The organism is Kribbella kalugense, from assembly GCF_004365875.1.
GTDB classification, from domain to species: Bacteria; Actinomycetota; Actinomycetes; order Propionibacteriales; family Kribbellaceae; genus Kribbella; species Kribbella kalugense.
Genome location: NZ_SODF01000002.1, coordinates 2,308,534 through 2,421,270 on the forward strand (window position 1 = coordinate 2,308,534; position 112,737 = coordinate 2,421,270).

Consider the following 112,737-nt stretch of genomic DNA (forward strand, 5'->3'; position numbering starts at 1 on the left):
CGAGTCATCCACCGCCGGGTGTCCTGACCCAGTACGACGAAGTCGTCCGAGCCGATCACGTCGTTGTAGCTGCCGAGCGATGGTCCGTATGACCCGATCACACTCACTACTAGGTGCCACGGCCGTCCGCCGGGCAATGGGACCCCATCGGGCAGGCGCTCGTCGAATACGTCGGGCGACGGTGTGGGTCTTACTTCTGACGGCAGCGGGCGGCGCGTGTCCAGCTTGGCCGGGTCCGGTACGAGGAGTGCGCCGTACTCCACCTCGTCGGCGAAGCGGGCGGTCGCGAAGTGGTCGGTGAGCGCCTGAGTCGCCTTTTCCGCGCGGTCCCAGTCAAAGGTGTCGAGCAGGTGCTCGCGGGTGATCGCGGGCAGGCCGCGGTCGCCCAGGAAGCTGGCGAGCGGCTCCCAGGCTGCGACCAGCCGGTCGACGGAATCGTTCATCCCGGGACACGTTAGTGACCGGGTCGGACAGATCTCAGTGGGTCGCGAGTGGGCGGGCGCGATCGGTCGCCAGCCGGATCGCGAAGACGGCGAGAGCGGTGCCGGTGAGGTAGCGGTGGATGCGCATCCAGCTCGGGCGGCGGGAGAGGAACACGGCGACCGAGCCGGCGGTGATCACGAAGACCGCGTTCATGACGACGCCGACCGTGAGCTGGGTGAGGCCGAGGACCAGGCTTTGCACGCCGAGGTGCCCGCGGGACGGGTCGAGGAACTGGGGGAGCAACGAGATGTAGAGGATCGCGATCTTCGGGTTGAGCAGGCAGGTGAGCAAACCCATGCCGAACAGCTTGCGAGGCCGGTCGGGCTCTAGCTCCTGCGTGGCGAATACCGAGGTGCCGCCGGGGCGGAGTGCGTTCCAGGCGAGCCAGAGCAGGTACGCCGCGCCCGCGAGCTTCAGCGTCAGGTAGATCTGGGGCACGAGCGCGAACAGGGTCGCGAGGCCGGCGCTTGCCGCGAGCAAGTACACCAGGAACCCGATCCCGACCCCGGCCAGCGAGATCAGGCCGGCGCGACGACCCTGGGCGATCGAGCGGGAGACCAGATAGATCATGTTCGGCCCCGGTACGATCACCAGGCCGAGCTCGACCAGGGCGATCCCGAGCAGCGCCTCGTTGCTGACCAGCATCCCGTGTCCCTTCCTCGGCGTACGGCGAACCTAACAGCGCGAGCCGGGCCGCGGCTGGAGGTTTCCAAGGGGCGGTCTCGCGGCTATTCCATTCGCGGTTCGCGTTCACCCTCGGTTAGCGTGGGGGTGTACGCCTGACGGTTTGTGAAGGAGACGGTATGAGCGACAAGTCCAGCGAGCCGGCGGACGATCTGCAGAAGAAGTTCCGGGAAGCGCTCGAGAAGAAGAACGCCGGGAACCACTCGCACCCTGGCAACGGGGCGCGCGGGCAAGGGGTCGGCGAAGCGCACAACGACAAGCAGAAGCGCCAGTTCCGGCGCAAGTCCGGCAGCTGAGTCAGCCAACTGTCCATCCATCCGCATGAGCCCCGGGTCCCCGCCCGGGGCTCGACCTTTTGTTACCGCAGGATTGTCAGGGCGGGATCGTCAGCGCCGGTACGTCGACGCCGGATCTCCAGGGCCGGTTGTTCGAGGGCCGGATCTCCAGCGCCGGATCGTTCCGGGGGAGCCCGGCGGTGCGGCCGTTCGTCCCGGACTCCAGCGCCGGACCTCCGGGGTCGGATCGCGAGCGCCGGTACGTCGACGCTGGATCTTCGGGGGCGGACTCTCGGTGGATGGATCTCGGGGGTGGAGCCTGGGCTCGACTAGAGTCGGGCGGGTGAGTGTGCCGCTGCATTTCGTGGTCAAGACCCGGCTGGTGGAAGTGGTCGAGCGGCTGGGGGAGGGCTCGGCGCTGCCGCCGGAGCGAGTGCTGGCCAAGGAGTTCGGGGTCTCGCGGTGGACGATGCGGCAGGCGATCCGGGAGCTGATCGCCGACGGTCGGCTGCGGGCACGGCAAGGTCAGGGCACGTTCGTCGCGACGCCGAAGCTGGTGCAGCCGTTGGCGCTGGTGAGTTACACCGAGGCGCTTCGGGCGCAGGGGCACACGCCGGGACGTGAGGTGGTGGCGTTCGACGAGATCGCCGCCGATGCCGAACTGGCCGAGCAGCTCGGCATCTCCGCGGGTGATCCGGTCCACCGGCTGGAGCGGGTGTTGTCCGCGGACGGGCAGCCGATCGGCCTCGAGACGACGTACCTCGCCGTGGTCCGCTTCCCGACGTTGCGCGAAGTGCTGGACCCGACCGGCTCGCTGTACCGCTGCCTGACGGACAAGCTCGGCGTACGGTTCGGCGAGGGTGAGGAACTGGTCGAGACCGTGATCGCGACCCCCCGCGAAGCCGAACTCCTGAAGGCCACCCAGTCCCTCCCGATGCTCCTCCTCCACCGCACCAGCCGCGACACCGAAGCCCGCCCCATCGAAGCCGTCCGCTCCCTCTACCGCGGCGACCGAGTAGGCTTCCGAGCCACCCTCCGCCCGTAACTCCTCCCGCACTCCGCCTCACCCGCTGCGCCTAGCGCCGCACGCCCCTCGCCAGTGGTTGCGGACGGCCAGCCCATCACAATCGGCGCCGACGGCGCGATCGCCGCGGGGGAGCGCCCGGCGGGCGGCGTTGTGATGGCCTGGGGGTGCGGCGCCCTCCGTCCCTCGCCCCAGACGGCCTCCGTGACTCTCCGCCGTCCCCGGACGCTCTCCGCGCGACCCTCCGCGTCTAGCCTCAGCCGGCCTTCGCGCCTAGCCCCCCGACGTCCTCCGCGCGACCCTCGTGTGTGGTCCCGGACGGCCAGGCCATCACAATCGGCGCCGGCGGCCGCGACCACCGCTGAGCGGCGCCCCACGACACGCATTGTGATGGCGTGGCGGTGCGCCTGATCATTCGCCGGGCGTGTACCTGATGGCCTCCGGGCGACCGCTGGGTCTTGGCCCGGAGGGCCAGGCCATCACGCTCGCTGTCGGCGGCGCGACCGCCGCGGGGAGCGGCTTGTGGTTCGGGTTGGGGTGCGGGGGATTGTTTGGTGGGTGTTTACCTGGGGGTTGGGCTTCGCGCATGCTTTCTTCATTGGTCCGGACCAATCTGGGTCGTGACGAGAGGAGTTGGCGTGCGGGTGGTTGTGGTGGGTGGAGGGGTGCTGGGCACGTTTCATGCCTGGGAGGCGGTACGGCGGGGGCATGAGGTGGTCCAGGTCGAGCGGGAGCTCGAGGGCCGGGGTGCGAGTGTCCGGAACTTCGGGCTGGTCTGGGTCAGCGGGCGCGCCGACGGTGCCGAGGTGGTTCTCGCGCAGCGGGCCCGGGACCTGTGGGCCGAGATGCCCGGCATCAGTGTCCGGACGGTCGGCTCGCTGACCGTCTGCCGGACCGAGGCTGAGCTGGCGGTCGCGAAGGAAGCGGCGACCCGGCCGGATGCGGCGGCGCGTGGGTTTCAGGTGCTCGACGCTGAGCAGACCCGGACCCGCAACCCGGCGTTGAAGGGCGAGCTGCAAGGTTCGCTCTGGTGTGCGCGGGACGCGATCGTCGAGCCGCGCGAGGTACTGCCGGCGCTCCGCGCCGAGCTGATCAAATCGAACCGCTACCAGTTCCTCGGGGGACGGGAAGTGCGCAACGTCCAGGACAGCCGGGTCGTCGACGACCACGGCGACACCCACGAGGGCGATCTCGTCTTCCTCTGCACCGGCGCGTGGCACAGCGGCCTGATCCGGGAGCTGACCGACGACCTCCCGGTACGACGCGTCCGCCTGCAGATGATGCAGACCGCGCCGCTCGACGAGATCCTCACCACGGCCGTGGCCGATGCGGACAGCTTCCGCTACTACCCGGCGTACAAAGCGGACGATCTGCCGCCGCAGGCTCCGATCGCCGACGAGCACAAGATGCAGCTGCTGATGGTGCAGCGCAACCACGGTGGTCTGACGATTGGTGACACCCACGAGTACGAGGAGCCGTTCTCGTTCGATGTGCGGAGCGAGCCGTATGAATACTTGCGGGACGCGGTCGAGAGCATTCTTGGACGCGAGCTGCCGGCAATCGTTCAGAGATGGGCCGGGGTGTATTCACAGGCGACCAGCGACGAGGTCGTCGTACGGCGGGAAGTTGCCGAAGGCGTGCACCTGGTCACGGGGCCGGGTGGGCGCGGCATGACGATGTCGCCGGCGATCGCCGAGGCAAGCTTTGAAGGGATCGACGCATGATCCAGCTCGCAGTGCTCGACATGGCGGGTACGACGGTCGCCGACGACGGACTCGTCGAGCGCGCGTTCACCGCTGCGATCGGTGCCCAAGGCATCGATCCGGGGACAACGGAGTACGAGCGGATGATCGAGCATGTCCGCGCGACGATGGGCGAATCGAAGATCACCGTCTTCCGCGCGCTCCTCCCGAGCGAGGAGGCAGCGCAGGAAGCGAACACGGCGTTCGAGGATGCCTACGGCAACCTTATCGACGGGCTGAAGCCGATCGACGGTGCCGAGGACGCGATCCGGCAAATCAAGGACGCCGGGATCAAGGTCTGCCTGACCACTGGATTCTCCGAGATCACTCAACACCGAATCCTGACCGCCCTCGGCTGGCAGCAGCTGGCCGACCTCACTCTCTGTCCGGCTCAGGCGGGCCGCGGCAGACCGTACCCGGACATGGTCCTCAAGGCCCTGCTCGAGCTGCGCGCCGACGGCGTACAGAACGTGGCCGTGGCCGGTGACACCGCCTACGACATGGCGACCGGGATCCGGGCTGGTGCTCCGATCGTGGCCGGCGTCCTGACTGGTGCCCACGGCAAGCAACAGCTCGATGCCGCGGGCGCGACCCACGTACTCGAGTCGGTCCGGGACCTCCCCGGCCTGCTCCTCGATCGAAGGCTGGACAAGTGAAGGCACTCACGACCCTGCTCGCCGCCACTCTGTTGCTCACCGCAACCGCCGCATGTGGCGGCACTGGAGTGGCGTCCACCAACGAGAAGACTGTCACGGTCTACACAGCGGACGGCTTGGCCGACTGGTACAAGACCCGATTCGACGCGTTCACCCAGAAGACCGGGATCAAGGTCCAGACGGTCGAGGCCGGCTCCGGTGAGGTGGTGTCGCGGCTGCAGAAGGAGAAGTCGAACCCGCAGGCTGACGTCGTCGTGACGCTCCCGCCGTTCATCCAGAAGGCGTCCGCGGACGGTCTGCTGCAGAAGTACGACGTACCCGGCAGCGATCATGTGAAGGGCGTCAAGGGCGACGACTACGTCACCGTCGTCGACAACTACCTGTGCTTCATCGCCAACCAGCAGGCGGGTACGCCGAAGTCGTACGACGACCTGCTCGACCCGAAGTTCAAGGGCAAACTGCAGTACTCGACCCCGGGTCAGGCCGGTGACGGTACCGCCGTACTGCTGCTGCTCCAGCACCTGCTCGGTAAGCAGGGCGCGCTCGACTACCTGAAGAAGCTCGAGGCCAACAACGTCGGCCCGTCCGCGTCGACCGGCAAGCTGCAGCCCAAGGTCAGCAAGGGTGAGCTGCTGGTCGCGAACGGCGACGTGCAGATGAACGCCGCGTCGATCGCTAACGACAAGTCCGCGTTCAGCATCTTCTTCCCGGCCGGCACGGACGGTAAGCAGACCACGCTGGCGCTGCCGTACGTGATGGGACTCGGTGCCGGTGCGCCGAACGCCGACGGCGGGAAGCAGTTGATGGAGTACCTGCTCTCCACCGACGCACAGCAGACGATCTCGAAGGACGCGTTCGGGGTACCGGCGCGGGACGACGTGAAGCCGACCGACGCGAACTTCCAGACGGTCGAGAAGGTGACCAACGGTGTCGAGGTCTGGCAGCCCGACTGGTCCGCGGTGCTGACCGGTCTGGACGCGGATGTGGCGGCGTACATGAAGGCTGTGGGATGACGGTCCAGCTTGAGGACGTCACGGTTCACTTTGGTAATAAACACAGTGGCCGGACGTGCGCGCTGGAAGGGTTCGACCTGAGCGTCGCGGCCGGTGAAACGGTCGCGCTGCTCGGGCCGTCCGGCTCCGGGAAGTCGACCGCGCTGAAGGCAGTGGCCGGGTTCGTCCGGCCGACGCGCGGCCGGATCCGGCTGGCCGGTAACGACGTCACCGATCTCCCGCCGGCGAAGCGGGGGATCGGGGTGGTGGTCCAGCAGTACGCGCTGTTCCCGCACCTGCGGGTCGCGGACAACGTCGCGTTCGGCCTGAAGGCGGCGCACAAATCGAAGGCCGAGGTGACCAGGCGGGTCGCCGAGATGCTCGAGATGGTCGGCATGACGCCGTACGCGCGCCGCTTCCCGAGGGAACTGTCCGGCGGTCAGCAGCAGCGGGTCGCGATCGCGCGGGCACTCGCGATCCAGCCGCCCGTACTGCTGCTCGACGAGCCGCTCGCCGCGCTCGACGCGCAACTGCGCGCGGACATGCTCGGCGAACTGCAGAAGCTCCGCCGTGAGGTGCCGGACATCGCGATCGTCTACGTCACGCACGACCAGTCCGAGGCGCTCGCGCTCGCGGATCGGATCGCCGTGATGCGGGACGCCAGACTGGTCGACATCGCACCGGCCACCGAGTTGTACGCCGCTCCGCCATCGGCCTTCACCGCGTCGTTCCTGGGCGGTGCGAACCTGCTGCCCGTCGAGCCGTCCGGCGACGGCGTGAAGGTCGCCGGCCACCTGCTTCCAGGCGTGAAGGCCATCCCGGGTCGAGAGTTGCTGTGTATCCGGCCGCACGCCGTGCAGCTCGCCGACGGTGGACTGCCGGGGCGCTTGGTGGCGTCCCAGTGGCGAGGAGCGTCCAACCAGCTCACCTGCACGGTCGACGGGCTGACGGACGTCTCGGTGCGGATCGACGTACCTGCGGATCGACGGGTGCCTGAGCTGGGTGCCGCGATCTCGATGGTGCTGCCTGTAGAGGCGTGCAGCCTGGTTCCGGCGGAGACGCGTTGATGGCTGTCGAAGCGCTCAGCGCTACCGTTGTCGTCAGCAACGAACGGCGGCGCGACGGCAAGTGGCTGTGGGCGTTGCCGCCCCTGCTGCTGATCGCCGTCCTGGTCGTCTACCCGTTGGTGCTCGTGGCGGCGGAGTCCGTCCCGGCCTGGGGTGGTGTGATCGAGTCGGCCGAGTTCCGGGACGCGTTGGTGCGGACCGTGCAGATCGCGGTCAGCTCGACTATCGGTTGCCTGCTGGTCGGAACGTTCCTCGCGGTCGTGATCAGCTTCGTGCCGTTCCCCGGTGCGCGGGTGGTCGCGGGACTGGTCGACACGATGCTCGCTTTGCCGTCGTTCCTGGTCGCGCTGTCGTTCACCTTTATCTACGGCACGACCGGGATCCTGCGCGCCGGTGGATTCCTGACCTCGCCGTGGGCAGTCGTCCTGGCCGAGGTCACGTTCTACACGCCGTTCGTGATGCGCCCGTTGCTGGCGGCAATGAGTCGGTTGCCGCGGGCACAGCTCGACGTCGCGGCGAGTCTGGGTGCGGGGCCGTGGCGAGTGCTTCGGCAGATCGTCCTGCCCGAGGTGCGGCCGGCGCTGGTCGCGGGTGGCAGTTTGACGTTGCTGTTGACGCTGAACGAGTTCGGCATCGTCCTGTTCCTCGGCGCGAAGGGCACGACCACGTTGCCGATGCTCGTGCACACCAAGGGCATCGTGATGTTCGACTACCCGGGTGCCTGCGTGATCGCCGTCGTCCAGATCGCGCTGTCCCTCGGCCTGTACGCCGTACTGCGAATGGCACTCGGAGGTCGCCGTGCTCGTCTGGACTAAGTCCGGGAAGGCGATCGTCTGGGTCGCCTTCGCCGTGGTCTTCTGCGTGCTGGTCCTGGCGCCGTTCCTGGTGGTGATCGCGGCCGCGTTCGCCGGTTCCTGGAACGGGATGCTGCCCTCGGATCCGACCGCCGATCACCTGCGGCAGGCGTTGTCCGGCGACGAGCTGGCCTCGTTGTCGGTGAGTCTTCAGACCGCCTTCATGGGTGGACTGCTGGCCGTCGTCTTCGGGACCTGGGGTGCAATGGCGGCGGCTGGAACGCGGTTGGCGAGGGTCGCGGACGCGTTGCACCACTTGCCCATCGCGGTGCCGTCGGTCGTCGTTGGGCTCGGTCTGCTGGTCGCGTTCTCGCGACAGCCGATCCTGCTCAACGGGACCAAGTGGATCGTGGTGATCGCGCACCTGGTCCTGATGGTTGCCTTCAGCTACGGAACGGTTGCCGCGGCGCTGCAACGAATCGACCCGTCCTACGCCGATGTTGCTGCGTCACTCGGCGCCTCGCCGGCCCGGGTCCTGTGGCAGGTCCGGCTGCCCATGCTGCTGCCTGCAATCGCGTCAGCCGCCGGGTTGTCGGTCGCGCTCTCGATGGGCGAGGTCGGCGCCACGATCATGGTCTACCCGGCGTCGTGGCGAACCCTGCCGGTCAGCATCTTCGCGCTGACCGACCGCGGTCAGGCGTTCGTCGCCGCGGCCGAGGCAGTGGTGCTGCTCGCGACCACCGTCGTACTCGTCCTCATCCTCGATCGGTTGCGGGGTCGGGCTGCCGAGCGCTGAGCAGTGAGGCGAGCCGTCCGAGCTCGGGATCCCAGGCCACCTGGTGGTTCGCGGCGTCTTCGGCCGAAGCGAACCCGGTGTGGCTGAGCACCATCCGGGTGCCGTCGGCAACCTCTGACAGCTCGACCTCGACCCGCGTCGGCTCGTCGTCGGTGCCGTCCCACTTCCAGCTGAACACCAGCCGGTGGGGCGGCTCGACCTCGAGGTAGGTGCCGCGGACAACATGCGGTCCCATCTCGACGACGTAGTCGCCGCCGGCCCGGACATCGGCTTGCACCTTGAGCTCCAGCTGGGGATTCGGGCAGTACCACTGGACCAGCAGGTCGGCCCGGGTCCAGGCGTCGTACACCTTGCCGATCGTTGCCGGCAGCACCCTTTCGATCCGGATCTCAGTGTCCATCGTGGTCCCCTCGCAGGAGTTCTTCCAACCGGTCAACGGTGCTGTTCCAGTACGACGCGAGGTCGCCGAGCCACTGCTCGACCTCACCGAACGCCTCCGGCCGGATCGTGCACACCACGGTCCGGCCGACCTTCCGGCGCGTCACGATGCCGGCGTCGACCAGCACCCCCACGTGCTTGGTCATCGCCGGCAAGGTGATCCGGTGCGGCTCGGCGAGCTCGCCCATGGTCGCCTGGCCCCGACTCAGCCGGCCGACGATGGCCAGCCGGGTCGGGTCCGCGAGCGCTCCGAAGGTCGTCGTCAGCACGCGTGATACTTCACCAGGTGGTGAACTGTTCTGTCAAGGGCGCACCTCGAAGACCAGGTTGAACGGCGTCTGCGCGACAGTCCGGAACCGGGTGAACCCGGCCGCCTTGGTGACGTCCTGGATCCGCGCCGGACCAGCCTGCGTTCCGAGCGCCAGCCCGACCGGCTGGGACAGGGACGCCGGCGTACAAAGCAGCGTGGAGAAGCCGTAGTACGCGCGACCGACCGGGTTGAGGTTGTCCTCGACATGATCCCCGGCCATCGGCTCGACCAGCATCCACGTGCCGTCCGGCGCCAGCGACTCCCGCACGTGCCGGGCCGCGCCGACCGGATCGCCCATGTCGTGCAGGGCGTCGAAGGTCGTCACCAGGTCGTACCCGGATCCGCTGAAACCGTTGGCCGGCGCGACCTCGAAGCTCACCCGCTCACCAAGGCCCGCCTCCGCAGCCCGCAACCGAGCCGTCTCGATGGACGCCTGGTGGTAGTCCGACCCGATGAAGGTCGACTGCGGGAACGCCTCGGCCATCAGGATCGTGGACGCACCGTGCCCGCAGCCGATGTCGGCCACCGTCGCACCGCGCTCCAGCTTCTCGACCACGCCCTCGAGCGCGGGCAGCCAACTGGCCAGCAGGTTCGCGTTGTACGACGGCCGGAAGAACCGCTCGCAGCCGACATGGACGTCGGACGTGTGCTCGTGCCACCCGACCCCGGCGCCACTCCGGGCCGCCTCGATCGTCTCCGTGGTGTGCTGCAACGTGCCCAGCGCGATCTGGAAGAAGCCAGGCAGGTACGCCGGGCTGCTCGGATCGGTCATGGCCACGGCGTGCTCCGGTGGCAACGTGTAGCGGCCCGTACCCGCGTCGTACTCGACGATCCCGCCGGCGGCCTGGGCGTTCAGCCACTCGCGGGTGTAGTGCTCGTCGGTGCTGGTCCACTCGGCCAGCTCACCAGGTGTGGCCGGGCCGTGGTCGGAGAGTGCCTGATAAAAGCCGAGCCGGTCACCCATCACGACCAGGGCCGCATTCAGCGTCGCCCCCACCTCGTCCACAGCCTTGAAGACGAACCCCATCAGCTTGTCGCCGTCGATTGCAACAGTCATTTGCTTTCCCCCTTGAGTTGTACGGCGAACCTAGGCAGCGGCAGCGGGCCATCGCATCAGGTGGGGCACCTGGTGCACACTGCGGAACATGCTCATCGGGCGGGCGGCCGAGTGCCGGGAGATCGAGCAGCTGTTCGCGGGGGCGCGGGTCGGTGCCGCGGGTGTGCTGCTCGTGACAGGCGAGCCCGGAATCGGCAAGACCACCCTGCTCGACGAGGCCGCGAGAATGGCCGATGGCCTACGGATCCTGCGAGCTCGCGGTACCGAGGCCGAGCGCGAGCTCCCGTTCGCGGCGCTCCTTCAACTGCTGCGGCCAGCTCTCGCGAGCCTCGACCGCATCCCTGGTCCGCAGCGCTCGGCGCTCGCGTCCGCACTGGCACTCGACCCGGGACCGGACCCCGGGAGTCCCGCCGATCGCTTCGCCGTCGGTGCGGCAACGCTCAGCCTGATCTGCCGGTACGCCGAAGATGCACCGCTGGCGTTGATCGTCGACGACGCACATCTGCTGGATCGTCCGTCCGCCGAAGCCCTGCTGTTCGCGGCTCGTCGGTTGGTGGCCGACCCGATCGTCATGCTGATCGCTGCCCGCGTCCACGAGCCGCATCCACTCGAAGCTGATCTACCGCGGCTCCAGCTGGACGGGATTCCGCTGGAGGACGCGCGGCAGATGGTCGGCCACCACCTGGCCGAGGAGCTGCACCGAGCCGTGGCCGGCAATCCGTTGGCCCTGCTGGAGCTGGCGGACGATCCGGACCGCGTGCACCGGATGCCTCCGGGTGTACCGGTCCCGGTCCCTGCGATGCTCACAGAAGCCTTTGCTGCAAGGGCAAACCGGCTGAGTTCGGACGCGCGCGCTGCGCTGCTCGTGGCGGCACTCGACGACGGCGAGCTCGGTGCAGTGTCTCGGGTGTGCGAGGAGCTTGGCGTCGACGTTGCCGCGCTGGCGGAGGCCGAAGCGGTCGGGCTGATCGTCATCCGCGACGGTGAGGTGGTCTGGCGGCATCCCTTGGTTCGCTCGGCGATCTACACGAGCGCCGATCCGGCAGAACGGCGTACGGCGCACCACGCGGTGGCTCGCACTACGCCGGACGACGACCGGCGCGCCTGGCATCTGTCCGAGGCCGTTCTCGGAGCTGACGACGAGGTGGCGGCCGGACTGGTCGTTGCGGCCGAGCACGCGGCCGCTCGGGGAGCACATGCGGTCGCGGCGACGGCGTACGAGCGGGCTGGTCGGTTGAGCCAGGGACTGCCGGATCGCGCACTCAGGTTGGTCGCCGCCGGTGAGGCTGCTTGGTCGGCGGGGCTGGCGGAGCGAGCGGAGACGTTGCTGGCTGATGCGTTGATCCTGCAGCCGCCGTTGCCGGTGCGGATCCGCGCGCAGGAGATTCGCGGGGACATCGAGGTCAAGTGTGGTTCGCCGCTCCGGGCTCGCGACCTCCTGATTGCGGCCGCCGCGGAATGCGACGACCCGGCTGTCGCCACCGGGCTGCTCGCCGACGCAGTCGCGGCCTGCTTCCGGTCGTGTGATGTCGTGAGCGGTCTGGAGGTGGCCCACGATCTCGATCGGCTGCTGCCTGCCGTCGACCGCCCGGGTCCGCGCATCATCGGGTTGCTGGCCAGCGGCGTCGCGAAGATCCTGGCCGGACGTGGCGGAATGGATCAGATTCGCGAGGCGATCGAGCTGGCCCCGTCCGACGAACTGGATCGCGATCGTCGCCGTCAGGTCTGGATGATGCTGGCGGCCTTGTTCCTCCGGGAGACGGGCTCCGGCCGTACGCTCCGCCATCAGGCGATGCTCGAACGTCGCGAGCAGGTCGCCCTCGGGACGCTGCCCGGGTTGCTGTTCGTACTGGCTCGCGACGACGCGACGACTGATCGCTGGGCCGATGCGGGAGCGTCGTACGAGGAAGGGATCCAGCTGTCCCGCGAGACTGGTCAGACGGCCGAGCTGGCGATGAATCTGGCCGGATTGGCGTGGCTGTGGTCGCACCAGGGCAAGGCCGAGTGTCAGGAGCTCGCTGCGGAGTGCCTGCGGATCTCTGCCGAGCGGGAGATCCACCTGGGCACGGTGTGGTCGTTGTTCGCGCTGGGGGACCTGGAGCTGGGTCGTGGCGATCCGGCTGCGGCGCTGCCGCACTACGAGCGGCTGGTCGCCGTACTGGCCGAGAACGGTCTCAAGGATCCGGACCTGTCGCCGGCGCCGGAGCTGGTCGAGGTGTATCTGCGGCTGGGGCGGTCCGACGATGCGCAACGGGTGGCGGGCGAGCACTCTGCGCTGGCTGAGGCGAAGGGTCAGCCGTGGTCGCTGGCGCGCGCCGCACGTGCTCGTGGTGTGGCCGGTGACAGCGAGGCGGACTTCCTTCTGGCGCTGGGCTTGCACGAAGAGACTCTGGACGCCTTTGAGCTTGCGCGGACCCGGTTGGCCTACGGTGCGTGGCTGCGGCGGGTACGACGGCGGGTGGACGCGCGGACGCAGCTGCGGCTCGCAGTGGAGGGTTTTGACGCGCTGGGTGCGCTTGGCTGGGCGGACCAGGCTGCGGCCGAGCTCAAGGCGACCGGTGAGACCGCACGGCGTCGAGTGCCGAGCACTGCGGACGAGTTGACCCCACAGGAGCGGCAGATCGCCGTACTGCTCGTGGGTGGGCACAGCATCCGGGAGGCGGCGGCGCGGCTGTTCCTGAGCCCGAAGACCATCGAGTACCACCTGCGCAAGGTGTACGCGAAGCTCGGCATCCACACCCGCGCCGAGTTGGCCGAGCATCTCAACCCTGGCACTGCCTGAACGTACGCTGGCCGACGTGACGCAACCGTTTGTCGAGACCAGTGGAATTGCCCGCCACCAAGGGTTCGCGGACCTGGCCGCCGACGGGCCGATGCGGCGCCTGATGCTGTTCACCGGCGTACCGGTCTGCCTCGTGACGGGGTACGCCGAGACGCGCGAGCTGCTCGCTCATCCGGACGTCGTCCGCTCGCCGATGGACGGTCCGCACCGGGACACGGTCCTGGACGACCTGATCTACCGGACCGAGCAGCACATGCTGGGCGCGAACCCGCCGGACCACACCCGCCTGCGGAAGCTGGTCACGGCCGCGTTCACCCGCCGCCGGATCGAGGCGCTCGAGCCGCGGATCCGCGAGATCGCCTCCGGTCTGCTGGACGAGATGGCGGCCGCGGGCGACCGCGTCGATCTGGTGGACTCGTACAGCTACCCGCTGCCGATCACTGTGATCTGCGAGCTGATCGGCATCCCGCCCGTCCGCCGGGAGGACTTCCGGCACTGGTCCTCGGTGTTCGTGAACGCGAGCATGCACACCGCCGAGGAGTACGTCGAGGCGACCACGCTGATGCTCGGCTTCGTCCACGAGCTGATCGTGCAGAAGCAGGAAGCGCCGACCGACGACCTGCTGTCCGGCCTGATCGCGGCCCGCGACGGCGGCGATCGGCTGAGCGAGGACGAGCTGACCTCGATGATCTTCCTGCTGCTCGCGGCCGGCCACGAGACCACGGTCAGCTTGATCACGAACGGCGTACACGCGCTGCTGCGGCACCCCGACCAACTCGAGCTCCTGAAGGCCGAGCCGGACCGGTTGCCCGCGGCCGTCGAGGAGCTGCTCAGGTACGACGGTCCGCTGCAGGCCGCCATCCCGTACGTGGCTCAGGCGCCGATCGAGGTCGCCGGGAATCGGATCGAGGCCGGCGAGGTGCTCGTGTTCGCGCTGCTGCCGGCGAACCGTGACCCGCGGAAGGTCGAGCGGCCGGACGACCTGGACATCACCCGGGCGGACACCGGACATCTCGCCTTCGGGCACGGGATCCACCACTGTCTCGGCGCGCCGCTGGCCCGGCTCGAGGGCCGGATCGCGCTCGGCATGCTGTTCGAACGCTTCCCGGACCTCCGCCTCGCCGATCCGGACCAGGACCCGGTCCGCACGCCCGGCCTGTTGATGAACGCGATTCGCGAACTGTCCGTACAGCTCTGACCACAGCCCGCTGAAACGGCTGAACGGCAGATGAATGGGGGTGAATCACAGCGGTGGGATTGCGGCGATGTTGGCGCGGGATGGCATGCTGTGCCGGGTGACGGAGTTGATGGAGGTCGCGCGGCACCTGCTCAACTTTGCGATGGTCTCGCACTGGCTGCTGCTGATCCTCTTCATCGCCGCCGCGGTCGACGCGGTGTTCCCGGTGGTGCCGAGTGAAGGCATGGTCATCACGGCCGGGATGGCCGCGGCCGCCGGCCACCAGAACCTGCTGCTCGTCATCACGGTCGCGATGCTCGGCTCGGTCATCGGCGAGTCCAGCTGCTACTTCATGGGTCGCGGCTCCGGTCCGGCGCTGCGTCGCTGGATGAAGCGCCAGGAGCGCCGCCAGCAGCTCTACGACAAGGTCTCGGCCGCGCTGCATTCGCGCGGCGGGCTGATCCTGATGACGGTCCGCTACATCCCCGGCGCGCGGATGGTCGCCACGCTGACGGCGGGCGCGACGCGGTACTCGTTCAAGAAGTTCATCGTGTTCACGTTTGCCGGGGTGACGATCGCGTACACGTACGTCGCTCTGCTCGGCTACATCGGTGGCGACGCGTTCGCGCACGACCAGTTGAAGGCGTTGGCGTTCAGCCTGAGTCTGGCGGCGACGATCGGGCTGATCGTCGAGACGACTCGGCGGATCGCGGTCAAGCGTCGCGCTGCGAAGATCACGAGCGCCTAACGATCAACCCCTGGGTTTCCGCCCAGGTGCGTGTCCCGAGCCAACCTTCACCGGCCGACGTGCGTCAGTAGGGGCGTGGTGAGGCCTGGGGCAAACCTCGTGGGCGCCGCGCTTGTGGTCGCGGCGGTCCTGGCCGGATGCGCGGACGTACCGCTCGAAGGAGCACCGTCTCCGAGCACCTCGCCCTCCCACAAGCCGAAGCCGAGCGCGACGCCAAAGCCGAGCCCGACGCCGAGCAGCACACCGTCTGCGACCCCGACAGTCACTCCGACGTCGAAGCTTCCGGCTGCGGCTCCGGTACTGCGGGCCTTCCCGGGCCGGCTTCCGAACGGGAAACCGCCGCTCTTCGTCGTCGTCTCCTTCGACGGCGCCGGCGACCTCGCGCTCTGGGCCCGCTGGCGTGCCGTCGCGAAGCAGGTCAACGCGCGAATGACGTTCTTCCTCTCCGGTCCGTACCTGTACCCCGGCGACCACCGGTCCGACTACAAACCGCCGTACCGCAAGCCCGGCGCCTCCGAGATCGGTTGGGGTGACCCGGCCAACGTGCTCGGTCGGACGAAGGTACTGCGGGAGGCGATCGCCGAGGGCCACGAGATCGGCACGCACGCGAACGGGCACTTCTGCGGCGCCAACGGCATCGGCCGATGGACCACCGCGCAGTGGACCGCCGAGCTGACCGCGTTCGACCGGATGGTGCGGACCGGGCCATCGCTGGCCGCCGGCAAGGCGGTGCAGCCGCCGTTCGACCCCGCGACCGTCAAGGGCATGCGCACGCCGTGTCTGGAGGGCAACCGACCCGCGTACCGCCAGGCCATGGTCCAGCGCGGCATGCTGTACGACGCCTCCGCGCCGGGCTACATCACCTGGCCGAAGAAGCAGGACGGGCTGTGGAACTTCCCGCTGGAGTCGGTGACCCTCGCCGGCACCAGCAAGAAGACGCTGACGATGGACTACAACCTGTGGTTCTCCCAGACCCAGGCCCACACCGCGCCGGTCGCCCAGGCTCCCGCGCTGAAAGCACAGGTGCTCGCGACCTATCAGCAGGCGCTGGCGAAGTCGCGGGCGAGCGGCAACCCACCGCTGTTCCTCGGCAACCATTTCAACCGCTGGAACAACAGCGTGTACTCCGACGCCCTGACCGACTTCGTCAAACAGACCTGTACGCAGCCCGACGTACGGTGCGTGTCCAACATGGAGCTGGCGAGCTGGCTCGCGAAGTACGGCGTACCGAGCGGTCAGAACCGGCCGTCATAGCTTCAGGTAGCCGTACCCGCTCTGCCAGGTGCCGCCGTTCTTGATCCGGCTGACCACGAGCCGCTGCAGGCGGGTGTCCTGCGGGAGCTCGTCGAGGTGGTCGGTGCCGTGGGTGCGGAAGGTGAAGAAGATCGCGCCGTCCTGGCTGTCGGTCGGCGTCCCGTACGGCGTGAAGCGGCGGCCGAAGCGGACCATGTTCGAGTCCTGCGGGAGGTTGTCCAGCAGGTACGGGTCGATCAGCCAGGACCAGAGGTTCGCCGTCTTCACCGGGAACTCCGGGAAGTAGCGCGGGAAGAACTCGCGGGCCTGCTGGAGGCTGTCGTCGACCAGCTCGGGGGTGAGCGGTCCGGTCTCCGGGATGTGTACGCCGATGATCCACTCACCGGGCTCGGTGCCGGGGACCGGGTTGTCCGTCGAGACCTGGTGCAGCAGGTACTGCAGCCGGCCGAGCGCGTAGAGCTGACCGGTCCAGGCGATCGTCAGCCACCAGTGCGTCTCGAGGCTGTACTCGCCGTGGGTACGACGACTCACCTTGAGCTGCTGGCCCAGATCCGCGAGCGAGGCCCAGCTGATCTCGTCCGGGATGCCCCGCTCGGCGTGGTACCGGCGGACGTCCGGCACCGTGTCGAGGAACGCCTGCACCGAGTTCCGCGGGTCCTCCGGCATCCGCAGCTCCGGCTCGCTACCGAGCTTCCCGATCGCGGCCCTGATCTGGTCGGCCAGATCCTTCACCACCGCCTGATCCGCGGTGAACGCCTCGGCCGCCTCGCGGTCGGCATCGGCGAAACCCAGCAGGCGGTACTCCTCGGCAGTCGTCACTGGTCAACGGTAACCGATGTAAACGAGACAGAGACTTACGATCTGAGGTGTGGGCTACCAACGCTTCCCAGCGCCTGACGAGTTGCGGGACTTGATCGAGCATGTGTGGCTGGTCGAGTCCGCTCCGGTGCGGGAGCTGCGGCAGGAGATCCTGATCCCGAACGGGCGGCCGGGCCTCGCGATCGCGCTCGCCGACCCCGGGACCCGGCACGATCCGGTCACCGGGACCGAGTGGCCGAACGCGGCGTCGGTGTTCGGTGTGATGACTCGGCCACACGTGCTCGGCCAGGTCGGTACGTCGAGTTACGCGGGCGTCGAGTTCACGCCTTGGGGACTCGCGGCGTTCGGGTTGCCCGCGCTGGTCGACGAGGTGCGCGAGCTGCCGGACTGGGTCGGCGCGGAGGCCGTCGCCGGGTTGGTCGCGGAGTTGCGGGCAATGCCGTTCGGGGCTACTCGCGCTGAGCGATTGGTCGGGTTTCTCGCCGCGCGGTCGGCTGGTACCGAGGCACAGCAGGTCGTGGTCGAGGCCGTGCGGGCGATCGACGAGGTGCGGGGCCGGGCGACCGTCGCGGAGATCGTGCAGCGGTGCGGTACGTCGTACAGCACGCTGTATCGGGTGTTCCGGCAGAGGGTGGGGATCGGGCCGAAGCAGTACGCCGAGTTGATTCGCTACTACCACTTCGTCGGCGGGCTGCTCGGTGGTCCCGCGGACGCGGCCGCCACGTTGTCCGCGTTGCACGGGTACTACGACCAGGCGCACGCAGCCCGCGATTTCAAGCGGTACACCGGAGTCAGCGCGACCTCGTTTCTCGCCGTACAGAACGGGATTGCCGCCCTGATGCATGGAAGATCCGTCCAAGACGGAGCCGCGGTCCACGGGTGAGGATCGGTTCCATGGGACGCATCATTCATGTCGAAATTGTTGCCGAGGACCACAATCGAGCCGCGGAGTTCTACCGCAAGGCGTTCGGATGGGAAGTGACGCCGGCGCCGGTGCCGGACGGGTACCTGCTCGCCGAGACCGGGGCGGGGGAGGGTATCGACGGCGCGATCATGAGCAACCGGTACCAATCGCAGCCGACGATCGCCTGGATCGAGGTCGACGAGCTGGAGACGACGCTGGCCGCCGCCGCGGGTGCGGGCGGCGACCAGGTCGGTGAGATCCAGGAGCTGCCGGGGATCGGCCGCCTCTGCTACCTCCGCGACACCGAAGGCGTGCTGATCGGCCTCCGTCAGCGCTCTTCGGCCAGCCCCAAGTAGAGGATCTTCGGATTGCTCGGGTTGAAGGCCAACGACGGGATGCCGTCGTTGCGGTTGTGGTGTTTGGTGAGATCGCCGGTGGACGGGCGGAAGCGGTAGAGGTCGGCGCCGAAGTTGGCGAATGAGGTGCCGTAGCTGAAGTAGAGCAGGTCCGGGTCGACCGGCGACGCCCACATCCGGTTGCCGTTGATCAGGTCGGCCCGGCTCTGGTCCAGTACCTCGCGGAACTTTTGCCCGCCGTCGGTGGACTCCCAGATGAACCGAGTCGACCGGTCCAGGTCGTACCCTTCCAGCCAGACCTTCGACGGGTCGGCCGGCGAGATCGCCAGACTGAACGCGTTCACCCGCTCGACCGCCCGCGACCGGAACCAGCTCCGGCCGCCGTCGTACGTGACGTAGACGCCGTCCGACATCACACCGACGACGACGTGGTCCGGGTTCCGCGGATCCACCACCGCGTCGTACGCGAAGAGATCATGAGCCGGGGGTACGCCGGTGCGCTGCCACGTCACGCCGTCGTTCGAGGAGTCGTACAGCTGCCCGTCGCCGGCGACGACCCGCAGCCGTCCGGGCCGCGAGTCCAAGGCCGCGAGGCCGCCGCCCTCGACCGGTCCAAGGACCGCGCTGACCTGCGAGCCATGGACGCGATAGATGGGCTGGTCGTTGACGCTGTAGATGTACGCCGAGTCGCCCGGGCCGGCCTGTACGTCGTACGTGCTGAGGTCGTCGGGCGACTTGTCGAGCAGTTGCCAGCTGCAACCCGCGTCGCTGGAGCGCTGGATCGACTGCTTGCCGATGGAGATCAGCGTGTTCGGCTCTTCGAGCGCGGCGACCTTCGCATAGGTGACGGCGCGCAGCTTGCCGGTCGTGGGGGCGAGGGTCTCGCCGTCGGACTGGGTGATCGTCACCGAGCCGTCGCCGTACACCGTGTCGCAGTGCGGAGCGTTCCAGAACCAGCCGGGATCCGCCGCGCCGGTTTGGCCGGGGACGAGTGCGAGGAGGACGGTCAGGGCACTACCAAGGGCGGTCATGCCTTATGTGTAAGGGTTTCCGGGCACGCCACACCAGCGCTTGTCCTGGCAGACAAGCGTCATGACGGGAACAGGTCAGCCAGCTGCAGTGTCGATGTGCCGGGCCAGGACGAGATCGTCGTCGGTGATTCCGCCGGCGTCGTGGCTGCTCACCCGGAAGGTGATGGTGGTCCAGCGGATGTCGATGTCCGGGTGGTGGTTCATCGACTCGGCCAGCTGGGCGACGGTCGCCACCAGCCGGATGCCGTCCAGGAACGTGTCCTTCTTGACGCTGCGGACCAGCTCCTTGTCGACGACCTTCCACTCCGGCAGGTGGTCACGAATCGCGAGATCGATCTGGTCGTCGGTCAGGAGCTCAGCCATGGGCTCACTCTAGACCTACGATCGCGGTCCGTGGTCAGGAGCTTTGTCGAGCGCGTGGTGCGGCGAGGAAGCCGAGCAGCGCGAGTACGGCGCCGGCGGTGATGATCGAGCCGAAGACCCAGGGCTGCGGGGCGTCGGCGTTGAAGGCCAGGAGCGTTCCGCTGATGGCCAGTGCGGTTGCGATGCTCATCGTGGAGGCCATCTGGCCGGCGCTGCTGTTGCGGCCGGAGTTGTTGTGGTCGGAGTGGTCCAGCGTGAGCACCGAGAGACTGGACGAGCTCAGCCCCATGCCGATGCCCGCGAAACCCCAGCCGATGAAGCCGAACCAGGTCGTCGCGTCCGTCCAGGCGAGCAGCGACGTCACCAGCAGCCCGGCGGTCATGAACGCCAACCCAGTCCGCAGTACCGTGACGCGCGCGACCCCGTGCTCCCGACCCTGCAGCCACGAACCGAACGCCCAGCAGACGCCGGTGATCGACAACGTCACGCCGGCCTTTGACGGGCTGAAGTTGTGCTGCAGAGTCAGTAGCAGCGGGAGGTACGCACCGACTCCGGCGAAGGCTGCGCCGCCGAGTCCGCGTACGGCGACTACCGCGGGGAAACCGCGTCGGGCGACGAACGTGCCTTTGGGCATCACCCTGATCGCAGAGCTGGCCAGAACCGCCAGCGCTACGACGACAGCTGCTCCTGCGATCAGCGGATGGGCCTGGAGGTGGTCACCGGCCAGCGTCATCGAGAACAGTGCGACGGATGCGGCGAGAGCCCAGGGGAGCGCGGCTCGCCAGGCTGCGAGCTCGGCGGCGTCTTCGGCGCTGCGTTCGGGGGCGGGCGTGGTTGACGACTGTCGCATCGCGGGGCCGAGGAGCAGCCAGCTCGGGACGAGTAGGACGACCGCGCCGAGGAAGACCCAGCGCCAGCCGAACTGCTCGGTGACCACGCCGGTCAGCACCGGTCCGAGTACGGACGGAAGGATCCACATCGCGGCGAACAACGAGAACATCCGCGGCCGCAGTACGGCGGGAAGCGCGCGGGCCACGAGCACCATCAGCGACACGTCGAGCAGACCTTCCGCCAGTCCGCTGAGGAGGCGGCCGGTGATGACCATCGGCATCGCGGTCGCCGTCCCGACCAGCAACTGGGCGAGCGCGAACGAGATCGCACCGGCGCGCAGAGTCGGGATCGGGCCGCGGCGGTCGGACCAGAGGCCGGCGATCGCGAGCGAGATCAGGTAGCTCGCGTTCGGGGCCGCGTTCGCGAGGCCGAAGCTGCCGAGTGCGTCGAACTCACGGACCATCGTCGGCAACGCCGTACCGACCGCACGATTCTCGAACGCGCCCAGCGTGACCAGGCCGATCACACCCAGCACGAGCGGGAGATGCTGTCCGGTGAACAGGCGGGGGCGCGCAGTGGTCGTAGGCATGCGGACAATTGTGGAAGTTGAAGTTAACTTGAAGTCAAGACGACTTGTGGTCGGGGAGGCGGAAGACCAGGACCAGCACGCGGAGGACGAGTACCGCGGAGATGACCAGGAAGTTGTAGCCGAAGAGCTGGTACAGGCTGATCGACTCACTGACCTTCGGGCCGCCCGGCGTACCGAGCAGCAGAACCGCCATCAGGCCCGCGGTCGCACCGAGGATCGCCAGCAGGGCCTGGTGCAGCAGGCCGGTGAGGTGCCGGCGATCGCGTTCGTCGGCGAACAGCCGGACGTTGAGGCCGAGCCGTCCGCTCTCCGCCGCGGCCGCGATCCGGTCGATCCGGCGCGGCAGCCGCCGCAACATCGGCAACAACGTCGCCAGTTCCTCGGTCGCCGTACGACGTAACGCATCAGGCGCGAGCCGGTCCGTGACGTGCGCCGACGCGAACTGCCGCGACGCGGCAACCAGATCGAAGCCGGGAGAGATCCGCGAGATCGTGCCCTCGATCGTCGCCAGCGCACGGAACACCGCGGCCACCTCCGGAGGTACGCCGAGGTCGTGCGAGGTGATGATCTTGAACAGGTCGTTGAACATCGCCGGCCCGAGTTTGACCCCGGCGGCGAGATGCTTGGTCATGAATTGGCCGACGGCGCGTTCCAGTGCGCGTTCGTCGATCACGTCGGGGCGGTAGACGATCTCGAGCAGGGCGTCGGTGGCGGCGACCGGGTCGCCGTGGTCGATGGCGAGCAGGAAGCGTTGCAGGGCTTCCCTTGTGGCGGGGTCGAGGCGGCCGACCGAGCCGAGGTCGAGCATGCCGATCCGGCCGTCGGCGAGCAGCAGGAAGTTGCCGGGGTGCGGGTCGGCGTGGAAGACGCCGTCGATCGCGACCTGGCCGAGCAGGCAGTCGAACAGCGCGCGGCCGAGGCGAACCGGGTCGAGGCCGCGGTCGGCGATCGCCTGGGCGGCGCTGCCTAGCCCGATGCCGTCGAGGCGCTGCATGGTCAGGACGCGGCGGGTGCACTGGTCCGGGTACAGCTCGGGTACGACGAGGTCGTTGCTGGTAGCAATGGATTGGCCGGCCGCGACCGTGGTCATGTTGCCGGCCTCGACGGTGAAGTCGAGCTCCTCGCGCATCGCGTCCGCGAAACCGTCGGCCAGGGCGAGCACGCCCATCGAGCGACCCCAGTCGGTGTTCCGCTCGAGCAGCCGAGCAAGCCGACGAACGATATCGAGATCCCGGTCGACCAGGGCCGCAATCCCGGGCCGCTGAACCTTAACCACCACATCAGTCCCGGCGGGTAGGCGGGCGGCGTAGACCTGGGCGACTGAGGCGGCGGCGAGCGGTTCGGTGTCGAAGGCGGCGTACAGCTGGTGGGGTGGGGCTCCGAGCTCCTCGGTGAGGACCTGCTCGATCAGCGGCCAAGGTGCGGGGGAGACCTGGTCCTGCAGGCGGCTGAGCTCGTTGGCGACCGTGGCAGGGATGATGTCGCTGCGAGTGGACAAGACCTGCCCGAGCTTGACGAACGTGACACCGGCCTCGTCGAGCGCGAGGCGGAGCGAGCGGGCCAGCTCGGCCTGGCTGGTGGCGTTCTCGCGGCCGGGGCGTCGGCGGCCGCGCAGGTATGGGCCGAGGCCGTGCTTGATCGCGATCCGGAGGATCTGCAGATAGCGCCGGGTACGGGCGATCCGACCGCTTAGGTCACGGCGAAGATCACGGGCCCGCGGCAACGACCCGGTCGGCACCATCGCCTCGGCCAGCACCAGAAACACCAGACCGGCCAGCATCGAACACACCGCCGTCAACGCCAGGAACGCGACCGCGGCGGCATTCGACCCCTCGAACGGCAGCTTGCCCACCAGCGCATTGGCGATCGGACTGAACACCGTCAACGTCAGCGCCGCACCGAGCGCCAGCCGCACCAACCCGAACCGAACCCCGAGCAGCCGCTGCGACACCGGCACGAAGATCACCATGAACACGAACAAACTGAACAACCCCGCCACCACAATGCCCATGCCGGAACCCTAGGCGCTGCACCATCCCAACCACCTCACCCACGCGAGTGACCAGCCCCGGGCCGGGCAAAGGGTGAGCCCCTGGCTCCGGGTGGGGCCAGGGGCTCGGGTACTGCGGTGTCTCGGGTGCTGCGTCCGCCGGGATCGGCGGGGTAGCGGTCAGGCTGGGCGGCGGCGGATCTTGTTGCCTAGCCAGACCAGGGGGTCGTACTTGCGGTCAGCGACGCGTTCCTTCATCGGGATGAGGGCGTTGTCGGTGATCTTGATGTGTTCGGGGCAGACCTCGGTGCAGCACTTGGTGATGTTGCAGAAGCCCAGACCGTGCTGCTCCTGCGCCGCGTGCTGCCGGTCGGCGGCGTCGAGCGGGTGCATGTCCAGCTCGGCGATCCGCATCAGGAACCGGGGACCGGAGAAGGATTCCTTGTTCTCCTCGTGGTCCCGGATCACGTGGCAGGTGTCCTGGCACAGGAAGCACTCGATGCACTTGCGGAACTCCTGCGAGCGCTCCACGTCGACCTGCTGCATCCGGTACTCGCCCGGCTTGACGTCCGCCGGCGGCTTGAAGGCTGGGATCTCGCGCGCCTTCTGGTAGTTGAACGACACGTCCGTGACCAGGTCCTTGATCACCGGGAACGTCCGCATCGGCGTGACCGTGACGACCTCGTCCTCTTCGAACGTGTTCATCCGGCACATGCACATCAGCTTCGGCATGCCGTTGATCTCGGCACTGCAGGAGCCGCACTTGCCGGCCTTGCAGTTCCACCGGACCGCCATGTCCGGGGTCTGGGTCGCCTGCAGCCGGTGGATGACGTCGAGGACGACCTCGCCCTCGTTCACCTCGACCTCGTAGTCCTTGAGCTCACCGCCCTCGGAGTCTCCCCGCCAAACGCGGAACTTCCCCTTGTAACTCATTTGGCGGGCAACTCCTCTTCGGTCAGGTACTTCGAGAGCTCGTCGAGCTCGAACAGTTCGAGTAGGTCCGGGCGCATCGGGATCTGCTGCTCCTCGGTCACGTCCACGCTGCCGTCGGACTCGAGCTTGCAGACCAGCAGCTTCTTGCGCCACTCGGCGTTCATACCCGGGAAGTCGTCGCGAGTGTGACCACCGCGCGACTCCTGCCGCAGCAGCGCGGCCTTCGCCACGCACTCGGACACGGTCAGCATGTTGCGCAGGTCGAGGGCGAGGTGCCAGCCGGGGTTGAACTGCCGGTGACCCTCCACCGTCATCTTCGCGATCCGGCCGCGGAACTCGGCCAGCCGGCCGAGCGCCTGCTCCATCTCCTCTTCCTTGCGGATGATGCCGACCAGGTCGTTCATCGACTGCTGCAGCTCCTGGTGGATCGAGTACGGGTTCTCGCCACCCTCGAGCTCGAACGGCGCCAGCGCTTCGGTCGCCGCCGTGTCGACATCGGCCTCGTCGATCTTCGGCCGCTCCTGCAGGGAGTCGACGTACGTCGAGGCGCCCATGCCGGCCCGCCGTCCGAAGACCAGCAGGTCGGACAGCGAGTTGCCACCGAGCCGGTTCGAGCCGTGCATACCGCCGGCGACCTCACCAGCCGCGAAGAGACCCGGTACGACGGACGAAGCGGTGTCCGGGTCGACCTCGACCCCACCCATCACGTAGTGACAGGTCGGACCGACCTCCATCGGCTCCTTGGTGATGTCGACGTCCGCCAGCTCCTTGAACTGGTGGTGCATCGACGGCAGCCGCCGGGTGATCTCCTCGGCCGGGAGCCGGGTCGACACATCCAGGAACACACCGCCGTGCGGCGTACCGCGGCCGGCTTTGACCTCGGAGTTGATCGCGCGGGCGACCTCGTCGCGGGGCAGCAGCTCCGGTGGACGCCGGTTGTTGTCGGCGTCCTTGTACCAGCGGTCGGCCTCTTCCTCGGTGTCGGCGTACTGCGCCCGGAACACGTCCGGCACGTACTCGAACATGAACCGCTTGCCCTCGGAGTTCTTCAGTACGCCGCCGTCGCCGCGGACCGACTCCGTGACCAGGATCCCCTTCACCGACGGCGGCCAGACCATGCCGGTCGGGTGGAACTGGATGAACTCCATGTTGATCAGCGTCGCGCCGGCCCGCATCGCGAGGGCGTGCCCGTCGCCGGTGTACTCCCAGGAGTTCGAGGTCACCTTGAAGGACTTGCCGACACCGCCGGTGGCCAGGATGACCGCGGGTGCGTCGAACAGGATGAACCGGCCCGACTCACGCCAGTACCCGAAGGCGCCGGAGACGGCCTCGCCGTCCTTCATGAGCTCGGTGATGGTGCACTCGGCGTACACCTTGAGGTTGGCCTCATAGTCGCCGGTGGCCTCGAAGTCCTCCTGCTGCAGCGAGACGATCTTCTGCTGCAGGGTGCGGATCAGCTCCAGGCCGGTGCGGTCGCCGACGTGCGCGAGCCGAGGGTAGGTGTGACCGCCGAAGTTGCGCTGGCTGATCCGGCCGTCCGGCGTGCGGTCGAACAGCGCGCCGTACGTCTCCAGCTCCCAGACCCGGTCGGGGGCTTCCTGCGCGTGCAGCTCGGCCATCCGCCAGTTGTTCAGGAACTTGCCGCCTCGCATGGTGTCACCGAAGTGCACCTGCCAGTTGTCCTTCGAGTTGACGTTGCCCATCGCGGCCGCGGCACCGCCCTCGGCCATCACCGTGTGCGCCTTGCCGAACAGCGACTTGCAGATGATCGCGGTCCGCTTGCCTTGCTCACGGGCTTCGATCGCCGCACGCAGGCCGGCGCCGCCGGCCCCGATCACGACGACGTCGTACGAGTGTCGTTCCAGCTCAGTCATATTTCGAGATTCCCGGTCAGTTGATGATGCGCAGGTCGGAGAACCAGCCGGCCGACAGCGCCATGATGTAGAAGTCGGTCAGGATCACGGTGAACAGCGACGTCATCGCGAAGGTTCCGTGCTTCGGGTTCAGCTTGGACACGAAGGTCCAGTACCGATAGCGCATCGGGTGCTTGGAGAAGTTCTTCAGCCGGCCGCCGACGATGTGCCGGCAGGCGTGGCAGGACAGCGTGTACAGCCACAGTGCGATCAGGTTCACCCAGATGATCACCGTGCCGAGACCGATGCCGAAGCCGCCGCCCTTGCCGTGGAAGGCCTGGATGCCGTCGTAGACGTTCAGCAGACCGAAGACCAGCGCGCCGTAGAAGAAGTAGCGGTGCAGGTTCAGCGCGATCAGCGGGAACTTCCGCTCACCGGTGTAGCTCTTGTGCGGCTCGGGCACCGCGCACGCGGCCGGCGCGAAGAACAGCGACCGGTAGCCCGCCTTGCGGTAGTAGTAGCAGGTGCCGCGGAAGCCGGCCAGGATCACGAACGTGATCAGGCTGAACGGCAGGAAGCGGGGGAAGTTGCCGAACCAGGTGCCGAGATGGCTGGAGCCCTCGACACAGCTGCTGGTCACACAGGGCGAGTACAGCGGCGTCAGGTAGTGAAAGTCACCGACCCAGTACCACTTGTTCATGAAGATCCGGATCGTCGCGTAGACGACGAAGAACAGCAGGATCACGCCGATCCGCAACGGCGCGAGCCACCAACGATCCGATCTTGCGGTCTTGAGGCCGACTTGAGCGCGGCCCGGTGCACTTACTCCGGTGGCCATCAGGGAGCGTGCCTGTCAGGCGCGCCGAAGCCTTCATGCTCCGCGTCGGTCCACATGGACGCGTCATACTCCACGTCGGGAATCTCCTCGAGTTCCTCCGGAACGGGTCCGGGCCTGTGCCTGGGGTCGGGCGGGCCGAGTTCTGCGAGATCGTCGCTGAGTCGAGCCACATCGGACACCAGGCGGCGAATGCCGAGGGTGTCACCGTACTCCTGGCTCAGTTTGCCGACGGCACCATGTAGCCCTTCGAGCGCGCGGACGACTGCGGCAACTCCGCTGTTGCCTTCACCCATCTCGACTCCAGTAATGGTTATGTAGCTGTCAGTATGGGCACACTTTGCCCCTGCCGAGCGCCCAACGGAAGACCCCTCGGTACGGCGTGTTCCCGGTTAGGGTCACCTCAGTTGCGACCGTGCCGACGGGTGGAGTAATGGGACGAATCCGGCTTGCAGGACAGCAAGATTCGCCGGCGGCGTGAGCACCTCGGCCTCGTGCAATCCGGGTGGCCGGCGCGGTTCGCCGTACCCCGTCCAGGACCAGGGCAGGACCTGGTGGTCGAGGATCAGGGCCGGACTTCCGTCGTACCGGATCATGGCGCCGTCGGGGAGGTCGGCCAGCGGCTGGACCGTGGTGCGTTGCCGTCTGGTTCGAGGCTCGACGCGCTCGCTGTGGAGTTGTGCGTCCATCGTCGCGGCGCGGGGACGCTCGCTGAGGTTGCGGGCTTGCGCCCAGGCGCCGGCGTAGTTGAGGAAATCCCTGCGCCGGCAGTAATGACATGGTCGATGGCCGGCGGCGAGGGCGACCGCTTCGTCGAAGAAGAACAGGGCGGTCCAGCGTCCGGGCGGCATCGGATCGCGCCGGATCCCCTTCCAGTCAAGGACGCAGCAGATCCACGCCTTCGACCGCCAGCGGGTGGTGCCGAGGCGGCGGTCCGGGCCGTGCAGGCTGCCGCGGTTGCCCATCAGCAGACCGCGGCCGGGGTCGGCGACGATCTCCTGAGTGGGTAAAACCCTGTTCTGCAACGGCATACGGGCATCATGTCGGACTCGACGGACACTTTCTGGCAGAGTCGCGACAATGCAGACAGTTGTAGGAGTCGCCGTCGTACGGGATGGCCTCGTGTTGGCGGCGTACCGGCCGGACGCCGGCTGGGAGTTCCCGGGCGGGAAGGTCGAGCCGGGGGAGACCGACGAGCAGGCCGCGGTCCGGGAGATCCGCGAGGAGCTCGACCTGGAGATCAAGGTCGGCGAGTCGCTCGGGCCGGGTGTGGACATCTCGGCGGACTACCGGCTGCACGTCTACCTGGCCAACGCCGTCGCCGGCGATCCGGTACTGCGGGAGCACTCGGAGCTCAGGTGGTTCGCGGCCGCGGAGCTGGTCGAGGCGGACTGGCTGGAGCCCGACAGGCCCTTCGTCCGGGCGCTGCGCACGCGACTCTGAGTGGCGGAACTCACACTGCTACCCGCCATCGGAAGCTCACGCTCAGGAACTGTATGGGTTGTTTGTATGGGTTGTACCTGGTGAGTGGTCTAACCCGCCGACGAGAATCCTGCCCTGAGACTTCTGGGGAGGAGTGAGGTATGTCGGTGTTTCCGGCAGTCCCGGTGGTGCGAAGAGAAGCCATTCACGAGGCATCCAGCGCGCCTGAGGTCGTCTGCGAGGTGTACGAGCTCGGCTCGCACCGGCGTACTCCGGCCGCGGTCAGGGAGCTGACCAGCCGCCAGGTGACGATCGGCCGGATGATGTCCACCGGCGCGAAGGACGCCGCGATCGCGCGCGACCTGGGGCTGTCGCTGCGGACCGTGCGGTCCGAGATCAGCGCGCTGATCGCCGGCCTCGGCGCGAAGTCCCGGTTCCAGGCGGGCTGCCTGCTCGTTCGCCGCTTCGGCTGAGAAAAACTGTCCTCGCGCCGACGTAGGCTTTCGGCATGGCTGAGCTTGCTGCGCGCCGGTTGATGCTGGTGCATGCCCACCCGGACGACGAAACCATCAACAACGGTGTGACGATGGCGCGATATGTGGCCGAGGGAGCGCACGTCACGCTGATCACCTGCACCCTCGGTGAGGAGGGCGAGGTTCTGGTCCCCGATCTGGCCCATCTGGCCGCCGATCAGGAGGACGGCCTCGGTCAGCACCGGATCGGTGAGCTCGCGGACGCGATGGCCGAGCTCGGCGTCACCGACCACCGCTTCCTCGGCGGCCCGGGCAAGTACCGCGACACCGGGATGATCTACAACGACGAGGGCAACGCCGACGTACCGCCGGAGACCCGCAAGGACAGCTTCTGGCAGGCCGATCTGGTGGCCGCGGCCAACGACCTGGTCCCGGTCATCCGCGAGGTCCGCCCGCAGGTCCTGATCACCTACGACCAGTACGGCAACTACGGTCACCCCGACCACATCAAGGCTCACCGCGTCGCGACGTACGCCGCGGACCTGGCCGCCGCCCGGTCGTACCGGGAGGACCTCGGCCCGGCCTGGGACATCCCGAAGATCTACTGGACGGCGATGGCCGAGTCGCGGATGCGCTCGCAGTTGCGGCTGCTCCGCGAGGCCGGCGACACGACCACGTTCGAGGGCATGGACCCGGACGGTCCGATGCCGCCGATGATCACGCCGGACCGGCTGATCGACTGCGTGATCGAGGGCGAGCAGTTCATCGACCGGAAGATGAACGCGATGAAGGCGCACGCCACCCAGATCACCGTCGACGGCCCGTTCTTCGCCCTGTCGAACAACGCCGGCAACCAGATCTGGAGCGCCGAGCCGTACCGCCTGGTCAAGGGCACCGCCGCCCCGGACGCCGACGGCGTGGAGCACGACCTGTTCGCCGGCCTGTAGACGATTTCCCCGGGCGAGCTGTGAGGTGACCGTTCCCACACGCTCGGTTGAGGCATCAACCTTCCAGCGGGCATAACCTGCTGGGGTGTCCTCAACCGAGCCGAGTGGGAGCGTTCCCCCTGCGGAGTTCCGGGCTGCGCTCGGGCGGTTCGCGTCGGGGATCACGATCATGAGCACGCTGCAGGACGGCGTCGCGCACGCGATGACCGCGAACGCGTTCACCTCGGTCTCGCTCGACCCGCCGCTGGTGCTGGTCTGCGTGGACAAGGGCGTCCGGATGCACGCCGCCGTACTCGATTGTGGGTACTGGGCCGCGTCCGTGCTGTCCGGGGCACAGCGATCGATCGCGGAGCGGTTCGCGCGGTCCGGCCGGGATCTGTACAGCCAGTTCGACGGCATCGGTACGACGGCCGGCCCGAAGACCGGCTGCCCGGTGGTCGACGGCTCGCTGTCGTGGCTCGAGTGCCGGACCTGGGCGACGTACGACGGGGGCGATCACACGATCGTGGTCGGCGAGGTGCTGAGCCTCGGCGACGGCGAACCGGCCGACCCGAGCGCGCTGATATACCACTCCAGCCACTACCGGGAACTGCCCGGAAACTGACCGTTACCACTGCGTCAGGGCGGGGCAGATAGGGGCTGCCCCGACGGTCAAGAGGGGCTGCCCCGTCCCGTAGGATGTCCGCTTGCGCCTTGACCATGGCTCGAGCAGGAGGACTCTGTCCGGTGGGGAGAAAGCAGCTCGCGGGGATCATCGCCGCCGCGGGACTCGGTGTGCTCGTCGTGGGGTACGGGGCGGCGTTCGCGTTCGCCGGCGACAAGATTCCCGGTGACACGACCGTCCTCGGTATTCCGATCGGCGGTCTCTCCAAGGGCGACGCCAAGGCCAAGCTCGAGGCCGGCCTCCAGGACCGGATCAGCGCCCCGATCGCGCTGAAGGCGGGCGAGACGAAGTTCACCGTCGCGCCGGCCGACGCAGGCCTGTCGGTGGACGTCGACGCGACGGTCGAGGCCGCGGGCGCGGGCCGCAGCCTGGCCCCGGGCCGGATCTGGCACGCCCTCACCGGCGGTGACGCGGTCGAGCCGGTCGTGGCCAAGGACGACGCGAGGCTGAAGACCGCCATCGACAAGCTCGCCGCGCAGGTGAACCGGCCGGCCACCGAGGGCACGATCACGTTCAAGGGCACGCAGCCGGTCACGCACCAGCCGGCCCAGGGGTTGCAGCTGGACGCCGCGAAGGCGCCGGCGGCGGTCGTCGCGGCGTACCCCTCGGACGGGAACCCGAAGGACCTTCCGGTCGGGGTGACCGAGCCGAAGGCCGGGACCGACGCGATCAAGAAGGCGCTGACTGACTTCGCCGAGCCGGCGATGTCCGGCCCGGTCCGGCTGACTGTCGGCTCCAAGTCGGTCGACCTGCTGCCGGCCGAGATCGCGCCGGCGCTGACGCTGACCGCGCAGCAGGGCGACGTGATCCCGTCTTTGAACACGAAGGCGCTGGAGCCGTTGTTCCAGCGGCGGTTCAAGTCGCTGGAGACGCTGCCGAAGGACGCCACGGTGCAGATCGTCGGCGCCGCTCCGAAGGTGATCCCGGCAGTCGACGGCAACATCGTCGACCGGTCGAAGGTCGGAGCCGCGATCCTCGCGATCCTGCCGAAGCCGGCCGGCGAGCGACGGGCCGCCGTACCGCTGACGCACTCGAAGGCGGCGTTCACCACCGAGCAGGCGACGGCGCTCGGGATCACCCAGAAGATGGGCGAGTTCGCCACCCAGTTCCCGCACGCGCCGTACCGCAACATCAACATCGGGCACGCGGCCGCGAAGATCAACGGGACCCTGGTGAAGCCGGGCGACACGTTCAGCCTGAACAAGATCGTCGGTGAGCGGACCAAGGAGAACGGGTTCACCGAGGGCAACATCATCAGCGGCGGGAAGTTCGTCCTCGACCTCGGCGGTGGGGTGTCGCAGTCGGCGACGACGACGTTCAACGCGGCCTTCTTCGCCGGGTTGAAGATCCTCGAGCACAAGGCGCACAGCGTCTACATCTCGCGCTACCCGGTCGGCCGGGAGGCGACCGTCGCGTGGCCGGCGGTCGACCTGAAGTTCCTGAACGACTCCGGCCACGGGGTCCTGGTGCAGACGATCTTCAAGGCGTCCACACCGGGGAACTCGGGCAGCATCCGGGTGATCATCTGGGGCACGAAGGTCTGGGACATCACCGCCGGGCAGTCGGAGAAGTCGAACTTCCGCCAGCCCAACGTGGTCTACAACACCAAGTCAGACTGCCGCGTCCAGGCGCCCTCGCAGGGTTTCGACATCACCGTCTACCGGTACTTCGCGAAGAACGGCGCCCGGGTCAAGACCGAGCAGTTCACCACGAAGTACAACCCCGCCGACGACATCCGCTGCGGCCCGAAGCCCGGCACCACCACGCCGCCGCCACCGGGCACCACACCGCCGCCGGGCCGGGTCAAGCCGTCGATCCCCACCACCCGGCCGGCCAGCTGAGGTCCGTCAGCTCCGGTGCAGTTGGTGGAGCTCGGCGGCCACCTGGTTGAAGAGGATCTCGTCGATGACGGCGCCCTCGCGCCGGACCTGCTGCGGGTCGATGCGCAGGACGCGGTCCAGGCGGACCTCGCTGCGCCGATTCTCCTTGTCCCACGGGCCGCTGCCGATGTCCATCCAGACCCGGCCCCAGCGGGCCTCGTCGGCGGCGTCGCGGTCGTGGTCCTTGCTGGTCAGGATCAGCGCCAGCAGATACGTCTCGTCGGAGCCGACCACCAGCACCGGCCGGTCCTTGCCCCGGTGGAAGTCCTCCTCGAACGGCACCCAGGTCCAGACGATCTCGCCCGGATCCGCCACCCCGTCGTCCGGGTGCGGCGTGTACTCGACGTGCACCTTCCCCTCGAAATCCCCGGGGTACTCGGGCCGCTCAACCACCTCGTCCGCCATGGCTCCCGAGGGTAGCGCCCTCACATCTCACCCACCTCACACCGTTCCACCAACGTGCTCATCACGCAGACAAGACCCGTCCATCGCGGCGCGATCCTGGCCGTCCTGCTCACCGGTCAGTTCATGGCCAACATCGATACCGCGGTCGCCAACGTCGCCGGTCCGTCGATCGGCATCGATCTACACGCCTCGGAGGGGGCCGTCGGCCTGGTCGTCTCCGGGTACGTCGTCGCGTTTGCCGTACTGCTGATCACCGGAGCGCGCCTCGGCTCGTCGCTGGGCTACCGGCGGACGTTCCTACTCGGCCTGACCGTCTTCACCGCGGCGTCCCTCGCGTGCGGTCTGGCGCCCGGAATCACCACTCTGATCGTCGCCCGTTTCATCCAGGGCGCCGGCGCCGCGTTGATGGTCCCGCAGGTACTCAGCGGCATCCAGCTGCACTTCCGGGGCCGCGACCGCCTCAAAGCCCTCGGCTACTTCTCGATCGCGCTGTCCGGCGGTGCCGTCGTCGGCCAGCTCCTCGGCGGCGTACTGATCGCCGCGAACCTCTTCGGCACCGACTGGCGGCCGATCTTCCTCGTCAACGTCCCCATCGGCATCGCACTCGCCGCAGCCGGCCGCCGTCTGCTCCCTCCCGACCCGCCCGGCCAACGTGATCGCTTGGACCTCGGCGGCGTACTCGCCTTGTCCACAACGGTTCTGCTTGTCATCGTCCCGCTCCTGCTCGGTGCGGAACGCGGCTGGCCGACCTGGTCCTGGGTCTGCCTCCTGCTGACCATCCCGGCGCTGGCCCTCTTCGAGTACGGCGAACGTCGTACAGCTGCTCGTGGTGGTCGGCCCCTGATCGCGCGTCAGGTCCTCCGCAACCCGTCCGTCCGCGCCGGTCTGCTCGCCCACGGCTGCACGTCGGGCACGTACTTCGCCCTGCTCTTCGTACTCGCCCTGTACCTCCAGGGTGGTCTGCACAAAGGCCCGGCGTACTCGGGCTTCGCCATGGTGGTCTGGGTCGCCGCATTCGGTCTGGCGGGACCGATCCTGCCCCGGCTGCGCAGGGGAGTGCGGTGGATGCCAGTCATCGGCTGTCTGGTCCTGACGGTCGGCTACCTGTCCGTACTGGCATATCTGCTGCTTGGCGGGCTTACCGGACCGCTCCTGTTCGCGTTGCTCGGGATAGGCGGCCTGGGGCTCGGTATCAGCGCCAACACCCTCATCGGGGCAGTCACGTCGAGCATGCCCGCGCAGTACGCCGCTGACCTGTCCGGAGTGGTCGCCACGAACGCACAGCTGTCTGGAGCGCTAGGTGTCGCATTGGCCGGCTCTACCTACGCTGCGCTGGCTGACGACCCCAGTCGGGCGCTAGGTGTCGTTTTGGTGGGCTTTGTCGTGCTGACGCTGGTAGGAGCGGGTGCGGCTCACCGATTGGTCAGATAGCGGTAGCGGTACGCCTCTCGGTAGCCGAGGCGGGTGTACGTCGACATGGCGGCGGTGTTCTCGAGCAGCACCTCGAGGTAGGTACGCCGCCCGCCATGCGGTCCCGCCCAGCACGCCAGCCCTTGGAGGATCGCCGTACCCAATCCACGACGCCGGTACGCCGAATCCACCCGGATCGCGTCAACGCCGAGCCAGTGCCCGGTCATCGACCCACGTCCGACGGCCACGACCCGGCCGTCCAGCGTGATCGAGGCGAACATCGCCTTCGGCGCACCCTCCAGCACCTTCGACGCCGGCGCGGGCGCAGGCCCCTCGAAGGCAGCGGCGTACCAGGCGTCACCGGGATGCTCCTCGAGCAGTACGTCGTACTCCGGCGCAGCGTTCACGTGGTCGAGCGTGGTGTGCATGACGAGTACGTCGGACTGCCCGGGCCGCGCGTCGACCCAGCCGACGGCGTGGAGCTCCTCGGCCTCGGGGCTGCCGAGCCGGATCAGCGCCAGCGGCGGCAGACCGCGCTCGTTGTAGAAGGCCTCGGCTTGCTTGAGGGCGTCCGCTACGGGCATCCCGGGGCTGCCCGCCGGGAGCAGCGAGTTGCCCCGGCCGGTCCAGCCTGACGATGCCCGGAGCAACCAGTGGCCGACGTACGACGTCTCAGCGGCCGGGCGGCCGAGGGCGGTGGTGAGGAAAAGCTGCTCGACGTCCACGGGGCGGAGCGGCAGTTCGGGGATGGTTTTGGCCGCTGTCACGTCGGCGACCGGGATCTCGTGGACCGTGCTGTCGGTGTGACGTACGGTCAGGAGGACGGGGGTCCACGCCTGGAGGACGCCGATCAGGTCGGTCAGACCGCCCGATATCCGGTGCCGGACGACGACACGGTGGCCGATATCACGGGCATCCAGGCCTGACACGATCCGGACTCCTGGCAGAGTGGGCGACGTACTACCGTGATACTAGAGACACCGTGCATCACCGCATCGCAGCACCCCGGATTCCGCGCTGCGCTTGCCTGCCATAGGAGGAGTAGCAGTGACCTACGTCATCGCGCAGCCGTGTGTTGACCTGAAGGACCTCGCTTGTGTCGAGGAGTGCCCTGTCGACTGCATCTACGAGGGCAACCGGATGCTGTACATCCACCCCGACGAGTGCGTCGACTGCGGAGCCTGTGAGCCGGTCTGCCCGGTGGAGGCGATCTACTACGAGGACGACACCCCGGAGCAGTGGAAGGACTACTACACCGCGAACGTCGACTTCTTCAACGACCTCGGTTCGCCGGGCGGCGCGTCCAAGCTCGGCAAGATCGACAAGGACCACCCGTTCATCGCGGCCTTGCCCCCGCAGGAACACGACGAATAGGAAAGAGTCGCTGCGCTTCCCCCACGGGGACACAGCGAGTAGTCTCTTCGTTGCAGACTGAAGTGGGGCGCTCTCAGGTGGGCGCCCCACTGTCATTACTGCTTGAGGACGTCCACGTGGACGTGGTCGAGGTGGCGCAGGATCTTGGGGTCGCCTGAGCGCTCAGGTGGCGTGTAGTCGCGCCAACCGCTGTCCGACCGCCCGCCCGCCGTCCAGATCTTGTCGCTGAAGATGACTGTCTGGATCTTCAGCAGGTCCGCCCGAGCCACCAGGTACTGCGCCATCGCCCAGCCCTTGGTCGTGTTCGCAGCCGAGATCGGCCGGACGAACACGTCGACCGCCCGCCCGTCGTAGTGCGCCGACCCCTCCATATGCCCGGTGCTGACCCCGCCAGCGGCGTACCCACCGGTCGACAGCGTCCCGAACGTCCGGATCAGATCCTTCCGTACGGCGTCCGCCCGCGGAGTCAGCCCGTCCCGACCCTCAGCCTCCAGTTGCACCGCGTCGGTGTTCACGGTGCAACTGAAGACACTCTTCGACTGCCCGGTCAGCGCCGACGCCAGCACCCGTGCATCCGCCTCGTGGTCGGCGTACGCGTTCGGGAACGCGCTCCGCTGCACCTTGTCGGCCGCGACCGTGATCGCAAGCTTCTGGTAGTTCTTGATCTTCACCAGCGCGTCGTAGAACTTCCCGGTCGCGTGATACGGGTCCTGCACCTCAGCCGCCGTACCCCAGCCCTGCGACGGCCGCTGCTGGAACAGCCCTAGCGAGTCCCGGTCCCCGTGCGCCAGGTTCCGCAGGTCGGATTCCTGGTACGCCGTGGCGAGCGCGATCGTCGCAGCCCGGGCCGGCAGCCCCCGTCGTACGGCGATGCCCGCGATGATCGCCGCCGACTCGGCCTGCTCGAAGTCGAGGACGGTCTGCTGGCCGTTGACCGTGGCCGTGCACTGCTCGCGCGGTGGCAGGAGGTTGCCCACGTGCTTGCCGCCGAGCCAGGCGATGCCGACGCCGGCCGCGAGCGCGAGCACGCCGATGCCACCCACGGCCACGAGGGCACCACGCTTCACCGGCATACCGCTCCGAACGTCTGGGGGCGGGGGACTAGTTCCGCGTTCACGATCTGGTTGACGTGCGCAGCCTCACGCTGGTTGGAAAAGTCATACTTTCGTAGGGTCAGGCGTTGGCGTGCAGCGCCTCATTGAGCGCGATGCCCTCGCCCTTGCGCGGGCGAGCCTCGACCGCGCCGGTGACCGAGTTGCGGATGAAGAGCAGGCCGGGCTGACCGGACAGGTCGCGGGCCTTGACCACGGTGCCGTCGGGGAGGGTGACCTTGGTGCCGGCGGTCACGTACAGACCGGCCTCGACGACGCAGTCGTCGCCGAGTGAGATGCCCGTCCCGCCGTTCGCGCCGAGCAGGCAGCGCTTGCCGATCGAGACGACCTGCTTGCCACCGCCGGACAGCGTTCCCATGATCGACGCGCCCGCGCCGATGTCGCTGCCGTCGTCGACCACGACACCGGCCACGATCCGGCCTTCGACCATCGACGTACCGAGCGTGCCGGCGTTGAAGTTCACGAACCCTTCGTGCATGACCGTGGTGCCCTCGGCCAGGTGTGCGCCCAGCCGGACCCGGTCCGCGTCGCCGATCCGTACGCCGCTCGGGACGACGTAGTCCGTCATCCGCGGGAACTTGTCGACGCTGGTCACACTCAGGTGCTGACCGGCCGTGCGGGCGCGGAGTCGCACCTGCTCGATCTCCTCGACCGGGACCGGGCCGAGCGAGGTCCACGCGTTGTTCGGCAGGGCGGCGAAGAGGCCGTCGAGGTTCACGCCGTGTGGCTTGACCAGCCGGTGCGACAGGAGGTGCAGCCGCAGGTACGCGTCCGCGGCGCCGACCGGGGCCTGGTCGAGCGTGATCTCGGTCGCCACGACCTCACGCCGTACCTGTCGCAGGTCGTCGTTGCCCTCGGCCGCGATCAGCTCGGCCGGTGCCTTGGTGTCCACTGGCCGCTCCCCGAGTTCGGGCGCGGGGTACCAGACGTCGAGGACGTTTCCGGCGGCGGTGACAGTGGCGAGGCCGAAGCCCCAGGCATGCGTGGCGTTCTCGGTCATGCGTACACCTTAATTCGAGCGCGGGCGCCGACGGTGCATGGTCTACTTTTCGGATGCTTCCTCCATGGGTTCCTGGTCAGGTGGTTCTGGAGGCTCTGGCAGCGCCGGGCGGTGACGCCGCACACGCGGAGTTGTTGCGGCAGTGGGGATCGTCGGAGGTTTGGCGGCTGTCGTACGGGCTGCGGAGCGTGATCGTGAAGCGCGGCACCGATGGTCAGGCTGACGAGGCGGGTGCGTACGAGCGTTTCGTCGTACCGCTGGAGCTGCCCGCGCCGGAGTTGATTTATCGAGAGCGGGATGCCGAGGCCGGGGTGCTCGTGCTCGCGGATGCCGGTCGGGTGACGCTGGAGCAGGAGCCTTCGGCGGAGGGATTCCTGGCGGCGGCCGAGTTGGTGGCGAGGATCCGGTCGAAGCCGGTTGCCGGCAGCAGCGAGTTCCCGCCGGAGCGGGTGAAGGAGTTGGCGGACCGGATCGGGCGGATCGACTTCGACCTCAGTCCGCTGACCGAGGCGCTGGCCGGGTTGCATCGGGACGCTCCGACGGCCGTCGTACACGGGGACTTCGTGCCGAAGAACCTGGTCACCGATGGCTCGCGATGGACCGCGATCGACTGGCCGGGCGCCTATCTGGCGCCGCATCTGAGTGACCTCTTTACGCTGATCCGCGACGCCGAGGCGCTCGGTCACGACCGGGCTGCGATCGTTGCCCACTACATCGATGCCGCGGGCACCGATCCCGCGTTGGTCGAACGTCAGCTGCTGGTCGGCGGCGGCTGCTTCTTCCTGGTGGCGTTGAGGTTCGTCATGGAGGAAGGTCTGCGCACAGTCCCCGAATCGGTGGATTGGATCGACGGCCTGCTCAGCGAGCTTGCGGACGTCGTCGGAGCGCTGTCGTGAAACTCCTCGTCCTCGGCGGCACCAAGAACCTCGGCCGCCACGTCGTCGAGGCGGCCGTTGCCTCCGGCCACGAGGTAACGCTCTTCAACCGCGGTCTGACGAACCCTGGTCTCTTTCCCTCTGTACGGCGGCTTGTCGGCGAGCGGGCCGCACCCGACGCGCTGGCGTCCGGCGAGTGGGACGGCGTGATCGACATGTCCGGCTTCCTGGTCCGCGATGTCGGGCTGAGTGCTTCAGTCTTGCGGGATCGCTGTGGTCATTACACGTACATGTCCTCGATCGCCGTCTACGCCAGTAAGACCACGCCGGGTATGACGGAATCCGCTCCTCTGCTGCCCTGGCCGACCGGTGCCCCGGAGGATCACTTCACGATGGATCTCTACGGCCCTTCGAAGGTCCGGTGTGAATCGTTGCTCACCGCCACTTTCGGCGAACGCATGGCCGGCGTCCGCTCCGGTTTCGTTGTCGGCCCGTACAACCCCGACTTCGGCAACTGGGGCTGGGCTCTTGGCCGTGGTGAGACCCTGGAATGCGCTGCCCGCCCGGACCAGCCTGTCCAGTACATCGATGCCCGCGACCTGGCCGCCTTCTTGCTCCGGCTTACGGCCGAGGGGTTGAGCGGGCCGTACAACGCAGTGGGGCCGACCCGCACGATGACGGACCTGGCCGACGCTTGGCGTTCCGTCGTACCCAATGCCGGTTCGGTGGATTGGGAGCCGTCCGAGGACCGCTTCCATCTGCCCCGCGACGGGTCGAACGACGGCACGTTCCAACTCGACAACACTCGAGCTCTGACCGCCGGACTGCGGTTGCGATCGGACGAAGACGCTGCCCGCGACTACATCGCTTGGATCAGGGAAGGGAACACCCCACCGGATCCGCCGCACTGATTCACCCGCGCTCGCGGTCCTTCGCTGCATGAGATCCGGCTTGGTTGCCCCGGGCACCATCACCGGCCTGCGGCCTCGGCACGCTTCCGGCCGGTCCCATGTCTCCCAGCGCCACCTGGGCTGCTTTGGCCTGATCCGCGTCGACCGTCTTTGGGAGCAGTGTGTGCCCGGGCTGTGCGTCCCGGGTGATCGCGCCGACGGCGGCATTCACGGCCGACGTGCCCGTAGTGCTTGACGACTGCGATCGGCCGATTGCGTCGTACACCGCGACGATCGCACGCCCACGCGTCTTCTCCGACAAGCTGCTGTCATTCGCCAGGACGTCGACCATAGCGCCGGCGCGCTCGGCCGGAGCAGCCTGCACCAACGCGGTCAACGCACTCGCCTTGTCCAGCTCGGTGTACGCGCTCAGCTGCTCACCAAGTCCCTCAGCGATCGCCGTCGCCGAGTCTGGCGTCGCCTGCCTGAACCCATCCGCCAGCTCAGGCACCCCGAGCCCCTCGCAGATCGCCGGACCATGAACCTTCGCCCACGCGTTGTCCGCCCCATAATCCAGTACGTCGTTGTGCCGCGACTCGATCCACGTCGCCGAGACCGCGCCGGCAACCCCAACCCCACCGACCGCAAGCCCGATCTGCCACGGCGACGTCAACCCCAACGGCGCCGCGATGTCGTGAACCGCGGTCGACATGGTGTGCACGACATTCCAAGCCGGCACGTTGCTAGACGAGCCGGATGGAATCGCGGTCACACCGGCCCATACAGCGCCAGCGGCGACACCAGCGGCCGCATCCCGAGCGGCGTCCCGCGCCACGAGTCGCGCACGACGATGGTTCTGCGAGCTACCGGTCGGGTTAGCCATCAGCTGCACGTTCGCCGCAATGACATTCTGAAGCGCCGCCACGGTCCGCGCCGTCTGCCGCGGATCCTCGATCGACCCGCTCCGCTCCGCCAGCTGACGCAGTACCTGCCCATCCCGCCGCCCGATCTGGACAGATCCGTCCTTCCGAACGCGCGTCCGCCCCCACGTCGCCAGGTGATACCGCCCGCCGCCCCCACTCAACTGCGGCAGCCGCGCCGCCACCTCACGATGAAGATCCGCAAGCAACTCGAAGTACTCCGGCATCCGCGAAGGCTGATCCTCGGTCAACTTCTGTCTCCCACAACTTCCCCGAGCTCCTCAACAACCTGCTCAAGAGGCTCACACAAATCCAGCAACGCCATCTCCTCCGCCATGTCCCCTGCCTGACTGGCGATCCGATCAATCTCCTCAATCCCCACCCGAGCAGCCACCAACAACTCCCCAGGCGGCCCCACCACCCCAAACACCCCATCCAGAACCCCGCGAGCCCTCGCCATCCGCACCCCAGCCTCATCACCACTCACATCCCGACGCTAAGGCCCCCACCGGCTCACCCCGCCTGCCTTTCGACCCTGCTCGAAATGGTGTCCGCTGAGCACGCGTGGGAGCTGCCGTTCGGAGATTGCCAGCGCTTCCAGCGCGGCATCGCAGGCTCGTTGACTAGGGTTCATCCGTGCGCCTCCGAGCAGCGATCGTGCTCGACGAGAGGCCCGACTGGCGCCACGGGAGGCGACGCGATGATCGGCTATGCCCTGCATAGAGATCCTGTCTGGCGCGAACGCGCAAACTTCATCGTCAACGCTCCGATCGAAGAATCATCGACGATCCACACCGAGCAACTGTGGACCCGTCGCGACCCAGCCACCCAACTCCACGAAATATGCTGCATCCCATTCCTCATCTACGACCTCGCCTTAGGTGACATGGTCGCTGTCAGCGCCGTCGAGGATGGGAGCTACGTTCTCGACCGGGTAATTGCCGCCTCGGGACACCTGACCTTCCGAATCTACTTCGGGCAAACAGAACCACGCCTCCAAGCTGATGTGATGACCGATCTGGCCAAAGCCCCAATCCGCATGGAACGCTTCTCAGAGAACGTCGTCGCCCTGGACATCGAGCAAAAAGATTCACCTCAGAGACTGGCCGACTATCTCGCCCAGGCTCAAGATGAAGGAAAGCTCGTCTACGAAACCGGCCGGACGCTGTGAACGTCATCGTCCATAATGAACCCGCCCTTCGCACCGAGACCAACTACATCGCGAGGATCTCCCTGGCGCCGTTCGGCTTCGAACACCAAATCGAGCAGGTCTGGTTCCGACAACTGCTCTGGCCTGCAGGCCTTCGCGGTTGAGCTGAATCGGGACGGTGATCGAGTGCAGGCGCGCCCGCCTTCACCGGTTGGCGGCTAGGACTGCTGTGAGGCCGGCTTGTAGGTCTTTGATGAAGTAGTCGGGGACCTCTAGCGATGGGAAGTGGCCGCCGGTTTTGGGTGTGGTCCAGCGGACTATCTGGCGGTAGCGTTCCTGTGCCCAGGGGCGTGGGTACTTCTCGATGTCGCGGGGGTACGTGGTGATTGCTGAAGGGACGTCGACCCGGAGGTCGGGGTCCAGGGAGTTGTGGCTTTCGTAGTAGATGCGGGCCGCTGATGCGCCGGTCCGGGTCAGCCAATACAGGGTGACGTCGTCGAGAATGCGGTCTCTGGAAATCGTCTCGAACGGGCTGTCCTCGGTGTCGGACCACTCGGCGAACTTGTCGAGGATCCAGGCAAGAAGCCCGACCGGTGAGTCGACGAGCGAATAGCCGATGGTCTGCGGCCGGGTCGCCTGCTGCTTCGCGTACGCCGCGCGGTGGTGCCAGAAGTCGTGCGTTTCCTCGGTCCACCTGCGCTCGTCCGCTGTCAACCCGTCGGTCGGCAGCCCGGGCGGTCCTTCTGCAAACGTTGTGTGGATGCCGAGAACGTGCCCCGGAAACCTGCCGGCGAGAACCGTGGTGATGTTGCCACCCCAGTCACCGCCGTGGGCCAAGAACTTGCTGTAGCCGAGCCTTCCCATCAGCTCCACCCAGGCGGCCGCGATCTTTTCCGTTCCCCATCCGGTGGTGGCCGGTTTATCGCTGTAACCAAAGCCTGGAAGCGATGGGACCACGACGTGGAACGCCGGCGCGTCTGCGTCTTTCGGATCTGCCAGTTCGTCTACGACATCGACGAACTCAGCAACGCTGCCCGGCCAGCCGTGCGTCAAGATCAGGGGAGTGGCGTCTGTACGCGCGGATCGCCGGTGCAGGAAGTGGATTCCCAGACCATCAATCGTCGTACGGAACTGGCCGATGCTGTTGAGGCGCTCTTCAAACGGCCGCCAGTTGTACCCAGTGCGCCAGTAGTCCACGAGATCGATGAGATCGGCCAGAGGAACGCCTTGATCCCATCGGCGAGGGTCAGGCCCGGCGCGATAGACGGTCTCGGCCTCCGGTAGTCGCGCCGCGGCCAATCGCGCGCGCAGATCGTCGAGGTCGGCGTCAGTTGCGTGGGCTTCAAATGCTTGTACGTCGCTGGTCGGACGCGGCATGTGTCCTCCTGAGCATCGTGGAGTCGGCTGCGGCTGGTGTGAACCATCTAAGACGGTTCTAACATGTCGTCACGCCTGCCCGCAACCGGTTAAGGTGGTTCAATGCCTGCTGAGTCCCCTGACTTTCGCCTCGGTACCGTGCTGGCGACCAGCTTCACGGGGACCCTGTCGGAGCGGTACGGCGACGCAGTCGAGCGCATTCCCACGCCGCAGCGACTCGTCGACTGGCTGGCCGTGAGCGGCCTCGCCGTGGACTCCTGCACCACTGCCCAGCTCGAACTCGCTCGCGAACTGAGGGAGTCGATTCACGCCGCCGCGACAGCGGCCGCGACCCAGGAGGCTCTCCCCGCAGCCGCGGTCCAAGTCATCAACGACCGCAGCGCTCAGGGTCGGCCCGCGGCTGTTCTGACGCCCGAGGGTAAGCGGCGATGGCAGCTCAGCTCGGCTTCCCCCGTGGCAGATGCCCTCAGCGTGATCGCCGCCGACGCGATCAGCATCATCGCAGGCGAACGAGACGGAAAACTGGCCTTGTGCGCCTCACCAACCTGCCAAGCCGCCTTCTTCGACACCAGCCAAAGCCGCACCCGCCGCTGGTGCGACATGAACACCTGCGGCAACCGCCAAAAGAAAGCCCGCTTCAACGCCAACCACCGCAAAACATTGGACTGACCCTGGCAGTGGGAGGCCCCGGTATGCCGCTGCCAGGGTCACTGCATCGGCTAACGACGACCCGTTCGCCGAGTCGTGGGATTCGGATGCGGACACGCCGGGCGCGGTCGACCAAATCCACGACTCGAGGTTTCGCACGCCAGCCGAACGCCACGACTCGGCGGGTTCACGAACCTCGGGGATGCGGGCGGCGGCCGGATCCGGGGCATTGCGGTGTCGTACCGCTGGCGGGGCGCGGCGAGCCTGAACATGGACTCGTCTTGGCGCGTTGCTTGATGTGCTGACTGTCCAGCAGGTGTCGACGGCGGGCCGGCCGGCCGAGCGCGCGTTCTCGCCAAGAAGTCTGCCGCCGCGAAGCGGTGTCCGACCTGGGGTCCTCGCATCACCACAGTTGCTGGCCGCAGGGCGTGCGCCCGGTGGTGCAGCCCCGCGCCGCCGGAGGCGGCCAGTAGGACAGCCGCCGTGAAGCGGTGTCCGATGTACACCCCTCGGCTATCCCAGCAGTTGGCGGGAGTGCGGTCGTCGTTGCTACGGTTCCGCGCGCCGCCGGAGGCGGCTAACAAGACAGCCGCCGCGGAGCGGTGTCCTTTGGGCGGGGTCCTCTACTTCTTAGGAGCTGAGGTTGCGCGGATGTGGAGTTCGGTTCGGAGGGTGACTGTGGAGGGTGGGCGGCCGGGGGAGGCGGTGCGGTCCTTGAGCAGCATGCCGGCGGTGCGGCCCAGTTCGTACGTCGGTTGGGCGACTGTGGTGAGGCTGGGGACGACCAGGTCGGCCCACGGGATGTCGTCGAAGCCAACGACGGCGATGTCGTCAGGCGAGCGGAGGCCCTTCTTTGCAAGGCATTCCAGCGCGCCGACGGTCATCAGGTTGTTCGTGGCAAACAAGGCCTCGGGCGGATCGGCGAGTTCGAGCAGGCTTTCCATCGCGGCGTACCCGCCTGCTTCGCGGAAGTCGGCATGCCGAACCAGATCCTTGTCGTACCGGATGCCACCGGCCCGCAATGCCGACCGATACCCGGCAAGCCGGTCCATCGCGGTCGAGACCTTGCGCGGCCCGGTAATGCAAGCGATCCGCCGATACCCGCCGTCGATCAAATGCTTGACGCCCTCAAAAGCCCCATGCTCGTTGTCAACAAGAACCGTATCCGCCTCGACCCCTTCGACCCGCCGGTCGATCATCACCAGCGGGATCTTCGCGTCCGCGAGCAGCTGCACACCCTCCGCCGTCGAAGTCGGCGAGATCACCACGCCCGCCATCTGATCGGTCAGAACCGCCGACGCGTACGCCGCTTCCTTCGCCGGATCCTCGTCGGAATTGCACAGTACGACGTGGTACCCCTCGGTCTGCGCCACATCCTCGAGACCCCGTACGAGCGAGGTGAAGAACGGGTTCTCGATGTCCGAGATGACCACGGCCCAGAGGTTCGTCGAAGATTTTCGCAGGTTGCGGGCGACGCCGTTCGGGCGGTAGCCGAGCTCCGCGACCGCGGCGCGGACCTTCTCGGACAGCTCCGGATCCACGTTCCGCCGGCCGCTGAGCACCCGTGACACTGTCGCCGGAGATACCCCCGACCTACGCGCGACGTCGTAGATCGTCGTCATACCTGCTCCCCGCTGGAGATCCGTTGGTCGTCTGGATCGCACTTTAGTCCCGATCCAAACCCAAGGATGTCATCTGGGCCGCAAAGCCGAGGTCAGCAGCGCTGCAGCCGCAACTCGATCGGGCGCCGAGTCGGCTGCGCCGTTCACCGTGGTGGACAGTGCGCCCGCCGCGTTCGCCAGGCGTACGGCGTCCACAAGACCGGCCCCGTCCGCGAGCGAGGCGGCAAGCGATCCGCAGAACGCGTCCCCGGCGCCGACCGTGTCGACGGTGTCGACGTCGTGAGCCGCGATCCGTTCCTCGAACCCGCCGATCCGGTCCAATACGAACGCACCGCGGGCCCCGAGCGTCACCACGCACGCCCGAAGATCCCAGTCCTCGGCGAGTTCGCGGGCGATCATCGGCACCTGCGACTCGTCGTTGCAGTCCAGTCCGGTCAGCGCCGCCGCCTCAACCTCGTTCGGCACCAGGATGTCGACGTACGACGCCAGCGACGGATCGACCGGGCCGACAGGGGCCGGGGTCAGGATCGTGGTGACGCCCGCGGTCGAGGCGAGCCGGAGGGCGGTGTGGCTGGCGTCGACCGGGAGTTCGAGTTGGACGCTCAGCACCTTGCTCGCGGTCAGCACGTCCGCCGCGGCCTCGACGTCCGCAGTGGTGATCGCCGCGTTCGCGCGGGACACGATGATGATCGAGTTCCCGCCATCGGGCAGCACCAAAGGCAGTCCGACCCCGGTCCCCAGCGACGGATGCCGCACGATCCACGAGGTGTCGACCCCGTTCGATGAGAGCAGCTCGAGGAACTCCTCGCCGTACCGGTCCTCGCCGATCGTTCCGACGATCGCGGTCCGCGCGCCCATCCGCGCCGCCGCGATCGCCTGGTTCACCCCCTTGCCGCCGAGGAATTCCGCGAACCCGGTCCCGTGCAACGTCTCACCCGGCAACGGCCGCCGCTCCGCCGACGCGACCAGATCCTTCATGAACGACCCAAGTACACACACATCGTTCATGCCTGGTCCTCTGCCAGACGCTTGCCTAGGGCACCGGATGGATGGAACTGCGCGAAATCGTGATGACTGAAAGATCGCAGTACGACGAGAGCGCAGGCCAGCGCATCACCCATCGCCAACGAGGCCGTGGTCGACGCCGTCGGCGCGAGGTTCAACGGATCCGCCTCGCGAAGCACCATCGTGTCCAGCGTGTACGTCGCCAACTGGGCCAGCGTCGACTCTTCGCGACCCGTCATCGCGATCACCGGGATCGCCCGCGCCCGCAGCATTCGAGCGAACTCGCAGACCTCGGTCGTCTCACCGGACGCCGATAGCGCCAGGACGAGATCGCGCGTCGTCACCGCACCGGAGTCGCCGTGCAACGCATCGCCAGAGTGGATGAACGTGGCCGGCGTACCCGTGCTCGCCAACGTCGAGGCGATCTTCCGGCCGACCAAACCAGACTTCCCGAGACCGGTCACGACGAGGTGACCCTCGCACTGGGCGACTGCGATCAGCACCTCCAGAAAGACTCCGTCCAGCCGGTCCGCCAGCGCCGACACGGCCGCGGCCTCGGTCTCGATGGCGTCGCGCGCCGCTTGCAATCCCCGGGCGACCAGGTCCCTGGACAGCTCGTCGGCCGTGCGGTGGGCAGACGCACGGTTCGGCACAACTGGCATCCCAGCGCCTCTCAGCTCAGAAATCGATTTCCGCAGATTAGGCAGCGAGGTCGGGTGGTGTCAACGTCTGCACCCAGGTCGAATCCTCTGCCCACACATGCGAATCGGCCGGGCTGACCACATCGTCATCGGCTGAGCCCTTGACCGTTCAGGCCGCTCCTCGTAAATTGCGAGAAATCGATTGCCGCCCTTCGAGACACTTTTCTGGAGCACCTGATGGCCGCAACACCCTCCCCTGTCAGGCAGTTGAGCCGCCGGTCCGTACTCCGCGGTGGTCTGGGCGCCTTCGCCGCGTCGGCTGCCGGCCTACCGCTGCTGTCCGCGTGCGGTGGCGACGACTCCGGCGGCAACGCCAAGGAGATGTCGTTCTGGAACTTCTACGGTCCGTCCGACGACCAAGGCCCGCAGAGCAAGTGGTTCGTCGACACGGTCGCGGAGTGGAACAAGAACAACGACGTCAAGGTCAAGCTGCGCTACATCCCCGGCAAGGACTACCTGAATGGGACCACCCTGCAGACCGCGTTCCAGTCCGGTCAGGGTCCCGACATCTTCCTGATCAGCCCGGGCGACTTCCTCCGCTACTACAACGGCGGCGTACTGCAGGATCTCGGTACGGCGCTGCCGGACGAGGCCAGGAAGGACTATCTGCCTGGTCTGCTCGAGGCGCGCAGCGTTGACGGCAAGGTCTACGGCTTGCCGATGGAGATCGAGCCGCTCGCGATGTACTACAGCGAGACCGCGTTCGAGAAGGCCGGCCTGTCCGAGGCCGACCTGCCGAAGACCTGGGACCAGACGCTCGCGATCGCGCAGAAGCTGACCGGCAAGGACCGGTACGGCGTGATGTTCGAGACCACGCCGGGCTACTACCAGAACTTCACCTGGTACCCGTTCATGTGGCAGGGCGACGGCAATGCGATCAAGGACGGCAAGTCCGCGTTCGACTCGCCGGCCGCCGTGCAGGCGCTGAAGTTCTGGGGCGACACGGTCAAGAACAAGGTTGCCCCGCGCAAGGCCCTCGGCGACGGTGGCGGTGATGTGGTGTCGAACCTCGGCTCCGGCGCGGCCGCGATGCAGCAGAGCGGCATCTGGGCGGTCGCCGACATGCGGACCAAGGCGAAGAACTTCAAGTACGGCATCATTCCGCTGCCTACTCCGGATGGCGGCTCGGCGGCCACCGACCTTGGCGGCTGGGCGTTCGTGGCCAACTCCAAGGGGAAGAACCCTGAGGCTGCCGCGAAGTTCATCGCTTGGGCGCTCGGCTCGACCGATGCTGCCGGCATCGAACGGCAGCGGCAGTGGAACACCGTGGTCAAGACCAACCTGCCGCCGCGGAAGTCGGTGCAGCAGGCCGCCGATGCGAAGGGTGCGTTCGCCGATGGCGCGCTGAAGAAGTTCGTCAGCCAGATCGCGCCGACCGGCAAGCCGGAGCCGCGCTTCCCACCGGAGGTATACCAGCCGATCGCCGACGCGATCCAGGCCTGCCAGCTGAACGCGGCCGACCCGGCGAAGGCGGCGGCTGATGCGGCGGAGAAGATCGACACCTTCTTGAACACCTACCAGGGCGCACCGATCAGCTGATGGTGACGACAACTGCCCCTCCAGCCAAGCCAATGGCTCGCGTACGGGCGAAGCCCAAGGCAGGTATGACGAGGAAGCGGCGCGAGGCGTTGGCGGCGTACGCGTTCCTCGCGCCGGACACGATCGGCCTGCTGATCTTCGTCGCGATCCCGATGGTGCTCGCCTTCGGGGTCGCGTTCTTCAAGGTCGATGGCTTCGGCAACTACTCCTACGTTGGTCTGGCCAACTACAAGCTGATGGCCGGGGACGACCAGCTGTGGGCGTCGCTGCGGGTCACCGCGACGTATGTGGTTGCGTTCGTGCCGATCGCCTTTGTCGTGAGCTTCGCGCTGGCCATGCTGGTCCGGAACCACTTCAAAGGCATCAGCTGGGTACGGTCGGCGTTCTTCCTGCCGAATGTGGTCAGCCTGGTCGTGGTCGGCCTGATCTGGCAGTTCCTCCTGGTCGACAAGCGCGGCGCGTTGTCCAAGCTGCTCGCACCACTCGGTCTCGGCGACGTGTCCTTCCTCGGTACGCCGTCTCTTGCTCTCGGCACCTATGTGGTGATCAGCGTCTGGTTCCTGATGGGGTATCAGATGCTGGTCTTCCTGGCCGGTCTGAAGGATGTGCCGAAGGAACTCGAGGACGCTGCTCAGATCGACGGTGCGGGCTCGTGGCAACGATTCCGGTACGTGATCTGGCCGTTGCTCCGGCCAACCAGTTTCTTCGTCGTGGTCAACTCGACGATCGGCGCGGTCACCGGTCTGCAGGCCTTCGACCTGGTGTTCGTGCTCACCAAGGGTGGTCCAGCGCGCGCGACCAGCACGGTCGTCCTCTACATCTACGAGCAGGCCTTCACCTTCAACAACATGGGGTACGCCGCTGCGCTGACGACCATGGTCGTCGCGATTCTCGTGGTCTGTACCGGGCTGATGTTCGGCTTCACCCGAGGGGGTCGCTTCGATGAAGATTAGATTCTTCCCCATCCTGGCTCACGTCCTCGCGATCATCGCGGTGGCGCCGTTGTTGTGGATCCTGATCAGTGCGCTCAAGCCGGCCGAGGACGTGTTCAACTTCGGATGGCCTTCGACCTGGACTCTGGACAACCTGCAGTACGTGCTGCTGAAGATCCCGATGCCGCGGTTCATGGTGAACTCCGCGATCGTGGCGGTGACGGTCACCGTGGTCGCGTTGTTCTTCCACTCGATGGCGGCGTACGCGCTGGCCCGGCTGCGGTTCCCGGGGCGGGGGATCATCTTCTCCGGGATCATGTCGACGCTGCTCGTGTCGCTGCCGGTGATACTAGTTCCGCTGTTTCTAGTGGCAAAGCAACTAGGACTGCTGGACAGTTATGCCGGTCTGATCGTGCCGAGCATCTTCCACGCGTTCGGCATCTTCCTGCTCCGGCAGTACTACCTGAACATCCCGCGTGAGCTCGAGGAGGCGGCCGACCTGGACGGCTGCGGGTACTGGCGCCGGTACTGGAGCGTCATCCTGCCGCTCAGTCGGCCGGTCCTCGCGTCGTTGTCGGTGCTGTTCTTCCTGGCCAACTGGAACGCGTTCCTCTGGCCGCTGACCATCACTCGGAACCCGGACCTGCGCGTGATCCAGCTCGGTGTCTCCGGCATGCAGGGGCAGTACGCCTCGGCCTGGAACCTCATCCTCGCGGCCGCCGTGATCGCGGCCATTCCCACGGTCGTGGTGTTCGTCGCGGGCCAGCGCCGGCTGGTCGACGCGATGAAGACGACCGGCCTCAAGTGAAGGACTGCCTCAAGTGAAGGAACTGCTATGAAGCGTGGGGCCTTACTCGCCGTCCTGCCGCTGGTCTTCGGAACGGCGACCCTGCTCACCCATTCCTCCGCCGACTTGCAATCGCCGACTGCTTCTGCTGCAGCCGGGCATACCAAACCGTTTGGTATGGCGGCCCCGATCGGCACGGCGCAGGTGGAGTCAAGAGGCATGCCCAGTAACAGTGACGGTGATCTCTGGCCGTCCTGCTGGTCCGGGAACGACAAGGTGTACGCCGCCAACGGTGACGGCAAGGGGTTCAGTACTGACGGAGACTTCGCCGACATCGCGGTCAGCGAGATCAACGGCACGCCAGGAAACTTGTCCGGGGCAACGATCTCGAAGGGCGACCAGGTCGGTTCGGTCTGGAGCGGTCCCGGCTACAACCGGAAGCCGACCGGGATGGTGTGCGTCGGGGACACGCTGTACCTGGCGGTCCAGGATCTCGCTTTGGACTTCAACGACGTACCGGCGGCGACGATCCTGAAGTCGACGGACCACGGTCGGACCTGGACGTGGGACAAGTCGCGGCCGATGTTCTCGGACCACGTGTTCACGACGATCTGGTTCGCGGACTTCGGTCGCGGTGGCGGGCTGGCTCCTGACGGCTATGTCTATGCCTATGGGCTGGACGGCAACTGGCGGGACTCGTTCGACGACACAGTCGCGGATCCGCAGAGCGTCTTCCTCGCCCGTGTTCCTAAGAACAAGGTCCAGGACAGGAGCGCCTGGAAGTTCTACACGGGTTCTGGTTGGACCTCGAAGATCGCGGATCGCAAGCCGGTGCTGACCGATACCCGCCGCCTCTATGCGCAGACGTACGGCACGAACGCGTCCAACCTGAGCGTGATCAGCCAGGGTGGCGTGACGTACCTCCCGAAGCAGAAGCGCTATGTCTACACGTCCTGGACGGAGTACACGTTCGAGTTCTACGAGTCGCCGACGCCGTGGGGTCCGTGGAAACACTTTATGAGCAAGGACTTCGGCGGCTATCCGTGGTCGACGTCGAAGTACGGCGGGTACGGCGTGACCATCCCGTCGAAGTTCGTCCAGCCGGACGGCAAGACGATGTACATCCAAGCGAACGTGTGCCCGTGCGGCGGTGGTGGCATCGGGACGTCGGTCTACAACTTCAATCTGCGGAAGCTCGTACTGACGCCGTCGTCCCCCGCGCCCGCCGACAACCTGCCCGGATCCGACAACCTCGCCGCGCCGTCGACCGGTGCCGTGGCGATCTCCAAGTCGACCCAGTCGGGCAGTCTCGCGTTGATGAACGACGGCGCTCGCACCGGGAGCGAGTCCGACTTCGACGACGAGGTGAAGGGCGCTTCGTGGTGGGGGTACGAGTGGCCTTCGCGACACAAGGTCAACGACGTCGAGTTCACATCGGGTGCGGTGTCGGCTGAGGGCGGGTACTTCACCGGGCGGCCGCGGGTGCAGGTCAAGCAGAACGGTTCCTGGATCGAGGTCGGTTCGCAGACCGTGTCACCGGCGTACCCGGGTGATGCTTCGGCCGGCGCGAATACGACGTACACGATTAGCTTTCCTGTGCAGGAGACCGAAGGCGTGCGGGTGATCGGGTTGCCTGGCGGGACGCGTTCGTACACGACTGTCTCTGAGCTCGCCGTGCGCTTCGTGCCTCAGCTCGCGGACGGCGGTTTCGAAGGCGCCGGCGGCGGCAAACCTGCCTGGCTCTTCGAGGGTACGGCGGGGAACGGTGTCGACCGCGGTCTCGGTTTCGCGCACTCCGGCGCCAACAACGGCTGGATCCGCTGCACCTGCACGGGGTTCAGTGACCTGTACCAAACGGTCCCTGTCACCCCGGGTGCGACGTACACCTTCGGCTCGTGGATCAACGCCTCCGCGAACCTCCCCGCCGACCAGGGCCGCTTCGGCGTCCGCTCCGGTGCTACAGACCTCGCCAGCACCACTTTCGGAGCCGGCACGGCGTACGTCCACCACGAGGTCACGGTGAAGGTCCCGGACGGCGTACACGAGCTGACCGTCTACGCCGGCTTCAACGCCCCCAACCTCGACACGTGGATCCAGGTCGACGACTTCACCGTCAGCTGAGCTACGGCCAGGGGAGGAGGTCCGGGGTGGGGCCGGTGATCGGGCCGGGGGTGGTGCGGCCGGCGTACCAGGCGGTCAGGTCGGTTAGGGCGCCTTCTAGTCGGACGTCTTCGCCGGTGCCGTTCTCCCAGGTGGCGCTGGGGGACTGGAGGATCAGGTGGACGTTGTCGGGGGTGCGGGGGCGGAGGAAGTCGAGTAGGTGCAGGCAGAAGGACTCGGACCAGCTGGCAGGAGTGACGCCTAGGTCGAGGTCTGCGGTGTGGATGGTGAGTTCTCGCCAGGTGGCTTGCAGGCCGGCGGACAGGTTGCTGTTGCGGTGCAGGATGGGCAGGGGCCAGTCGGTGGGACTGACTTTGTCCCACGAGGCCATCAGCGCGGTGACGGCTTGCGTCAGGTGGGAGCTGAGCTCGGCGGCGGGGCGGTCGGCACCGTCCTCGATGGCGGAGTCTCGGCCTGGACGACCGCCGTCGTACATCTCGACCAACCCGCCCTGCAGCGCTTCCTCGACCTGACGGGTCATGCCCTCGGAGAAGTTGGCGATGTGGGTGATGACGTGGCCGCGGGACCAGCCGGGGAGGGCCGAGTCGGCGCGAGCCGCTGCGTCGTCGAGGTCCGCGACCAGCGCTAGCAGTTGGTCGGCGGCGGTGCGTACGTCGGTCAGGGCCACAGCAGCTCCTTCGTCCAGTGATCGGTCAGGCGGTAGCGGAGGCGCGCGTGCCGGCGGTCCGGGTCAGCCTGCCAGAACTCGACCTCCTCGGCATGCAGCGTGTACAGCGTCCAGTTCGGCGCGACCAGCTCGGGCTCGATCGCGATCCGATCGGACTGTTCCTTCACTGCCGCGTCGATGTCGGAGGGGTCTTCGAGTACGGCGCTTTGCCGTCCGACCAGCGCCTCTGCCCGGGCCGGCGCGGACCGGAGCAGGAAGTCTTGCGCTGACTCTTCCGGCTCAGCCGGCTCGACTCGGCCCAGTACGCGGACCTGCCGGCCCAGCGGGATCCAGTAGAACGTCAAAGCGGCGTACGGCGAGGTTGCCAGCTCCTCGCCCTTGCGGCTGGTCGAGGACGACGCGAACTGCCAGCCGTCGTCCGTCACGTTCTTGAGGATCAGGACCCGCCCGTTCGGCCGGCCGTCGGCACGGACCGTGGACAGGGTCGCGGCGCACGGCTCCGGCACCTGCTGGTCGATCGCGGTCAGCAGCCAGTCGACGAAGAGCGGATGCGGCGTGTCGGGAGTGCGCGTGGGATCCCAGGTGGGTGGGGTGCCGGTCAGCGTGGGTACGGCGCGGAGCCGGGTGCGGAGGTCGGTCACGGTTCGAGACCCTAGGCGATGTATTCACATGGCAGCAACCGGATATCCCATTAGGATCGCCTGATGAGCACGTTGGCCTTCGCCCTCGCGGCAACCATCAAGCACAACGGCCACGGCGGCGTCGCCGACCTGCTGTCCACTCCAGAGCAGACGGCAGCCTGGCTGGCCGCCCACGAGCAGTTGGTCGCCCAGGTGTTAGGCCCAACGTCCGACTTGGGGAGGTTTATGCGCCCGAATCGGGCTGAAATCCTCCCCGAGTCCGGAGTACGGGATGAGTTGGTGCAAGTTCGGGGGGCGGTGCGGGCGTTGTTTGCTCGGGCGGTGGCGCCTGGGGCGCCGAGTAAGGCGGACGCGGATCGGCTGATCGATGTGGACGCTGCGCTGCGGATGGTCAACCGGGCGGCGGATCGACTCGGTGCGACGCATTTGGACTGGCCGGAGGGTGGTGCGCCGGTGACGCGGTGGGTGGGTCGGACCGACGACCCCATCGCCCTGCTCGTCGGAGCGGTGGGGAGGTCGGCGATCGACTTCCTGGCGAGCTCGGATCGGGAGCGGTTGCGGGCGTGTCCGGCGGCGCGGTGTGTGAAGTACTTCCTGCAGGACGACCCGCGCCAGACCTGGTGCTCGCCGTCCTGCGGCAACCGCGAGCGGGTGAACCGGCACTACAGAAAGCGCCATGGATAACCTGTGCGCTATGACCATCGCGCGTTTCAAGGACTTGTGTGTCGACGTGTCGTCGCCGAGTGAGATGGCTGCGTTCTGGGGTGGGGTGATCGGCCTGACCGCGCCCGCCGACAACCCGAACGTGCTGGTCGGAGACGTACCGGAGAAGACGATCTGGATGTGCAAGGTCCCGGAGTCGAAGACGGTCAAGAACCGGGTCCACCTCGACATCATCACCGGCGCGATCGAGGACCTCGAGCGGCAGGGCGCGGAGGTCCTGGTCCCGGAGAGCGAACAACAGCAGTGGACGGTGATGACGGACCCCGAGGGTGGGGAGTTCTGCGGATTCGTCCGGGCGACGGTTCCGGCGTACCGGCTGATGGAGCTGGTCGTCGACTCGGCCGAGCCGGAGGCGCAGGCGCGTTGGTGGGCGGGTGTGCTCGGCGTCGACGTCTCGAGTCGGCCGGGCGCACCGTACTACTGGCTCGAGAATGCGCCAGGCCTGCCGTTCAGGTACTGGGTGTTCAACCCGGTGCCCGAGCCCAAAACCGTCAAGAATCGAGTGCACTGGGACGTCAGCGCGCCCGCCCTGCAGCCGGTGTTCGACGCGGGTGCGACACTGCTGCGGCCCAAGGACGACGAGATCGGCTGGCACGTCTGCGCCGACCCCGAGGGCAACGAGTTCTGCGTTTTCTTGCCGCCGAAGGAGTCCTGAATGACGAAGCTCGACCTGACCGTGTCCGGGCCGGATCTGACCGAGGCGTTGGTGAACGTCTCGTCGGTCAGTGGGACGGAGGAGGAGCTTGCGGACAAGGTCGAGGCGGCGCTCTCGGCGTACCCGCATTTGAAGGTGTTCCGCCACGGCAACACCGTTGTCGCGCGGACCGACCTCGGCCGGGACGAGCGGGTCGTGATCGCGGGTCATCTCGACACGGTCCCGCTCAACGACAACCTCCCGGCTCGCCGCGCCGACGGCCTGATCCACGGGCTCGGCGCCTGCGACATGAAGGGCGGCGTCGCGGTCGCGCTCCGGCTCGCGGCGACCCTCGACGAGCCGAACCGGGACATCACCTATGTCTTCTACGACTGCGAAGAGATCGAGGCCGAGCGCAACGGTCTCTTCAAACTGACCCGCTCCAATCCTGAGCTGCTCGAGGGCGTGTTCGCGGTCGTGATGGAGCCGTCGAACGCGGTCGTCGAGGCCGGTTGCCAGGGCACGATGCGGATCGAGATCACCACCCGCGGCGAGCGCGCGCACTCGGCCCGGTCCTGGATGGGCAAGAACGCGATCCACGCGGCGGGCGGGGTGCTCGCGCGGCTCTCGGCGTACGAACCGCGCCGGGTGCTCATCGACGGCCTCGAGTACCGCGAGGGGCTGAACGCGGTCGCGATCACGGGCGGTGTCGCGGGCAACGTCGTACCCGATCTGTGCACGGTCGCGGTCAACTACCGCTTCGCGCCCAGCCGGTCCGAGGCGGAGGCCGAGGCGCATGTGCGCGAGGTGTTCGAGGGGTACGACGTGGTGGTGACGGACTCGGCGCCGGGCGGGATGCCTGGGCTGGAGCGGCCGGCCGCGGCGGCGTTCCTGCAGGTGGCCGGGGGAGAGCCGCAGCCGAAGTTCGGGTGGACAGACGTCGCGCGGTTCACGCTGCTCGGCGTACCGGCGGTGAATTACGGTCCGGGCGACCCGCTGTACGCGCACAAGCAGGACGAATTCGTGCCCGAGGCCGAGATCGAGCTGTGTGAACAGCGGTTGAGGAGTTGGTTGACGGGCCGCGCCTGAGCCGTCAGCGTTACCGGACAGGCCATAATCTGGACGCATGTCAGAACCATCGATCCACCCCGACCGACCGGTCGGCCAGCAGCAGCGCGGGCCGATCGTGATGCGGCGCAAGCAGGTGCAGCACTCCACCTCCGAGCAGCGGTTGCTGGACAGCCGCGGACCGTCGGACTGGGTGCACACCGACCCGTGGCGGGTGCTGCGGATCCAGTCGGAGTTCATCGAGGGGTTCGGCATGCTGGCCGAGCTCGGGCCGGCGATCAGCGTGTTCGGTTCGGCGCGCACCAAGCCGGACGATCCGATGTACGCCGCCGCGGAGGAGTGCGGCCGCAAGCTCGTCGGGGCCGGGTACGCCGTGATCACCGGTGGAGGTCCGGGCGTGATGGAGGCGGCGAACAAGGGTGCGTCCGAGGCCGGCGGCTTGTCGGTCGGGCTCGGGATCGAGCTGCCCTTCGAGAACGGCCTGAACGAGTGGGTCGATATCGGGATGAACTTCCGGTACTTCTTCACCCGCAAGACGATGTTCGTGAAGTACGCGCAGGGGTTCGTGGTGATGCCGGGCGGCTTCGGCACGCTGGACGAGCTGTTCGAGGCGCTCACGCTGGCGCAGACGCGGAAGGTCACGTCGTTCCCGGTGGTGCTGTTCGGTACGGCGTACTGGGGCGGCCTGGTCGACTGGCTGCGGACGACCATGCTCGAGGACGGAAAGATCTCGCCGGCCGATCTGGACATGTTCACGGTCACCGACGACGTGGACGAGGCGGTCAGCTACGTGATGAAGGCGGGCGAGCTGGCCGACGCCGCCGCCCAGGACGCCGCCGGGTCGGCCGCGCGGGAGGTCGAGGAGTCGTCCTCCAAGGCGCGTCGGCTGGGGTCCGACGGGAGCTGAATCCTGGGTATTTGTGCGGTTGACTCGTGCGGCATGGCACGATCGGTCCCGTGATGTGGTTCTTCGGGCTGATCGTCGTGGTGTTGATCGGGGCTGTCGCGGTAGTGGCCTCGGGTCGTTGGGGTGCCATGAGTACGGCGTACGACGACCGGCCCGACATGACCGTGCCGGCACGACAGGCGCTCACGTCGACCGACATCGAGTCGACGCGATTCGGCGTCGGCGTACGCGGCTACCGGATGGACGAGGTCGACACCCTCCTCGAACGCGTCGCCAAGGAGGTCGCCGAACGCGACCGCCGGATCGCGGACCTGGAGCGAGCGGTCGCCCCAATCGTGGATACTCCCGACGGCGTCGGCTTCACCTCCAGATCCCGCTACGACACCGAAGCCTTCGAAGACACCGGCCCCCACCAACCGGTCCTCGTAGGCGGCGACTTCCCCAACATCCAACTCCCGCAGTCCTCACCCGCCACCGACCCGACTGAGTCGTCCGCGGCTGAGGCGGCGGCTGGGGCTTCGGGCGCCAGCTCGACCTCCGAGCAGCAGAGTCTCGCTTCTGAGCAGCCGGGTCTCGCCTCTGGGGCGCCGGGCCTCCCCTCCGGGGCGGGCGCGGGGAACGCGACTGCCGACGGGCCGGGGACCGGCTCCACCGCGGAGCTCCCGCAGGTGGACAACCCGTCTGCCGCCAACCCGTCTGCGGACGCACTCTCCGCTGAGACCTCTGCGGCCAACCCTTCGCGAGCCGAGGGCCGGGCTGAGGCATCAGGTTTTGAGACTTCGGACGACGAGCCGGAGACATCTGAGCTCCCGCGAGCGAGCCACGCAGCTGCTGCGGATGAATACGAGCGCCTCCAGGCCGAGGCCCGAGCCCTCCTCGAATCCCAGTCCCAACCAGTAACCCCCCGCCGCACCCCCGCCATCCCCACTCAGCAGCCGCAAGAGCAGCTGCCGCCGCACGCCGCCACAGCGCAGCCGCAAGATGAGCAGGCGCCGGAGGCCGCCGCAACGCAGCTGCAAGCCGCCACGACGGAGCCGCAGAACGAGCAGTCGTCGCAAACCGCCGCAGCGCAGCCGCAGGACGAGCCGCGCCAGGCCGCGACAGCCCAGCCGGACGGCGAGACGGCACAGCCGCAGGACGAGCAGCCGTCACAAGCCGCCACAACGCAGCCCCACGACGAGCAGCCGCGCCAGGCCGCGACCGCACAGCCGGATGACGAGACGGCACAGCCGCAGAACGACCAGCTGCCGCGTGCCGCCACCGCGCAGCCGCAGGCCGAGCAGTCGCCGCCAGGCGCCACGACGGAGCCGCAGGTAGAGCAGGCGCGACGAGCTGCCACGACCGAGCCGCGGGACGAGCAGACGCCGTACGCCGCCACGTCGCAGCCGCAGCACCCAGTGGACTCCCAGGAACAAGCGGCGTTCGATCAGGCTGCCTCGACCTCGCACTGGACGTCTCAGGACGAGCCTCGCTCCCCACAGCAGGAGCCGACGGCCAACCAGCCGGTCGCCCAGCCCTGGACACAGCCCGATCAGCATCCTCAGCACAGGACGCCGCAACCGCCGTCGTTTGACCAGCGGCCGTCGAATGAACCGCAGCCGCGTGACGAGCAGGTTCAGGCGCACACACCGGAGCAGGAGGCTGCCGCCCAGCAGCCGCCTCTTTCGCAGTGGGACGGGCAGACGCAAGAGCCGCAGTACCCGGCGCAGGAACAGCAGCCGTACGCCCAGCAGCAGGAGACCGCTGCCGAGCAGCCGGCTCCTTCCCACTGGACGTCGGCCGAGCAGACTCCGCAGTACGTCGCGCAGGAGCAGACGTCGCCGTACGAGCCGGAGCAGCAGACGTCGCCGTACGAGCAGCAGGCGCCCGCACCGCAGCAGGAGGCTGCAGCCCAGCAGCCGCCTCTTTCGCAGTGGAATGGGCAGGCGCAAGAGTCGCAGTATGCGCCGGAGCAGCAGGCATACGCCGCGCAGCAGGAGACTGCTACCGAGCAGGCGGCTTCTTCGCACTGGACCTCGGCCGAGCCCAACCTTCAGCAGCACGTGACGCGCCAGCAGCCATCGCCGGACGAGCGGCAGGTGCGTGACGAGCAGGTGCAGGAGCAGACGACGCAGTACGAGCCGGAGCAGGAGGCGTCGTACCAGCCGCAGCCGCGTCAAGAGCAGGAGCAGGAGCAGCAAGCGTCTACTGCGCAGCAGGAGACTGCTGGGGAGCAGGCCGCTTCTTCCCACTGGACGTCGGCTGAGCAGGAGCCGCAGGGGGACGGGGTGCGGGCTGATGAGCCGGAGGAGGGGGAGGGGTGGCAGTTTTGGCCGCCGGCGGATCAGCAGGGTGAAGGGGCCTATCAGCGGCCTAGCTGATGGACGGGACGGGGAGTTGTCACGCGGAGGCGTCTGTCGTACTGGGGCTGGCGCCGGAGGATGCGTGGGACGTGGTGATGGACTGGGAGCGTCAGTCCCGGTGGATGCTGTTCACTCGCGTCTGGGCTACTGAGAACGACGGGACCGGTGTCGGCGGTGGGGTTGCGGCGCGAACTTCTGTCGGTGGCATCGGGTTCACTGACGACATGGTCATCACACACTGGGATCCACCGCGCGAGTGCACGGTGAAACACCTTGGCACGGTGGTCCGCGGCACCGGCACGTTCACGATCACCGCGGGCTCGTCAGGCGGCAGCAGGTTCACCTGGGCTGAAGACGTTGTGCCGCCGTTGGGGCGGGTTGGTACGGCGGGGTGGGTTGTGGTGCGGCCGGTGTTCGAGGCGATGATGCGGCGCTCGTTGCGTCGGCTTGTGCGGGAGGTGCACGCGTGACGGTGATCGGTCCGGACGGGCAACCGCGGTGTGGGTGGGCGACGTCTGCCCCGGAGTACATCGAGTATCACGACACCGAGTGGGGCAAGGAGATCCGCACCGACGTCGGTCTGTTCGAGCGGATGACGCTGGAAGGGTTTCAGTCCGGTCTGTCGTGGATCACGATCCTGCGCAAGCGGGAGAACTTCCGTACGGCGTTCGCGGAGTTCGACCCGGAGGCGATCGCGAAGTACGACGACGCCGACTTCCAGCGACTGATGGCCGATACCGGCATCGTCCGCAACCGGTTGAAGATCAACGCGACGATCGCGAACGCTCGCGCGCTGCTCGAGCTGGACGACGGCGAGTTCACCGAGCTGCTGTGGTCCTTCCAGCCGGCCAAGCACAAAGCGCCCAGGACGATGGCCGACGTGCCGGCCACCACACCTGAGTCCGTGGCCATGTCGAAGTCCCTGAAGAAGAAGGGTTTCGTCTTCGTCGGACCCACCACGGCGTACGCGCTGATGCAGGCGACAGGCATCGTGAACGACCACTTGAAGACCTGTATAGCCCGGTAAATCTCGTGCACGTGCAGCTGCCTTTTGCATATGCAAAAGGAACTTTGGTTACGACAAAACACAAACGGCTGAACGAGTTGTGCAACGGGTACAGAACGTGATGTGGTGGTTGGCGGGCTCCCCGGCTGTCAGGTGGTTGTCCGGCCGTGACTCGCCCTGCCGGAACGCGGTCTGGGAGCCCACCAAACGTTCTATGGAAGGTTATTGAGGCCCTCGCCGGTGAAGGCTGTCCGGAACACATTCGTTCCGGTCAGCCCACTGAGCTGGGTGCCGGTCGGCGTCACGGTGAGGTAGAGATTCGCTTCGGCGAAGGGGTCCGCGGCGTCGTCGTCCGCAGTACCGAACTGTCGCGTCCAGGTGCGGGTGTGATCGGGCGAGTACTTCGTCAACACCCCGTCGAACTTGCCGAGCGGCGTCTCCAACGACCCGTCGGTGAAGCCGCCGACGTACACGTTGCCGCTCGCGTCGACGCCGATCGCAGCGCCTTTGTCGTTGCCGGTCGTTCCGAACTGGTCGCGCCAGGTCAGAGCGCCATCTTCATCGGCACGTGCGACCAGGATGTCCTTGTCGCCAACCAACGTTCCCGCGAAGTCGCCGGCTGTGTACCCGGTCAGATAGACCCCACCCGCAGGATCCGGCGCCAGCCCCCAGACCTCATCGGACGCAGCTGTGCCGAACTGCTTGGTCCACACCGGATCGCCATCGGTTGAGTAGCGCGTAAGGAAGCCGTCCAGGCCGCCAGCTGACGTACCGAGCTCCCCGGCCGTCATCCCAGCCAAGTAGACCGCGCCATTGGACACCGCGATCGCCATCCCCTTGTCCTCGCCCGCACTACCCGTCTGCCGCAACCACACCTGCTGTCCGTCACCATCCAACCGAGCGACAAACAGATCCTTGTCACCTGCATTCGCGCCACCCAGGGCGCCCTTCGTGTAGCCGCCGACGTAGATGTCCGACCCGTCGACCGCCACCGAGTAGCTGCGATCCGCTACCCCGGGTACGCCGAACTGCGTCAACCACCGCCGATTCCCAGCAGCGTCGTACTGCGCCACGAACGCATCGTCCGTCGCGTTCCCGGCATGCGAGCCGTCCAGATCGCCGTTCGTGTACCCGGTCACGATGACTCGCCCGTCCGCATCGACAGCGACGCCGTACGCACGTTCAGTCCCACTCGATCCGAGCGAACGCGTCCACTCGCGCGAGCCGTCCGGCCGGTACTTGATCAGAGCGACGTCCGTCCCACCGGCGTACGGCTGCCCGTCCAGCGCACCCGACGCCGCGACCGCCTGATAAACGTTGCCTGAGGCATCAGTCGCGATCCCGCCGGCGAAGTCGTCGCCCGCCGTACCGGTGATCGTCGCCTGCATGGGCGTGGCCGGCGGCTTGCCGATGTACTGGAAGATGTACTTCGCACCCTCGGTGAACGTCGGCCCCCAGACGTCCCAGTCGTGCCCGCCGTCGACGACGCGGAACTCCGACGTCAGGTTCGGCACCCGGGACGCCTGGTTGAAGACCACGTGCGCCTCGAAGTCGAGGTCGTGGGTGGCGTCGATCGGCTTCGGGTTCTTGTACTCATCGTCGCCGACCGCGATGTAGAGATGAGACTGCAGTCCGGTCGCCGCGAAGGACTTCAGCGCTGCCGGCCAGTTGAGCTTCAGGTACGTCGCTTCCGAGAACGGATCCTTACCCTTGCCGAAGGCACCGAAATCGCGAGTGCTCGAGTCGGACGGCGGGAGCGGGAAGTAGACCGCCGGACTGAGCGCGATCGCCGCGCCGAAGACAGTCGGGTGCGCGAGGGAGTACCGGAGCGCACCGGCGCCACCCATCGAATATCCGGCGATCGCCCGCCCGGTCCGGTCTGCGATCGTCCGGTACGTCGCATCGATCTGCGGGATCAGGTCGCGGAAGAACGCCGTCTCGACCGGTCGGCCGGGATCGGCTCCCTTGTAAGCAGAATCGACGTACCAGCTCGCCCGGCTGCTCCACGGCGCGTCCGGCATGATCGCGATCGTCGGCGGGATCTCGCCGGCCCCGATCATCTCGTCGAGCCGGCTCTTCACCTGTGTCCAGGCGCTCATCGAGTCGCCGCGGCCGTGGAGGAGGTAGATGACCGGGTAACGGCGGTCCGAGTCGGCGTACCCCGCGGGCAGGTAGACGTTGTAGTTGATGTTCTCGCCCAGCGTGGGCGACGGCAGGCTCGCGGTGGTGATCACACCGGGGGCGGCGGTCGGCTGGGCGGCCGAACCGGGGACGACGAAGCTCCCGACCAGCGTGGCGGCGGTCAGGACAGGCAGCAGCAGTTTCCTCACAGCACCGGTTGTAATCGCTTACGTAAACGATTACAAGACCTTGCCCATCGCCGCTCGGTCCCCGCGCCGCGGACGTCTCAGGGGTCAACCCCTGTGCTGGCCGGTTGCGGACCTGAATTCCGGCAGGCCAACCGGCAATCCTGGGGGTTGACCCCTGAGACGTCCGCAGGCGCGGCGTGTGGCGAAGGCGGTGGGGGTGGCGCGGTCGAGGTGGTGAGGTGGGGTGGTCAGCGGCCGGTGAAGGTGGGCTTCTCCTTGGCGACGAAGGAGGCGACGGCGTTGTGGTGGTCTTCGGTGCCGCCGGTGAGTTGCATCTGGCCGGCCTCGAAGGCGAGGGACTCGGCGAGCGTGTGAGTGGCGGAGTAGTTGACGGACTGGCGGACGGCGCCGTACGCGACGGTTGGGCCGGCAGCGAACTTGGCGGCCAGGTCGGCGACGGTTGCCTCCAGGTCGGCGGCGGGGACGACCGAGGTGGCGAGGCCGAGGTCCAGGGATTCGGCGGCGGGGATGGTGCGGGGGAAGTAGAGAAGTTCGAGGGCCTTCGCGCGGCCGATCAGGCGGGGGAGGGTCCAGGAGATGCCGGTGTCGCAGGAGAGGGCGATGCCGGTGAAGGCGAGGTTGAAGCCGGCCGTGTCGGCGACGACCCGGAAGTCGCAGGCGAACGCCATCGACGCGCCGGCACCCGCAGCCACTCCGTTGACCGCCGCGATGACCGGCTTCGGCATCTCGGTGAGCGCGAGTGCGATCGGCGCGTAGTGGTCCGGCACGGTGCTCCACAGCGCGGCCTGGTCGTTGGCTTGCAGCAGTCCGATGTGCTCCTTCAGGTCCTGTCCGACACAGAACGCCCTCCCGGTCCCGGTCAGTACGACGACGCGTACGGCAGGGTCGTCGGCGGCGGCCTGGATGGTGTCGCGGAGCAGCACCTTGGTCGGCGTGTCGAGCGAGTTCATCGCGTCCGGCCGGTTCAGGGTGATGGTGGCCACGCCGTCGGAAACGGCGTACAGAACGGAGTCACTCATCGTGGTCAGCTCCTTGACTGTCGGTGAGAATTTCAGTGCAGTGTCAGGCAGTTGTCGACGAAACGCCCGGCCGCGGGGCCAAGACGATCGGCGTGGAAATCGAAGAATTCGGCCGCCCTGGTCCCGGCCCAGTCGTCCGGCAGCAGCTCGTCCGGCAGCCCTGGATCCCGGAACAGGAACTTGCGCCATTCGTGCACCAGTTCGGACCGGACCGCGAAGGCCTGCTCGTCGCCCGCACCATCGGCGGACTCGTGGCCGGCGTGGTCCACCAGCGCCTTCGCCTCGATCAGCCAGGCGTCGTACGACGCACCGAGCTCGTCCAGCTTCCAGACCCGCCGGGCGAACTCCACGGCGCCCTGGTCGACGGGCGCCAGGAACCGGTCCGCGGCGATCCCTTCCACCCCGAGGATCTGGTCTACCTCGGCGTCGTTGCGCAGCCCGACCCATGCGCCGTCGGACAGCGGAGCCCAACCCAGAAAGGCGAGTTGGCTGGCCAGCTGCTCGCGGCGGCGGGCGTTCGGCACCTCGCGGAGGATGCCCAGATGCCAGTGCCGGTCCCAGTCGCCCGGCCCCTCGGAACCGGTCACCACTGGCGTGCCGTCCGGCGCGGTCCGGTAGATCCGCGCGGCGGCGTCGTCGAGGCGGCGACGCGCCCGGGCGGTCAGCGCATACCCAGGCTGGCCGTCGAGCCGGACCGGCTCCAGCCAGCCCTGCCGAACCATCCGTGACACAGCGGTCCGGACAGCCGGCGGATGGACGCCCAGCGGCGCCAGCAGCCGGACGAGGGCCGCGACCGGGGCGCGCGCACCACGCGCGCGCAGGTGGTCGCCGTACAGGTCGAAGAGGGCTGAACGGGCGTGCACAAGAGTCGAGTCTGCCGTATGGTGCACGGCTCTGGCCCGGGATCGGGAATAATGGGGTGCGATACACACTGCGATACGCGCCGACGGCGCATCACCGCAACGGCGCCGGCGACGGAACGTCTGCGCGGTGACGTCGCTCAACACCGACACTGGGAAGGGGTGCGCGCATGGCGGCGATGAAGCCGCGGACGGGCGATGGTCCGCTCGAGGTCACCAAGGAGGGCCGGGGGATCGTGATGCGGGTTCCGCTCGAGGGCGGCGGCCGGCTCGTCGTCGAGCTCAACGCCGACGAAGCGACCGAGCTCGGCAACGCGCTCAAGGCTGTCGTCGGCTGACCAGGTTCTCCCCGGGGTGCCTTGGGCATGTCTCTCGCACCTCTGACAAATCCTGCGACCCCGGTGGGTGCCTTTTCCGGCACCGGCCGGGGTCGTTACGGTTGCACCCTGTCTTGATCAAACTTCAGTGAGGTCCTCCTAGTGGCTCGCCGCAGCAGTTCGTCTCCTTTCCCCAGCCTTCCGGCCGTCGTCTGGCAGCCGGGTCTGCCGGTGCACGGTTCGCCGACCTGGGTGATCGTCGTGGATCAAGACGGCGGTCTGCCGGCCGCCGCGAAGGAGGCCGGTGAACGCCTCGGCGTCGACCTCGATCGGCTGCTGGAGGTGCAGCAGGCGACCGGGTTCACCCCGTCCGCCGGCGCCACCACGGCGTACCCGCTGCTGACCGGTGAGGTGGACGAGGTCCTGCTGGTCGGCGCCGGCGACGGTAGCGCCAAGGACCTGCGACACGCCGGGGCGGCGATCGCGCGGTTCGGCCGCGGCAAGGACGACCTCACCACGGTCGTTGCTGAGGGCATCGATGACGCGGCGCTGCAGGCGTTCGCCGAGGGCGTTGTGCTCGGCTCGTTCTCGTACACGCTGAAGACGGTCGACGTCGGCAAGCCCGCGGTCGGCAAGGTCACCGTGACCGACGGCTCGGCCGCGGTGCGCCAGCCGGCGTTCGATCGCGGCGTGGTGGTCGGCCGGACCGGTTGGCTGGCGCGGCAGCTCGCGATCACCCCGTCGAACGAGAAGGATCCGTCCTGGCTGGCGGCGCGGGCGACCGACGTGGCCGCCGCGACCGGTCTCGTGGCGACGGTCTGGGACGAGAAGCGGCTTGCTGCTGAGGGATTCGGCGGCATCCTGGCGGTCGGTCAGGGGTCGACCCGGCCGCCGCGGTTCATCCGGCTGGACTACGTGCCGGCCGGCGCGACCAAGAAGACGCCGTACGTCGTCCTGGTCGGCAAGGGCATCACCTACGACACCGGCGGTCTGTCGCTGAAGCCGCGCGAGGGCATGGTGTCGATGAAGCGCGACATGACCGGTGGCGGCTCGGTGATCGCCACGATGTCGGCCCTGCGTGACCTCGGTGCGAACGTGCGGGTGACCGGCCTGATCTGCTCCGCCGAGAACATGCCGTCCGGTTCGGCGTACCGTCCGGACGACGTGATCCGGCACTACGGCGGCCGGACGACCGAGGTGAAGAACACCGACGCCGAGGGCCGGCTGGTGATGGCCGACGGGCTCGCATACGCCGTGCAGGAGCTGAAGCCGGACGTCCTGGTCGACATCGCCACGCTGACCGGCGCGATCAAGGTGTCGCTCGGCGCGATGCTGTACGGCGGGATGTTCGCCACCGATGACGCGCTCGCGGACAACCTCGCCGACGCCGGCCGGGTCTCGGGCGAGGAGGTCTGGCGGATGCCGCTGCCGCCGGAGTACGAGGACCTGATCGCGACCCCGATCGCCGACTCGGTGAACAGCTCGAAGGGCCCGGGCTCGATCACCGCAGCCCTGTTCCTGAAGGCGTTCGCGGGCGACATCCCGTGGGCCCACCTTGACCTGTCCTCGATCGCCGAGTCACCGGCCGACCGCTTCGAGTACTCCGCAGGCGCCACCGGCGCGGGCGCTCGCCTGCTCACCACCTGGCTCGCGTCCGAGACGCCGACCGCGGGCATCGCCTGAGAGAGCATCAAGCCCACCGAGCGAACGCGCGGATGATGCCTGGGTACGCCGCGAAGGCTGTGCCGGTGTGGTCGACCGGGCCCATCGAGTGGACCGTGACGTCGGCGCCACGCGCTCTCAGCCCGGCAGCGCAGGCGTCGGTGTTGGCGGCGGTTACGTCGGTGTCCTTGGTGCCGCTGTAGAGGTCGACCGGGACGCGTGGCGTCCAGTCCCGACAGACGTCGTCGGCCGCGCGGGCTGCCCGTAGGAGGCGGCCGGTCGGATGCTGGAGTTGCCGGATGAACGCGGGCGTGAACAGCTCCTCCGGCGTGTTCGGCAGCCCGGCGTGGATCTCCCCCTCGGTGTGGGTGCCGTCGAACAGCCCCTCGACGGTCGACGCGTACGGTGCCTGGAACACCTCGCGCGGATCGTCGTACAACCCGACGGTCCGATTCCAGGCGGTCATCAGGTAGGCGAGGTAGAACGTCGCCGTCGCCGGAAGGAGGCGCCCGTCGAAGGACGCCGGCAGCTCCGAGCCGAGCAAGTCGTACGGACCCGCAACGGCCTGGATCGCGCCGAGGCGGAACGGACCAACCTCACCGCGACTCAACGCACGACCAAAGCCCATCGTCGCCCGACCGCCCTGCGAGAAGCCGGTCACCAGCACGTCCCGCTTCAGCGCGACCCCATGCTTGGCCGCGAACGTCCGCGCCGCGAGCAGCAGGTCGGCGGAGGCCGTCGTCTCAGTCTTGGTGTCCAGGTACGGATGCGGCCCAGGACCCAGCCCCAGCCCGAGGTAGTCCGGCGCCACGCCAACCAGTCCCTGCCCCGCGAACAACGCCGTAACCAGCCGATCCGTCGAAGTGTCGTCAACAGACGCGGCGGCCGCCTTGGTCGCGTTGGTCCCATGCAGGTACTCCGCCACGGTGAGCGCGCCTCGCCGCCCGTCAGGCAGTACGACGATCCCGCTCGCGGTCGTCGGCCGCCCGTCGTGGTCGATGGTCCGATAGATCAACCGGTACGCCGTGACGCCGTACGACGCAGGTGGTGTCCCAGGGAAGTCGACCGAAGCTGCATCCAACTGGGCCGCCGTCAGTTGCGCGACAGGCACCGCTGACACCAGCGCACCGCGCGGCGCGTGCACGCTGGACACCGCGGCTTCGGACAGCGTTGGCTGGCTGACAGCACCGAACGCGGACAACGGAAACGTGAGCAGGGCAGCGGTCGCAAGCGTGGCGGCGACGGTCTTTGTGAGCCGAGAAGTCATACCCCAACCCAACCGTCACCGAGCGCCCCGAAGAATGGTGCGAACCCCCGAAGCGGCGGTGGGGTTTCCCCTACCCGAGCAGGCTGTTGTAGAGCTCCACGGTCCGCTCGGCGACCGCGTCCCAGCCGAATTGCGAGACCGCCCGCGAACGTCCCGCCTTCCCCATCTCCTCGGCGCGAGCCGGGTTGTCGACCAGCGCGTTGATGCCGTCCGCGAGGCCGCGTTCGAACGCGTCGGTGTCGTGCTCGTCGTACGGGACCAGGATGCCGGTGACGCCGTCGTCGACGACCTCGGGGATGCCGCCGACCGCGCTCGCGACGACGGCCGTCTCGCAGGCCATCGCCTCCAGGTTGACGATGCCGAGCGGCTCGTAGATCGACGGGCAGCAGAACGCCAGCGCGTGCGTCAGGACCTGCCGGACGTCCTCGCGCGGAAGCATCTCGGAGACCACGAACACGCCGTCCCGGGCCAGCTTGAGGTCGTCGATCAGCGCGTCGGTCTCGGCCTTCAGCTCGACCGTGTCGGCGGCGCCGGCCAGCAGGACGAGCTGCACGGATGGGTCGAGGCGCAGCCCGGCGCGGAGCAGGTGCGGGACGCCCTTCTGCCGGGTGATCCGGCCGACGAACGTCACGTACGGACGGTTCAGATCCACCCCCAACCGCTCGAGCACGGCTGTCGACGGGTCCGGGTGGTAGAACTCCGCGTCGATGCCATTGGAGATCACGTGCACGCGAGACGGGTCGATCGACGGGTAGCAGTCGAGTACGTCGTCCCGCATCCCGCGGCTGACCGCGATCACAGCATCGGCCGCCTCGTACGCCGTCCGCTCGGCCCAGCTCGACAGCCGGTATCCGCCGCCCAGCTGCTCGGCCTTCCACGGTCGGCGCGGCTCCAGCGAGTGCGCGGTCGCCACGTGCGGTACGTCGTACAGCAGCTTGGCCCAGTGTCCGGCCATGTTCGCGTACCAGGTGTGCGAGTGGACGAGCTGTGAGTCGCCGACCGCGGCCGTCATGGTGAGGTCCGTGGACAGGATGCGCAGCGCGGCGTTGGCGTGCGGCATCCGGGCGTCGTCCTCGCTGTGCGCGATCGCGCCCTGCCGGGGCTCGCCCATGCAGTGCACCTCGACGTCGATCAGGCGGCGTAGCTCGCGGACCAGGAAGTCCACGTGCACGCCCGCCCCGCCGTACACATCCGGTGGGTACTCACGCGTCAGGATGGCGACCTTCATGAGCCCGACGATAGGTCATCAGGACACGCCTGTCGGCACCCAGAACCTCAGCTTTCCGTGTCGTTCGTCTTCCAGTTCGCCACCAGCTGCCTCGATCACCTTGCGCGAACCGATGTTGCCCGCGTCGCAGGTGACCAGGGCCGGCTCGATGTCGAGGGCGGCCGCGATCGGCAGCGACTGGGTCAGCATCTGGGTCGCGTACCCGCGACGCCGGGCCGACGGACGGACGCAGTACCCGATGTGGCCGGCCACCTCGAGCAGCGGCGGGGTGAGCCAGTGCCGGACCGACAGCCGGCCGAGGAACTCGATCCCGTCGACGAACCACAGCACGGTCTGGTGCACGATCCCGGGCGGCATGACGGTCTCGGGCTCCGCCTCGGCCCGGATCGCCTCGACCAGCCGCTCGAACTCCGCCGGGTCGGCCGCCTGCTCGCGGGTCCACTCCTCGTCGTTCTGGGCGATCGACTTCGCACCCATCCACCGCTCATGATCCGGACCCAGCTCGTCCCAGGCCGCGAGAAACGATCGGTGAACGGCAGTGGTCGGTACGACGAGGATCGGCATCTTTACAGTGTCGCGACACTCGCAAGCGCTTATGAACCGGGGCGTCCGGAGCTAAGGTGCGGACATGGCAAAGGCGCCCAGAGTTCTCGGAATCGTGCTGGCCGGCGGCGAGGGCAAGCGGCTGATGCCGCTGACGGCGGACCGGGCCAAACCGGCCGTCCCGTTCGGGGGCAGTTATCGCCTGATCGATTTCGTGCTGTCCAACCTGGTCAACGCGGGAATCCGGAACCTCTTCGTACTGACGCAGTACAAGTCGCACTCGCTGGACCGCCATGTCACGGTCACCTGGCGGATGTCCACGTTGCTGGGCAACTTCGTCAGCTGCGTGCCGGCCCAGCAACGGCTCGGACCGCAGTGGTACCAGGGCAGCGCCGACGCGATCTACCAGTCGATGAACCTGATCGACGACTTCCAGCCCGACATCATCGTTGTGTTCGGCGCCGATCACGTGTACCGGATGGACGCGTCCTCGATGGTCGCCGCGCATATCGAGCGCGGGAACGGCGTCACGGTGGCCGGGATCCGGGTGCCGCGGGCCGAGGCGTCGGAGTTCGGCGTGATCAAGACCGGTGCTGACGGTCACGTGATCGAGGAGTTCCTGGAGAAGCCTGCCGATCCGCCCGGGCTGCCGGACTCGCCGGACGAGACGTTCGCCTCGATGGGCAACTACGTGTTCAGCCGGGACGTGCTGGTCGACGCGCTGCGCAAGGACGCCGCCAACCCGGCCTCGCGGCACGACATGGGCGGCGACATCGTGCCGATGCTGGTTGCCGAGGGCAAGGCCGGCGTCTACGACTTCAAGGACAACGACGTACCGGGTGCGCTCGACCGCGATCGCTCGTACTGGCGCGATGTCGGGTCGCTCGACTCGTACCACGAGGCGCACATGGACCTGGTCTCGATCCAGCCGGTGTTCAACCTCTACAACTCCGACTGGCCGATCTTCACCTCGCACCCGCAGCTGCCGGGCGCGAAGTTCACCGACGACGCGACCGTCGGCGAGTCGATCGTCTGCCAGGGCTCGATCGTGTCCGGCGCGCACGTGGACCATTCCGTGATCGGGTCGAACGTGATCGTCAGCGCCGGCGCCGACATCCGGTACTCCGTGATCATGGACAACTGCAAGATCGGGAAGAACGCCGTACTGAAGAACGTGATCCTGGACAAGAACGTCGTGGTCCCGGACGGTGTCGAAATCGGCGTCGACCCGGACTTCGACCGGGAGCGTGGCTTCATCGTGTCCAAGGGCGGCGTGACGGTGCTCGGCAAGGGCCAGGTGATCGAGCCGCCGAAGGCCGCCGCCGTCGACGAGGTTGCCGAGGCGTGAGCACAGAGGCTGAAGCTCTCAAACTAGATGCCGCGGACGCCGGCCACCGCGACCTGTTCGACGTTCCGCCGGCGCAGGGTGGCGACTACCCCGAGGTGGCGTACTTCGCCGGCAACTCGCTCGGGCTACGGCCGAAGGCGACCCGGGCCGAGCTGCTCGAGGACCTGGACGCCTGGGCGGCGCTCGGCGTCGAGGGCCATCTGGACGCTGCCAGGCCCTGGTTGCCGTACCACGAGCTGCTGACCGGTCCGGCGTCCCGCCTGGTCGGGGCGTTGCCGAGCGAGACCGTGGTGATGAACTCGCTGACCGTCAACCTGCATCTGCTGATGGTGTCGTTCTACCGACCGACCCGCTCGCGCCACCGGATCGTGATCGAGGACGCCGCGTTCCCCTCGGACAGTTACGCCGTACGGTCGCAGGTCGCCTTCCACGGGTACGACGCCGAGGACGCGGTGATCCGGCTGCGTCCACGGCCGGGTGAGGACAGTCTGCGTACGTCGGACGTCGTCGAGCAGCTCGGTGGCGACGTGGCGCTCGTACTCCTCGGTGGGGTGAACTACCTGACCGGCGAGTTGATGGACATCCCCACGATCACCAAGGCCGGGCACGCGGCCGGTGCGGTCGTCGGGTGGGATCTCGCGCACGCGGCCGGCAACGTGCCGCTGGCGTTGCACGAGTGGGACGTGGACTTCGCGGCGTGGTGCTCGTACAAGTACCTGAACTCTGGACCGGGCGCTCTGGCCGGGGCGTTCGTGCATGAACGCCACCTCGGTACTGACCTGCCACGGTTCGAGGGCTGGTGGAGCACGGAGGCAGCGACACGGTTCGAGATGACACCCGAGTCGCGGCCGCCGGCGAGCGCGGACGCGTGGCAGGTATCGAACCCGCCGATCTTCTCGATGAGTCCGGTCCGCACGTCGCTGGAGCTCTTCGACAAGATCGGCATCGAGACATTGCGGGAGCGGAGCTTGCGATTGACGGCGTACCTGGCGAAGCTGCTGGCACCCGTGCCGCTGCAGGTCATCACCCCATCCGATCCGGCCCGGCGTGGCGCTCAGCTGTCGCTACGGGTCAGCGGGATGCGGGCCGGCGAGCTGTCGCGGCGGCTGCGCTTTGGGTACGGCGTGATTGCGGACGCGCGAGAGCCCGACGTGGTGCGGCTGGCCCCGGTCCCGCTGTACTCGACGTACCACGACTGCTGGCGGGCCGCGACGGCGTTGGCTGAGGTGATGGCATGAAGGTGGCGATCGTCGGAGCTGGGCTGACAGGTTCGTTGCTCGCGTGCTTCCTGGCGAGGCGTGGGTTGTCGGTGACGCTGTACGAGCGGCGGCCGGACCCGCGAGTTGCGCAGGTCGAGCGCGGCCGGTCGATCAACCTGGCCATCTCCGAGCGCGGGCTGGACGCGTTGCGGCGGATCGGCTTGGTCGACGAGGTGATGGCCGATGCGCTGCCGATGAAGGGCCGGATGATCCATCCGGTGTCCGGGCCGCTGGACTTCCAGCAGTACTCGGCGTCGGGCGAACGGGCGATCAACTCGATCAGCCGGGGGACGCTGAACAACGCGCTGCTCACGGCGGCTGCGGCCGCTCCCGGCGTGTCGGTGGAGTTCGAGCATCGGTTGGTCGAGCTGGACTCTGCTGCTGGTCGCATGGTGTTCGCGACGCCTGCCGGGAAGGTTTCGGTCTCTGCCGACGTCGTCCTCGGGGCTGATGGCGCAGGTTCCGCGGTACGCGAGCAGTTGCTTGCCGAGGGCATCGTTGCGGAGAACGTCGACTTCCTCGACTACGGCTACAAGGAGCTGTCGATCCCGGCGGCCGACGGCGAGTTCGCGCTCGACCCAGGTTCGTTGCACATCTGGCCGCGCGGTACGTCGATGATGATCGCGCTGCCGAACCCGGACAAGTCGTTCACCTGCACGCTGTTCTGGCCGACGGGCTCCTTCGACGCGCTGACTTCGGCGCCGGCTATCGAGGAGCACTTCCGGCTGAACTATCCCGATTTGTTGCCGTTGGCACCGGCGTTGGTTGACGACTACCTGAACAATCCAGTCGGCGTGCTCGGGACCGTACACACGTTGCCCTGGCAAGCACACGGACGTACGGCGCTGCTCGGTGACGCCGCGCACGCGATCGTGCCGTTCTACGGCCAAGGCGCGAACTGCGCCTTCGAGGACGTGGTCGAGCTCGACCGCAGCCTCGATGACACAGGCGGCTCATGGGCGCGGGCGTTGCCGCTGTTCGAGGCACGTCGTCGTGAGAACACGGAAGCGATCGCCGAGATGGCATTGGCCAACTTCGTCGAGATGCGCGACAAGGTCGCCTCGCCGGTGTTCCGTTTGTCCAAGCGGATCGAGCACACGTTGGAACGCGTCCTGCCCGGCACGTACGTCTCCCGGTACGAGCTGGTTTCCTTCTCCACAACGCCGTACGCCGAGGTTCAGCGACGGGTCCGCCGTCAGCATCAGCTCCTCGGCGCCGGAGCGGTCGCGGCGGCCGGCGTCTTGCTGGGGCTCGTCCGAAGGAGATCGCGGTGAGCCTGTGGACACCGGAGTTGCTGACCGGACAGCCTCGCTCGGTCGGGCTGTTGCGGCACTTCGTCGACGGGGAGTTCGTGGAGAGCCCGTCGACGTTCGCGAAGATCAGCCCGGTCACGGGCGAGCAGATCTTCGATGTGTGTGAGGCCGACTCGGCGACCGTGGATGCGGCCGTGCTCGCGGCGCGGGCGGCTCTGGACGGGCCGTGGGGGCGGATGAGCGAGCAGGACCGGGCGGCGGTGTTGCGACGAGTCGCGGACGAGCTGGAGCGGCGGTTCGAGGACCTGGTCGCGGCCGAGGTCGGCGACACCGGGAAGTCGATCAGCCAGGCCCGGACGCTCGACATCCCGCGGGGTGCGGCGAACTTCCGGGCGTTCGCGGACTTCGCGACGACGGTTCCGACCGAGTCGTACCCGACCGTCCTGCCGGATGGACGGCGCGCGTTGAACTACGCCGTACGGAAGCCGGTTGGTGTGGTGGCGATCGTCGTACCGTGGAATCTTCCGCTGCTCCTGCTGACCTGGAAGGTCGCGCCGGCGCTTGCCTGCGGCAACGCTGTCGTGGTGAAACCGTCCGAGGAGACTCCGGCATCGGCGACCGTACTGGCCGAGGTGATGGCTGCGGCCGGCGTACCTCCCGGTGTGTTCAACCTGGTCCACGGCTTCGGGCCGTCGTCGGCGGGGGAGTACCTGACCCGGCATCCCGGGGTGGACGCGATCACGTTCACCGGGGAGTCCGCGACCGGTACGGCGATCGCCAAGGTGGCCGCGGATCGGGTCAAGGCGGTGTCGTTCGAGCTCGGTGGGAAGAACGCCGGCCTGATCTTCGCCGACGCCGACCTGGACGCAGCGGTCGAAGGGTCGGTGCGGTCGGTCTTCACCAATGGCGGACAGGTCTGCTTGTGCACCGAACGGCTGTATGTGGAGCGATCTGTGTACGGAGAGTTTGCTGAGCGGCTGGCGGTGCGAGCTGCTGAGCTGACCTACGGCTGGCCCGCCGACGAGTCGACCATGAACATGCCGCTGATCTCCAAGCAGCACCGCGACAAGGTGCTGTCGTACTACGACCTTGCCCGGGCCGAAGGCGCTGAGGTGCTGGCCGGTGGCGGCGTACCGACGTTCGGCGATGCCCGTGATGGCGGTTGCTATGTGCAACCAACTGTGGTGACGGGGCTAACGGCGGACGCACGGACGAATCGGGAAGAGGTCTTCGGACCGATCTGCCATATCGCGCCGTTCGATACCGAGGACGAGGCGTTCGCCCTCGCCAACGACAGCGACTACGGCCTCGCCGCCACCGTTTGGACCCGCGACGTCGGCCGCGCCCATCGAGCCGGCGCCGCGCTCGACGTCGGCCTGTGCTGGATCAACACCTGGTTCCTCCGCGACCTGCGCACGCCCTTCGGCGGGGTGAAGTTGTCAGGCATCGGCCGAGAGGGCGGTCGGCATTCGGTCGACTTCTACACCGAAACCACCAACGTCTGCGTGGAGCTGACATGACAGTCGTACCTGGGAAAGCCGTTCCGCGGGGGCGGTTTCCGCATGTCAAGGTTGCTGGCGGGTTCGCGTTCGTTTCGGGTACGTCGAGCCGGCGGCCGGACAACTCGATCGCCGGGGCCTCGGTGGACTCGCTCGGCACGGTGTCGCTCGACATTCGCGAGCAGACCCGGGCCGTGCTGGAGAACATCCTGGACGTCCTGGCCGCGGTCGGGGCGGGGCTCGAGGACCTCGTCAGCGTGACGACGTACCTGGTGTCGATGAACGACTTCGGCGGGTACAACGAGGTCTATGGTCAGTTTTTCGACGAGTCCGGGCCGGCCCGGACGACTGTCGCAGTACATCAGCTGCCGCATCCCCAGCTGCTGATCGAGATATCGGCTGTTGCGGCCGTTCCAAAAGGACGCAGCCCGCAGAAGGAGTGAACAGATGGCGAACCTGGAGTCGACGAACTTTCCGCAGTGGATCGAGGAGAACAAGCACCTGCTGAAGCCGCCGGTCGGCAACAAGCAGATGTTCCCGACCGGGGACGACTTCATCACGATGGTGGTCGGCGGTCCGAACCAGCGCACCGACTTCCACGTCGACCCGTACGAGGAGTTCTTCTACCAGATCTCGGGTGAGCTCAAGGTCAACGTCATGACCGACGAGGGCCCGGCAACCGTCGCGGTCAATGCCGGTGAGATGTGGGTGCTGCCGCGGAACATGCCGCACTCCCCGCAGCGCGGCCCGAACTCGATCGGCCTGGTGATCGAGCGAGTTCGGGAAAAGGGCACGCTGGAGAAGTTCCGCTGGTACTGCGCCAACTGCAACGGGATCGTCCACGAGGTCGAGCTGCAGGTGACCGACATCGTCGCCGACCTGCCGCCGGTGTTCAACGCCTTCTACTCGGACGAAAAAGCCCGCACCTGCCCGAACTGCGGCACCGTTCACCCGGGTAAATGACCGTCGATGTCCACACCCACCTGGTTCCGCACGGGTGGCCGGACCTCTCGGTAGCGTGCGGCGGCGACGGCTGGCCGTGGTTGCGGATCGATTCCGAACGAGCCGCGATGATCATGGTCGGCTCGACCGAGTTTCGCCCGATCGGACCGCAGGCTTGGGATCCGGCCGTCCGTCGCGCGGACATGGATGCCGATGGCATCGATCTGCAGGTGGTGTCGCCGACGCCGGTGTTCTTCGGGTACGACCGGCCCGCCAAGCAGGCGGTCAAGCTGGCGGAGATCTTCAACGACCTGACCCTGCGAACGCTGGCCGATGATCCGAGGTTCGTGCCGTTCTGCCAGGTGCCGTTGCAGGACCCGGACCTCGCCTGCGCCGAGCTGGACCGGGCGCGAGCGGCCGGCCACGTGGGTGTGGAGATCGGGAACCATGTCGGCGACAAGGATCTCGACGACGCCGGGATCGTTGCCTTCCTCAACCACTGCGCCGAGACCGGGACGCCGGTCCTGGTCCATCCGTGGGACATGCCGGGCGGGCCTCGGCTGGACCGGTGGATGGCGCGCTGGTTGACGGGCATGCCGGCCGAGACGCATCTGTCGATCCTGGCGATGATCCTGGGCGGGGCGTTCGACCGGTTGCCGCCTGCTTTGAGGATCTGTTTCGCCCACGGAGGTGGCAGTTTCGCGTTCTGGCTCGGCCGGCTGGAGAACGCCTGGCGACGGCGCGGGGACATCGTCCGTGGTTGCTCGGAGCATCCACCGTCGTACTACCTGGACCGGATCCTGGTCGACACGGTGGTGTTCGAATCAGCGCCTTTGCGGCTACTTGTCGATACCTTGGGTGAAGACCGCGTTCTGGTCGGCAGTGACTATCCCTATCCACTGGGCGAACGGCCGGTCGGGGAGGTGGTACGAAAGGCCGGTTTCCTGACCGCGGAGCAGCAGCACAAACTGCTGACTGCGAACGCCCTGAGCTATCTCGGGAGGTCTGATGAGTGAGGACCGATCAGTGCTGACTCGCACGGCCCGTGAGCCGGACGAGGAGCTCAAGTACGGCGGCCAGGCGGACCAGGTGATCGACTACTGGCACGCGAAGGAGTACCGGCCGCTGGTCGTCTTCGTGCACGGTGGCTTCTGGCGGCCGGAGTACGACCGGGTGCACGCCCGTCCGCACTGCGCGGCTCTCTCCGACCTGGGCTGGCCGGTGCTGTCCCTGGAATACCGGCGTACCCCTGGGGACCCGGATGTCACTACTACTGACATCCGTACGGCGCTGGACGCGCTACCGGACCTGGTCGACGTCCACGCCGGCTACGTGCTGATGGGTCACTCCGCCGGCGGTCAGTTGGCCCTGTGGGCCGCTTCCACGCTCAACCCGGTCCGCCTGCGCGCCGTGCTCGCCCTCGCACCAGTGGCGGACCTGCTCCTGGCCGACCGGCTCGAGCTCGACGGTGGCGCAGTACAGGCGTTCATCGGCGGCGGCGTACGCAACGACCTGGACCCGGTCCACCTCCCGCCGTCCATCGCCCCGGTCTCACTCGTCCACGGCGTCAACGACAGTGTTGTCCCGCTCCGCGTGACCGAGTCCTACTTCACGGCCCACCCCACGGCCCGCTTCCTCCGCGTCGAGCACTCCGGCCACTACCAACTGATAGACCCGCGCACCGAACCCTGGCACGAGGTGACCACCGAACTGACCCACCTGACCAACTGAACGGTTATTTGAGGCGTTTGGCGGCGGTCAGGAGGCCTTCGGAGGTGGGGAGGAGGGCGGAGACCAGGTGGTCGTCGTCGCGGACGGCGCGGATCAGGTCTCGCAGCGCCATCGTGTCGGGGTCGCGGTGGGCCGGCTCGGCGACCCGGCCGCCGGTGAGGATGCCGGCGAAGGCGACGATGCCGCCCGGGCGGAGCAGGCGGAGGGCTTCGTGCAGGTACGCCGTGTTCTCGCGACGGTCCGCGTCGCAGAAGACCAGGTCGTAGTGCCCGTCGGTCAGCCGGGTGACCACGTCCAGGCCGGCGCCCGCGATCAGCCGGAAGCGGTTGGACGCGACTCCGGCGTCGAGGAACGTCTTGCGGGCCAGCCGCTGGTTCTCCGCGTCGATGTCGACCGTGGTGAGCGTGCCGTCGGTGCGCATCCCGCGCAGCAGGGCGAGCCCGGAGACGCCGGTCCCGGTGCCGATCTCGACGACCGCCTTGGCGCTGACGCCGGCGGCGAGCAGGCTCAGCGCGGCCGCAGCGCCAGGTCCGATCGGGGCGACACCGCTGTCCGCGGCGCTCGCCCGTGCACCGGTGACGACTTCGTCCTCACCGGTGTAGTCCTCGGCGTACGCCCAGGACGTCGGGTCGATGCCGGTGGCGATGATGCCCTCCCAGGAGTCGGACGAGTGTGCGGCGGCAGGTCTACTCATGCTGAACCAGAGCCTAGCGGTTGGCGGTCCGCATTCCGTGGTGCACGCGCTGAGGTTGCGCACTCCTGCTCATAACAACTGCCCCTCAATCAGATATGATCGTCTTCAGGCAGACGTGAGGGAGGTGCGGAGTGGGGTCAGGCGCGAATGACGTCGATGCCGGCTTCTTTGAAGACGGTCAGCGAGGACTCGTCGGCCTGGGCGTCGGTGACGAGGGTGTCGATCTCGCTCAGCTCGCAGATCCGGGCGAATGCGCGCTGCCCGAGCTTGGACGAATCGGCCACCACGCACACCTTCGCGGCCCGGCTGACGATCAGCTGGTTGATGTTCGCCTCGCCCTCGTGATGAGCGGTGGCGCCGGTCTCGTCGATCCCGTCGACGCCGATGAAGGCGATGTCCAGCGACAGGTCGGCCAGGATCCGGTGCGACAGCGGCCCGATCATCTCGTAGGACTGCGGCCGCGCCACTCCGCCGGTCAGCACCATCTTCACGTGCGGCCGGACGATCAGCTCGTTGGCGATGTTCAGCGCGTTGGTGACGAGGGTGAAGGCCGGCTCGCCGTGCTCGGCGTTCAGCTCCGGCCGGGTCGCCAGCGTGCGCGCCACCTCGGAGATCGTCGTACCGCCGTTCATCCCGATCACCATGCCGCGACGCACCAGCGTGGCCGCCGCCTGCGCGATCCGCTGCTTCTCGGACGCGAAACGCGCAGTCTTGTAGCGCAGCGGCAGGTCGTACGACACCGCGTTGGCGACCGCGCCGCCGCGGGTCCGAGTGAGGAGCTGCTGCTTGCCGAGGTGGTCGAGATCGCGCCGGATCGTCGCCGCGGACACATGCAACTGCTCGGCGAGCTCGTCGACGTCGATGGCGCCCTTCTCGGCGAGCGACTCGAGCAACGTGTTGAGGCGTTCATAACGCTTCACTCGGGGCTCCTCCTTCACACAATCGGTCAGCCCGGTGGCGGCTGGTTGGCACCATTCGATCACGTTCGAGCAGTTTCGACCATCAGAAGTGCGGAGACGACATGACCCAGACGCCATTTGTGAGCACTGAGATCGCCACTCAGCCGGACCTTTGGCGGCAGGTTGCGGACGGTTTCGCGCAGTACGGCGGTGCACTTCCGAAAGCCGGTCAGCGAGTTGCAGCCGTGGGCTGCGGGACCTCCTGGTTCATGGCGATGGCGTACGCCGCCCTTCGCGAGGACCTGGGCCAGGGCGAGACCGACGCGTTCGCGGGCTCGGAGTTCCCGGCCGACCGCACGTACGACGCGGTGGTAGTGATCAGCCGGTCCGGTACGACGACCGAGGTGCTCGACCTGATCCGCGCGACGGACCTGCCGACCGTGGCGATCACCGCGACCCCGGGCTCGCCGATCGTCGAGCTGGCCGACCAGACCATCATGCTGGACTTCGCCGACGAGCAGTCCGTTGTGCAGACCCGGTTCGCCACGACCACGCTGGCTCTGCTGCGCGCGTCGCTCGGCCAGGACCTGACGCAGGCCGCTGCGGACGCTCAGACCGCACTGACCCTCGACGTCGACGACCTGGCCAAGCTCGAGCAGGTCACGTACCTCGGCACCCGCTGGACCATCGGCCTGGCGCACGAGGCCGGGCTGAAGCAGCGCGAGGCCGCGTCGGCGTGGACCGAGGCCTATCCGGCGATGGACTACCGGCACGGCCCGATCGCGATCGCGCAGCCCGGGCGGGGCGTCTGGATCTTCGGCGAGCCGCCGGCGGGCCTGCTCGAGGACGTGGCCGCGACCGGAGCCACCGTCGTACACCACGACCTGGACCCGATGGCTTCGCTGGTCGTCGCCCAGCGGGTGGCGGTCGCCAAGTCGCTGGCCCTCGGCCTCAACCCGGACCAGCCCCGCAGCCTCTCCCGCTCCGTCATCCTCGACTGACCCCTGGCGGGTTGTGTGGCCGCTAGCGGGTTGTAGGACGCCAGCGGCCCGACAACCCGCCAGCGAGCGCTGCTGCTATCAGGCCTAGGCCGGCGGTGGTCAGGGTGGCTGGGGTGCCGATGAGGGGGACTAGTACGCCGGCGGTTGCTTGGCCTAGGGCGGACGCGCCGACGCGGAGGCTGGCGGCTGTGGTGCTGACTCGGCCCTGGAGAGCCGGCGGGCTGTACTGCTGGCGTGCTGCGAACATCGCGGGCAGCGCCGGCCCTTCCGTGAGTCCGGCGACGACCGCGAGCAGCAGGAGTACGGCGAACGTCGTGGCCAGCGACCACGTGGTCAGCACCAGGCCGTAGGCGGCGACCGACACCATCACGACGTACTCCGGCCGCACGCGGAGGCGGCCGAGTAGTAGTGCCGTGGTGACGCTGCCGAGTTCGACTGCTGTCCACAGGTAGCCGGCTGCTGACTTCGGTAGGCCGAGCGACGGCATGTGTAGTGGCAGGGCGATCAGCAGCATGCCGGTGAAGCCCATCAGCAGGGTGGTCGTGACGGTGGATGCTCGCAGCCGCGGGGTACGGGCGAGGTGGACGAGACCACCGATGACCGAGCTGAGGAAGTGCTCGCCGCCGGCGCCGACCGGTGGGAGCGCAGGCAGCCGGCTGATCGCGAGAATGCTCAGCACCGCCGCGATCACGATCACCACCACGGCAGCGTCGACCGAGATCACCGCTGCGATGGTGGCCGCGGTCGCAGGTCCGGCGATGGTCGCGGTGCTGAAGCTCACCGACTCGAACGAGTTGGCCCGCGCCAGCCGCTCCGGCCGGAACAGGCTGGGCAGCATGCTGGTGAACCCACCGCTCACCAGTGGCAGCGTCGCTCCCGCCACCGCTGCGAGTGCCGGCGCGATCCAGTGCGCACTGTGTCCGACGACTGCCAGAAGCCCCAGCATGACTACACCCAACGTCGCCTGGTTGACCGCGAGCGCGCTGCGCCTGTACGGCGTCCGGTCGAGCCAGGCCCCGAGCAGTGGGCCGGTGACGATGGCCGGCAGCGCGTACGCGGCACCGGTGATGCCAGCGAGCGCGGGGCTGTCGGTGCGATCCAGCACCAGTAGAACGAGCGTGAACGCGACCATCTCGTCGGCGAACCGAGCCAGCGTCGCCGCGAAGTAGTAGCTGGGCACGCCGAGCCTCCTGTAACGCTAATCGATCTGTTACGCGTTACGCTAGCAAATGCGTTACGGGAGGAGTGCAGTGGAAATTCAGTCCCCGGATCGGCTGATCCGGCTCGCCGTCGACCTGGTGAACACGCGCACGCGGGAGCCCGAGCAGCTCACCTCGCCGGCCGCGCTGCGCGCCTTCCTGCTCGAGCACGGCGAGCCCGAGCCGATCGAACTGAACGAGGACGACCTGATCGCGGTCCGGGCCGTCCGTGAGCGGTTGCGGCCGGTCTTCGATGGCGAGGACGGGGCGAAGGTGCTGAACGGATTGCTGGCGGAGTACGCCGTACGCCCGTATTTGTCGGATCACGACGGGGCGCCGTGGCATCTGCATGTCGCGGAGCCGGACGCGTCGTGGGCCGAGTGGCTGGCGGCGACGACCGCGCTCGGGCTGGCGACGTTCGCGGCCGGCCACGGGTTCGAGGCGTTGGGTGTTTGTGCGGCGGTGGATTGCGAGCGGGTCTTCGTGAATCCGGCGGAGCGCCGGCCGCGGCGGTTCTGTACGCCGAGGTGCTCCAGCCGGACCCGGGTCGCGTCGTACCGGGCCCGTCAGAGCTGAGCGAGACCTCATGCGAAACCAGTTTCGCATGAGGTCTAGTATTTGCGAAAGCGCTTGCGCTACTCTGCGGAACGGTCGGCTCGCCGATCGCCATCCCCGCTGAGGAGTTCCGATGAACAGATTCGCAATCCGTTGTGCGGCAGGGCTTTCAGTACCCTTCTTGCTGGTGGCCTGCTCCAGTGCGCCGTCCTCGCCGGCTGATTCCAGCTCCGGCGGACAGGTCACGATCACGGTCGGTGACCGACCGACGAGTTCCGATCCGGCGAACCGGGCCCAGTACGACCAGAAGGTCGCCGACTTCGAGAAGGCGAACCCGGACATCAAGCTGAACCCGGTCGAGACGCTCTGGGACCCGACCACCTTCCAGGCGCAGGCGGCCGGCGGCCAGTTGCCCGACGTACTGAACGTCCCGTTCACCGAGCCGCAGGGCATGATCGCCCGCAAACAGGTCGCGGACCTGACCAAGGTGCTCAAGGACGACGGCCTGCTCTCCGAGCTGAACCCGAACGTGCTCAAGATCGCCCAGGACCAGTCCGGCAACGTGTACGCCGTACCGACCGCGGCGTACTCCGTCGGCCTGGTCTACAACCGCAACCTGTTCACCAAGGCCGGACTGGACCCGAACAAGCCGCCGGCGACCTGGGACGAGGTCCGGGCGGACGCCAAGGCGATCGCGCAGAAGACCGGTCAGGCCGGCTACGCGCAGATGACCACGAACAACACCGGCGGCTGGATGTTCACCACTCAGACGTACGCGTTCGGCGGCTCGATCGAGAACGCGGACGGTAGCCAGGCGGCGTTCGACGACGCACCGTCCAAGGCCGCGCTGCAGGCCCTGCACGAGATGAAGTGGGTCGACAAGTCCATGGGCCAGGCCGTGCTCTACGACATCGACGGGATCTCCAAGGCGTTCTCGGCCGGCAAGATCGGCATGTACATGTCCGCTCCGGACGCGTACCGCACGCTGGTCAACGTGAACGGCCTCAAGGCGTCGTCGTTCGGTATCGGCCCGATGCCGCAGCAGGGCGGCGACCACGGCACCCTCAGCGGCGGCAGCGTCCAGATCGTCAGCCCGAGTGCGACGGACGCCGAGAAGGCGGCCGCGGTCAAGTGGATCAAGTTCTCCTACCTGAACAAGTACGTCGACCAGAGCGCCGCTGTGACGAGTGCGAAGAACGGTGTGGCGGGCAAGCTGCCGGTCGGCGTGCCGGGTCTCCCGGTGATCGCGGCGGACCAGTGGTCGACGTACCAGAACTGGATCAAGCCGTACGTCAACGTGCCGCTGGACAACTTCGCGCCGTACACCAAGGTGGCGGCCGACCAGAAGATCATCCCTGAGCCGCCGGTGAAGGCTCAGGAGGTGTACGCCGCGCTCGACCCGGTCGTGCAGACCGTGCTGGGCAACCAGAAGGCCGACATCCCGGCGCTGCTGACCAAGGCCGCCGGCACCGTGAATGCCAAGCTCGGGCGCTGACTTGCTTCGCCGCCTGCGCAATGGGGGACCGGCAGTGCTGTTCGCGCTGCCGGTGCTCCTGGTCTTCGTGGTGTTCTCCTGGGGCCCGATCCTCAAGGGCCTGGTGATGAGCTTCCAGCAGACCAATCTGATCGATCCGGTCAAGTGGGTCGGGCTGGAGAACTTCCGGTACGTGCTGACCGACCCCGGCGTCGGTCAGGCCGCGCTGAACACGGTCTGGTTCACCTTGCTGGCTTTGCTGTTCGGCTTCCCGGTGCCTGTGCTGCTGGCGATGTTCCTGTCCGAGTTGCGTGGCAGGTCCTGGCTGTACCCGACACTGGCGTACCTGCCGGTGATCACGCCGCCGGTGGTCGCCATCCTGCTCTGGCGGTTCTTCTACGACCCGTCGCCCAGCGGGATGTTCAACAGCATCCTCGGCTCGGTCGGGCTCGGACCGTTCCTGTGGCTGGACAGTCCGCACTCGGCGATGCCGTCGATCGTGCTGGAAGCCACGTGGGCAGGTGCCGGCAACGCAGTGATCATCTACCTAGCCGCATTGACCTCTGTACGCGCGGACTTGTACGAGGCGGCCGAGCTCGACGGTGCAGGCGTCGTACGGCGGGTGTGGCACGTGATGTTGCCGCATCTGCGTGGCGTCCTGCTGTTGATGCTGCTCTTGCAGGTGATCGGCACGATGCAACTGTTCACCGAGCCGCTGCTGTTCACCGGCGGCGGACCGCAGGGGTCGACCATGACGATTCTGTTGCTGATCTACAACTACGCCTTCGTCAACGGCGACTACGGCGCCGCTACTGCGTTGAGCGTGCTGCTGGCGCTGGTACTCGCCGTGGTGTCGGCTGTCTTCCAGTTGGCGACGCGTGGCTGGAGTACCGAGTGAGCGGCGACCGGGGTGCGCTGTCGGATACGGACCGCAGGCTTACCCGGGTTCGAGTGCCGTTCGTCATCGGACAGGTCGTCGTACTGATCGGACTGGTCGTGGCTGGGCTCGGTCCGTTGCTTTGGTTGCTCAAGGCAGCGATTTCGCCGACGCAGGACAGCATCCGCTCACCACTCGCGTGGTTCCCGTCCGGTCAGGTGCAGTGGCAGAACCTCGCTACGGCGTGGCAACAGGGCCATATCGGCTACTACCTCGGCAACACCGCGATCATCGCGGCGGGTACTGCGCTCGCGTCGCTGATCGTCTGTACGACGGCCGGCTACGTGCTGAGCGTGCTCCGGCCGAGATGGGGCGCGGTGATGTCCGCAGGGATCCTGGCCACGTTGTTCGTACCGCACATCGTTTCGCTCGTCCCGCTGTACCTGACTGTGCTCAAAGTGCCAGTAGTACACGCGAACCTGACCAACACGTTCTGGGCGGTCTGGTTGCCACCCGCGGCCAATGCGTTCAACGTGCTGGTCGTGAAGCGGTTCTTCGACGGCATCCCGCGCGAGTACTTCGAAGCGGCCCGGATCGACGGAGCCGGTTCGATCCGCGTGTTCACCTCGCTCGTGCTCCCGCTGTCGCGGCCGATCCTCGGTGTGGTCGTACTGCTGAGCATCATCTCGTCCTGGAAGGACTACCTGTGGCCCCTGCTGGTGCTGACGAATCCGGATCTGCAGCCGGTCTCGGTCGCGTTGCCCAAGATCGCCAAGGTGACGGAGCTCAACATCCAGTTGGCGGGCCTGTTCCTGGCCCTGCTGATCCCGGTGCTGCTCTTCCTGGTCTTTCAGCGAGCATTTCTGCGTGGCGTGGGCCTGTCTGGGGGCATCAAGGCGTGAAGCGTGTTCTGGTCACCGGTGCGGACGGATCGATCGGCCGGGCCGCAGTCGTCGGCCTGCAGTCAGCTGGGTACGACGTGACTGGCCTGTCACTGCGCTACGACCACACCAGTACGGCGGACCGCCCGCTGGTAGGCGATGCGCGGTCAGCCGAGGATGTGGCCGCAGCACTCGACGGTGTGGACGCAGTACTGCATCTGGCTGCCATTCCGCACCCCAGCCTTGGTACGCCGGAGGAGGTGTTCGAGAACAACGTTGCCGCGACGTTCAACGTGCTGGCGCAGGCTGGTCAGCAAGGGGTCGGCCGGGCCGTGATCGCGAGCAGTATCAACGCATTCGGCGTACCGATGAACGTGAACGACGTCGAGCCGGCGTACTACCCGCTCGACGAGGAGGTGGAAGCCGACATCGCCGATGCGTACTCGTTGTCCAAAAGTGTGGACGAGCAGAGTGCACGGATGGCGTGGCGGCGTTGGGGGACGAACGTGATCGCACTGCGTTTCCCGCTGGTGAAGACTCGCGAGGAGCTGTTCAAGTTCGCTGCCCGAGCGGAAAACGACCCGTCGGTGATGGCTCGGGAAGGTTGGGCCTACCTCGACCTGCGGGACGGTGTGCGGGCGATCATCGCGGCACTCGAGTCAAATGCTGCTGGAGCACACGTGGTCGGGCTGGCGGCTGATGACGTGCTGATCGACCGGCAGACGGACGAACTGCTGCGCGAGTACGCGCCGACGGTGCCGCTGCGGCGAGCTGTGCAGGGACGCGGGTCGCTGGTCGACACCAGTCGGGCGCGGGAGCTGCTGGGCTTCAAGCCGAAGTACTCGATCCACGACGAGGATCAGGTGGTCTCCGCGGTGATGACCTGAGGGGCGACGTACCGGATGCCGGGCTGCGGGTCGGGCTCGAGGAGGTGGGCTGCCACCTGACGGCCGATCTCCTCGAGCCCGACGTCGATCGTGGTGAGGTGGCGGGTGACGCGCTGGTCGTGCATCAACGTCTCCCAGTTGTCGACGCCGATCAGCGCGACGTCGTCGGGCACGGACCGGCCGCTGGCTTGGACAGCGCGCTCGGCACCGCGCGCGATGGCATCGCTGCCGCAGAAGAGCGCGTCGATGTCAGGCGCTTCGGCCAGCACTTCGGCGGCGGCTTCGGCTCCGAAGCCTTCGCGCCAGCGGCCGAACCGCACCGGGGTGGCCCATTCGAGCCCCGCCTCCGCGAGGACCTCCTGTGCGCCGGCTGCTCGACGCTGGGCCGCGTTGTCGTGCGGCTCGGCCGTGAGGTGGGCGATTCTGCGCCGGCCCTTCGACAGCAGGTGGCGTACGGCGAGCCGGCCGATCTCGTCATCGTCTGCGGTGATTGTGACGTCGCTGGGGTCCTCGGTGAAGGTGAACGCGTAGATCACCGGCACCTCGAACCGGCTGGTCAGCGACGGGCTCGGGAACGACGTACCGGCGCCGATCACGATCACGCCGTCGATCCGGCGGGCCCGCAGCTGCAGGATGCTCTCGGTGATGTCGCGGTCGCCCAGCCGGGCGTCGTACAGCAGGATGGCCTGTTCCTTGGCGCCGAGCTCGGTGGCGACGGTGGCCAGCACCACGCGGGTGAACGGGTTCGACGCGCGGTGGGTGAGTACGCCGATGGTCTGGCTGCGGCCGCGGGCGAACGAGCGGGCCAGTGCGTTGTGCCGGAAGCCGAGCCGGTCCGCGGTCACCCGGACGTGCTGGCGGGTGGCCTCGGAGATCCGGTCGGTGCCGTTCAGCGCCTTGGAGGCGGTCGACAGCGACACCCCGGCCGCAGCGGCCACATCGGACAGGGTGATCACTGATTCGGCCATCTCTACATCGTAGTCAGCTTTGAGCCGTTGACAGCGCGGACGTGGCGTATGAAGGTGTGATTTGCGAAACCGCTTTCGCTTCCCCTGGGAGGAGCACTCTCCATGACCCGTCGCCGTTCTGGCGCAGTCAGTCTTCTCACGGCCGGCTTACTGCTGGCCGCCGTACTCCAGTCACCGGCCGGTGCAGCGACCACTGCTGCGCCGACTCTGACCATCACACCGACCACGGTCGGCAATACCTTCACCGTCGGACAGCAGGTCAAGCTGGGCTTCAGCACCGACGCCACCACCGTCAACTGGACAGTCCGCGATGCAGGTGGGACCGAGGTGGCCAAGGGCTCCGCATCGGCCGCCTCACTCAACGGACAGCTCGCGCTGTCGATCAGTACGCCGGGCTGGTACCAGACTGATCTCACCGCGGTCGGGTCCGACGGTACGACGACGCTCGGTGGCACCGACTTCGCCGTACTGACTCCGCATGACTTCTCCACCTCGACAGACACCCGGATCGGTGTCGCGGGCGCACTGGGGTTCAGCAGCGCGAGCAACCCCGGTCTGGAATCCGTACCGCTGATGGCCAACGGTGGCATCTCCACCGACCGCGACGAGGCGTTCTGGTCGGCGGCCGAGACCACCAAGGGCGTCATCCAGTTCCCGCAGAAGGTCAAGGACTACAAGGCCGCGCTGGACGCGAACCACGTCGACTTCCTGAACATCCTCGACTACGGCAACACGCTGTACTACCCGGACGAGGCGCCGTCGACCGACGAGCAGCGGGAGGCGTTCACCCGGTACGCCGTTGCCGCGGTGGATCAGTTCGGCACCGAGCACACGACGTACGAGCTGTGGAACGAGTGGAACCTGCGCGACCCGAACGGTGCTGCGAAGGCCAGTCCGGAGAACTACGTCGCTCTGCTCAAGATGGTGAGTGCGGCGGTCCGGGCGAAGCACCCGGACGTGAAGCTGACCGGTCCGTCGCTGGCGGTCATCAACGACTGGCAGGGCTGGTTCACCAAGTTCGCCGACCTTGGTGGGTTGGACTACGTGGACGCGGTGACCATTCACCCGTACGTGCAGCCGCTGGACCCAGAGGCCTCGGTCACGTACATGAACACCATCCGCAGCATCATGACTGCGCATGGCTCGAACAAGCCGATCTACATCACCGAGCAGGGCTGGGCCACCGGTACCAACCCGAGTGCGGTGTCCGAGCCGGCTCAGGCCCGTGACCTCGTACGCGGCCAGTTGCTGTCGTACGGCGCCGGCGTGGCTCGCTACAGCTCCTACAACTTCATGGACTCGGGTACGGACCCGTCGAACGTCGAGCACCGGTTCGGCCTGGTGCGCAACCGGCTCGACTCGCGTGGTGCGCTCGTACCCAAGCCGTCGTACGTCGCCACCGCGGTCCTGGCCCGTCAGATCGACGAGCTCCCGCTGATCGGCGAGACCCGCTTCGGCACCAACGGGTACGACGTCTCATTCGACGCCGGCGGTGGACAGAGCGTCCACGCGGTCTGGTCCGCCACGCCAGGAGTGGTCGCGGCGACGGCACCCGCCGGCTCGACTGTCCAGGTGACCAACCTGTACGGGGTTGAGACGACACTGACGGCGGATGCGGGCGGCCATGTCTGGGTGTCCGCTGGACCGGACCCGGTCTACCTGCGTGGAGCAATCACCGGTGCGATGTTGCCGTCCAGTCGGTTCGCACTGGCGGTCGCACCTGAGATCGCGGGCGACCCGGCCACCGGGACGCTGAGCTTTACCAACCCTGACCAGGTCACGCACTCCTTCACTGTGACCGCAGGTGGTGCCGACACCACCGGAACGGTCGCGGCCGGTGCCACGGCCACCGCTCCGGTCACGTATCCGGCACAGGACTCCACCGGATCGCGCACGTACTCCGCAAAGGTCAGCGTGGATGGCCAGGCAGTCGCACTGGTGTCGGCGACCGGCACGGCGACTCCACCGCTGTCCGTGACCGCTTCGCACGTACTCAACGGCAGTGGAAAGGACCTGCTCCGATTCCGCGTTACCAACGCCTCGTCGCACCCACTGAAGCTCGCCGGGCTCGACTGGGCATCCGGTACCAAGTCCGGGACCCTCTTCGCGGGCTGCACGATCGCGGCGCACTCCACCCGGGAGGCCGACGTACCGCTGACGCTCACCGCAGCGTCCACGTGGTCGGCGACCCTGCGTCGTACCGGAGCGACTGACATCAAGGCGTCCGGCACTCTGACCCCGGTCAGCGCGCCGACCATCGCGAAGCGGCACACCGTCAAGCTGGACGGCGTCATCGACCCAGTGGTCGCCCGACAGCCCGCGATCGCGCTGGAAGGGACCGGTACGCCGCCGGTGACTGGCTGGGGTGGACCGAGCGATCTGTCCGGTTCGCTGTGGATCACACACGACGACAACAACCTGTATCTGTCCGCCAAGCTCACCGATGACGTGTTCTCGCAGCCGAACCGGGACGGCAACATCTGGGGCGGTGACGGTCTGCAGCTCGGAATGACCGCAGGTGCTCCGGGTGAAACGACCCAGACCCAGGAGATCGGTGCAGCGCTGACAGACGCCGGTCCGGTGGACACCTGGCGGTGGACGCCGACTACTCAGGCTGGTACGCCGCCTGGCGTGCAGGCCAAGGTGGTCCGGGACGAGGCCGCGCACACCACGACGTACGAGATCGCGATCCCGTGGACCACGGTCGGGTTCGCGGCGAAGGACCGGCTGCTGTCGACGACCGTGGTGATCAACGAGAACGACGGCACCGGGCGGCGTGGCTGGCTGACCTGGGGCAAGGGCGTCGCGGAGACGAAGAACCCGGCCATGTTCAACGCCGTACGGCTGGACCCGGCAGCGGCTAAGTAGCCGCGCACTGACTCGGCGTAGGTGCCCTGGAACGCTGCCCGAGGGGCACCTACGCCGAACCCGCCCGGCACGCCTAGGATCAGGGCTAGGACCACGGGGTATCGGGGAGGAGTGCGAGTTGAGTCACACCGTGCTGGCCGAGCTGGTGGCCAACGTGCTGAAGGTCACCGCGAAGGCCGGGGACACGGTGCGGCCGGACGACACCCTGGTCATCCTGGAGTCGATGAAGATGGAGATCCCGGTGCTCGCCGAAGTGGCCGGCACCATCACCGAACTGAGGGTCGTCGAGGGCGAAGTGGTCCGCGACGGCGACCCGATAGCCGTGATCGAAGAGAAGTGATTCAACCGAAATGGCCGCCCGCGCGTCTTGTTTAGTGAGAGGCCTGTCCGGGAACTTCCGGTCGGGGCGCCGCGTTGAGCCGTCGTACGAACAAACCAGGGTCCAGCCCGGGTTTTCCCGACGTGCGCAGAGGACGGTGACCGCGGCACCATGGCCTTCACGCTTATTGCCGAGAAGACCCAGGGAGGCGTCGCGGTGAAGCCGCTCCACACCTCGACGGTGTCTGCGCCCGTGCCGGAGACGCTGCCGTCGTGGGACGAGATCGTCCGCACCCACTCCGCCCGGGTCTACCGGCTCGCGTACCGGCTGACCGGTAACAAGCACGACGCCGAGGACCTGACCCAGGAAGTGTTCGTCCGGGTCTTCCGCTCGCTGTCGTCGTACACGCCCGGCACCTTCGAGGGCTGGCTGTACCGGATCACCACGAACCTGTTCCTCGACGGCGCCCGCCGCAAGCAGCGGATCCGCTTCGACGGCCTGCCCGAGGACGCCCACGACCGGCTGCCGGCCAAGGGCGAGGGCCCGGCCGAGAAGCTGGACTCCGACCTGTTCGACCACGACGTGCAGGACGCGCTCGACGCGCTGCCCGAGGACTTCCGCGCCGCCGTCGTGCTGTGCGACATCGAGGGCATGACGTACGACGAGATCGCCGACGTCCTGGACGTGAAGCTCGGCACCGTCCGCAGCCGCATCCACCGTGGCCGGTCGATGCTGCGCAAGCACCTGGAGCACCGGGCCCCGCGGTCCGGCCAGACCCGGGTCGGCGGCCCACCGGCCGACGGCCTGCTGGGTGGAGGTGAGCTCTGATGACGCTTCAGCACCCGCTGGACAAGCTGAGCGCGGTGGTCGACGGTGAGCTCGACCACGACTCCCGGGACAAAGTGCTGGGTCACCTGGTCAGCTGCGACACCTGTCGTACCGAGGTGGACGGGCAGCGCCGGCTGAAGGCGCGGATGGCGTCACTTGAGTCGCCGGACACACCCACTGATCTCATGCAGCGCCTGATGGGCGTCTCGTCGTTCTCGACCGAGCCACGGGAAGAGGTCCGCCCGGTGCTCACGCCGGCGGTCAGCCTGTTCCCGCAGCGGTCCGCGTTCCCGGCCGGGCGTACAGGTGGCACTCGGCCGGGAGCAGCCCGCGGCACTCGCTCCCGCCGACGCACCGGCGTCCTGGGTGCGGCCGGCTCGGCTGCCGCAGTGGCGTCCCTGCTCGGTACGGCGTTCGTCGTCGGCGACCCATCGCGCTCGGAGCAGCCGCCGACGCTGCAGCCGTCGGTCGCGAGCTTCACGTCCGACCACGCAAGCACGAGCGGCGGAGCGCCGTTCGCCGACCCGGTCGCGGTGCTGAACTCCTACAACGGCGCCGGGTACGCCGGACTGAGCCCGACGCTGCGGCCGGTGGCCCTGACAGGACGCTGACCCGTGAGCCTGTCCCGGCTCGCCGTACTGGTCAGCACTGCACTGATCGGCTTCGGCCTGCCCGCGTCCGCGGTCGCCGTACCGGCCGTCTCGAAGGTCGATTCGCCGACCGCGGTCAACTGGCTGCAGCGGGCCGCTGCCGCGCCGAACCGGGTCTCGTACCGCGGTACCCAGATCATCACCGCGTGGGGGCCGCAGGGCGCGAGCTCGGCGATGTTCGAGATCGTGCACGCTGCGTCGCAGGGTTCCGAGATCAGCGTGCTCGGTTCGTCGTCCGCTCCGGGCGCCAAGGCGTTCGTCCAGCGGGCCACGACCACGAGCGCAGCCATCGACGGCGGACCGTTGGCTTTGCTGCAGGCGACGTACCAGCTGGTCGACAAGTGCTGCACTGACCTGATCGGGCGGACCGCGGTTCTGGTCGAGGCGCTGCGTGACGACAAGACGCTGGCGGCCCGGTTCTGGATCGACAAGGCGACCGGACTGCTGCTGCAGCGTCAGTTGTTCAGCACGGACGGCAAGACGATGGTCCGGGCCACGATGTTCACCGAGCTGGAGATCGAGGGGTCCGAGTTCCTCGGCCATCTGCCGCCGATGTTGCCCAGTGGGGTCGAGGCGGTCGGCATGGGCAAGGTCGACAACCTGCGCTCGCAGGGCTGGGTGTGCGCACCGGACCTGCCTGCATCTCTCAAGCTGTACGACGTACACCAGGACACCAGCAACGGGTCGCTGCAGTTCTCGTACTCCGACGGGCTGTTCAACGTCTCGCTGTTCGAGCAGCGTGGGGTGATGGACCCGGCCGCGGTGGCGGGCTTCAGTACGACGGACAGTCCGGGGGTGTACCAGCGGTACGGAATGCCGTCGTACGTCGTCTGGTCGTCCGGTGGGATCGTCTACACGCTGATCGGGGACCTGCCGCCGGACCAGCTCGGGGACGTGGTCCGGGCGTTCCCTCATGACGTGCCCGCAGGGCTGAGCGCGATCCAGAGATTGGGCACCGGGTTGGCCAAAATCGCGACCTGGCTCACTCCGATGGGTGCACTGTCGCCGAAGCTGGGATAATCGATCTGGAAGGCCCTCCGGTTACCCCCGGTCAGGACCTCCGACCGACGACCACGACGACGACGTGAGGCGGGGACCGTGACGAGCGACGACGCCGAGCCGACAGTTCCGAATCCGGCCACCGCGGATCCGAACGCACCCCTGCCCACGACCAACGAGCCGCCGGCCGGCCAGCCCACGTCCTCCGCCACGCCCTCGCAGACTCCGCTTACCGGGTTGACTCCGCCGGCGCTTGGGGCCGGGGCGATGCCGCTGCGGCAGCCCGGTTCGGATGCGGCGTACCGGCAGACGAACGGCGGCCGGTCCACCTCGCAGCGCAGTTTCGGGCAGCCCGAGCCGCAGGACCCCAGGTTCCGGCCGGTGTACCCGGGGCAGGCCTGGCCCACCGAGCAGCCGCAGTACCGCCCGACCTACATCCCACCGCCACCGGCGGACTGGCACCAGCAGCAGGCCCGCTCGTATTCGACCGAGCCGCCGAAGGTGAACCGGATCGTCGCCATCGCCGCACTGGTCGCCCTCATCATCGGTGTCCTCGCCGGAGCCGGAGCTGCCACGGCCGTCGTCGCGCTAGGCGGCGGCGGCAACGGCCCGATCGCCGATCAGCCCAACCCGCCGGTCGGCACCGGCGCCGACCCGAAGATCCGCACCGGCTCGGTCTCCGCCGTCGCCGCGACCCTGCTGCCGAGCGTCGTCCAGCTGAAGGTCGACGGCTCGGACAACTCCGAAGCCACCGGGTCCGGCTTCGTGATCGACAACGCCGGACACATTCTGACCAACAACCACGTCGTCGCGGCCGCGGCCAGCGGCGGCTCGATCCAGGTCGTGACCAACGGCAACAAGACCGCGACCGCACGGCTCGTCGGCCGATCCCCGGCGTACGACCTGGCCGTCGTGCAGGTGGTCGGGATCGACGCGCCATCGGTGCAGTTCGGCCGTTCGGACGCGGCGGTGGTCGGGCAGGACGTGGTCGCGATCGGCTCGCCGCTCGGCCTGGCCGGCACGGTGACCTCCGGCATCATCTCGGCGAAGAACCGGCCCGTGACGACGGGCGACGACACCGGCCAGGCGTCGTCGTACATCAGCGCGCTGCAGACCGACGCGGCGATCAACCCGGGCAACTCCGGCGGACCGCTGGTCGACATGAACGCTCGGGTGATCGGGGTCAACTCCGCGATCGCGACCGTTCCCGGCGCGGGTGAGGGGCAGAGCGGGAGCATCGGGCTCGGGTTCGCGATCCCGATCGACCAGGCCCGGCGTACCGCGCAGCAGCTGATCGCGAACGGCAAGGCGTCGTACCCGGTGATCGGGGCGAGCGTGGACATGCAGTTCGAGGGTGGTGGCCGGGTCAGTGCGGTGACCGTCAAATCGCCGGCCGCGCGGGCCGGGCTGCGGGTCGGTGACGTGATCACGGCGATCAACAACGAGCCGGTGGACAGCGCGGAGGTGCTGATCGTCGCGATCCGGACTCACCAGCCTGGGGAGGCCGTGCGGATCGCGTACGAACGCGGCGGGCGATCTCGCACAGTCACCCTGACGCTCGCCCAGCAGATCGGCTGACCGTCTTGCCCGCAGTCGAGATACCCTTGGCGGCGTCCGCGTACAGGAGTGAGGTGGGGACATGTTCGGCATCGGACCACTCGAACTGGTCGTGATCGCGATCGTCGCCGTACTCGTCTTCGGACCGGACCGGCTGCCGGAATTCGCCCGTACGGCGGGACGCCTGTTGCGGCAGGTCCGCTCGATGGTCAACAACGCTCAGAACGACCTGCGCAACGAGCTCGGCCCGGAGTTCGCGGACCTCGAGCTCCAGGACCTGAACCCGAAGAACTTCGTCCGCAAGCACCTGCTCGACCCGATGGACGAAGACGAGAAGCCGGTCACCGAATTCACCGACTCCACCCCCCAACGCCTCCCGGCCGGCCAACGCCCCCCATACGACCCCGAATCCACCTGACCCACTGCGCCCGGTCTGGTCAATCGGTGATGAGTAGGTCGTAGGTGACTTCGTCGTCTACGTGGGTGGAGATTTTGAAGGCGGCGCGTTCGGTGCCGACGTGGCGGAAGCCGGCTTTTTCGGCGGTACGGCGGGCTGGTGCGTTGGTGGACGCAGTACGGATGAAGAGGCGCCGTCCGCCGAATCCGCCGGCCGACTCGGGAGCGAAGTACCACTCGGCGACGCGCTTGATCGCCTCGCTCATCACTCCGCGGCCCTGCGCGTCGGGGTGCATCCAGTAGCCAATCTCGGCGTCGCGGACCTCGCCGCGGAAATGGATGCTGAACAGGGTGAGGTTGCCCAGCCCTTCGTCGGTCTCGGCGTCCGCCACGCACCAGTTGAATCGTCGGCCGGCGGCCGCCTGCTCGGCCATGTCCTTCAGCCAGAAGCGGGCGTCCTCCGCGGAGAACGGTTGCGGGATGAACGGCAGGAAGTGCGCGGTCGCCTGGTTGGTACGCGCGGTGGTGATCCGCGGGATCTCGTCCTCGCGCCAGGTCCGCAACCGCAGCCGTGACGTCTCGAGCACGGGGTGCTCGAACCACGGCTGCCGCGGCTCGCGTGGATCGTCCGGCCGGATCCAACCGTTCCATGCGTCGACCCGTCGGCCGTTCTCCTCCGCCATGCGCGGGATCGTCTCACTAAAACGGAATCCGGTCGCCCACGCGACCCGGCGCGACGGCCAGTTGCCGACGCGCGCCCACCAGCGGATGACGTGGAAACCGCAGGTCGTGAAGCCGAACTCCAGGATCAACCGCACCGCTCGGCTCATCACTCCGGCGCCCCGGGCCCACGCCGACAGGCCGTAGTGCACGCGGGCGTTGCCGTCCACATCAGGCTCCAGGGCGACGCTTCCGGCGTACCGGCCTTGGTACTCGACCACGAACATCAGCCGCTCGCGTCGCTTCCACGCGTCGGTGATGCCGAAAGTCATCCACCGCCGGGCGTCCTCGTCGTTCCAACGGGAACCTTCGCGGTTGCGCTCGGCTTGGGCTTCGATGTCGTCGGGCCGGGGCGCGCGAAGCGTCACCACCCCGTCGGTCAGGACCGGATGCTCAGCAGGAATCGGCACCCGGCCAAGTCAACACCAGTCCCCGGCCACCTTCGGCCGGATTTGCAGCTCGGGTTATCGCCCGGCGGGGGAGAGACCGAGCTGGCGTCCGAGCAGGCCGCGCGGCTTGCCGCCCAGCGTGGACGCGATCTTGTCGAGGACCTGTGCTGCCGGGGTCTCGGGGTCGGCAGCGACGAGCGGCTGGCCGAGGTCGCCGCCGGAGCGGAGGCGCTCGTCCAGCGGGATCTCGCCGAGGAGCGGGATCGGGTAGCCCAGGCGGGCGGACAGGGTCTCGGCGACGCGAGTACCGCCGCCGGAGCCGAAGATCTCGATCCGGTGCTCGGGACCGCAGTGCGGGCAGGGCAGGAACGACATGTTCTCGACCACGCCGGCGACCCGCTGGTGCACCATCTGCGCCATCGTCCCGGCGCGCTCGGCGACCTCCGCGGCGGCTTCCTGCGGGGTCGTGACGACGATCACCTCGGCGCTGGTGAGCCGCTGGCCGACGGAGATCGCGATGTCGCCGGTGCCGGGCGGGAGGTCGAGGAGCAGTACGTCGAGGTCGCCCCAGTACACGTCCGCCAGCATCTGCACGAGCGCCCGGTCCAGGATCGGACCGCGCCATGCGACCACCTGGTCGCGCTTCGGCTTCAGCATGCCGATCGAGATCACCTTCACGCCGTGTGCGGGCACCGGCATGATCATGTCGTCCACGGCGGTCGGCCGCTCGTCCGCGACACCCATCATCGCCGGCACCGAGTGCCCGTAGATGTCCGCGTCCAGTACGCCGACCGACAGTCCCTGCTGGGCCATCGCGACCGCGAGATTCACCGTCACCGAGGACTTGCCCACGCCGCCCTTGCCGGACGCGATCGCGAACACCTTGGTCAGCGAGTCCGGCCGCGAGAACGGGATCTCCTTCTCGGCCACGCCCCCGCGCAACTGCGTCTGTAGCGCCGCTCGCTGCTCGGCCGACATCACACCGAGGTCGATCTCGACCCCCGTGACACCGTCCAGCTTGGTCACCGCGGCGGTCACGTCGCGCCGCAGCGTGTCCTTCATCGGACAGCCGGCGACGGTCAGCAGCACCCGGACGGCGACCACGCCGTCCTCACGGACGACGACGGACTCGACCATCCCCAGGTCGGTGATCGGCTTCTTGATCTCCGGATCCAGCACTCCGTCGAGCGCCGCGGTCACTTGATCAGCAGTAGGAGCCATGCCCCAAGGCTACGTGCTCCCCCGAACCCACCCGACCACCGTCCATGTGACCTACCTCCACCAAGGCAACCCTTACTTCACGCTGTGAGATGAACCAGCGCCACGTCCTTGCCGGCGTGGTGCGGCAGCGCCGGCATCCACTCGTTGTCCGGGGCCTTCCGGCTCAGTGCGCTCTGCACCTGCTGCTGCCCCTCGGAGTCGACGAGGAGCGCGTAGATCTTGTAGTCCTTGTTGATGTCACCGACGCGCGCCTTCGGATCCGCGGAACCGAACGTGAGCTTTGTCAGACTCCACTGACCCTTGCCGTCGATGGAGACCGAGCCGGTGGTGGCGAAGTAGTACTTCAACTCATCCGGAGCCTGGATCAGCACGACCAAGCTCCATTCGTCGTCGAGGTCGGCCTGGCCGCGAATATCCACTAACCGGCCAACGTTCGCATGCGGCCTGGGCGAGGTGATCTTCACTTTGTACCCGTGCGTGATCGACGTAGCCCAGTTCCGCATGTCCTGCGGTGTCGAGAACAGGTACGCCGAGATCGACACCACAGCCGCGATCATCGCCGCGATTGCCGTGAGCCAGCGCAGCCCACGACCACCCTCGCTTGGTTCTGACATCTGATTCCCCCACGCGAGATCCCCCCTCGCGGGCACCAGGCTGTCGATCGGCGGGGCCGTTCGTCAATGGCTTGGCGACAATCAGTTAGATAACCTCTCGTCGCTGTGACGAGGACATTCGTGAACCAGCTACAGGCCGGGGGCGCCGTAGATGGGGAACCAGCGGGAGAGGTCTGGTTCGAAGTTTAGGTCTGTGCCGACGATGGACTTGATTTGCAGTTCGGTGGCGTTGTCGCGGCGGTCGGGGCCGGCGGGGACGAAGGGGTACCAGGAGCCGCGTTTGTACAGGTACACCAGGCCCAGCGACCGCGCCCCGTTCGTGAAGGCGACCAGTGTGCACAGCAGGGCTGAGCCGAAGCCGGCGTCGACCAGGGAGCTGTTCACGCCGTGCAGGTCGGTGACCAGGCCCTCGACGTCGTCGGGTGTCGTCTCGCGGACCACCCAGGTGAAGCCGTAGGAGTCCGTCGTACTGGTGAACTTGCCGTTGTCGAGCGCGAGCAGCTTGTCGACCTCCTCACGGAGCGTCGAGAACCCACCGCCTTCGGCCGCCTTGAAGCAGACCGAGCCGCTGCCGGTCGGACGGTAGCCGGCCGCGGTCTCCAAGGTGATCGCGGCCGACGGAAGGGAGAACAGCTGATCGAGGTTCGGCGGGACGGCTTTGCTCCGGCCGAGGATGATGTCGAGAAGACCCATAGCCCTAAGCTTGCTCGCCCAGCTCGCGGGAGAGCACACCGAGGCGGTCGAGTCGCTTCTCCAGCGACGGGTGGGTCGACAGCAGCGACGACAGGCTCTTGCCCTGGCCGGAGATCGCCGGCGCGAAGAAGAACGCGTTGAACGCCTCCGCCTGGCGCAGGTCGCGCGACGGTATCCGCGCTATGTCCCCGCTGATCTTGGTCAACGCGGACGCCAGTGCCGACGGTCTCCCGGTCAGCATCGCGCCGGCCCGGTCGGCCGCCAGCTCGCGGTACCGCGACAGCGCGCGGGTGAGCAGGAACGAGATCGCGTAGACGGCGATCGAGACCGCGATGATCGTGAGTACGACGATTGCCGTGTTCTGATCGCGGTTGCGGCCGAGTCCGCCGTACAGGCCGAAGCGGGTGATCAGGCCCGCGAGCACGCCGAGGAACGACGCGATCGTCATTACGGCGACGTCGCGGTGGGCGACGTGCGAGAGCTCGTGCGACAGCACGCCCTCGAGCTCGTCCTGGTCCAGGCGGCGCATGATGCCGGTGGTCACGCAGACCACCGCGTTCTTCGGGTTGCGGCCGGTCGCGAACGCGTTCGGCAGGTCGACGTCGGCGATCGCGACGCGCGGCTTCGGCATGTCGGCCAGCGCACACAGCCGGTCGATCGTGCCGTGCAGCTCGGGAGCCTGCTCCGGCGTGACGATCTTCCCGTGCATCGCGTACAGCGCGATCCGGTCGGAGAACCAGTACTGCACGAACAGCGCACCGCCGGCGATCACGACCGCCAGCACGGCGCTCCTCGTCAGCGCGATCAGCAGCGCGACGAAACCGACGTACAGCAGACCGAGCAGGAAACTGGTGATCAGCATCCGGCTGGACAGCCCGCGGTCAGGCGCGAATCGAGTCTTCATCCCACGTCCTTCCTCACCTGATAGTGAGAGTAGCTCGGGGTCAAACCCGGCCGTCCTCGCGCCGGTTCGCGTCCAGATCGGCGAGCAGCGACCGCAGCTCGGAGCGCAGGTAGTCCCGGGTGGCGACCTCGCCGACCGCCATTCGCAGCGACGCCATCTCGCGGGCCAGGAACTCCATGTCCGCCCTGGTCCGGGCGTCGACGTCGCGATCGCGCTCGTACTGCACCCGGTCGCGGGCCTCCTGCCGGTTCTGGGCCAGCAGGATCAGCGGAGCGGCGTACGACGCCTGCAGGCTGAGCGCCAGCGTCAGGAAGATGAACGGGTACTGGTCGAACCGCACGCTCTCCGGCGCGAAGATGTTCCACGCGACCCAGAACAGGATGGTCGCGGTCATGTAGACCAGGAACTGCCCGGTGCCGAGGAAGCGCGCTATCCGCTCGGACAGCCGGCCGAACGCGTCGGCGTCGTACGTCGGCCGCGGTACGAAGGTTCGGCGCCAGTCACGCGGTACGTCGAGTCGCGTCGTCGCACCGCGGAACAGCCGGCGTTCGTCCGAGGACCGGCGGTCGTCACGAGGCATCGTGACCTCCCTCCTGATCGATGTGCTCGGCATGGTCGTGTTCACGCCAGTCGTCCGGCAGCAAATGATCCAGTACGTCGTCGACGGTCACCGCGCCGAGCAAACGGCCCTCATCGTCGAGCACGGGCGCCGCGACCAGGTTGTACGTCGCCAGGTACTTGCTGACCGTCTGCAGGCTGTCGTCCGGCCGCAGCCCGTCCAGATCGGTGTCCAGTACTGCGGACACCAGCTCGGACGGTGGTTCGCGCAGCAGCCGCTGGATGTGGCCGATCCCGATGAACCGTCCGGTCGGCGTCTCCAGGGGTGGCCTGCAGACGTAGATCATCGCGGCCAGGGCCGGACTGAGCTCAGCGTTGCGTACATGGGCGAGCGCGTCAGCCACAGTGGCGTCCACCGGCAGGATGACCGGCTCTGACGTCATCAGACCGCCGGCAGTGTGCTCCTCGTAGGTCAGCAGCCGCCGTACGTCCTCAGCCTCTTCCGGCTCCATCAACGTCAGCAGGCGTTCAGCGGTCTCGGTCGGCAGCTCCGCGATCAGGTCGGCCGCGTCGTCCGGGGACATCTCCTCCAGTACGTCGGCGGCCCGCTCGGTGTCCAGACCGGCGAGGATCTCGACCTGGATATCCTCAGGCAGCTCCTCGAGCACATCCGCCAGCCGCTCGTCGTCCAGCGCGGCGGCGATCTCGTTGCGCCGCTTGGCCGACAGGTCATGCAGTACGCCGGCCAGGTCCGCAGCACGCATCGACTCGAACGCGGCCAGGATGTGCGTCGCGCCCTGACCCTCCTCGACGTCGGTGAACCCACCTACGTCGGCCCAGTCGAGCACATGCGTCTGTCCGCGCCGCCGGAACCGCTTGGAGCCCTCCCGGACCGCCACCTTGGTCAGCAGCCAGTCCCGGGTCCGCCACTGCTCCATCGCCAGGTCGTACACCACTGCCGTCGTACCTGTATCCGCGATGGTGACGGTCCGGTCGAGCAGCTCACCCAGAACGAGTACTTCGGTCGTGCGCTGCTCGAAACGCCGCATGTTGAGCAGACCGGTCGTGATGATGTGGCCGACGTCCACAGAGGTGACACGGGTCATCGGCAGGAAGATGCGGCGCCGGGTGAACACCTCGACCACCAGCCCGAGCACGCGGGGCGGCTGGTCGCCCTGGCGCATCATGGCCACCAGGTCGCGGAGCTTGCCGACCTGGTCCCCGTTCGGGTCGTAGACCGGCAGCCCCGCCAACCGGGCGACGTACACGCGCGACGGTGATCCGGACATGTCCGAAGGCTAACCCGCCGAACCGGAGTCTCAGCTGAGGACGCTTCGTAGACTTCTTACCTCGGGTGCCGTCGAGGTGGGGATGAACATGCTGGGATCGACCGGGCTCGGAGCGGAGGACGAGGCGGCGTACCTGGACCTGATCCGGCGAGGCGCCGCGTCGCTGGGGGATCTGGCCCTGCGACTCGGCTGGCCGGTAGGGGAGGTCCAGCGGGCGGTCGACGTACTGCAGGGCGAGGGGTTCGTGCACCGTACGCCGCCACCCGCCGAGCTGATCGTCCCGGTGCCGCCGGAGCTCGCGGTCGAGCAGCTCGTCCAGCGGCAGGAGGAGGAGTTCGAGCGGATCCGCAAGGCGGCGTACCGGCTGGCTGCTGAGGCGACCAAGCAGGGTGGTGCGCGGCGGACCGAGGAGCTGCTGGAGATCGTCACTGGCGAGACTGCGGTCGGCCTGGCGTTTGACCGGGTGCAGCGGACGGCCCGTGCGGAGATGCGTGAACTGGTTGCGCCGCCGTACGTCGCGTCCGCCGAGGTGAACAGCACGCAGCTGGCCAGGCAGGGCGCCGGTGTGGCGTACCGGGTGGTCTACGACAGCTCGGCGCTCAGTGACGAGGTTCTCGCGGCCAGCGCGGTCAGTCACGTCCGGGCGGGGGAGCAGGCCCGCATCGCGGACGTCCTGCCGACCAAACTCGCCGTAGCGGACCACGAGCTCGCGTTGCTCCCTTTGGATTGGGCAACACCGGCGCAGGACGCGGCACTGCTGGTCCATCCGTGCAGCCTGCTCGACGCACTGGTCGCACTGTTCGAAACCGTGTGGAATCGAGCCAGTCCGCTCTCCGTGACCGAATCAAACAGCCTCCAAGCAGAGGAGGCCATGTCCGCCGAGGACCGCCACCTGCTGTCACTACTAGTCGCCGGTCTGACCGACGACGCAGCCGGTGCGAGACTCGGGATCAGCAGGCGCACGGTGGCCCGCCGAGTGCAGCAATTGATGGAGCAGACCCACTCCCGCTCGCGGCTCCAGCTCGGCTGGCATGCCCGCGACCGTGGCTGGCTTTAACTCAGCTTCGGGCGGCGCCGAATGCGGCGGTGCAGCGTGATGGGCGCTTTGCCTCGTGTGGTCGCGCTGGTCCCGACCGGTGTCTCAGCCCGCGGAGTGGCGTCGTAGCGTCCGACTGCCTCGGTGATCTCACCAGTCGGCTCCAGAACGAGGATGTCGGCCTCTGTCTTCCATCGCTCGAGCTGCGTGTCCAGTCCGGCCGCGTTGAGCCGGTCAGTCCGCAGTACTAGGGCTGCTGCCGTCCACTCGTCGGTCCCCGGCTCCAGCCGCCGTACCGTCGCAGTCCAGCTCGCCAGCCGGCTGGTCGCAGGCTTCGCAGGTACGACGACCTGCGCCGAGCCGGCCGTGGCTAGTCCGGGCAGCGGCTGCTCCGCACTGTCGGCCGCGTCCGCCAGTACGACGTACTGCCCGTCAACGTTCGCGAACCACGCAGGGGCCGGTCGCCCGCCACCCCACGCCAGCCAAACGAGCCCCGCCTTCTTCATCACTCCGGCGATCTCCGTCACAGCGCCATCCACGTCCACCGCCCAAGAGTGTCACAGTGAGCGATGTCACCGGGCAGGTCGCGTGCGTTTCGCCGTACGCTGCCGGTGACCGGTGGGTAACCGAGTGGAGGACCGATGACGGAACAGGTTTTGCGCAGTCGGCGATCGTGTCTGGCCACCCCGGGGTCGAACCCGCGGTTCCTGGCCAAGGCGAAGGGGCTGGACGCGGACCAGGTGTTCCTGGACCTCGAGGACTCGGTCGCGCCGATCGCGAAGGCGGACGCCCGGAAGAACATCGTCGCCGCGCTGAACGAGGGCGGCTGGGGTACCAAGCTCCGCGTCGTCCGGGTGAACGACTGGACCACCGAGTGGACCTACGCGGACGTGATCGAGGTTGTCGCCGGGGCCGGTGCGAACCTCGACTGCATCATGCTGCCGAAGGTGCAGACCGCCGAGCAGGTGGTCGCGCTTGACCTGTTGCTGACCCAGCTGGAGAAGGTGCACGGGTACGAGCCGGGACGGATCGGGATCGAGGCGCAGATCGAGAACGCGCTCGGTCTGACCAACGTGAACGCGATCGCGCAGGCCTCGCCGCGGGTGGAGACGATCATCTTCGGGCCGGCCGACTTCATGGCGTCGATCAACATGAAGTCGCTGGTGGTCGGCGAGCAGCCGCCCGGGTACGACGTCGGCGACGCGTACCACTACATCCTGATGCAGATCCTGATGGCGGCTCGCGCGCACGGGAAGCAGGCGATCGACGGTCCGTACCTGCAGATCAAGGACGTCGAGGGCTTCCGTCGTGTCGCGGGCCGCTCGGCCGCGTTGGGCTTCGACGGCAAGTGGGTCCTGCACCCCGACCAGATCGCCGCCGCGAACGAGGTCTACTCCCCACGCCAGGACGACTACGACCACGCCGAGAACATCCTCGACGCCTACGACCACTACACGTCGGCGGCAGGCGGCGCCCGCGGCGCAGTCATGCTCGGCGACGAAATGATCGACGAAGCCTCCCGCAAAATGGCCCTAGTCATCTCCGCCAAAGGCCGCGCCGCCGGCCTGACCCGCACGGACATCTGGCAACCGCCCGCCGATTAACCCACCTGGGCCATGATCGCCAGCAGATGGCCGTCGGGGTCGGGGAAGAACGCCATCCATTCCTCGACCCCGTTGTCGTGCTTGTGGATGAGGTGCGGCGCCTGCTCGAATTCCACACCGCGGGCGCGGAGTTCGTCGTACGCCGTCTGGATGTCGTCGACCCGGAAGTAGAGGACCGACGGCTGGGCCGGCTCCTCGGTGGCGCTCAGGAACAGGCGGGTCCCGCCGCAGTCGAAGAACGCGAGATCGCCGAACGTGTAGAGATGCGGAAGACCCAGCACCGTCCCGTAGAAATCGACCGCCACCTGAATATCCCGCACCGGGCGGGCGATCTGCCCGATGACACCTAGCTCCATCACTTGAGCTCCTCGTCCTCGCAGGGCACTGTCCGCGGGCACGCCGCGCCAGGTGCGGAGCTCGGCCCGGCGATCCAGGCCGAGCTTCATCAGCGCGTTGGCGACATGGAACTTGACCGCGTCGACGCTGACTCCGCGCCGTCGCGCGATCTCCCGGTTCGACATCCCGTGACGTACTGCGTGTACGACCTGCCACTCGGCGGGGGTCAGTACGTCGGGATGCCGGGGTCGGCCTCGTGTGCCCACGGGGTCACGCTAGCCCCGGCGACTGCCGAATTACCCTCCCCTAGAAGCTCCAGACCTTGAGGATGCGGATGGGCTTTACCGGCGGGCCGTCCTGGTCGGGGTCGGCTATGCCGGCTTTGACCATGCGGTCGAAGGTGGACATGCCGGCGATGACATGGCCGAGGATGGTGTAGTCGGGCGGGATGTTGGCGAAGGAGTGGACGACGAAGAACTCCGAGCCGTTCGTGCCCGGACCCTGGTTGCCATAGGCAACTGTTCCGCGGGGGTAGGTCTCCGCGCCGGTCACCTCGTCGGGGAACTTGTACCCCGGTCCGCCCTCCTCCTGGCGGTAGATGTCGCCGCACTGCAGTACGCCGAGCCGCGCGGAGTTCGTCAGCCGGAAGCACTGGGTGGCGTCGTAGAACCGGCTCTGCACCAGATGCACGAAGTTGTGCACACCACACGGCGCGTTGGAACGGTCCATCCGGACCACGAACGGTCCGTAGTTCGTCACGAAGAACACATCGACCGTGCCCTTCGCGCGGGCCGTCGCGGACGGTATCCGGACCGGCTTGGCCGCCGGGTTATCCGGCGTCGGCGTGAACTCGCACTTGACGACCGGTTTGGGGTGCTGAGCAGGGGTGGCGGACGCCGTGGTCGTGGTCAGCGTCGCGGCGACGAGGGTGGCCGCGATCAGGGCAGGGAGAGATCGCTTCATCGACACACCGTAGTACGCCGATCGCACTCTGCAGAGCTTTCTGAAGCTTTTGCCGTGGGACTCGATCATCCGGCGCTTCCCGCCTAAGGTGTTGCGGTCCGCTGCGGAAGGTGTGTTGTTTGTGAACGGCGAGGTACTGGCCGGTCGGTACCGGTTGCTGACCCTGCTGGGCAGGGGCGGTGCGGGTGAGGTGTGGCAGGCCGAAGACACCGTTCTCGCCCGCCAAGTAGCGGTGAAGCTGCTGCGTAGTCTCGACGGCGACCCGATGGACGCGGTCCAGCGGTTCCAGGCGGAGGCACAGGCCGCGGCGCGGCTGACCCACCCGAATGTGGTCGCTACGTACGACGTGGGTGCGGCAGGCGACCACGTGTTCCTGGTGATGGAGCTGGTCCAAGGCCCCGACCTCCAGAAGCTGATGCGTACGGCGGGACTGCCAACCGCTGACCTGGTCGAAGAGATCGCCACCCAGGGTGCTCGCGCTCTGGATGCGGCGCACGAGGCCGGAATCGTCCACCGGGACGTCAAGCCGGGCAATCTGCTGCTGGCCCCGGACGGCACGCTCAAGATGACGGACTTCGGTATCGCGAAGCGTGCGGGCAACGAGACGACCGGACTGGGCGTCCTGCTCGGTACGGCGTCGTACGTGTCGCCGGAGCAGGTCCGTGGCGAGCCGGCGACTCCGGCCAGTGACTGGTACTCCTTCGGCTGCGTCCTGCACGAACTCCTGACGGGTACGCCGCCATTCACCGGGCCGACCGTGGACGTGGTGATGCGGCAGCACCTCGACGTACCACCGCCGCCGGTCACGCGCACCGACGTACCGCAGGAGCTGGCGAACCTCGTCACGCACCTGCTGGCCAAGGACCCGGCAGACCGTCCCACGTCGGCCGCTGACGTGACTGCACTGCTCACTCCCGCCAATCAGACGCAGGTATTGGCGTTCACGCCACCTGTCCTCGATGTCGGGAAGTGGGAGGACGACGAGGAGCCGCAGACCGGCCATCGAGCCCCGCGGCGTGGCTTCCCGTTGGCTAAGGCCGGCGTGGCGGCTGCTGTCGTTGTGGCCGGGATAGTGGCGGCTCTGCTGCTCAGGGCGGGCGTTTCGAACGATCCGCCGGCAGTGGCCGGTGGGACGCCGTCAGCGCCCGTCGTGAAGGCCTCCAGCGCCCCGAAGACCACTCCGAAGCCGACACCTTCGAAGACGACCCCTTCCAAGAAGCCGAAGCCCTCTCCGAAGCCAACGCCGAAGCCGAATCCCCAGGCGGCTCTGGTGCAGAACCTGCGGACTCTGGCCGCACAGGTCCGTGCGACTCAGCAAGGCAGCCGCAGCAAGGCGCCGCGAGATGCAGCGCAGGACCTGGACCAGGCTGCCGAGGCAATCGACCACGGCGACACCCAGTCAGCCGCTGAGCACTTCTACTCGGCCCGGCAGCACCTGTTCGAGGCGCAGATGCGCCATCGCTGGCAGGGGACCCCGCAGATCGCCGAGCTGTTCTCGACGATCAGCAAGTCCCTCCCACGCCCGAACAACAACCAGGAACACAACAACAACGACGAGTGAGGCACGCGACCTCCGGCAGGTGGCCGGTGTCACAGCGAGTGTCACCCTCGTACCGGGATGCTAGTGCCCCGTGGTGGGTGTCATTCGGCGCTTCCGGCGCCCAGGCACGCACCTCGCGGCACTTGACCAGCGCCCACGATGCTCCGCATCGAGGCCACTGATCAAGCACCGCGATGCACGCACCTGAACACCGCAATCGCTCGAATGACACCCACCACGGGGCACAGAACCGCGATACTCGCGGGTAAGCCGGTCGAAGGAGGCGCACGATGAGCAGGTTGCAGCAGACCGAAGGGCTGACCGACATCCAGGAGGAGATCCTGAAGACGGTCCGGGCCTTCGTGGAGGCGGAGATCCTCCCGGTCGCCACCGAGCTCGAGCACCGCGACGAGTACCCGACCGAGATCGTCGAGGGCCTCAAGGAGCTCGGCCTGTTCGGGCTGATGATCCCCGAGGAGTACGGCGGCCTGGGCGAATCGCTGCTCACCTACGCACTGTGCGTCGAGGAGATCGCCCGCGGCTGGATGAGCGTGTCCGGCATCATCAACACGCACTTCATCGTCGCGTACCTGCTGCTTCAGCACGGGACCGACGAGCAGAAGCAGAAGTACCTGCCCCGGATGGCGACCGGTGAGGTCCGCGGCGCGTTCTCGATGTCCGAGCCGGGCTGTGGGTCCGACGTGGCCGCGATCAAGACCAAGGCGACGCGGGACGGCGACGGGTATCTGATCAACGGTCAGAAGATGTGGCTGACCAACGGCGGCTCGTCGAACCTGGTCGCCGTACTCGTGAAGACCGACGAGGGGCAGGACTCGGTCTACAAGAACATGACCACGTTCCTGGTCGAGAAGGAGCCCGGGTTCGGCGAGGTCGACAAGGGCCTGACGATCCCCGGCAAGATCGAGAAGATGGGCTACAAGGGTGTCGACACCACCGAGCTGATCTTCGACGGCTACCGGATCGACGCCGGCCAGATCCTCGGCGGCGTACCGGGCAAGGGCTTCTACCAGATGATGGACGGGGTCGAGGTCGGCCGGGTGAACGTGGCCGCGCGTGGGTGCGGCGTCGCGCGGCGCGCGTTCGAGCTCGGGATCACGTACGCCCAGCAGCGGGAGACGTTCGGCAAGAAGATCGCCGAGCATCAGGCCGTGCTGTTCCGGCTGGCCGACATGGCGGTCAAGGTCGAGGCGGCGCACGAGCTGATGGTGAAGGCGGCCCGGAAGAAGGACAGCGGTTCCCGCAACGACTTCGAGGCCGGAGTGGCGAAGTACCTGGCCAGTGAGTACTGCTCGCAGGTCGTGGAGGACTCGTTCCGGATCCACGGCGGGTACGGGTTCTCGAAGGAGTACGAGATCGAGCGGCTCTACCGCGAGGCGCCGATGCTGCTGATCGGAGAAGGGACGGCCGACATCCAGCGGATGATCATCGGCCGCCGCCTCCTCGAGGACTACAAGCTCTGACGGCCGTCGCGCTGGGTCGACAGGCGGGGCGGTGCCGGTCGGCCCAGCGCGCGGCGGGGCAGGGGATGGTGGGGGCTAGCTGGGTGCCCGGGCCGGGGCCTGGGTGTGGCCGGAGCCGTAGCCGGACAGCAGCCAGATGCCCAGCTGGGTGATTTCGTGGCGGACCGAGGCGCCGGCCCGGCGGGTGGTGATCAGCCCGGCCTCTCGCAGTACTGTCGCCTGGTGGCTGGCGGCCGCGGGGGAGATCCGGCAACGTTTCGCCAGCTCGGTCGTCGTACAGCCGCTGACGGTCGCCTCCAGTGCGGCGGCCCGGGTCGCGCCGAGCAGCGAACCCAGCGGATCACTCGACGGGCCTGCGTCCATCGACGCCTGCCGCAGGATCCCGGGCGCATGCTGGATCGGGTACACCAGGATCGGTTTCAGGTCCGGGTCCCGCAGCTTGGTCGGTACCTGCCAGCAGAACGCCGAAGGCTGCAGCTCGATTCCCCTGCCATCGAGATACAGATCTCGGTCGTTCATGTCCAGCACCTGCAGGACCGGTGCGACCCACCGGACCCGCGGGTGCAACGACGACAGCAGCCGGTCGACGCCGTGCCGGGCCAACGCCTCCCCACGATGGGCGTGGTCGGCGGACACGTGCGTCCCGATCGACTTCCAGTACGGCGCTATCGCCGCGTCGTGGTACGTCCGGATCGCCCGGCCGAGCTTCTGCATCGACGTCCGGCCGCCTTGGGCCAGCTCCCGCGTCCACGGCGACGCCGGCCGCCAGTTCCCGAGCAGGTCGAGCTGGCTGCGGATCTGCTGCCGCGGTGTCGCCAGCGCCTGCTCCAGCGCGGAGTCGAAGTCCGGTGCGGACTCGGCGGGGGTCAGGAAGTCGGGGGAGTAGCCCTTCGAGGGAGTCAGCTCGAGCAGCAGCCGCATCTGGTCCGGAGCGACCTTGGCCCGCACCTGACGGCGCCAGTCCTCGAAGATCAGCCGACCGTCGGAGTGCTGCAGCATGTGCAGGCTGAGCAGCACCTCCCACAGCGGCGCCGGCCTGGTGGCCACCGTGACCCGGGTCAGATCACGTGGCGTGAAGTGAATTCGAAGCACCGCGATCCCCTCCCGTTCCCTGTCGTCCCCCAGTATCGGTCGCTAAAAGTAATCGTTTCCTGACCGAACGCGATTCTGGAATTCAATCAAGGCAGCGGACCGGGCGACAACCGTTTGAACATTCCAATCGAGGAGTAGTCCCGGCCATGGCAAAAGGTTGCCATGTCGCCTATCAGACAGTAGAGAACAACGGGTTCAGAGCCAGTGGTTCCGCTTGAACAGCCGGTAAAGGACGAAACACGCGGATGCCATCACGCCGAGCACGACGAAGTACGCGTATTTCAGCCGCAACTCCGGCATGTAGTCGAAGTTCATCCCGTAGATCCCGGCGATCATCGTCGGGACCGCCAGAATCGCCACCCAGGCGGAGATCCGGCGCATGTCCTCGTTCTCGGCCACCTGGACCTGGGCCAGCCCGGCCTGCAGGATCGAGCTGAGCAGCTCGTCGAACGAGATCACCTGCTCCTTCACCCGCTGCAAGTGGTCGTCGACGTCGCGGAAGTAGTTCCTGGTCTCTTCGGCGATCAGCGCGTGCCGCAGCGTGGACAAGGACCGCATCGGTCCGGTCAGCGGCGCTACGGCCCGCTTCAGCTCCAGTACTTCGCGCTTGAGTTGGTAGACGCGGTCGATGTTCCGCCAGCCACGCGGTGTGAACATGCCTGTCTCGATCAGGTCGATGTCGGCCTGTACGGCGTCCGCGACCTCCAGATACCTGTCCACCACATGGTCGGCGATGGCATGCAGTACGGCGCCTGGGCCGGTGGCCAGCCGTTTCGGCTGCTTCTCCAACTCCTGACGCAGACCGGTCAACTCACTGTGTTCACCGTGCCGGACAGTGACGACGAATCCGGGCCCGCAGAACACCATCACCTCGCCGGTCGCCACCACCTCGCTGGTGGCGGTCAGATCCCCGTGCGGGACGTAGGTGACCGTTTTGAAGACGGCGAACAGTGTTTCGCCGTACCTCTCGAGTTTGGGCCGCTGGTGCGCCTCGTACGCGTCCTCCAGCGCCAGCGGGTGCAGACCGAACTCCTGGCCGATGATGGCGAGCTGGTGATCGGTCGGCTGGAACAGGCCGATCCAGACGAATCCCTGGCCGCGTTGGGCCCGGGCCAGCGCCTCGGTGTACGAACTGACCCGGTGGTCGCGTACGCCGTCCCGGTACAGACCCCAGTCGACCAGAGCGCCCTCGAGCTTGCCCGTGACCACCTCGTCGGACGGGCGTCCGTCAGCGCCGCCGTGGCGGGCGAAGACCCGTCCCATCCGGCGTGTCGCGCCCATGTCCCACCGTCGCCCGGCCATCACCGGCGAGGCTATCAAGACGCGGTAACCAGCCGTCGGCAATGATGGGGGTGGACGCACGTGGAGAGGAACGACGATGACCACCCAGGGCATGCCCTCGATGGACCCCAGGCCGACCGGCCTGACGATCGGGACGTACGACACTTACCGGGAGGCGCAGCGAGCTGTCGACTACCTCTCGGACGAAAAGTTCCCGGTCGAGCACACGACCATCGTCGGCAACAACCTCCGCCAGGTCGAGAAGATCACCGGCCGCCTCACCTGGGGCCGCGCGCTGACCGCGGGCCTGGCCAGTGGTGCCTGGTTCGGTCTGTTCGTCGGTCTGCTGCTGGGGCTGTTCACTACCGGCAACTGGCTCGCGGCGCTGCTCACCGGTGTGGTGCTGGGCGCGTTCTTCGGCCTGGTGTTCGGTGGGCTGAGCTACGCACAGTCCGCCGGCCGGCGTGACTTCACCTCGCGGACCGCGGTGGTGGCGACGACGTACGACGTACTGTGCGACTTCAAGTTCGCTGAAGAGGCCCGCAACCACCTGGCCAAGCTGGCTCTGAAGGGCGAGGTGCACCCGCTCCTCCCGGACCACCAGGTGCAGCAGCGGACCCAGACCGACCAGTGACGTAGATCTCGCACTGGTGAGAGCCAGACCACGGTCCGGACCTGCCCTGAACCGGCAGCATGGGGAATCCAGGACCGAGGAGGAGCCGAGATGCAGTTCGGGCGCAGCTACGAGGAGTTCGAGGTCGGTGCGATCTACAAGCACTGGCCGGGCAAGACGGTCACGGAGTACGACGACCATCTGTTCTGCCTGCTGACCATGAACCACCATCCGCTGCACCTGGACACGCACTACGCCGAGTCGACCCAGTTCGGCAAGAACGTTGTGGTCGGCAACTACATCTACTCGATCCTGCTCGGCATGTCGGTGCCGGACGTGAGCGGCAAGGCGATCGCGAACCTCGAGATCGAATCGCTCCGCCACGTCGCCCCGACCTTCCACGGCGACACGATCTACGGCGAGACCGTCGTCCTCGACAAGTGGGAGTCCAAGTCCAAGGACGACCGCGGCGTCGTCTACGTCGAAACCAAGGGCTACAAACAGGACGGCACCGTCGTCTGCCTCTTCCGCCGCAAGGTAATGGTCCCGAAGAACTCCTACCTCGAGGCCCGCGGCGGCGAACAACCCGGCCGCCCCACCCCCACGGACGTTTGAGGGGTCAACCCCCGAGTTGGTCGGTTGCGGAGGTGGAATCCGGGTCTGCAACCGACCAGCCGAGGGGTTGACCCCTCAAACGTCCAGGGGTCAGCTCAGGAACAGCTCGATTACGGGGACCAGGACGTTTGGTTTTTGGATTGGGAGTTTGAGGGTCAGGGTGTCGCCGGAGACGCCGCCCATGGTGGTGTTCTGGGCGGTTTGGTGTGGGTCGTTCTCGATGCGCTTGATCTCGGATGCGTCGTTGAGGAGCTGGGCGTACTTCACCTTGCCGCCGAGGCCGGACAGGTGGACGTGGCCCATTGGCCAGGAGAACAGGTGCAGGTACAGCCGGTTGCCCTTCTGGGTGAAGCGGCTGTCCGGCGGAGCGGCGTACTCCGAGGGACGCGCACCGCGGACGGACCGCTCGTGCAGCCGCATCCACTCGCCGATCGACGCCAGCGTCGCCAGGGCGCGTGGGTCGAACTCGCCCCGCCCGGTCGGGCCGACGTTCAGCAGCAGGTTGCCGTCCTTGGACACGGAGTCGACCAGCATCTTCACCAGCAGCTCCGGTGACTTCCAGTCCAGGTTGTCGCGGTCGTAGCCCCAGCTCCCGTTCAGCGTCTGGCACGCCTCCCACAGCACGGGTACGCCGTCGCGCTGCATCGGACCGTCCGGCTGGTACTGCTCCGGCGTCACGAAGTCACCGGGGATGTCGAGCCGGTCGTTGATCAGGATGTCCGGCTGCAGCTCCCGGACCATCGCCATCAGCTTCTCCGACTGCCAGTCGTCGCGCCCCTTCCCGTGGCCGTCCCGCCCGTCGTCGTACAAACGGCCCGGGTACGAGAAGTCGAACCACATGATGTCGATCGGTCCGTAGTTCGTCAGCAGCTCACGCGTCTGCGCATGCAGGTACTCGGCGTACACCTTGATGTCCCGCCCGGCCGCCTTCGCGATCGCCTCTTCGTCGTCGCGCTGCGGGTGCACCAGGTCGATCGGGAACTCGGGGTGGTGCCAGTCGATCAGCGAGTGGTAGAACCCGACCCCGAGCCCCTCGGCCCGGCAGGCCTCGACGAACGGGCCGACCAGGTCCTTGCCCCAGGCGGTCTTCGCCACGGTGTAGTCGGACACCGCCGAGTCCCACAGGCAGAAGCCCTCGTGGTGCTTGGTCGTCAGTACGGCGTACTTCATCCCGGCCTCACGTGCCGCGCGGGCCCACTTGGTCGGGTCGTACAGATCGGGCTCGAAGTGGTCGAAGTACGGCTGGTAGTCCTCGTCGGTCAGCCGTTCGCGGTTCTTCACCCACTCGTGCCGGGCCGGCAGCGCGTACAGGCCCCAGTGGACGAACAGGCCGAACCGCCAGTCGCGGAACTTCTCAACGGAGGCCGCGGGAGGCACGTCGGTCATCAGCAATCTCCTTAAGGTTTAGCGGCCGCCCAGCCCGGTGACGAGCAGGCCGCGGACAAGGTGTTTC

The 112,737-nt window shown here is 67.7% G+C and carries 116 protein-coding genes (2 of these 116 cut by a window edge); 65 read left to right on the plus strand and 51 right to left on the minus strand.

Annotated features, from left to right (window positions below):
* Both EV650_RS28910 and EV650_RS28915 read right to left on the minus strand, forming a co-directional pair.
* On the minus strand, positions 1-443 hold the 5' portion of the coding sequence (locus tag EV650_RS28910; RefSeq protein ID WP_134122118.1) for a hypothetical protein. Its footprint begins 223 nt before the window's first position; 443 of the gene's 666 nt are visible here — the first part of the coding sequence; its start codon is at positions 441-443; the stop codon falls past the left edge of the window.
* Positions 444-477: 34 nt separating this feature from the next.
* Entirely contained in the window at positions 478-1,128 is a 651-nt protein-coding gene (locus tag EV650_RS28915) for a LysE family translocator (RefSeq protein WP_202874968.1), read from the minus strand.
* 158 nt (positions 1,129-1,286) lie between these two features.
* Between EV650_RS28915 and EV650_RS40485 the strand changes: the two genes are divergently transcribed.
* The 8 genes from EV650_RS40485 (at position 1,287) to EV650_RS28950 (ending at position 8,513) form a co-directional block, all read left to right on the plus strand.
* Positions 1,287-1,463: a DUF5302 domain-containing protein gene (locus EV650_RS40485; RefSeq protein WP_166678306.1), complete on the plus strand. Its 177-nt coding sequence runs from the start codon at positions 1,287-1,289 to the stop codon at positions 1,461-1,463.
* 322 nt (positions 1,464-1,785) lie between these two features.
* On the plus strand, positions 1,786-2,487 hold the full coding sequence (locus EV650_RS28920) for a GntR family transcriptional regulator (protein WP_134122119.1): 702 nt from the start codon (positions 1,786-1,788) through the stop codon (positions 2,485-2,487).
* A 617-nt stretch (positions 2,488-3,104) separates the two neighbouring features.
* Positions 3,105-4,190, plus strand: a complete 1,086-nt coding sequence (locus tag EV650_RS28925; protein WP_134122120.1) for a TIGR03364 family FAD-dependent oxidoreductase — start codon at positions 3,105-3,107, stop codon at positions 4,188-4,190.
* Positions 4,187-4,864, plus strand: a complete 678-nt coding sequence (locus EV650_RS28930) for a phosphonatase-like hydrolase (RefSeq protein ID WP_134122121.1) — start codon at positions 4,187-4,189, stop codon at positions 4,862-4,864. Before EV650_RS28925 ends, EV650_RS28930 begins: the two co-directional genes overlap by 4 nt.
* Positions 4,861-5,877 (plus strand): 2-aminoethylphosphonate ABC transporter substrate-binding protein, encoded by a 1,017-nt coding sequence (locus EV650_RS28935; protein WP_134122122.1) that lies wholly within the window; start codon positions 4,861-4,863, stop codon positions 5,875-5,877. Before EV650_RS28930 ends, EV650_RS28935 begins: the two co-directional genes overlap by 4 nt.
* Positions 5,874-6,923, plus strand: coding sequence for an ABC transporter ATP-binding protein (locus tag EV650_RS28940; protein ID WP_134122123.1), 1,050 nt, complete (start codon positions 5,874-5,876; stop codon positions 6,921-6,923). Before EV650_RS28935 ends, EV650_RS28940 begins: the two co-directional genes overlap by 4 nt.
* Positions 6,923-7,738: a 2-aminoethylphosphonate ABC transporter permease subunit gene (locus EV650_RS28945; protein ID WP_134122124.1), complete on the plus strand. Its 816-nt coding sequence runs from the start codon at positions 6,923-6,925 to the stop codon at positions 7,736-7,738. Before EV650_RS28940 ends, EV650_RS28945 begins: the two co-directional genes overlap by 1 nt.
* A complete protein-coding gene (locus EV650_RS28950; protein WP_134122125.1) occupies positions 7,722-8,513 on the plus strand; it encodes an ABC transporter permease in 792 nt (263 codons plus the stop codon). The genes EV650_RS28945 and EV650_RS28950 overlap by 17 nt, the downstream gene beginning before the upstream one ends.
* Here the strand turns inward: EV650_RS28950 and EV650_RS28955 are convergent.
* Genes EV650_RS28955 through EV650_RS28965 form a run of 3 tightly spaced genes read right to left on the minus strand, consistent with a single transcriptional unit; the run spans position 8,473 to position 10,318 of the window.
* Positions 8,473-8,913 (minus strand): SRPBCC family protein, encoded by a 441-nt coding sequence (locus EV650_RS28955; protein WP_134122126.1) that lies wholly within the window; start codon positions 8,911-8,913, stop codon positions 8,473-8,475. The genes EV650_RS28950 and EV650_RS28955 overlap by 41 nt on opposite strands.
* On the minus strand, positions 8,903-9,220 hold the full coding sequence (locus EV650_RS28960; protein WP_134122127.1) for an ArsR/SmtB family transcription factor: 318 nt from the start codon (positions 9,218-9,220) through the stop codon (positions 8,903-8,905). Before EV650_RS28960 ends, EV650_RS28955 begins: the two co-directional genes overlap by 11 nt.
* Positions 9,221-9,253: 33 nt before the next feature.
* Entirely contained in the window at positions 9,254-10,318 is a 1,065-nt protein-coding gene (locus tag EV650_RS28965; RefSeq protein ID WP_134122128.1) for a class I SAM-dependent methyltransferase, read from the minus strand.
* An 88-nt stretch (positions 10,319-10,406) separates the two neighbouring features.
* Here EV650_RS28965 and EV650_RS28970 point away from each other — a divergent pair, with 88 nt between their 5' ends.
* From EV650_RS28970 to EV650_RS28985, 4 genes are all read left to right on the plus strand, one after another.
* Positions 10,407-13,100 (plus strand): helix-turn-helix transcriptional regulator, encoded by a 2,694-nt coding sequence (locus EV650_RS28970; RefSeq protein ID WP_134122129.1) that lies wholly within the window; start codon positions 10,407-10,409, stop codon positions 13,098-13,100.
* A 16-nt stretch (positions 13,101-13,116) separates the two neighbouring features.
* A complete protein-coding gene (locus EV650_RS28975; RefSeq protein ID WP_134122130.1) occupies positions 13,117-14,298 on the plus strand; it encodes a cytochrome P450 family protein in 1,182 nt (393 codons plus the stop codon).
* 97 nt (positions 14,299-14,395) lie between these two features.
* Positions 14,396-15,025: a DedA family protein gene (locus EV650_RS28980; RefSeq protein ID WP_238174510.1), complete on the plus strand. Its 630-nt coding sequence runs from the start codon at positions 14,396-14,398 to the stop codon at positions 15,023-15,025.
* Between the two features lie 99 nt (positions 15,026-15,124).
* Positions 15,125-16,279, plus strand: coding sequence for a polysaccharide deacetylase family protein (locus tag EV650_RS28985; RefSeq protein ID WP_134122131.1), 1,155 nt, complete (start codon positions 15,125-15,127; stop codon positions 16,277-16,279).
* On the opposite strand, the gene EV650_RS28990 is transcribed toward EV650_RS28985, so the two are convergent.
* Positions 16,274-17,098 (minus strand): acyltransferase domain-containing protein, encoded by an 825-nt coding sequence (locus tag EV650_RS28990; RefSeq protein WP_134122132.1) that lies wholly within the window; start codon positions 17,096-17,098, stop codon positions 16,274-16,276. The two genes, EV650_RS28985 and EV650_RS28990, sit on opposite strands and share 6 nt — an antisense overlap.
* Positions 17,099-17,147: 49 nt before the next feature.
* On the opposite strand from EV650_RS28990, the gene EV650_RS28995 reads away from it, so the two are divergent.
* Together EV650_RS28995 and EV650_RS29000 are read left to right on the plus strand one after the other, a co-directional pair.
* Complete coding sequence (locus tag EV650_RS28995; RefSeq protein WP_134122133.1) at positions 17,148-17,981, plus strand: helix-turn-helix domain-containing protein; 834 nt, start codon at positions 17,148-17,150, stop codon at positions 17,979-17,981.
* An 11-nt stretch (positions 17,982-17,992) separates the two neighbouring features.
* Positions 17,993-18,358 (plus strand): VOC family protein, encoded by a 366-nt coding sequence (locus EV650_RS29000; RefSeq protein WP_134122134.1) that lies wholly within the window; start codon positions 17,993-17,995, stop codon positions 18,356-18,358.
* Here EV650_RS29000 and EV650_RS29005 read toward each other — a convergent pair.
* The 9 genes from EV650_RS29005 to EV650_RS29045 form a co-directional block, all read right to left on the minus strand.
* Complete coding sequence (locus EV650_RS29005; RefSeq protein WP_134122135.1) at positions 18,331-19,389, minus strand: WD40/YVTN/BNR-like repeat-containing protein; 1,059 nt, start codon at positions 19,387-19,389, stop codon at positions 18,331-18,333. The genes EV650_RS29000 and EV650_RS29005 overlap by 28 nt on opposite strands.
* Positions 19,390-19,464: 75 nt before the next feature.
* On the minus strand, positions 19,465-19,752 hold the full coding sequence (locus EV650_RS29010) for a 4a-hydroxytetrahydrobiopterin dehydratase (protein WP_134122136.1): 288 nt from the start codon (positions 19,750-19,752) through the stop codon (positions 19,465-19,467).
* 34 nt (positions 19,753-19,786) lie between these two features.
* A complete protein-coding gene (locus tag EV650_RS29015) occupies positions 19,787-21,172 on the minus strand; it encodes an MFS transporter (protein WP_134122137.1) in 1,386 nt (461 codons plus the stop codon).
* A 34-nt stretch (positions 21,173-21,206) separates the two neighbouring features.
* On the minus strand, positions 21,207-23,183 hold the full coding sequence (locus EV650_RS29020) for an ABC1 kinase family protein (protein WP_134122138.1): 1,977 nt from the start codon (positions 23,181-23,183) through the stop codon (positions 21,207-21,209).
* Between the two features lie 159 nt (positions 23,184-23,342).
* Positions 23,343-24,095 carry a succinate dehydrogenase/fumarate reductase iron-sulfur subunit gene (locus EV650_RS29025; protein WP_134122139.1) on the minus strand — a complete coding sequence of 251 codons (753 nt, stop codon included), beginning with the start codon at positions 24,093-24,095 and terminating at the stop codon, positions 23,343-23,345.
* A complete protein-coding gene (locus EV650_RS29030; RefSeq protein ID WP_134122140.1) occupies positions 24,092-25,969 on the minus strand; it encodes a fumarate reductase/succinate dehydrogenase flavoprotein subunit in 1,878 nt (625 codons plus the stop codon). Before EV650_RS29030 ends, EV650_RS29025 begins: the two co-directional genes overlap by 4 nt.
* Before the next feature lie 16 nt (positions 25,970-25,985).
* Positions 25,986-26,786 carry a succinate dehydrogenase subunit SdhC gene (gene sdhC / locus EV650_RS29035; protein WP_134122141.1) on the minus strand — a complete coding sequence of 267 codons (801 nt, stop codon included), beginning with the start codon at positions 26,784-26,786 and terminating at the stop codon, positions 25,986-25,988.
* Positions 26,786-27,079, minus strand: a complete 294-nt coding sequence (locus EV650_RS29040) for an Rv0250c family protein (RefSeq protein WP_134122142.1) — start codon at positions 27,077-27,079, stop codon at positions 26,786-26,788. The genes sdhC and EV650_RS29040 overlap by 1 nt, the downstream gene beginning before the upstream one ends.
* Before the next feature lie 102 nt (positions 27,080-27,181).
* A complete protein-coding gene (locus EV650_RS29045) occupies positions 27,182-27,814 on the minus strand; it encodes a hypothetical protein (protein ID WP_134122143.1) in 633 nt (210 codons plus the stop codon).
* Between the two features lie 49 nt (positions 27,815-27,863).
* On the opposite strand from EV650_RS29045, the gene EV650_RS29050 reads away from it, so the two are divergent.
* The 5 genes from EV650_RS29050 (at position 27,864) to EV650_RS29070 (ending at position 32,130) form a co-directional block, all read left to right on the plus strand.
* Complete coding sequence (locus tag EV650_RS29050; RefSeq protein ID WP_134122144.1) at positions 27,864-28,226, plus strand: (deoxy)nucleoside triphosphate pyrophosphohydrolase; 363 nt, start codon at positions 27,864-27,866, stop codon at positions 28,224-28,226.
* 140 nt (positions 28,227-28,366) lie between these two features.
* Positions 28,367-28,678 (plus strand): response regulator transcription factor, encoded by a 312-nt coding sequence (locus EV650_RS29055; RefSeq protein WP_134122145.1) that lies wholly within the window; start codon positions 28,367-28,369, stop codon positions 28,676-28,678.
* A gap of 35 nt (positions 28,679-28,713) precedes the next feature.
* On the plus strand, positions 28,714-29,625 hold the full coding sequence (gene mshB / locus EV650_RS29060; RefSeq protein ID WP_134122146.1) for an N-acetyl-1-D-myo-inositol-2-amino-2-deoxy-alpha-D-glucopyranoside deacetylase: 912 nt from the start codon (positions 28,714-28,716) through the stop codon (positions 29,623-29,625).
* 85 nt (positions 29,626-29,710) lie between these two features.
* Positions 29,711-30,229: a flavin reductase family protein gene (locus EV650_RS29065; protein WP_134122147.1), complete on the plus strand. Its 519-nt coding sequence runs from the start codon at positions 29,711-29,713 to the stop codon at positions 30,227-30,229.
* Positions 30,230-30,351: 122 nt separating this feature from the next.
* Entirely contained in the window at positions 30,352-32,130 is a 1,779-nt protein-coding gene (locus tag EV650_RS29070) for a VanW family protein (protein ID WP_134122148.1), read from the plus strand.
* A gap of 6 nt (positions 32,131-32,136) precedes the next feature.
* Here the strand turns inward: EV650_RS29070 and EV650_RS29075 are convergent, their stop codons facing one another.
* Complete coding sequence (locus EV650_RS29075; RefSeq protein WP_134122149.1) at positions 32,137-32,574, minus strand: type II toxin-antitoxin system PemK/MazF family toxin; 438 nt, start codon at positions 32,572-32,574, stop codon at positions 32,137-32,139.
* Between the two features lie 54 nt (positions 32,575-32,628).
* Between EV650_RS29075 and EV650_RS29080 the strand changes: the two genes are divergently transcribed.
* A complete protein-coding gene (locus EV650_RS29080; protein ID WP_238174511.1) occupies positions 32,629-34,005 on the plus strand; it encodes an MFS transporter in 1,377 nt (458 codons plus the stop codon).
* Here EV650_RS29080 and EV650_RS29085 read toward each other — a convergent pair.
* Positions 33,987-34,913 carry a GNAT family N-acetyltransferase gene (locus EV650_RS29085; RefSeq protein ID WP_134122150.1) on the minus strand — a complete coding sequence of 309 codons (927 nt, stop codon included), beginning with the start codon at positions 34,911-34,913 and terminating at the stop codon, positions 33,987-33,989. The genes EV650_RS29080 and EV650_RS29085 overlap by 19 nt on opposite strands.
* A gap of 118 nt (positions 34,914-35,031) precedes the next feature.
* Here EV650_RS29085 and fdxA point away from each other — a divergent pair, with 118 nt between their 5' ends.
* Entirely contained in the window at positions 35,032-35,358 is a 327-nt protein-coding gene (gene fdxA, locus EV650_RS29090) for a ferredoxin (RefSeq protein WP_012923087.1), read from the plus strand.
* 95 nt (positions 35,359-35,453) lie between these two features.
* On the opposite strand, the gene EV650_RS29095 is transcribed toward fdxA, so the two are convergent.
* Together EV650_RS29095 and dapD are read right to left on the minus strand one after the other, a co-directional pair.
* Positions 35,454-36,431, minus strand: coding sequence for a VldE C-terminal domain-containing protein (locus EV650_RS29095; RefSeq protein ID WP_134122151.1), 978 nt, complete (start codon positions 36,429-36,431; stop codon positions 35,454-35,456).
* A 100-nt stretch (positions 36,432-36,531) separates the two neighbouring features.
* A complete protein-coding gene (gene dapD, locus EV650_RS29100; protein WP_134122152.1) occupies positions 36,532-37,470 on the minus strand; it encodes a 2,3,4,5-tetrahydropyridine-2,6-dicarboxylate N-succinyltransferase in 939 nt (312 codons plus the stop codon).
* A 53-nt stretch (positions 37,471-37,523) separates the two neighbouring features.
* Between dapD and EV650_RS29105 the strand changes: the two genes are divergently transcribed.
* Together EV650_RS29105 and EV650_RS29110 are read left to right on the plus strand one after the other, a co-directional pair.
* The gene (locus EV650_RS29105; RefSeq protein ID WP_134122153.1) at positions 37,524-38,366 is read left to right on the plus strand and encodes a phosphotransferase family protein; all 843 of its coding nucleotides are present in this window, start codon (positions 37,524-37,526) and stop codon (positions 38,364-38,366) included.
* The gene (locus tag EV650_RS29110; RefSeq protein WP_134122154.1) at positions 38,363-39,256 is read left to right on the plus strand and encodes a Rossmann-fold NAD(P)-binding domain-containing protein; all 894 of its coding nucleotides are present in this window, start codon (positions 38,363-38,365) and stop codon (positions 39,254-39,256) included. Before EV650_RS29105 ends, EV650_RS29110 begins: the two co-directional genes overlap by 4 nt.
* A 1-nt stretch (position 39,257) precedes the next feature.
* On the opposite strand, the gene EV650_RS29115 is transcribed toward EV650_RS29110, so the two are convergent.
* Positions 39,258-40,382: a hypothetical protein gene (locus EV650_RS29115; protein WP_134122155.1), complete on the minus strand. Its 1,125-nt coding sequence runs from the start codon at positions 40,380-40,382 to the stop codon at positions 39,258-39,260.
* Positions 40,383-40,402: 20 nt separating this feature from the next.
* Complete coding sequence (locus EV650_RS29120; RefSeq protein ID WP_134122156.1) at positions 40,403-40,642, minus strand: hypothetical protein; 240 nt, start codon at positions 40,640-40,642, stop codon at positions 40,403-40,405.
* Between the two features lie 213 nt (positions 40,643-40,855).
* Here EV650_RS29120 and EV650_RS29125 point away from each other — a divergent pair, with 213 nt between their 5' ends.
* Positions 40,856-41,326, plus strand: a complete 471-nt coding sequence (locus tag EV650_RS29125) for a DUF4265 domain-containing protein (RefSeq protein WP_166678307.1) — start codon at positions 40,856-40,858, stop codon at positions 41,324-41,326.
* A gap of 183 nt (positions 41,327-41,509) precedes the next feature.
* On the opposite strand, the gene EV650_RS29130 is transcribed toward EV650_RS29125, so the two are convergent.
* Positions 41,510-42,682 carry an epoxide hydrolase family protein gene (locus tag EV650_RS29130; protein WP_134122158.1) on the minus strand — a complete coding sequence of 391 codons (1,173 nt, stop codon included), beginning with the start codon at positions 42,680-42,682 and terminating at the stop codon, positions 41,510-41,512.
* Positions 42,683-42,784: 102 nt separating this feature from the next.
* On the opposite strand from EV650_RS29130, the gene EV650_RS29135 reads away from it, so the two are divergent.
* The gene (locus EV650_RS29135; protein WP_134122159.1) at positions 42,785-43,351 is read left to right on the plus strand and encodes a CGNR zinc finger domain-containing protein; all 567 of its coding nucleotides are present in this window, start codon (positions 42,785-42,787) and stop codon (positions 43,349-43,351) included.
* Positions 43,352-43,953: 602 nt separating this feature from the next.
* Here EV650_RS29135 and EV650_RS29140 read toward each other — a convergent pair.
* The 3 genes from EV650_RS29140 to EV650_RS29150 all read right to left on the minus strand — a co-directional run bounded on the left by EV650_RS29140 (position 43,954) and on the right by EV650_RS29150 (position 46,619).
* A complete protein-coding gene (locus EV650_RS29140) occupies positions 43,954-44,952 on the minus strand; it encodes a LacI family DNA-binding transcriptional regulator (RefSeq protein ID WP_134122160.1) in 999 nt (332 codons plus the stop codon).
* A 69-nt stretch (positions 44,953-45,021) separates the two neighbouring features.
* A complete protein-coding gene (locus EV650_RS29145) occupies positions 45,022-45,960 on the minus strand; it encodes a ribokinase (RefSeq protein WP_134122161.1) in 939 nt (312 codons plus the stop codon).
* Positions 45,957-46,619, minus strand: coding sequence for a KpsF/GutQ family sugar-phosphate isomerase (locus EV650_RS29150; protein ID WP_238174512.1), 663 nt, complete (start codon positions 46,617-46,619; stop codon positions 45,957-45,959). Before EV650_RS29150 ends, EV650_RS29145 begins: the two co-directional genes overlap by 4 nt.
* Positions 46,620-46,835: 216 nt before the next feature.
* Between EV650_RS29150 and EV650_RS29155 the strand changes: the two genes are divergently transcribed.
* The 4 genes from EV650_RS29155 to EV650_RS29170 all read left to right on the plus strand — a co-directional run bounded on the left by EV650_RS29155 (position 46,836) and on the right by EV650_RS29170 (position 52,037).
* A complete protein-coding gene (locus EV650_RS29155) occupies positions 46,836-48,197 on the plus strand; it encodes an ABC transporter substrate-binding protein (protein ID WP_134122163.1) in 1,362 nt (453 codons plus the stop codon).
* A 65-nt stretch (positions 48,198-48,262) separates the two neighbouring features.
* Positions 48,263-49,150, plus strand: a complete 888-nt coding sequence (locus EV650_RS29160; RefSeq protein WP_202874970.1) for a carbohydrate ABC transporter permease — start codon at positions 48,263-48,265, stop codon at positions 49,148-49,150.
* Positions 49,140-49,937, plus strand: a complete 798-nt coding sequence (locus EV650_RS29165; protein ID WP_134122165.1) for a carbohydrate ABC transporter permease — start codon at positions 49,140-49,142, stop codon at positions 49,935-49,937. Before EV650_RS29160 ends, EV650_RS29165 begins: the two co-directional genes overlap by 11 nt.
* Before the next feature lie 198 nt (positions 49,938-50,135).
* Positions 50,136-52,037, plus strand: a complete 1,902-nt coding sequence (locus tag EV650_RS29170) for a DUF5005 domain-containing protein (protein WP_166678308.1) — start codon at positions 50,136-50,138, stop codon at positions 52,035-52,037.
* A gap of 1 nt (position 52,038) precedes the next feature.
* Here EV650_RS29170 and EV650_RS29175 read toward each other — a convergent pair whose 3' ends face one another.
* Both EV650_RS29175 and EV650_RS29180 read right to left on the minus strand, forming a co-directional pair.
* The gene (locus EV650_RS29175) at positions 52,039-52,704 is read right to left on the minus strand and encodes a maleylpyruvate isomerase family mycothiol-dependent enzyme (protein WP_134122167.1); all 666 of its coding nucleotides are present in this window, start codon (positions 52,702-52,704) and stop codon (positions 52,039-52,041) included.
* Complete coding sequence (locus tag EV650_RS29180; protein WP_134122168.1) at positions 52,695-53,345, minus strand: pyridoxine/pyridoxamine 5'-phosphate oxidase; 651 nt, start codon at positions 53,343-53,345, stop codon at positions 52,695-52,697. Before EV650_RS29180 ends, EV650_RS29175 begins: the two co-directional genes overlap by 10 nt.
* Positions 53,346-53,408: 63 nt before the next feature.
* Here EV650_RS29180 and EV650_RS29185 point away from each other — a divergent pair, with 63 nt between their 5' ends.
* From EV650_RS29185 to EV650_RS29215, 7 genes are read left to right on the plus strand one after another with little or no spacing between them, the layout of a single operon-like run.
* Positions 53,409-54,029 carry a CGNR zinc finger domain-containing protein gene (locus EV650_RS29185; protein WP_134122169.1) on the plus strand — a complete coding sequence of 207 codons (621 nt, stop codon included), beginning with the start codon at positions 53,409-53,411 and terminating at the stop codon, positions 54,027-54,029.
* A 10-nt stretch (positions 54,030-54,039) separates the two neighbouring features.
* Positions 54,040-54,723 (plus strand): VOC family protein, encoded by a 684-nt coding sequence (locus EV650_RS29190; RefSeq protein WP_134122170.1) that lies wholly within the window; start codon positions 54,040-54,042, stop codon positions 54,721-54,723.
* Positions 54,724-55,791, plus strand: coding sequence for a succinyl-diaminopimelate desuccinylase (gene dapE, locus EV650_RS29195; RefSeq protein ID WP_134122171.1), 1,068 nt, complete (start codon positions 54,724-54,726; stop codon positions 55,789-55,791). It begins immediately after the preceding gene.
* A 37-nt stretch (positions 55,792-55,828) separates the two neighbouring features.
* A complete protein-coding gene (locus tag EV650_RS29200; protein WP_134122172.1) occupies positions 55,829-56,677 on the plus strand; it encodes an LOG family protein in 849 nt (282 codons plus the stop codon).
* A gap of 53 nt (positions 56,678-56,730) precedes the next feature.
* Positions 56,731-59,037 carry a DivIVA domain-containing protein gene (locus tag EV650_RS29205; RefSeq protein WP_238174594.1) on the plus strand — a complete coding sequence of 769 codons (2,307 nt, stop codon included), beginning with the start codon at positions 56,731-56,733 and terminating at the stop codon, positions 59,035-59,037.
* Positions 59,037-59,489 carry an SRPBCC family protein gene (locus EV650_RS29210; protein WP_134122174.1) on the plus strand — a complete coding sequence of 151 codons (453 nt, stop codon included), beginning with the start codon at positions 59,037-59,039 and terminating at the stop codon, positions 59,487-59,489. The genes EV650_RS29205 and EV650_RS29210 overlap by 1 nt, the downstream gene beginning before the upstream one ends.
* A complete protein-coding gene (locus tag EV650_RS29215) occupies positions 59,486-60,046 on the plus strand; it encodes a DNA-3-methyladenine glycosylase I (RefSeq protein WP_134122175.1) in 561 nt (186 codons plus the stop codon). The genes EV650_RS29210 and EV650_RS29215 overlap by 4 nt, the downstream gene beginning before the upstream one ends.
* 191 nt (positions 60,047-60,237) lie before the next feature.
* Here EV650_RS29215 and EV650_RS29220 read toward each other — a convergent pair whose 3' ends face one another.
* From EV650_RS29220 to EV650_RS29230, 3 genes are all read right to left on the minus strand, one after another.
* A complete protein-coding gene (locus EV650_RS29220) occupies positions 60,238-62,355 on the minus strand; it encodes an alpha/beta hydrolase-fold protein (RefSeq protein WP_134122176.1) in 2,118 nt (705 codons plus the stop codon).
* A 227-nt stretch (positions 62,356-62,582) separates the two neighbouring features.
* Positions 62,583-63,374 (minus strand): enoyl-CoA hydratase/isomerase family protein, encoded by a 792-nt coding sequence (locus EV650_RS29225; RefSeq protein ID WP_134122177.1) that lies wholly within the window; start codon positions 63,372-63,374, stop codon positions 62,583-62,585.
* 32 nt (positions 63,375-63,406) lie between these two features.
* Positions 63,407-64,237: a PaaX family transcriptional regulator gene (locus EV650_RS29230; RefSeq protein ID WP_134122178.1), complete on the minus strand. Its 831-nt coding sequence runs from the start codon at positions 64,235-64,237 to the stop codon at positions 63,407-63,409.
* 167 nt (positions 64,238-64,404) lie between these two features.
* Here EV650_RS29230 and EV650_RS29235 point away from each other — a divergent pair, with 167 nt between their 5' ends.
* Together EV650_RS29235 and EV650_RS29240 are read left to right on the plus strand one after the other, a co-directional pair.
* Entirely contained in the window at positions 64,405-64,572 is a 168-nt protein-coding gene (locus tag EV650_RS29235; RefSeq protein WP_012923066.1) for a DUF3117 domain-containing protein, read from the plus strand.
* A 141-nt stretch (positions 64,573-64,713) separates the two neighbouring features.
* Positions 64,714-66,234, plus strand: a complete 1,521-nt coding sequence (locus EV650_RS29240; RefSeq protein WP_134122179.1) for a leucyl aminopeptidase family protein — start codon at positions 64,714-64,716, stop codon at positions 66,232-66,234.
* 7 nt (positions 66,235-66,241) lie between these two features.
* Here EV650_RS29240 and EV650_RS29245 read toward each other — a convergent pair whose 3' ends face one another.
* From EV650_RS29245 to EV650_RS29255, 3 genes are all read right to left on the minus strand, one after another.
* Positions 66,242-67,480 carry an alpha/beta hydrolase gene (locus EV650_RS29245; RefSeq protein WP_134122180.1) on the minus strand — a complete coding sequence of 413 codons (1,239 nt, stop codon included), beginning with the start codon at positions 67,478-67,480 and terminating at the stop codon, positions 66,242-66,244.
* 70 nt (positions 67,481-67,550) lie between these two features.
* Positions 67,551-68,708: a glycogen synthase gene (gene glgA, locus EV650_RS29250; protein ID WP_134122181.1), complete on the minus strand. Its 1,158-nt coding sequence runs from the start codon at positions 68,706-68,708 to the stop codon at positions 67,551-67,553.
* Between the two features lie 18 nt (positions 68,709-68,726).
* Positions 68,727-69,272 (minus strand): GNAT family N-acetyltransferase, encoded by a 546-nt coding sequence (locus EV650_RS29255; protein WP_134122182.1) that lies wholly within the window; start codon positions 69,270-69,272, stop codon positions 68,727-68,729.
* Between the two features lie 64 nt (positions 69,273-69,336).
* On the opposite strand from EV650_RS29255, the gene glgC reads away from it, so the two are divergent.
* Genes glgC through EV650_RS29295 form a run of 8 tightly spaced genes read left to right on the plus strand, consistent with a single transcriptional unit; the run spans position 69,337 to position 77,283 of the window.
* Positions 69,337-70,599 carry a glucose-1-phosphate adenylyltransferase gene (gene glgC / locus EV650_RS29260; RefSeq protein ID WP_134122183.1) on the plus strand — a complete coding sequence of 421 codons (1,263 nt, stop codon included), beginning with the start codon at positions 69,337-69,339 and terminating at the stop codon, positions 70,597-70,599.
* A complete protein-coding gene (gene kynU / locus EV650_RS29265; RefSeq protein ID WP_134122184.1) occupies positions 70,596-71,837 on the plus strand; it encodes a kynureninase in 1,242 nt (413 codons plus the stop codon). Before glgC ends, kynU begins: the two co-directional genes overlap by 4 nt.
* A complete protein-coding gene (locus tag EV650_RS29270; RefSeq protein ID WP_134122185.1) occupies positions 71,834-73,132 on the plus strand; it encodes an FAD-dependent oxidoreductase in 1,299 nt (432 codons plus the stop codon). The genes kynU and EV650_RS29270 overlap by 4 nt, the downstream gene beginning before the upstream one ends.
* Positions 73,129-74,631, plus strand: coding sequence for a 2-hydroxymuconic semialdehyde dehydrogenase (locus EV650_RS29275; RefSeq protein ID WP_134122186.1), 1,503 nt, complete (start codon positions 73,129-73,131; stop codon positions 74,629-74,631). Before EV650_RS29270 ends, EV650_RS29275 begins: the two co-directional genes overlap by 4 nt.
* A complete protein-coding gene (locus EV650_RS29280; protein ID WP_134122187.1) occupies positions 74,628-75,053 on the plus strand; it encodes a RidA family protein in 426 nt (141 codons plus the stop codon). Before EV650_RS29275 ends, EV650_RS29280 begins: the two co-directional genes overlap by 4 nt.
* Positions 75,054-75,057: 4 nt before the next feature.
* Complete coding sequence (locus tag EV650_RS29285) at positions 75,058-75,573, plus strand: 3-hydroxyanthranilate 3,4-dioxygenase (RefSeq protein WP_134122188.1); 516 nt, start codon at positions 75,058-75,060, stop codon at positions 75,571-75,573.
* Positions 75,570-76,568, plus strand: a complete 999-nt coding sequence (locus tag EV650_RS29290) for an amidohydrolase family protein (protein ID WP_134122189.1) — start codon at positions 75,570-75,572, stop codon at positions 76,566-76,568. Before EV650_RS29285 ends, EV650_RS29290 begins: the two co-directional genes overlap by 4 nt.
* Positions 76,561-77,283, plus strand: a complete 723-nt coding sequence (locus tag EV650_RS29295) for an alpha/beta hydrolase family protein (RefSeq protein WP_134122190.1) — start codon at positions 76,561-76,563, stop codon at positions 77,281-77,283. The genes EV650_RS29290 and EV650_RS29295 overlap by 8 nt, the downstream gene beginning before the upstream one ends.
* Before the next feature lie 4 nt (positions 77,284-77,287).
* On the opposite strand, the gene EV650_RS29300 is transcribed toward EV650_RS29295, so the two are convergent.
* Both EV650_RS29300 and EV650_RS29305 read right to left on the minus strand, forming a co-directional pair.
* Positions 77,288-77,977, minus strand: coding sequence for an O-methyltransferase (locus EV650_RS29300; protein ID WP_134122191.1), 690 nt, complete (start codon positions 77,975-77,977; stop codon positions 77,288-77,290).
* A 137-nt stretch (positions 77,978-78,114) separates the two neighbouring features.
* The gene (locus EV650_RS29305) at positions 78,115-78,897 is read right to left on the minus strand and encodes a DeoR/GlpR family DNA-binding transcription regulator (protein WP_134122192.1); all 783 of its coding nucleotides are present in this window, start codon (positions 78,895-78,897) and stop codon (positions 78,115-78,117) included.
* Between the two features lie 101 nt (positions 78,898-78,998).
* Here EV650_RS29305 and EV650_RS29310 point away from each other — a divergent pair, with 101 nt between their 5' ends.
* Positions 78,999-79,877 (plus strand): SIS domain-containing protein, encoded by an 879-nt coding sequence (locus EV650_RS29310; RefSeq protein ID WP_134122193.1) that lies wholly within the window; start codon positions 78,999-79,001, stop codon positions 79,875-79,877.
* Positions 79,878-79,899: 22 nt separating this feature from the next.
* On the opposite strand, the gene EV650_RS29315 is transcribed toward EV650_RS29310, so the two are convergent.
* On the minus strand, positions 79,900-81,057 hold the full coding sequence (locus EV650_RS29315) for an MFS transporter (RefSeq protein WP_134122194.1): 1,158 nt from the start codon (positions 81,055-81,057) through the stop codon (positions 79,900-79,902).
* Between the two features lie 70 nt (positions 81,058-81,127).
* Between EV650_RS29315 and EV650_RS29320 the strand changes: the two genes are divergently transcribed.
* From EV650_RS29320 to EV650_RS40750, 5 genes are all read left to right on the plus strand, one after another.
* The gene (locus EV650_RS29320) at positions 81,128-81,652 is read left to right on the plus strand and encodes a CGNR zinc finger domain-containing protein (protein ID WP_238174513.1); all 525 of its coding nucleotides are present in this window, start codon (positions 81,128-81,130) and stop codon (positions 81,650-81,652) included.
* Positions 81,653-81,818: 166 nt separating this feature from the next.
* Entirely contained in the window at positions 81,819-83,126 is a 1,308-nt protein-coding gene (locus EV650_RS29325) for an extracellular solute-binding protein (RefSeq protein ID WP_166678309.1), read from the plus strand.
* Positions 83,127-83,160: 34 nt separating this feature from the next.
* Positions 83,161-84,003: a carbohydrate ABC transporter permease gene (locus tag EV650_RS29330; RefSeq protein ID WP_238174514.1), complete on the plus strand. Its 843-nt coding sequence runs from the start codon at positions 83,161-83,163 to the stop codon at positions 84,001-84,003.
* On the plus strand, positions 84,000-84,884 hold the full coding sequence (locus tag EV650_RS40745) for a carbohydrate ABC transporter permease (RefSeq protein ID WP_238174515.1): 885 nt from the start codon (positions 84,000-84,002) through the stop codon (positions 84,882-84,884). Before EV650_RS29330 ends, EV650_RS40745 begins: the two co-directional genes overlap by 4 nt.
* A complete protein-coding gene (locus tag EV650_RS40750) occupies positions 84,881-85,750 on the plus strand; it encodes an NAD-dependent epimerase/dehydratase family protein (protein WP_202874972.1) in 870 nt (289 codons plus the stop codon). The genes EV650_RS40745 and EV650_RS40750 overlap by 4 nt, the downstream gene beginning before the upstream one ends.
* On the opposite strand, the gene EV650_RS29340 is transcribed toward EV650_RS40750, so the two are convergent.
* Positions 85,723-86,718 (minus strand): LacI family DNA-binding transcriptional regulator, encoded by a 996-nt coding sequence (locus EV650_RS29340; protein WP_134122199.1) that lies wholly within the window; start codon positions 86,716-86,718, stop codon positions 85,723-85,725. The genes EV650_RS40750 and EV650_RS29340 overlap by 28 nt on opposite strands.
* A gap of 102 nt (positions 86,719-86,820) precedes the next feature.
* Between EV650_RS29340 and EV650_RS29345 the strand changes: the two genes are divergently transcribed.
* The 7 genes from EV650_RS29345 to EV650_RS29375 all read left to right on the plus strand — a co-directional run bounded on the left by EV650_RS29345 (position 86,821) and on the right by EV650_RS29375 (position 94,357).
* Positions 86,821-89,586 (plus strand): sugar-binding protein, encoded by a 2,766-nt coding sequence (locus EV650_RS29345; protein WP_134122200.1) that lies wholly within the window; start codon positions 86,821-86,823, stop codon positions 89,584-89,586.
* 118 nt (positions 89,587-89,704) lie between these two features.
* On the plus strand, positions 89,705-89,926 hold the full coding sequence (locus EV650_RS29350; RefSeq protein ID WP_134122201.1) for a biotin/lipoyl-binding carrier protein: 222 nt from the start codon (positions 89,705-89,707) through the stop codon (positions 89,924-89,926).
* Positions 89,927-90,076: 150 nt separating this feature from the next.
* Positions 90,077-90,733 (plus strand): RNA polymerase sigma factor SigE, encoded by a 657-nt coding sequence (gene sigE / locus EV650_RS29355; RefSeq protein WP_134122202.1) that lies wholly within the window; start codon positions 90,077-90,079, stop codon positions 90,731-90,733.
* Positions 90,733-91,344, plus strand: a complete 612-nt coding sequence (locus tag EV650_RS29360; RefSeq protein WP_134122203.1) for an anti-sigma factor family protein — start codon at positions 90,733-90,735, stop codon at positions 91,342-91,344. Before sigE ends, EV650_RS29360 begins: the two co-directional genes overlap by 1 nt.
* Positions 91,345-91,347: 3 nt before the next feature.
* Complete coding sequence (locus tag EV650_RS29365) at positions 91,348-92,403, plus strand: sigma-E factor regulatory protein RseB domain-containing protein (protein ID WP_134122204.1); 1,056 nt, start codon at positions 91,348-91,350, stop codon at positions 92,401-92,403.
* A gap of 78 nt (positions 92,404-92,481) precedes the next feature.
* Complete coding sequence (locus EV650_RS29370; protein ID WP_238174516.1) at positions 92,482-93,960, plus strand: S1C family serine protease; 1,479 nt, start codon at positions 92,482-92,484, stop codon at positions 93,958-93,960.
* Between the two features lie 61 nt (positions 93,961-94,021).
* Positions 94,022-94,357 carry a sec-independent translocase gene (locus tag EV650_RS29375; protein ID WP_134122205.1) on the plus strand — a complete coding sequence of 112 codons (336 nt, stop codon included), beginning with the start codon at positions 94,022-94,024 and terminating at the stop codon, positions 94,355-94,357.
* Between the two features lie 19 nt (positions 94,358-94,376).
* On the opposite strand, the gene EV650_RS29380 is transcribed toward EV650_RS29375, so the two are convergent.
* The 7 genes from EV650_RS29380 to EV650_RS29410 form a co-directional block, all read right to left on the minus strand.
* A complete protein-coding gene (locus EV650_RS29380) occupies positions 94,377-95,465 on the minus strand; it encodes a GNAT family N-acetyltransferase (RefSeq protein WP_238174517.1) in 1,089 nt (362 codons plus the stop codon).
* Positions 95,466-95,519: 54 nt separating this feature from the next.
* Positions 95,520-96,665 (minus strand): Mrp/NBP35 family ATP-binding protein, encoded by a 1,146-nt coding sequence (locus EV650_RS29385; RefSeq protein WP_134122206.1) that lies wholly within the window; start codon positions 96,663-96,665, stop codon positions 95,520-95,522.
* Between the two features lie 77 nt (positions 96,666-96,742).
* The gene (locus EV650_RS29390) at positions 96,743-97,279 is read right to left on the minus strand and encodes a hypothetical protein (protein WP_134122207.1); all 537 of its coding nucleotides are present in this window, start codon (positions 97,277-97,279) and stop codon (positions 96,743-96,745) included.
* 129 nt (positions 97,280-97,408) lie between these two features.
* Positions 97,409-97,972, minus strand: a complete 564-nt coding sequence (gene pspAB, locus EV650_RS29395; RefSeq protein ID WP_134122208.1) for a PspA-associated protein PspAB — start codon at positions 97,970-97,972, stop codon at positions 97,409-97,411.
* A 4-nt stretch (positions 97,973-97,976) separates the two neighbouring features.
* A complete protein-coding gene (htpX, locus tag EV650_RS29400) occupies positions 97,977-98,876 on the minus strand; it encodes a zinc metalloprotease HtpX (protein ID WP_134122209.1) in 900 nt (299 codons plus the stop codon).
* Positions 98,877-98,916: 40 nt separating this feature from the next.
* A complete protein-coding gene (locus EV650_RS29405; RefSeq protein WP_134122210.1) occupies positions 98,917-99,456 on the minus strand; it encodes a DUF1003 domain-containing protein in 540 nt (179 codons plus the stop codon).
* Positions 99,446-100,723, minus strand: a complete 1,278-nt coding sequence (locus tag EV650_RS29410) for a magnesium transporter MgtE N-terminal domain-containing protein (protein ID WP_134122211.1) — start codon at positions 100,721-100,723, stop codon at positions 99,446-99,448. The genes EV650_RS29405 and EV650_RS29410 overlap by 11 nt, the downstream gene beginning before the upstream one ends.
* Before the next feature lie 88 nt (positions 100,724-100,811).
* On the opposite strand from EV650_RS29410, the gene EV650_RS29415 reads away from it, so the two are divergent.
* Positions 100,812-101,780 (plus strand): transcriptional regulator TrmB, encoded by a 969-nt coding sequence (locus EV650_RS29415; protein ID WP_134122212.1) that lies wholly within the window; start codon positions 100,812-100,814, stop codon positions 101,778-101,780.
* On the opposite strand, the gene EV650_RS29420 is transcribed toward EV650_RS29415, so the two are convergent.
* Positions 101,777-102,304, minus strand: coding sequence for a hypothetical protein (locus EV650_RS29420; RefSeq protein ID WP_134122213.1), 528 nt, complete (start codon positions 102,302-102,304; stop codon positions 101,777-101,779). The genes EV650_RS29415 and EV650_RS29420 overlap by 4 nt on opposite strands.
* A gap of 96 nt (positions 102,305-102,400) precedes the next feature.
* Between EV650_RS29420 and EV650_RS29425 the strand changes: the two genes are divergently transcribed.
* The gene (locus tag EV650_RS29425) at positions 102,401-103,363 is read left to right on the plus strand and encodes an HpcH/HpaI aldolase/citrate lyase family protein (protein WP_134122214.1); all 963 of its coding nucleotides are present in this window, start codon (positions 102,401-102,403) and stop codon (positions 103,361-103,363) included.
* Here EV650_RS29425 and EV650_RS29430 read toward each other — a convergent pair.
* Complete coding sequence (locus EV650_RS29430) at positions 103,360-103,965, minus strand: VOC family protein (RefSeq protein ID WP_134122215.1); 606 nt, start codon at positions 103,963-103,965, stop codon at positions 103,360-103,362. The two genes, EV650_RS29425 and EV650_RS29430, sit on opposite strands and share 4 nt — an antisense overlap.
* Positions 103,966-104,005: 40 nt before the next feature.
* Positions 104,006-104,662 carry a peptidylprolyl isomerase gene (locus tag EV650_RS29435; protein WP_134122216.1) on the minus strand — a complete coding sequence of 219 codons (657 nt, stop codon included), beginning with the start codon at positions 104,660-104,662 and terminating at the stop codon, positions 104,006-104,008.
* Between the two features lie 121 nt (positions 104,663-104,783).
* Here EV650_RS29435 and EV650_RS29440 point away from each other — a divergent pair, with 121 nt between their 5' ends.
* Together EV650_RS29440 and EV650_RS29445 are read left to right on the plus strand one after the other, a co-directional pair.
* Entirely contained in the window at positions 104,784-106,223 is a 1,440-nt protein-coding gene (locus EV650_RS29440; RefSeq protein WP_134122217.1) for a serine/threonine-protein kinase, read from the plus strand.
* A gap of 269 nt (positions 106,224-106,492) precedes the next feature.
* Positions 106,493-107,683: an acyl-CoA dehydrogenase family protein gene (locus EV650_RS29445; RefSeq protein ID WP_134122218.1), complete on the plus strand. Its 1,191-nt coding sequence runs from the start codon at positions 106,493-106,495 to the stop codon at positions 107,681-107,683.
* 75 nt (positions 107,684-107,758) lie between these two features.
* On the opposite strand, the gene EV650_RS29450 is transcribed toward EV650_RS29445, so the two are convergent.
* Both EV650_RS29450 and EV650_RS29455 read right to left on the minus strand, forming a co-directional pair.
* Positions 107,759-108,775, minus strand: coding sequence for an ArsR/SmtB family transcription factor (locus tag EV650_RS29450; protein ID WP_134122219.1), 1,017 nt, complete (start codon positions 108,773-108,775; stop codon positions 107,759-107,761).
* A gap of 195 nt (positions 108,776-108,970) precedes the next feature.
* Complete coding sequence (locus EV650_RS29455) at positions 108,971-110,077, minus strand: magnesium and cobalt transport protein CorA (RefSeq protein WP_238174518.1); 1,107 nt, start codon at positions 110,075-110,077, stop codon at positions 108,971-108,973.
* Positions 110,078-110,153: 76 nt separating this feature from the next.
* On the opposite strand from EV650_RS29455, the gene EV650_RS29460 reads away from it, so the two are divergent.
* Complete coding sequence (locus tag EV650_RS29460) at positions 110,154-110,690, plus strand: YflT domain-containing protein (RefSeq protein WP_134122220.1); 537 nt, start codon at positions 110,154-110,156, stop codon at positions 110,688-110,690.
* Positions 110,691-110,780: 90 nt separating this feature from the next.
* Positions 110,781-111,284 (plus strand): MaoC family dehydratase, encoded by a 504-nt coding sequence (locus EV650_RS29465; RefSeq protein ID WP_134122221.1) that lies wholly within the window; start codon positions 110,781-110,783, stop codon positions 111,282-111,284.
* 90 nt (positions 111,285-111,374) lie between these two features.
* Here EV650_RS29465 and EV650_RS29470 read toward each other — a convergent pair whose 3' ends face one another.
* Positions 111,375-112,670, minus strand: coding sequence for an alpha-L-fucosidase (locus EV650_RS29470; protein WP_134122222.1), 1,296 nt, complete (start codon positions 112,668-112,670; stop codon positions 111,375-111,377).
* An 18-nt stretch (positions 112,671-112,688) separates the two neighbouring features.
* Positions 112,689-112,737: the final stretch of a carbohydrate ABC transporter permease gene (locus tag EV650_RS29475; RefSeq protein WP_134122223.1), read on the minus strand. It continues 800 nt past the right edge of the window; the window shows 49 of its 849 coding nt (coding positions 801-849); its start codon lies off the right edge, out of view; the stop codon is at positions 112,689-112,691.

Coding starts and splice junctions, on each gene's coding strand:
- EV650_RS28915 (WP_202874968.1), bottom strand. CDS start 1,128: ATGCTGGTCAGCAACGAGGCGCTGCTCGGGATCGCCCTGGTCGAGCTC.
- EV650_RS40485 (WP_166678306.1), top strand. CDS start 1,287: ATGAGCGACAAGTCCAGCGAGCCGGCGGACGATCTGCAGAAGAAGTTC.
- EV650_RS28930 (WP_134122121.1), top strand. CDS start 4,187: ATGATCCAGCTCGCAGTGCTCGACATGGCGGGTACGACGGTCGCCGAC.
- EV650_RS28940 (WP_134122123.1), top strand. CDS start 5,874: ATGACGGTCCAGCTTGAGGACGTCACGGTTCACTTTGGTAATAAACAC.
- EV650_RS28945 (WP_134122124.1), top strand. CDS start 6,923: ATGGCTGTCGAAGCGCTCAGCGCTACCGTTGTCGTCAGCAACGAACGG.
- EV650_RS28955 (WP_134122126.1), bottom strand. CDS start 8,913: ATGGACACTGAGATCCGGATCGAAAGGGTGCTGCCGGCAACGATCGGC.
- EV650_RS28965 (WP_134122128.1), bottom strand. CDS start 10,318: ATGACTGTTGCAATCGACGGCGACAAGCTGATGGGGTTCGTCTTCAAG.
- EV650_RS28970 (WP_134122129.1), top strand. CDS start 10,407: ATGCTCATCGGGCGGGCGGCCGAGTGCCGGGAGATCGAGCAGCTGTTC.
- EV650_RS29000 (WP_134122134.1), top strand. CDS start 17,993: ATGGGACGCATCATTCATGTCGAAATTGTTGCCGAGGACCACAATCGA.
- EV650_RS29005 (WP_134122135.1), bottom strand. CDS start 19,389: ATGACCGCCCTTGGTAGTGCCCTGACCGTCCTCCTCGCACTCGTCCCC.
- EV650_RS29010 (WP_134122136.1), bottom strand. CDS start 19,752: ATGGCTGAGCTCCTGACCGACGACCAGATCGATCTCGCGATTCGTGAC.
- EV650_RS29015 (WP_134122137.1), bottom strand. CDS start 21,172: ATGCCTACGACCACTGCGCGCCCCCGCCTGTTCACCGGACAGCATCTC.
- EV650_RS29020 (WP_134122138.1), bottom strand. CDS start 23,183: ATGGGCATTGTGGTGGCGGGGTTGTTCAGTTTGTTCGTGTTCATGGTG.
- EV650_RS29025 (WP_134122139.1), bottom strand. CDS start 24,095: ATGAGTTACAAGGGGAAGTTCCGCGTTTGGCGGGGAGACTCCGAGGGC.
- EV650_RS29030 (WP_134122140.1), bottom strand. CDS start 25,969: ATGACTGAGCTGGAACGACACTCGTACGACGTCGTCGTGATCGGGGCC.
- sdhC (WP_134122141.1), bottom strand. CDS start 26,786: ATGGCCACCGGAGTAAGTGCACCGGGCCGCGCTCAAGTCGGCCTCAAG.
- EV650_RS29040 (WP_134122142.1), bottom strand. CDS start 27,079: ATGGGTGAAGGCAACAGCGGAGTTGCCGCAGTCGTCCGCGCGCTCGAA.
- EV650_RS29045 (WP_134122143.1), bottom strand. CDS start 27,814: ATGCCGTTGCAGAACAGGGTTTTACCCACTCAGGAGATCGTCGCCGAC.
- EV650_RS29050 (WP_134122144.1), top strand. CDS start 27,864: ATGCAGACAGTTGTAGGAGTCGCCGTCGTACGGGATGGCCTCGTGTTG.
- EV650_RS29055 (WP_134122145.1), top strand. CDS start 28,367: ATGTCGGTGTTTCCGGCAGTCCCGGTGGTGCGAAGAGAAGCCATTCAC.
- mshB (WP_134122146.1), top strand. CDS start 28,714: ATGGCTGAGCTTGCTGCGCGCCGGTTGATGCTGGTGCATGCCCACCCG.
- EV650_RS29075 (WP_134122149.1), bottom strand. CDS start 32,574: ATGGCGGACGAGGTGGTTGAGCGGCCCGAGTACCCCGGGGATTTCGAG.
- EV650_RS29095 (WP_134122151.1), bottom strand. CDS start 36,431: ATGCCGGTGAAGCGTGGTGCCCTCGTGGCCGTGGGTGGCATCGGCGTG.
- dapD (WP_134122152.1), bottom strand. CDS start 37,470: ATGACCGAGAACGCCACGCATGCCTGGGGCTTCGGCCTCGCCACTGTC.
- EV650_RS29105 (WP_134122153.1), top strand. CDS start 37,524: ATGCTTCCTCCATGGGTTCCTGGTCAGGTGGTTCTGGAGGCTCTGGCA.
- EV650_RS29115 (WP_134122155.1), bottom strand. CDS start 40,382: ATGCCGGAGTACTTCGAGTTGCTTGCGGATCTTCATCGTGAGGTGGCG.
- EV650_RS29125 (WP_166678307.1), top strand. CDS start 40,856: ATGATCGGCTATGCCCTGCATAGAGATCCTGTCTGGCGCGAACGCGCA.
- EV650_RS29130 (WP_134122158.1), bottom strand. CDS start 42,682: ATGCCGCGTCCGACCAGCGACGTACAAGCATTTGAAGCCCACGCAACT.
- EV650_RS29135 (WP_134122159.1), top strand. CDS start 42,785: ATGCCTGCTGAGTCCCCTGACTTTCGCCTCGGTACCGTGCTGGCGACC.
- EV650_RS29140 (WP_134122160.1), bottom strand. CDS start 44,952: ATGACGACGATCTACGACGTCGCGCGTAGGTCGGGGGTATCTCCGGCG.
- EV650_RS29145 (WP_134122161.1), bottom strand. CDS start 45,960: ATGAACGATGTGTGTGTACTTGGGTCGTTCATGAAGGATCTGGTCGCG.
- EV650_RS29150 (WP_238174512.1), bottom strand. CDS start 46,619: ATGCCAGTTGTGCCGAACCGTGCGTCTGCCCACCGCACGGCCGACGAG.
- EV650_RS29155 (WP_134122163.1), top strand. CDS start 46,836: ATGGCCGCAACACCCTCCCCTGTCAGGCAGTTGAGCCGCCGGTCCGTA.
- EV650_RS29160 (WP_202874970.1), top strand. CDS start 48,263: ATGACGAGGAAGCGGCGCGAGGCGTTGGCGGCGTACGCGTTCCTCGCG.
- EV650_RS29165 (WP_134122165.1), top strand. CDS start 49,140: ATGAAGATTAGATTCTTCCCCATCCTGGCTCACGTCCTCGCGATCATC.
- EV650_RS29170 (WP_166678308.1), top strand. CDS start 50,136: ATGCCCAGTAACAGTGACGGTGATCTCTGGCCGTCCTGCTGGTCCGGG.
- EV650_RS29185 (WP_134122169.1), top strand. CDS start 53,409: ATGAGCACGTTGGCCTTCGCCCTCGCGGCAACCATCAAGCACAACGGC.
- EV650_RS29190 (WP_134122170.1), top strand. CDS start 54,040: ATGACCATCGCGCGTTTCAAGGACTTGTGTGTCGACGTGTCGTCGCCG.
- dapE (WP_134122171.1), top strand. CDS start 54,724: ATGACGAAGCTCGACCTGACCGTGTCCGGGCCGGATCTGACCGAGGCG.
- EV650_RS29200 (WP_134122172.1), top strand. CDS start 55,829: ATGTCAGAACCATCGATCCACCCCGACCGACCGGTCGGCCAGCAGCAG.
- EV650_RS29205 (WP_238174594.1), top strand. CDS start 56,731: ATGTGGTTCTTCGGGCTGATCGTCGTGGTGTTGATCGGGGCTGTCGCG.
- EV650_RS29210 (WP_134122174.1), top strand. CDS start 59,037: ATGGACGGGACGGGGAGTTGTCACGCGGAGGCGTCTGTCGTACTGGGG.
- EV650_RS29225 (WP_134122177.1), bottom strand. CDS start 63,374: ATGAGTGACTCCGTTCTGTACGCCGTTTCCGACGGCGTGGCCACCATC.
- EV650_RS29235 (WP_012923066.1), top strand. CDS start 64,405: ATGGCGGCGATGAAGCCGCGGACGGGCGATGGTCCGCTCGAGGTCACC.
- EV650_RS29245 (WP_134122180.1), bottom strand. CDS start 67,480: ATGACTTCTCGGCTCACAAAGACCGTCGCCGCCACGCTTGCGACCGCT.
- glgA (WP_134122181.1), bottom strand. CDS start 68,708: ATGAAGGTCGCCATCCTGACGCGTGAGTACCCACCGGATGTGTACGGC.
- EV650_RS29255 (WP_134122182.1), bottom strand. CDS start 69,272: ATGCCGATCCTCGTCGTACCGACCACTGCCGTTCACCGATCGTTTCTC.
- glgC (WP_134122183.1), top strand. CDS start 69,337: ATGGCAAAGGCGCCCAGAGTTCTCGGAATCGTGCTGGCCGGCGGCGAG.
- EV650_RS29270 (WP_134122185.1), top strand. CDS start 71,834: ATGAAGGTGGCGATCGTCGGAGCTGGGCTGACAGGTTCGTTGCTCGCG.
- EV650_RS29280 (WP_134122187.1), top strand. CDS start 74,628: ATGACAGTCGTACCTGGGAAAGCCGTTCCGCGGGGGCGGTTTCCGCAT.
- EV650_RS29285 (WP_134122188.1), top strand. CDS start 75,058: ATGGCGAACCTGGAGTCGACGAACTTTCCGCAGTGGATCGAGGAGAAC.
- EV650_RS29290 (WP_134122189.1), top strand. CDS start 75,570: ATGACCGTCGATGTCCACACCCACCTGGTTCCGCACGGGTGGCCGGAC.
- EV650_RS29295 (WP_134122190.1), top strand. CDS start 76,561: ATGAGTGAGGACCGATCAGTGCTGACTCGCACGGCCCGTGAGCCGGAC.
- EV650_RS29300 (WP_134122191.1), bottom strand. CDS start 77,977: ATGAGTAGACCTGCCGCCGCACACTCGTCCGACTCCTGGGAGGGCATC.
- EV650_RS29310 (WP_134122193.1), top strand. CDS start 78,999: ATGACCCAGACGCCATTTGTGAGCACTGAGATCGCCACTCAGCCGGAC.
- EV650_RS29340 (WP_134122199.1), bottom strand. CDS start 86,718: ATGGCCGAATCAGTGATCACCCTGTCCGATGTGGCCGCTGCGGCCGGG.
- EV650_RS29345 (WP_134122200.1), top strand. CDS start 86,821: ATGACCCGTCGCCGTTCTGGCGCAGTCAGTCTTCTCACGGCCGGCTTA.
- sigE (WP_134122202.1), top strand. CDS start 90,077: ATGGCCTTCACGCTTATTGCCGAGAAGACCCAGGGAGGCGTCGCGGTG.
- EV650_RS29360 (WP_134122203.1), top strand. CDS start 90,733: ATGACGCTTCAGCACCCGCTGGACAAGCTGAGCGCGGTGGTCGACGGT.
- EV650_RS29375 (WP_134122205.1), top strand. CDS start 94,022: ATGTTCGGCATCGGACCACTCGAACTGGTCGTGATCGCGATCGTCGCC.
- EV650_RS29385 (WP_134122206.1), bottom strand. CDS start 96,665: ATGGCTCCTACTGCTGATCAAGTGACCGCGGCGCTCGACGGAGTGCTG.
- EV650_RS29390 (WP_134122207.1), bottom strand. CDS start 97,279: ATGTCAGAACCAAGCGAGGGTGGTCGTGGGCTGCGCTGGCTCACGGCA.
- pspAB (WP_134122208.1), bottom strand. CDS start 97,972: ATGGGTCTTCTCGACATCATCCTCGGCCGGAGCAAAGCCGTCCCGCCG.
- htpX (WP_134122209.1), bottom strand. CDS start 98,876: ATGAAGACTCGATTCGCGCCTGACCGCGGGCTGTCCAGCCGGATGCTG.
- EV650_RS29405 (WP_134122210.1), bottom strand. CDS start 99,456: ATGCCTCGTGACGACCGCCGGTCCTCGGACGAACGCCGGCTGTTCCGC.
- EV650_RS29410 (WP_134122211.1), bottom strand. CDS start 100,723: ATGTCCGGATCACCGTCGCGCGTGTACGTCGCCCGGTTGGCGGGGCTG.
- EV650_RS29415 (WP_134122212.1), top strand. CDS start 100,812: ATGCTGGGATCGACCGGGCTCGGAGCGGAGGACGAGGCGGCGTACCTG.
- EV650_RS29425 (WP_134122214.1), top strand. CDS start 102,401: ATGACGGAACAGGTTTTGCGCAGTCGGCGATCGTGTCTGGCCACCCCG.
- EV650_RS29435 (WP_134122216.1), bottom strand. CDS start 104,662: ATGAAGCGATCTCTCCCTGCCCTGATCGCGGCCACCCTCGTCGCCGCG.
- EV650_RS29445 (WP_134122218.1), top strand. CDS start 106,493: ATGAGCAGGTTGCAGCAGACCGAAGGGCTGACCGACATCCAGGAGGAG.
- EV650_RS29455 (WP_238174518.1), bottom strand. CDS start 110,077: ATGGCCGGGCGACGGTGGGACATGGGCGCGACACGCCGGATGGGACGG.
- EV650_RS29460 (WP_134122220.1), top strand. CDS start 110,154: ATGACCACCCAGGGCATGCCCTCGATGGACCCCAGGCCGACCGGCCTG.
- EV650_RS29465 (WP_134122221.1), top strand. CDS start 110,781: ATGCAGTTCGGGCGCAGCTACGAGGAGTTCGAGGTCGGTGCGATCTAC.
- EV650_RS29470 (WP_134122222.1), bottom strand. CDS start 112,670: ATGACCGACGTGCCTCCCGCGGCCTCCGTTGAGAAGTTCCGCGACTGG.